Origin of the sequence: Acinetobacter sp. TAC-1 (assembly GCF_029025845.1) — a bacterium.
Classification (GTDB): Bacteria; Pseudomonadota; Gammaproteobacteria; order Pseudomonadales; family Moraxellaceae; genus Acinetobacter; species Acinetobacter guillouiae.
In genome coordinates, this window is the sequence record NZ_CP118892.1 from 634,387 (window position 1) to 749,729 (window position 115,343).

Genomic DNA, 115,343 nt, shown 5'->3' on the forward strand with positions numbered 1-115,343 from the left:
TCAACCGGGTCTATCTGATTATGTGATTGCAGTTCGTAAGCAAACTGAGATGTTACTCGCAGGGCCACCTTTACTTTTGGCGGCAACCGGAGAAGTGGCAACAGCAGAGGAACTCGGTGGTGCAGAAATGCATGCACAAGTTGCTGGAACAGCAGAATTTTTAGCCGAGAATGATGCCGATGGGATTCGTATTGCCCGTGAGGTTTTTGAGCATCTTAACTGGAAAGAGCAAACTCAAAAGTTAAACTTAAGCTATAAAGAGCCACGTTATCCTGCCGAGGAGCTGTTAGGGATTATTCCTGCAAGTCCGAAGCAGCCTTTTGACATGAAAGATGTGATTGCACGAATTGTTGATGACTCTGAATTTTTTGAAGTAAAACAAGAATATGATGCATTGACCGTGTGTGGTTGGGCAAAAATTGGTGGATTACATATCGGAATTATCACCAACAATGGACCGATTACCCCACAAGGCGCCACTAAAGCTGCACAGTTCATTCACCTCTGTGAACAGACCAAACGCCCCTTACTGTTTTTACATAACACCACAGGCTTTATGGTCGGAACTGATGCTGAACAGAACGGCATTATTAAGCATGGTTCAAAATTGATTCAGGCCGTTGCCAATACTACTGTACCGAAAATTTCTATCGTTGTGGCTGGTTCTTATGGTGCGGGCAATTACGCCATGTGCGGACGTCCATTGTCACCGCAATTTATTTTTGCATGGCCAAACTCGCATGTGGCAGTGATGGGTTCAGCTCAGGCAGGCAAGGTATTACGTATCGTAGCGGAAGGAAAACAAAAAGCTTCAGGGATGGAGCCTAACGAGCAGATGCTGGATTTCTTAGAGCAAAGTACAGCAGCAAAATTAGAACAGCAGTCAACTGCCTTATTTAATACGGCCATGTTGCATGATGATGGCATTATCGACCCGCGTGATACACGCAAAGTCCTGATCTTCTTATTAGAAACAATTTATGAAGCAGAACATCGCAAACTAAATCCAATACGATTTGGTGTATCGAGGCTTTAAAAGTCCTCGCCCTTTGCAAAACTCATCGTTCCTCATCTTTTAAAAGTGAGGTGTTCTCCGCTTTATTAAAGCGAGTTAGAGAAGATTAAATTTAAGGAAAAAAACAATGAAATTTACAACAGAGCATGAAGCACTACGCCGTACCACACGTCAGTTTGTTGAGACTGAACTCAATCCTTATATTCCGACATGGGAAGCTGAAGGGCGATTTCCTATTCATGATGTGTTTAAAAAACTGTCGGATTTAGGTTTGCTGGGGATTTGTAAGCCTGAAGAAAATGGCGGATTAGGTTTAGATTATTCTTATAACCTTGTGGTTGCAGAAGAATTAGGGCGAGCCGCCTGTGGTGGTGTACCTTTGGCGATTGGGGTGCAAACGGATATGGCAACACCAGCCTTGGCACGCTTTGGTAGTCAAGAGTTACGGGATGAATTTTTAACACCTGCAATTGCGGGTGAATATGTCGCTTCGATTGCTGTATCGGAAGTACATGCAGGTTCAGACGTCGCAGCCATCAAAACCACCGCAAAAAAACAGGGTGATGATTATGTGATTAATGGCAGCAAAATGTGGATTACTAACTCCCTACAAGCTGACTTTTTTTGCTTATTGGCCAATACCTCTGATGATAAACCGCATGTCAATAAGTCCATGATTATTGTTCCTGCAAAATCCGCAGGCATCTCTTTCTCTGAACCCCTTAATAAACTTGGAATGCGTTCAACCACGACAGCAGAAGTCTATTTTGACAATGTTCGTGTACCACAACGCTACTTGGTGGGTGCAGAAGGTATGGGCTTTATGATGCAAATGATGCAGTTCCAAGAAGAACGAATGTGGGCGGCTGCTAATGCAATTGGTGGTTTGGAAAATGTGATTCAACAAACGATTCAATATACCAAAGAACGAAGCACCTTTGGACAACCGTTGATTAACAACCAATATGTACATTTTCGTTTTGCGGAGTTGATGACCGAAGTGGAAGCTTTACGTGCCTTAACCTATCGTGCTTGTGAAATCCACATTGACGGCGGGAATGCAACAGAAATTGCCTCTATGGCAAAACTTAAAGCAGGTCGTTTGACGCGAGAAGTTGCAGACAGTTGCTTACAGTTCTGGGGTGGAAATGGTTTTATGTGGGATAACCCCGCTTCTCAGCTGTATCGTGATGGCCGTTTAGGTTCGATTGGTGGCGGTGCAGATGAAATTATGCTTGGAATTATTTGTAAGTTGATGGACATCCTTCCATCTAAACGTCAATAACAAGGAGAATAAATATGGCACTTTCGCAATCTCTAACAACACAACAATTTGATCGCAGTATTGAGCTTGAGCAAGAGGGCAGCATTTTAACTCTATGGCTCAATCGACCTGAGAGTCGCAATGCCATGAGTTTGAATATGGTCAAAGCGATTCAACAGGTGTTTAAAATAATTCAAGATGACATAACTATTCGTGCAGTCATTTTACGTGGCAAAGATGGACATTTTTGTGCAGGCGGCGACATTAAAGATATGGCTCAACTGCGTGGTGAGGCAACCAGTGTTGGTTCTAATCAGCCTTATGTTGATTTCAATCGTCAATTTGGACATATGCTGGAGCAAGTGGATCAAGCGCCACAAACTGTTGTCGCGGTTTTAGAAGGTGCGGTATTGGGTGGTGGTTTTGGCTTGGCCTGTGTTTCAGATATTGCAGTCAGCCTTGCCGATGCCAAATTTGGTTTACCTGAAACAGGATTGGGGGTTATTCCCGCCCAGATTGCCCCATTTGTGGTAAAGCGAATTGGCTTAACTCAAGCGCGCCGTTTGGCTTTACTTGGCGCACGTTTTGAGGGGCATACCGCATTGAAGGTTGGTGTTGTACATGAAGTGGTTGAGAATGAAAAAGCACTGGAAGTTTTATTGATCGAAACCATTCAGCAGATTAAACGTACTGCCCCACAAGCATCTCGTGTGACCAAAGCTTTATTGCACCGTACTTTAAATGAAGCTTTGACGCCTTTATTGGATGATGCCGCACAGCAATTTGCCAATGCTGTGGGGGGCGAAGAAGGTATAGAAGGCACAATGGCCTTTATCCAAAAGCGTCATCCAAATTGGTTTGATGCATAAGTCTGACAATGCGGATCACTGATCTTGATTGAGATCGGTGTGATTCAACCAAGATAATCAAGTGAATATAAAACCAAAAATAGGGAAAACGAGAATGGCATTTTCAAAAATATTGGTGGCGAATCGTGGTGAAATTGCTGTTCGCGTGATGAAAACAGCAAAAGCAATGGGCTATCAGACTGTGGCTGTCTATTCAGATGCAGATCGTTATGCGCGTCATGTACAGCATGCAGATGAGGCTGTATATATTGGTGCTTCAAAAGTTTCAGCGTCCTATTTATCTATTCAAAATATTATCGACGCATGTAAAAAAACGGGGGCTGATGCTGTTCATCCCGGTTATGGTTTCCTTTCTGAAAATACCGATTTTGCAGCAGCCTGTGAGAAAAATGGAATTACCTTTATTGGCCCACCTGCACCTGCAATTGAGTTGATGGGCAGTAAACGCCTGTCAAAAATTGCCATGATTCAGGCGGGTGTACCATGTGTACCGGGCTATGAAGGTGATCAGCAAGATATAGAGTATTTAGAACAACAAGCCAATAAAATTGGTTATCCACTGATGGTCAAAGCTTCAGCAGGCGGTGGTGGGCGCGGTATGCGGCTGGTACAGCAATCTGCTGATATTGCTGAAGCCTTAAAAACAGCGCGCTCTGAAGCAGAAAATGCCTTTGGTTCAGGTGAGCTGATTCTTGAAAAAGCTGTGATTGCTCCACGCCATGTTGAGATACAGGTGTTTGGCGATACCCACGGCAATTATGTGTATTTATTTGAGCGTGATTGTTCGATACAGCGTCGTCATCAAAAAGTGGTTGAGGAAGCTCCATGCCCAGTGATGACTGAAAGCTTACGCCAACAAATGGGTGAGGCTGCTGTTGCAGCCGCGAAATCATGTGATTATGTCGGTGCAGGAACGGTTGAGTTTTTATTGGATCAATCAGGTGAGTTTTATTTCCTCGAAATGAATACACGTTTGCAAGTCGAGCATCCAGTAACAGAGCTGATCACGGGTTTAGATCTGGTGGAATGGCAACTGCGTGTAGCCAATGGTGAAACCTTGCCCTTACAACAGTCTGAACTGACCTTGTCTGGGCATGCGATAGAAGTTCGCTTATATGCAGAAGACCCCCGCCAAGACTTCTTGCCACAGACTGGTCAAATACAGCGCTGGCAAGCTGCTGATTTACCCAATGTTCGAATTGATCATGGTTTGTTGCAACAGGATGAAATTAGTCCGTTTTACGATCCAATGGTGGCAAAAGTCATTGCATATGGTCAAACCCGTCAGGATGCCATTCGGCTCTTGGCGCGTGCTGTAGATGATTGTGTATTGTTGGGGGTAAATAGTAATAAGCAGTTTTTAGTGAATTTACTTAGACACCCTATTATTGTCAAAGGCGACACCAATACTGCCTTTATTCAAGAGCACTTCCAAACAGATGCCAGCTTACATAAACAGGCTTTGGGCTTAGAAGACCTAGCTGTTGCTGCGGCACTGTTGACCAATGCTTCCAGTCAAAGCAGTTGGAATACCGGAATTGCGTTATCTTTACCTTTAAAACTCAAGCATGATGATCAGTTATTACAGCTTTTGGTGAAACGTGATCAAAACCAAGTGAACGTTGAAATTTGTGGGCAGACACTTGGGATCAGCATTATTGAACAGCAAACAGAAAAATTCATTTATGAGGTGGATGGTGTACGCCGTTCGATTGACTATGTCTTAGATGGAAATCAGCTATACTTAGATGCGGTGAATGGCAATATCAGCATTGAAAATATCACCTATGCAGCACCTGAAACTTCCGATGTCGCAGGCGATGGTCACATTCGTGCACCAATGGATGGTGCAATTATCAATATCCTGGTAAATGCGGGTGATACGGTGACTAAAGGTCAAACTTTGTTGATTTTAGAAGCGATGAAGATTCAGCAACAGATTAAGTCTGATGTTGATGGGGTCGTGAATGAGATTATTGGGCAAGTTGGACAACAGGTAAAGAAACGTCAGTTGGTATTGAATATTCAGGCTTGATTGATCAGATCAAGCGCATTGTATAGGGACTTAAAAACTTCAATATTCTTGTGTATTGGAGTTTTTTTGATTGCTGAAAATAATAAAGCATGTACATGCTTGACAGCTTTTTAGTCTATTGTTATTTTTCGGCAATTCTTCTCAATATGCGATCCACATGCCGATTGATGATGGCTTTGTTTATCAGCCTCCTTTAGATCCACTTGACATTATTTTTGAAGATAATGACTTTGTTGCCATCAATAAACCCGCAGGGTTACTTTCAGTTCCGGGGCGTTTGCCTGAACATCACGACAGCGCTTATTTTCGAGTATTAGCAATATATCCAAATGCCAAGATTACCCATCGTTTGGATATGGCAACCTCGGGCATTCTGTTGTTCGCCAAACATCGCGATGCAGAAGTTGCAGCAAGTAAAATGTTTCAAGCGAGAACTGTTAAAAAAATTATATTGCTTTGGTGCAAGGGCAAATCAATAGCAATGGTCGTGTGGATGTGCCTTTGATTACCGATTGGGAAAATCGTCCACGCCAGATCGTGCATTTTGAGTTAGGCAAACCCGCACAAACTTTATTTGAATCTGTAAGCTATGATGCTGAAAAGGATGTAAGTCGGGTGCTACTTACACCGATTACAGGACGTTCTCATCAATTACGGGTGCATATGCAATATATTGGGCATCCGATTATGCGCGATAAGCTTTATCATCCTACGCCGTTTAACACCGACTTAGCGCGTATGGCATTGCATGCAAGCTATTTATCTTTTATGCAGCCTTTTAATAATTTACTGGTTGAGATTGTATCTGAGCCTGAGTTTTAGCATTTGGCTAAATCAAAAAAGCCTGCAAAATTGCAGGCTTTGCTCATAGAGAGGGGATTAAACTTGGTTGTTAACATCATCATGTTTTGTTTCACGAATGGCCAAGAATGCCAACAGTGAAAGAATGGATGCTGCTGTCAAGTAGTAACCCACCGCTTGTAAGCTATATTTGGTTGCAAGTTCAGTTGCGATCAGAGGTGCAAAAGATGCGCCCAAAATACCTGCCAAGTTAAAGGTTAATGCAGAGCCTGTATAACGTACAGAAATCGGGAAAATTTCAGACAAGACCGTACCAATTGGACCGTATGTCATTCCCATCAATGCTAAACCTACACATAAGAACAAGAACACAATCACTGTGCTACCTGACTCAAGCATACTGGCAAATACTAAACCAAAAAGTGCAGAGGCAATACATACCCCAATAGAGGTTGCTTTACGCCCAAACTTCTCAGCAAATACAGCAGAAAGCGGAATAAATGCCGCAAAACACAGTGTTGCGACCAGTTGCATCTCTAAGAATTCTGCACGTGAGTAACCCAGTTGTTTAGTTCCCCAGTTGAGTGCAAATACTGTTGTGAGATAGAACACCACGAATGTACATACCGCAGCAATTGTGCCGAGGAAGAGCATTTTATAATGTTTGGTCACAACTTCTTTAAATGGAACATTAACTTCTTTTTGTTTGTCTAATACTTTCTGGAACGCTGGGGTTTCATGCAATTTTAAGCGAATATATAAACCCACAATCACCAATGCAGCACTTGCAAGGAATGGAATACGCCAGCCCCATTGCATAAAGTCTGCTTCAGACATCAATGCGCCAAGACCAAGGAATGAACCCGTTGCCAAGATAAAACCGATCGGTGCGCCCAGTTGCGGGAACATCCCATACCAAGCACGTTTGCCTTCAGGTGCATTTTCAGTTGCAAGCAAGACTGCACCAGACCATTCACCACCGAGACCTAAGCCTTGACCTAAACGACAAAGTGCAAGTAATAGCGGTGCAACGATACCAATCTGTGCATAGGTTGGAAGTAGACCAATACATACTGTTGAAACACCCATGGTCAATAAAGCCGCGACGAGAGTTGCTTTACGACCAATACGATCACCTAAGTGACCAAAGATTGCTGCGCCAATAGGGCGGGCAATAAATGCGATGGCAAATGTTGCGAGTGATTGAATTGTTGCCGTCATCGGATCTGTACTTGCAGGGAAGAACAGATGCGGAAAAATGAGGACTGCAGCAGTTGCATAGATATAAAAATCGAAGAATTCGATTGTTGTACCTACAAGACTTGCGAAAAGAACACGAGTCTTTGAATTTGTTTGAATTTCTGGAGTAGCAGTAGATAATGACGCCATGGTGAACCTTACACTTTTAAAAGTAAAACGAGTCTTTAAAGCGTAATCTTTTTAAAAAAGGCGTAATTTCTTAAAAAAACAACGAGATCAACCCAAATTCACTCCATCAGGGTCACTGAATTTTGAGTGTCTATGAATTAAATGACGTAAAGATAGATTGCAAGGAAATGTGATCCTGCACCGACCAAAACAAATATATGCCAAATAGCATGAGTGTATCTTACTCTTTTTAAGGCATAAAACAATGCGCCTATTGTATATGCTAAACCACCAATGACCAATAATTTTAATGCTTCTGGTTTTAAAAACTGTTGCATATCATCCATTACAAGCACGGCAAGCCAACCCATGACCAAATAAGCAATCAGTGAAATTTTTTCAAAACGATGAATGAATATTAACTTGAATAGTGTTCCAATGGCTGCGATGACCCAAAGTGCAATCAATAAATAATGTGCTTTTGCTGTTGGGATGGCAATTGCCAAAAAGGGCGTATAGGTTCCCGCAATTAAATAATAAATCGCGGTATGATCCAGCTTCTTATACCATTGGCGTTTCTTTTCATCGACAGAAAAATGATAAATTGCTGAACTGGAAAACAGTAAAATCATGCTTAGACCATAGACAAGCAATCCAAAAAATTGCCATCCATGTAGATAGTTGCCTTTAATCAGCATCAAAACAGTCGCTATAGCAGCCAAAATTGCACCGAATGCATGACTCAACGCATTAATACGTTCTTCTTGTGGTGCATAGATGTGAATCAATTTATCTGTCGACATTGGATCTTATTATCCTAAAATACAAATGTATAGTAATGGAGTTTTACCTTTAAAGTAAGACGTCTTAAAATAGGTAACTTAATTAATACGAGTTTTGATTATGTCCAATGTGGCAAGCTTATCTGTTCAGGAACAACAATTTTTTGATAGCGTACAGCAAGCTATTGATAATCAAAGCTTAGATCGTTTGATTTTAAGTCAGTATAAAGGAGAATTGGTTGATTTAGAGAAAATGACCTTTCGCGTCATTCAGCTACAGAATGAAACCGTTCTAAGCTGTCTATATCGTTATAAAACCAATGATATTACTAAAAACTATCCACTTACCCATGCTTTAACCACGATTCAGGGGCTGGCAGAGGATTGTAAACAAGCCAATTTATTTACCCATGAGGCCGAGACGCAGCTGAAGAAAAATAAAAAGAAAGCCTTGCTGACCGTCAGTAAAAATAAGCTGGATAAAACCACTAAAAACCAACAACAAGGGCATGATCGTACAAAACATCGTTTTGTCGACCAAGAAAGTTATTTTCTCCAACCGCTCGGCATTACCGATGCCAATGCACAGATTATTCCAAGCATGGCACGTAAGTGGAAGCAGATTAACAAATTTGTTGAAATCTTTTCAGGTGCTTTGGTGCATATTCAACAGCCAGAGATTTTAGCGCATGATGGAAAAACCAAAGAGCAGGCTTTAAAAATTGTCGATTTTGGTTCAGGAAAAGGCTATTTAACGTTTGCTTTATATGATTATTTGGCAAAACAACATCAAACTCCATTTGTAACGGGTGTTGAGCTGAATGACAAAATGGTGAAATTTTGCCAAGAGGTTGCGCAAAAGTCTGATTTTAATCAATTGGATTTTTTCCAAGGTGATGTGAGAACGTATCATCCATCCCATTTGGATATTATGATCGCCTTACATGCGTGTGATGTTGCAACAGATTTTGCGATACATACTGGTATTCGTTTAAACGCTCAAATGATTATGTGTGCACCTTGTTGCCATAAAGAATTACGCCCACAATTGAACAGTCCACAAGTGTTACAACCGATGTTGCAATTCGGTATTCATGCAGGACAACAAGCTGAAATGCTGACAGATACCATTCGAGCTCTGTTGCTGAAAGCGTATGGTTATGAAACCAAAGTCTTTGAATTTGTGGCATTAGAACATACCAGTAAAAACAAAATGATTTTGGCAACCAAGCGTAAAGATTTCACTGCACCTGATCAAACAGTCTTGGATCAAATTCGTGCTTTAAAAGAGATGTATGGGATTCAAAAACAATCCTTAGAATTATTATTGAATGATCAGTGGGACCAGCAAGACATTGGCGCTAAGTGCTAGCGCGTTGTGAGGAGAGAACGCAGGTTTAACTGCTTTCTCTCTTGGTACTATTTAGATAAATTATTTTATTGCTGATTCATTTCATCAAGCTCAGCTTCGCTTGAGCCCGTGGTTTTTTGAGAGATCGTATCTGGAAAATATTGCGGATCATCCATTTCTGGAATCAATTGTTCACCCATTTTATGAATCAAGATACTGGTTTTTAATGTTTCTGTTGGGGCTTTAATCAGTAGTTCTGTCAGAAAGTCTGTTGCTTTAGCTGCAAATTGCGCATCACTTTCTTTGTTACCACGTTCAGGCATTTGAACATTGTCTAAATTAAGCACAGGGACTTTACAGGTTAACGGTACTTGAAAACTTTGACTATTTTCAATAATTTTACCATCCTGTTTACAGCTCTGATATGCAGCACTTTGAGCTTTCATTTGGCGCTCAAATGCTGGCGCAACAATTTTAAAATCGTTGGCATTAAATTGTTCTTTAAGTATTTCCTTCATCTTTTCAGATGCAGTGGCTTGTTTTTCGCCACTTTCATCGCGGTTTTTTTTAGCTTCAGCTTCTGAGATACCTGCAATTGCGGCACTCATTTTTAAATTAAGCTGATCTTGATTTGGGTCTTGAGAAAATAATCCAATCATGCTTTTTGAGATAATGTTCACACGATTTAGCTCGGATGTTTTTGCATAAATACTTTGAGTCGTCAGTAAAATTGCGCTATAAATAAATACTTTAAATTTATGATTTAGAAACATAATTATTCTACAAGTTTAGTTAAGTTGGTGAAAGTGAACGCATTGTCACTGTGCATTACATTAGCATAATTGCAAGAATGAAGGATCAATTTCTCAACCATTAGGATTTAAATAATGAGCCAATTTGTCATTCAATCTGGGCCGTGGAGTCAGCTTCAACATGATGCGAAATTGATTCGAAGCATGGTTTTTATTGAAGAACAACACATCAGTGAAGCAGATGAATGGGATGAGCAGGATGCCATTTCATTGCATTTTGTTGTATATGCACAAGATAAACCCATTGCAACAGCGCGGTTATTGGAAAATAACAGTATTGGTCGAGTTGCTGTGTTGCAACAATATCGAGGTGAGGGGATTGGTAAACTGCTCATGCAACATATTATTCAAGTAGCAAAGCAGCAAAATAGAGCATTTCTTCAATTGTCCGCTCAAGTCTATGCAACGCGTTTCTATGAAAACTTAGGTTTTCAGGTACAAGGTGAAGAATATTTAGATTGTGAGATTCCACATATCGATATGGGGTTAAGTTTAAAAAATGACTGAATTGAAATAAACCCACATTGAAATAAACCAAGATTGAAATAAACCAAGAGAATCGATTTGCCCATGCTCAGTATAAAAACCCCGTTAATTCAATCTTTAGTTTTAAGCCAACTGAATCAATGTCAGGTGTGGTTAAAAATGGAAGCCTTACAACCATCGGCATCATTTAAACAACGAGGCATTAGCCATGCCTGTCAAAAATATTTTGAGCAGGGTGCCCAGCGTTTTATCAGTTCATCGGGTGGCAATGCAGGCTTAGCTGTTGCTTATACAGGTCGACAACTGGGTGTTCCTGTGACCGTCGTGGTTCCTGAAACCACAGCACAACGTGCGAGAGAATTAATTGCCCAGCAAGGTGCAGAAGTTATTGTACATGGCGCTTCATGGACTGAAGCCAATGCTTTAGCGCAGTCTTTATTAACACAGCATGATGTATTTATTCATCCTTTTGATCATCCATTGTTATGGGAAGGCATTATCCCAATGATTGATGAAGTCATTGCAGATGGCGTTACTCCAGATGCGGTGGTCTTATCTGTGGGTGGCGGAAGTTTACTTTCAGGTGTGGCAGCAGGATTAAAAAAACATGGTTTAGCCCATATTCCAATTTATGCGGTTGAAACCCAAGGTACAGCATCCTTACATGCTTCGATTGTGGCTAAACAACATGTTGAATTGGATCAAGTGAGTGGTATAGCAACAACACTTGCAGCAAAAAAAGTCTGTCAAAATGCATTTGAAGTGAGCCAAGCACTTGAGGTTCGTAGTTTGGTGGTTTCAGATCAAGACACTGTAGATGCCTGTTTAAAATTTATAGATGATCATCGTATTTTGGTTGAGCCAGCATGTGGTGCAACATTATCAGTGCTTTATGATCAGGCGATTCAATTTAAACCCACTGATCAGGTCTTGGTGATTGTATGTGGTGGCGCAGGGATTACGCTAGAAACACTACAAGCATTCAATGGATAGAACGGACTGAATAGACAATTAATGATCATAATCTATTGATCCTTTAGCAAGTCTTTTCGATTTAGAGGATGGTGAGATGATTCAAGTTGTACTTTTTGATTTAGATCAAACCTTACTTGATCGCACCTCCTCCCTAAAGGCTTTTTTAAATTGGCAGGTAAATTTCTTCGAGCTGGTTACGATTCAACAGAAACCACAATTTATTCAGCGTTTTATTGAGTTGGATAACAATGGTTCTGTATGGAAAGATCAGATATATGCTCAACTTATTCAAGAGTTTCAAATATCCAGCTATTCGACACAAGCGCTATTAAAGAATTATATTCAAGACTTTAATAAATTTTGTCGAAGCTTTAGCGATGTTGATCTGGTTATTTATAGCTTGTTTAAGGCAAATTTTTCTCTTGGATTAATCTCTAATGGAAAGACACCTTTTCAGGAAGATAATTTCAAAGCCCTAGGTTTAAGTGAGTATTTTTCGAGTGTGATTGTGTCAGAAGCTGTTGGACTGCGAAAACCTCATCCAGAAATTTTCCAATTGGCATGTCAGCAGCTCGGTGTTATTCCTCAGCACTGCATTTTTGTTGGTGATCATGAGATAGCAGACATTCGCGGCGCAAAAGCGTTGGGCATGAAAACGATCTTATTTGATCCTCAACAAAAAGAAACATCGACACAGGCCGATCATCGTGTAAAGTCTTTTCAAGACATACTTAGTATTTTAAAAATAAAATGAAAAGATTATATAAGCACGGTAGGGTACAGTTTCAGGTTTTATTTTTATTTGGAGTAGTATCTCAATTCAGTGTATTTGCACAAGCCGAAACAGATAAACAACAACCGTTAGCCTATGAGTTGCAGGTGGAAACAAAGCCAAAAACTTATGATCCAGCGACACAATCACGGATTCGGGTCTATCGAAAGGGTGCGACAAAAACTTTAATTCAACATTCATTTGATTGTGCTGGAAGAAAAGCTGGGATACGGGATTACTTAAGTGGAAATGGTGCATTATCTGCGCTAAAAGCGTATGCCAGAATTACCTTTAATATCGAAGAAGGGATGCCTCGTAGTGCGATTCAGAAAGAAGCTGAAAGCAATGCTATGCGGACTTACCAACTGATCTCTTATAAAGAGTTTATTTTAAATGCCGACCAACCTGTGAATTTATATGGTTTTGTATTTGGAGCGACTGATTCATCTCGGACAAAAGCACAAGTGATTGATCAATGTGTGGATGCTGTTGCTTCGTTCAGACCACAGGCTGGACACGATTATGAAATTTTAGGTAAATATCAAAATAACCAATGCCAATTTCAAGTATTTGATCTCAAAACCAATGATCAAATCCCTGTTTCTGACAAGCTTTATACTTGCCCTGAAAAGTCATGGAAGTTTTGGAAAAAGGATCAGTAAATGAAACGTGCAATACTCGGTATTTTTTTGATGATGGGGCTTATTGTACCCAATTTGACTTGGGCATCTTATCTCAATAAATGTCTCTTAACGGTTAAAGTCTTAGAAGAAACTTCAACCATGACGATGGCAATCAATGGGCCACAAGGTGAGTTTGAAAAAAGTAAATTGACGATGTATATCAAAATATTAAAAGCTGAAAAAAATGGAAGAGCTGATAGTGGATGTCAATCACTGGTCAATCAACGCATGCGAATTACGATTGAACAGCCACCTTTGACCAGTTTAGTCAAAGGGCAAGTTGTACAAGTAGAAAGCATCACTCAGGATGCTTTTCCACAAGAAGGATATGTCACGCAATACAAGCTAAAAAATTAGTCTGTTGGGAACTTCGCTTTTAGCCTTTGTGTGTGTTGCTCCAGTCTTCTATGGCTTTTTGTCCGCTTTCTAAGCCAACTTCATAGGTATATTGCAATTTGCGTTTATCTTTACATAAACGGCCTGCTAATTTTTTATTGTCAGGTGGGCAGACTTCCAAAATGCTTTGTTGCGTATTTTGGCGGATAAAATCGACAGTTTGGTTATAACGAGTACAACGCTTTTTAAGGCTATCTGCAAAGCCAGTATGTTGATTAAGCAAATATTTTGCCAAGAATTGATCGGCTTTACTGCTGGCTTTAAAGTAGTTTTGTGTACGGGTACGAATCACCAAGAGATTTTGAATATTTGCTTGTTGCGCTGCCCATTGAACAGGGAGGGCATCTGCGACACCGCCATCAAAATAAGGCTCTCCAAAAATTTCTACAGCCTGTCGTGTTAGATAGGGAATAGAACTAGAAGCACGTAATCCATCGATAATATTGTCTTTCCCAGCACGTAAATATTCAGGATAACCTGTACGAGCATGAGTCAAGACCATATAAAAGTCAGGATTTTGACTAAATATGGCCTGTTGATCTAGAGGATTCTCTTTCTCGACAATATCCCACATCCATTGCATATCCAGTAAATCCCCACCTTTTAAAAAGCGAGCATAACGAATAAATTCAGGTCGAAGTGAGTGATCTAAATAGAGTTCGATATTACGACCTTGTTGTCGAGCAAGGTAATTGGCGAGGTTTGTTGAACCAGAAGACACCCCAACAAAAAGATCAAAAGGGTTAAAATTTTGTTGTAGGAAAGCGTCAAGTACACCGCAGGTGAAAGCCCCACGCATACCACCACCTTCTACGACAAGCGCATTACGTGAATCATTGATCATAGATTGTTTAGTTTGCATGTTCTGGCTGAGCTGAGTTGTGTGACATGTTTTTCATTTCATCATTCGGCATTTGCTGCGTGTCATGTGGAGGTGTTGTATCGGTATTCTCAGTCTGAGGCGTCTCTACCTGCTTATTTTGCTGACTCGGCATATAATCTGGTTCATTGGTTACAGCCATATAGAAGAATACAAGAAATAAACAGCTAAAGATTGTTGCGAAAATTACTGCTTTAGATTTCCACAACGGTTTTTTGGGAGAGTTAACATCGTTCATAGGAAAATTCCTAAAAGAATGAAATGTGTAGCTATTTTATAACATAAAGCAGTTGTAAAGTTGGCATTGCTATAAAAGACATAAATTAAATGAGGCTTATGTATATAAACCCAACATGAATTGATCAGTATTGAATACATATCAGACATAACAAGCAGGCTGAGATTAAAATTGAAATCAAGCATATAAACAAGATTATTTTGAGCTTGATTTTAGGTGTTTATGGAAATAAATAATGTTGATTTATTAGAAATATATGAATATTTAAACTACATTTTTAGTGAGATTATTTATTTAATTTTTCAACAATTAATCAAAAAATCTATTTGAATTTAAGTGTTTTTAGTAATGAAATTGTTTTTTTAAATAGAAAAATTTTAGAATTAATTTATAATAGAGGCAATTAAAACGAATAAATTATTAAAATGAACAGCTTAGTAAATAGCATTTATAAAATATTGGATCAGCTTGGACTAAACGCACAAAAACGAGCTTTGCATATCCAATTTAGCAATACAGACTTAAACAACCAAGTCTTCTTACAACGCATCGATGGACAACATGGTCTAAACCAAGGTGTGTCTGTTGAACTGATTTGCCTTGCCACTTCGGCTGTGATTCCGCTTAAACAATTCATCGGTAGCCAAGTGGCCATTGATCAAGTCACAGATCATGGACAACTGTTTCGTAGCACTGGGGTGATTACTGAGGCCGCACAAGGGCAAAGTGATGGTGCACTGACGCTATATAAACTCAAACTTGAAGATGCGACCTCATTGTGGCATAAACGTCGTAACAGCCGAGTGTTTATGAATAAGTCGGTTGTGCAAGTCATAGAAACGCTATTTAAAGAATGGCAAGACAAAAGCCCACTCTTTGCCTCCAGTCTAAGTCTCGATAAAAGTGGACTGAAAAAAGACTACGATATCCGCCCATTCATTATGCAGAGTAACGAAAGCGACTATGCATTTTTAACCCGCTTGATGCGCAGTGAAGGGATCAACTGGCTGATTGATGAAGCACAGTTGATTGTACCTAGTTCTGCGACTCAAATTCAGCCACAAAAACTGCGCTTGGTGGATGATAACAGTGAATACAAAGCACTAGAACGAAGAAAGATCCGCTTCCATCGTAGCAGTGCCACAGAGCAACAAGACAGCATCACCAGCTTTATCGGGCAACGTAGCTTACAACCCACCGCTGTCCACGTACAACGCTGGCAAGCAGATGTGTTAGAGCAAGAAGAAGGTGCAGGCAGTGTTCAAAGCAAACACCAACATAGTCAAAACCAAAACAATGCCAGTCTCGGTTTAGAACAGGCTTGGCATATTAGCCCAGCATGGATTCAAGACCTGAATGGTGAAGATCAAGCAACCGCTTCAAATAACAATCAGATTGAAAAGATCAACCAAAACCTCAGCCATTATTACGATGCTCAATCCAAGCAATTTGTTGCCAACTCCACTGTACGTGATGCACAAGTAGGCTACTGGTTTGAGTTAAACGAACACCCTGAAACAGATCAACACAGTGGCTCAGACAAAGAATTTCTGATCACCTCAAAGACATTCTATAACCAGAACAACTTACCTAAAGATCTGAACGAACAAATCAATCGCTTGCTCCAACAAAGCAACTGGGTAAACGAAAATAAAGCAGACAACAACAGCGATGAACGTCAAGCCAATCAATTGGTGCTACAACGCCGTAATATCACCACTGTTCCTGAATACCACCCACTACAACATCGCCCTAGTACCCATCCACAACGTGCCAAAGTGGTTGGGCCAAGTGGAGAAGAAATCCATGTCGATGAATGGGGACGTATTAAAGTTCGCTTCCTGTTTACCCGCAATGAAGACCACAGCCATGATGGTGGTGCAGGGAGCAATGACAACGATACTGATTCCGCTTGGGTGGATGTACTGACCCCGTGGGCAGGTGAAGGCTATGGTGCGCGGTTCTTACCGAGGATTGGTGAGATTGTCGTGATAGATTTCTTTGATGGCAATATCGACCGACCATTTGTGGTGGGGCGTATCCATGAAGCGCAACGAAGCCCAACTAAATTTGATGACAAAGGCCAATTGCCTGATACCAAAAAACTGGCAGGGATCAAAAGTCGAGAAGTTAAAGGCAGTGGCTATGGCCAGCTTAGATTTGACGATACCACTGACCAAATCAGCAGTCAGCTACAAAGTAGTCACGGTGCGAGTCAACTTAACCTCGGTAACCTGAGTCATCCTAAAGAAACTGATACCAGTGAAGGACGAGGCGAAGGCTTTGAACTAAGAACAGACCAATGGGGAACGTTACGAGCTGGGCAAGGTCTACTACTGAGTACCTATGCTCAAGATTCAGCTTCGGGTAACCATCTCGATGCAACTGCTGCGAAAAGTCAGTTAGAAAGCAGCCTAAATAACTCTAAAGCCTTAAGTGAAGTTGCCAAGAATCAGCAAACTGATCCACTGGATGTATTGGAAAATCTCAAGCAATTTCTTGATCAAATTGAAAAAGGTGAAAAAGACAAAGCGGATGCATTTAAACAAGCTTTGATGGTTTTAGCTGCACCGAATTCAATCGCATTGGCAAGCAACGAAGACTTATATCTTTCTGCGGATAAACAAATCAGTTATACAGCAGGTGATAGTATCAACCTGAGTACGCAAAAGAATTTAGTTGCACATGCACAATCAAAGATTAGTCTTTTTGCGGCACAAGAAGGTGCAAGACTTTTTGCTGGAAAAGGCAAAGTTGAGATCCAAGCACAAGGCGATGGTGCGGATTTGATTGCACGTAAAGGTATTCAAATCATTTCGACTGAGGAGATGATTGAGCTAAAGAGTCTCAAAGAAATTATTATCACCTCTGGTGGCTCTCAATTAAAGATTAATGGTTCAGGTGTATTTGTGACCACGGCTGCTAAGTTCGAAGTGAAGGCGGGGCAACATAGTTTTATTGGTGGAGCAAAAGTCGATTATTCACTTCCATCATTCTATGAAAATATCTGTAAGCCTTGTTTGTTAGATGCTGCAAAGTTTGGAATGGCATTTGTTGATAAATAAAATGAAAAGAGAAATTGTTCCATTTAAAAATATAAAAAGTTGTATCGAAGATGATCGACTTGATTTGAACATGTATTTAATCTTGGATGCGGCGCAAGTTTCAGATCAAATTTTGCACTTTATCAATACATGGCGAAATGACGCAAGGCTAGAGTTTTATTCATTATTCTCAGGCACAACGGAGGGCAATGCACCTTTTGAAGTTGCCCCTGTACTCGTCTTAATCAATGATTTAGAGGTGCTCGAAGAAGAAGGATTTAGCTTTATTCATCAAACATGGAAAGATCAACAGGCTTTAAATCTGGTATTCAGTTCATTGGATTTGGCTCAGTTTGTTAAAAAAATGAAACGCTATCTCACAGTAGAATTTCCTGATGGTACACAAAAATTATTTAGATGGTTTGATCCAAGAATTGTCAAAAAAATTCATAAAATACTGACAGATCAACAAGAAGATGAGTTTTTTGAGGATATTACAAAATGGATCATTTCAATTCGAAATTATCAGGATGTAGATTCTAATCAATTAATGGTATTGGAGAATGCATAATGTTCATACTCAGCCAAGAAAAATTATATGAATTAGATGTTGAGCAAAATAAAGAATTTTTATATGACCTTGTCTATGAAATTATAAAAGAAAACCCAGCCCTTAAACTGAATGGGCAATTTGATCAGCTATTAGAACCGGTCCAAAGCCTGATCAATCTATATATTGAAAAAGGCATCAATCAAATTTATACACTCAAATATATGGTGAAGAGCCATGTTTATTTGGGAATAGATTATGCAAATGATCCGCAATATCTTTGGCTCCAAAATGAAATGCAGCATTACAATATTGCGGAGCAAGTGTCCTATGTAGATGCTTTTTATAAACTTTTGGAAAGCTATAAAAGTGTGGTTTTAGGGCATGATTTTAAATTTGTTTTTAAAGCAATAGACCAGTTAAATCAGAGTTTTAGTCATTCCAATCTTCAAGAAAATCTTTCAATTATTTATCCAGAAAAAATAGAGTTTTTAAAACAAAAAGATTTATTGGGTTCACTTCAAGAAAATTATTCCAATGATATCCAATCATATAAAGAGTATGTATTGGGAAAAGAATTTCATCATAACGTTTTTATAAAAAATTTGATTAATTTGGAGGTTTAAGATGGGTGTTGGTGGTGCAAGTCCTACAGCGGGCGCTTCATGTGCAACGTGTTTAAGGAAGTTTACGGTTCATTTTCGGAGACCCTATAATTTTCAAAAAAGAACAAAAGAATATAAGGGAGAGTTTGGGTTTGATTGGTTAAGAGATGAGTACATATTTCCTGTTTTTGAAATAAATAGAAAAATGCAGCCTGCGTTAATTAATAAAAATTACATTAGTGGTTTAAAGAAAGTATATATAGATGGTACACGGAAAATAACCCCTTGGGGTATAGAGTACATCCCATCTCATTTAGCAATTTTTGCAACTAAGGTAAAAGATAAAAATGCAAGTTCTAAAATTAATGTAGATGGTGCACTATTATCTATTGAACTTCACCAAGTTGTCGGGGATGATGAAGTACCTCTACAAGATGATGGTACAAAAATAATATTTGAAACTAATGAAAAATGTATAAAAATTTCTACATCAACTGGTAATGAAAAAAGTAATCGTCTGGAGTTACCAATTTCTTTTTTCATAAAAAATAGGAAAAAAACAGATTTGGTAGATCAGTCTAGGTGGAGTTACAGTACTAAAAATGCAATTAGAATATCTTGTGAAGGAGCAACAACTAAAGGTGCTCTAATTAGTGTAAAAGCAATAAAAGGGAATAATATTTTTGAAGTTGGGCAAATGAGCGTTTTTGCAAATGATAAAGTTCCAATAGCTAAAATATGCTTTGTTGATGTTAGTTTTAATCAAAATAAAGTTCAACGGCCTACAGGTACAGGATTGGAATATAGTTTAAAATATGAATCTTTTAATCAAGCACTTATACGACCTAAAATAGTAAGAGATACAATTTTTAATATAAAGGACATGTTAGATAAAAATAAAACATGGGACTTGGAAGGATTTTATAATAAATATTATGTAAATCAAACGAAAAACAGTTTAGGTAATAGTATAATTAGCAATACTTTAGATGATGAATTTAAGCACGATTTAATCTTTTTATTTCAGAAATATGCAAAAGTTAATGGTTTAATAAATTCTGATTCTAATGATGTTACATATGTTTTTTTTACAAATACACAATGTTCATATACCAAAAACGGTCAAATTTTTAATAGAAAAGGTAGTGCTATTTTTGCACCTGAAGCAGGATCTAATAGGAAAAAAGTATGGGGGAACTCAGTTGTTATTTATCATCATGGAGCAACTGAATTGGAGACTGTCGTCCATGAAATAGTTCATAGCTTTGGGTTATCCCATGTATTTCAAAATGAGAAAGATATACCATATTGTTTTCATAAAGGTTTTACCGATAATTTTATGGATTATGAGGATACTGATGAAGATCCACCTAAAAAATCGCTTTATAAAGGTAATCAAATAGCTTTATTTAGGCATCAATGGTTACTTATGCGTAACGATAGAAGCTTAGATTACAATGGATAAAGATATTATGAAATTTTTGATTTTATTAGTAGTAATTTTAAGTCTGTCTGCTTGCTCATTTGACTCAAATAAGGATAATTGTAGTTTAAAAAATAGTGAAAATATAAAAAATGAAAATGGCTATGATGTTCGAGTAGCTAGAGATATATCATCATTTGTTGAAAATAATAAAATTTATTTAAATTATGATCAAAATGAAATTATTAAAAGATATTTTGAGTTAAATAGTCAATATTTAGTATTGAAAGTTCTAGATAGTCTTTCTCCTGAAGTAGGTTTTAGTGATGGTACTGTTAATAATAATGTGAAGAAGAATTTTGATTACATTTCCCGTCTTTCAGCTAATAGTAATTTAAAGGGTAATCATATGTTTTTTAGTAGTGATAACTATGTTCCTTATAGTGAGCAATTAGAAGAAGAAATTGTATCTATGGTTAAAGATCAGATTTATGTGGTAAGTGGTGATAAAGTGGGTGGGGTAGATTTGAATAGTAAAGTTAGTACTTTTATAAAAAAACTAAAATGTAGTAATTCAAATGAGCCTGAAGTAGAAGAATGGAATGTAAATGATATGCACATTGTTTTGGAAGCTGATGGAAAACAAATTAAAAATAGGAAATATAATAGTTTGAATTTTTTTATTTATTTTACAAAGAAAACGGATAAAAAATATGAGACATCAATATATTAGTGTTTTATATCTATGGTATTGAAAATCATATAAAAATTTTATATCTTTGATAAGGCTTAATGAGTTATGAGGAAAATTTTAACTATTTTTATATATTCTTTTTTTCTATTTGCATGTGCTCCTAATGAGCCATTAGATCATCTATGCCAGATAAATAAAAAAACTAAGAAAAGCGATACTCAAAGTGACTTAAAGGACATGTCGAGAGATATTAATTTATTTGTTGTTAATCATGATTTGTATTTGGACTATAATTTTAAAAAAATATATAGCAAATATAAGGAAATGAATTCAAATTATTTGAAGTTAAAAGTTATAGATCGATTATCTGCTACTCAAGGTTTTGATAATGGAATAGTTCACAATGAAAATTTTGAAGATAATTATCATCATATGTCTACATTAGAAGTACGAACTACAGGACAAGGTCCAAATACAAATTATTATGCTAGTGATAATTTCGTTCCATTTGATGAAAATATCCATAAAAATATCTATCTATCAATTTATGATCAAATTTTTTTAATAAATTCAGCAGCTTTAGATAAAAGTAGTCTTGATAACTTCATAGAAAATTTTTTAACTAAAGGGCGATGTCAAGGTGGGGATCAGTACGGAAAGGTTATTTCTGAAAAGAATTTTAATGGTGTACATATTATCTTGGAATCTGAACCTGAATGGTTTGTAGGGAAAGGCCAAGTCAATAGTTTTGCTTATACTGTATACTATACAAAAATGACAGATAAAAATTATGAAAAATCATTATATTATTAAACTTAAAACTGTATTCCTGATAAGTTTTTCTATGACATCCTATAGCTTTGGAGCGAATGTAGAAAATCGAATTTTTAATTTTGAAGATAAAGAAATATCGGCTTTATCTTCTGAAATAAATTATTCAAGATTTGCACCAGTAAATCAGCTTAATTTAAAAGCAATGTTTGTAGATTTAGGTGAAATAATAAAGAACCTTGCAAAAATAGGTTATATCAATAGTGGTACAGTCTCGAATAGTAAACGCTATGAAGTGCTATCCTATGGCTTGACGACCAAGAAAATTTATTTTTTTAATAATAACAGTCAAACACCTGATTTCTTTTCTGAGATTTATGCAACGAACTCTAAATTTAATCAACTCAAAAGTATTCGTCTAGGGTTAAGTGTTGAATACAATGGGAAAAGATTTAAAAAAATGAATACAGATCCGATTGTTCCCACAAGTTTTATTTCTGCTTTGAATGTAATTGATGAGAGGAAATCAAAAGAGGTGTATGTTTCACTCATGAAGCAACATATTTTAAATATAAAAAATAATGTGAATGAGTATTGTGAATTTTTAGTGACGACGAGAGTAAATGTTAAGGATTATTGGTTAGAATTAAATACTGAACTCACAAAGAATAATACTTATTTCAATATTTACCAAAGCAAAGGAATTCCTCAAAAATGTAATTTGTGAAATTCTTTGTTTGGATTTTTTGCTTAGTCCCTTTTCTGGCATCCTGTGGTGATTATAGAAAAACTAATAGTGATGGTGATTTCGTATCCCCTCAGCAGTAGATGCTTTATGAATATAGTTTCCTAAACGAGATTAAAGCTTTTATAATAATTTAAATTCAATAACTTAAATCTTGATAATTTAAAATTCGAAGCTTTAGGATATCCAATTGAGCACTCAGGTCAATTCCATATCTACCGTGAATAAGCTATATTAATGGTACCAAAAAATAGACAATCAACAACATGCAAAATTTACAACAACTCTTTATCAACACTCAAGAAAACTATGAATTGATCCCTGATTTTATCGATCTGCTTTTAGCATCGGATATTTATTGTTTGGGAACACAAGATCAGCATAAAAAAATTCAATTCCGTATTTTAGAAACACCAGAAGGTGATCAAGCAATACCATTCTTCATAGAACTAGAAACCATTCAAAATGATATTGGAGTCGATGCTGAATATATCACTTTAAATACACGGCAGTTTTTTGAAATGACTCAGGGGGCAACATTGGTATTGAATCCAACTTCTGAATTATCAAAAGAATTTCAACCTGAAGAAATTAAAGCAATTTTAGAGATTGATGAAGCAATTTAAAAATGTGCAGGATTCAATTTCTCCAGCACTTCATCAATTTTTTTTAATCGTTTGATTTCATCCCATAAGGCTTTGGCTTCAGGGTAATGCTTAGACATCATCCCAATCCATTGTTTATAACGGCCGACCATGTTCAGCTCTTTTTTATATGGGCCATTTAAAAAACGAATTTGTAAATTTAATAGTTCAGACCAAGTGATAAGTGGTTCATCCGTATTTTTACGAATGCACTGTGTGAGATCTGGTGTAGTCACAGCACCACGACCAATCATCAAATCTTGACAGCCTGATTCAAGTTGGCATTGCTTCGCATCAGCATTGGTCCAGATTTCACCATTGGCAATCACATTGATCTTGAGTGCTTCACGAATCGGCTGTAGCTGATCCCAAAATGCTGGTGGGGTGTACCCATCAGCTTTGGTCCGAGCATGGACTGTGACCCAAGCTGCGCCAGCATCTTCAATGGCATGCGCATTTTCAAGGGTAAAATTTCGATCCATATAACCTAAACGCATTTTTGCAGATACAGGGATGTGATTGGGTACAGCATCACGTACAGCCTTGACCAACTCATGTACAACCTCAGGCTCATCGAGAAGTACTGAACCGCCTCTATGACGGTTTACTGTTTTGGCAGGGCAACCAAAATTCATATCGATTGCAGGAGCACCTAATTCAGCAGCGCGTACCGCATTGGCTGCGAGCATTTCAGGATTATTTCCTAAAAACTGAACATGTACTGGTGTGCCAGCAGCTGTCTTGCCTTGATTGTTTAATTCTGGACAATAACTATGATAAACATGGTCAGGTAAGACCGAATCCGTTACACGGATAAACTCAGTCACGCACCAGTCAAAGCTACCGACATGTGTGAGAACGTCACGCATGATAGGGTCGGTTAAGCCTTCCATTGGGGCGAGTATAAGTTTCACAGTTGTTACCTGATGAAGTAAAAAAAGCGTTATACGGTTTTTTTAATTAGATGTCTAGTAAATTAATTAAAGTATAATGGATTAAGTTAATGAAAAATATTTTTTTCTACATTTAGAACTTGTTCGCTATAAATAAGAAAATACTATAATAGTAAAGTTTTTTGAAATTTTTTGTTAAAAATAACTTTATTTTTAATGTTTATATTTAAAAAAATAAATTTTAAAATGTAATTAAATAATAAAAAAGGAGGTCAGTAGTTAAAATAATTTTTAAAAGCGTATTTATATAATGAAGTAATAAGAAGGGATTATTATGAAGTATTTAATATATTTATGTGGATTTTTTTTTCTAACAGGATGTACTAACTTAGTGACTCAAAAAAGAGCTTTAGTTGTAACTGATACAAAGAATCCTAATGTTAAAACGATGAGTATTCCGATAGATATACGTTTGTCACGTAGTATTACAGCTTCAGACGGAAAAATTTATACTTGTGACCAGCCTATGCCAGATGTCGCTAGATCAGATTCTTTTGGGTCAAAAGGAAATCTAACTGCAAAGCTGGCTGATTCAGGAGGAGTATTGAAACAAGATATAGGAGGAGAAGGTAACATTAATTCATCAACAGCTGTTCTACAATTGAATGGCCGATCTTCCGCAGTGTTATTAGCTCGCGATTTAATGTATCAAGTATGTTTAAGTTCAGCAAATGGTACTTTTACTGCTCAGGAAGAATTTTTTAAAGGCATTTTAAATATTGTGGATAAGGTCGCCGATAAGGAGAAAGCAACAGCAGAAGCAAATCAGTTAGCAACTCAGGCCTTAGTTTTGAGACCAGAAATTGTTGAAAATAATAGAAAATCTTTACTTGGAGTAAGCTTAGTTGGTATAGCAAAAAACTATCATACATGTTCAGTTGATGCGGAGAAAAATAAAGATCAGCCGAATAATTGTGATAATGAGTTAAATAAGGAAATTAAGCTAAAAATAGAGGGGAAATAAAATGAAAGCAGAAGCCTTAACAAATGAACTGTTAGATTATTTAATGACGCCTCCAAAAACTTTTTTATATTGGCGTATTAAAGATACCTATCTAATTGTTGCAATTATTGAAGAATGGGATAAAACGACAATCACATTAAAAACTGAAGAAGGAATGGTTTCTAAAGAAAAACGTGTAGATGTTAAAATAATGGTTCCTTAACACTTATGCCTTATTTTCTTTATAATAAAAGAAAATAAGGCTGATTTTATTCAAGTTACTTATTACAAATAAATTTAGAAAGCATTCAGTAAAATTAGTACATAATTTAGCGATGTAAAATCATTTCCAAAACAAATTTAGAGCCAATAAAGCCAACCGCCAATAAAAAGAATCCAATCATGGTAAAGCGAATGGCTTTTTGACCACGCCAGCCAAACTTATAGTGACCAATTAACAACGCACCGTAAACAAACCAAGACACAATACTAAACACGGTCTTATGTGCTAGGTGCTGTGCAAAGAAGTCATCAATGGTAAAGAAACCAAAACATAGGGCGACAGTTAATAAAACAAAACCAGTAATGAGCATATCAAAAAGTAAGGATTCCATGGCTTGATATGACGGTAAGAAGTTGACCCAAATACGTTTTTTTTGTTTCTTTTTGAGTTCACGGTTTTGAAACCAAATCAAAACGGCTTGTATGGTTGCCATGAGTAAAACAGCATAAGCAGATAAAGACAGAATGATATGGATGTCTAAACCGATAGAATGCTGTTCAATAAATTGATCTGGTTTACTAAAACAAAAACCGAGAATCAAACCAAAGGCGGCAACAGGAATTCCAATCAAATTTAGTGAAAGAACAGGACGATAGGTACTATAAAGCATACTTAGAACCAACATTAACGCAGAAGTAAAAGACATCAAGTTAAAGACGTCGTAATTAATCCCTAGTGGTGTAAGTATGTCGTTATGCAGTACACTTGCATGTAATATCAGCCCTAAACCTGACATGATGCCAATAAACCAAGGGTTTGCGGAACGTTTAGCCATTAAGTGCATGAACAAATACCAAAATGAAGAGGTATAGGCAATTAATGCTAAAATCGTATAAACCAAGGGTAGGCTAATCATGTCAAACCTTTTTCAGGATGATGAATATTCATGTTATAAGATATAAATTCCATGTGAACTACAGTATCCTATAGCATCTTGAGCATAAATTTTCTATTTTAAGAAAGATTTTTTTGCTACTAGCTATTTTAAGCGGATTTTGCAATGTTTGATACCTTAACAGAACGACTCACGCAGAGTCTCAGAAATGTTACTGGCTCTGGGCAGCTAACCGAAGATAATATTAAAGATACCTTACGTGAAGTGCGTATGGCACTTCTTGAAGCCGATGTTGCTTTGCCTGTAACTCGTGAGTTTATTGCGAAAGTTAAGGAAGAAGCATTGGGTCAAGAAGTTATGACTCAGCTTTCACCAGGTCAAGCTTTCGTTAAAATTGTGTATGACGAACTCACCAAAATGATGGGTGAGGCAAACGAAAGCCTAGATTTAGCTGCAAAACCACCTGTTGTGATTCTTCTCGCAGGTTTACAAGGTGCTGGTAAAACCACGACAGCTGCAAAACTTGGACGTTTCTTAAAAGAACGTCAAAAGAAAAAAGTGGCGATGGTTTCTGCCGATGTTTACCGTCCAGCTGCGATCAAGCAACTTCAAACAGTTGCTGCTGAAGTGGGTGTTGATTTTATTGAATCGGACGCTTCTGAAGATCCGATTAAAATTGCACAACGTGCAATTGGTCAAGCCAAAATTAACTTTAACGATGTCTTGATTGTCGATACGGCAGGTCGTTTGCATGTCGATGATGACATGATGGACGAAATTAAAGCATTACACGCTGCAATTGGCCCAACAGAAACCCTATTTGTCGTTGATGCAATGACAGGTCAGGATGCGGCAAATACTGCCAAAGCTTTCAATGATGCATTACCATTAACGGGTGTTATCCTCACCAAAACCGATGGTGATGCACGTGGTGGTGCGGCGCTTTCGGTACGTGCGATTACTGGTAAGCCAATTAAATTCTTAGGTATGGGTGAAAAACTCGATGCCTTAGAGCCATTCCATCCTGAGCGTGTTGCACAACGTATCTTGGGTATGGGTGACGTACTTTCTTTAGTCGAAGAAGTTGAACGTAAAATCGACAAAGAAAAAGCCGAAAAAATGGCGAAAAAATTGCAAAAAGGCGGGAGCTTCAACTTTGAAGACATGCTGATGCAATTTGAACAGATGAACAAAATGGGTGGTATGATGGGCTTCTTGGATAAGTTGCCTGGCATGAGCAATTCAGGCATTCAAGATGCGATTGCACAAGCAAATCCTGAAAAGCAAGTGAAAAAGATGGAAGCGATTATTCAATCGATGACCATTAAAGAACGTCGTAACCCAGACTTAATGAATCCGAGCCGTAAAAAGCGTATTGCAGCAGGCTGTGGTATGGATGTGGTTGAAGTCAATAAACTGATCAAACAACATGCGCAAATGGCGAAAATGATGAAGAAATTTGCCAATCCATCGGGTATGGCAAAAATGATGCGCTCATTGGGTGGAATGCAAAAACAGTTTGGCGGTGGCGGCGGTATGGGACCATTGTTTGGTAATAACGATAAAAAATAAGTCTCATTTTTTTTATAAAAAGCGCCTTAGGGCGCTTTTTTGTTAAATAAAAATAACATACTTTTGTTGGCTGTTTAGATATTCTGAGCCCATTATTTGAATATGATTTAAACAATAATTGATAAGAAGTTGATTTATGAAAAAAGTATTTATCGTACACGGTTATAAAGACTCCCCTGAATATCATTGGTATCCGTGGCTAAAGCAACAAGTATTGTCTACAGGGCATGCATGTGAAGTGATTGATCTAGAACATCCAGAGCAGCCCCAATATGAGCTGTGGAAGCATAATATTACGCAGCAAATTAAGTCACTCAATGACGATACCATCATTGTGGCACATGGCTTAGGAGGGATTGCCAGTCTGGATTTTCTTTCAAGTGAATTATTGGGGCGAAAATTAGGCGCTTTATTTTTGGTTGCGGGATTCAGTAAAAATTTAGCCGTTTTACCTGAACTTAATTTATTTTTACAACACGCTCGGGTCGATGATGCGCTGCTCAGAATGAATATTCTGAATCGCTTTATCTTTTTCTCCAACAATGATCCTTTTGTGCCAGCGCCTGTCAGTATTCAATTGGGTTATTCGCTGAATTCACAAATGATTGAAGTGAAAGGTGCAGGGCATTTTATGGCAACAGAGGGCTATACCAGCTTAACTGTACTTTGGGAAAAGTTAGCAGTTTTATTACAACCTGAATCTCAAACTGGTACTCAGGCTGCATATTCGATTTTATCGTGATGCTGTTTTATTGATTGAGCTTTTGATAAAGCTCGTCAAGAATCTCCTGAGCGTGTTGCTCATCTTGAATCAAATTGCCTTGTTGATCCCAAACCTTACTGTCCAGAATCGAATAATCTTCACTTGGGCTTAATTTTAGTTCAGCTGCAGGTTTGCCATCTTCATACCATACCTTTTGAACGATGGGCTGATCATCTGAATATTCTTCCTGTAGCCCAAGTTGACCATTTGAATAGTACGTTTCAGTTTTTCCAACTAATCTCTGGTCTTGGCTGGTCGATTTAAAGCTGACTTTTCCATTTTCAAAATAGCCCACAACTTCACCGTCTACATATTTACTATCAAAGCTATTTAAGCCTTGAGGGGCTTTAATCCAAAATGGGTCAGATTGTTTTTTACGACTATTTTGATAGAAGTCCTGAACTAAGAAACGGCCATCTTTATCACGACCTAATAATTTTCTGAAATATCCATTTTCTACAGGTGTGAGTGAATAACCCTGATCCATGACTAAGCCGCACTCACAGGCTTCTTCACCTGCATCTGGAGCAAAGTAAGCAATAACGGGTTCAGTTGTTGCCATGGTTGTTGAAGGTGAGTGCGTGGTTTGTAAACTGGTACAACCCACCATTGTGAAGCTCATTAAACAGGCACTAAGCAGTAAGGGTATCGTTTTCATAATGATTGCTCTTTTATCGTGTTTATGGTTGTGTTTATTTATTAAAAATGGAAGATTGCTGATCTTCCATTAAATTGTATTTAGGTTTAAGCGGTTTGTCGATCTATATAGAACTGTAAGCCTTTGAGTAATAAATCTGATTCAATTCTTGGTTGATATTTCTCTAGAAATTCTGCAAATAGATTGGCATCACCACCTGTTAAAATAAGCTTGCGTGGTTGTTGCTCAAGCACTTTTTCAATGGTGCTTAACAGCCCCAAGAAAATGCCATGATGTACTGCATCTATGGTATTCCGACCAGGACTTAGCTCTGAAAAAGCCGCATCTGGAATTTTAATACCTTTGGTTTTTTGAATCAAAGAATCACGTTGTAAGTAGAGGTTAGGCAAAATATAACCGCCTAAATGTTGTAAACCTTGGGTTAAATCAATTGTTAAAGCTGTGCCGCAGCTAATCACACACAAGTCATCATCAGCTTTCGCCACTGCCAAAACTTGTAACCAACGATCGATCCCAAGTTGTTCTATATGGTCATAGCCACAACGTAATCCTGCATATTCAGCATGCACTTTGGCAAAAGTTACCGGAATATCGAGTAATTTTAAAATTTGGACAATGCGTTCGTTGTTCTTTTTATCTTGGACTGAGGAAATTCCAATTTTGTCTAAGCCTAAACCACGGAAATGTTGAATTAAACCCAGTAGCAGATCCGCAGGGGATTGGAGATGTAATTCTGCTGCCTGTTGGATAATTTGATTATTTTCAGTAATCCAATATTTTAGACGGGTATTTCCAATATCTAACCAAAGTGCTTTCATGATTTTGCCTAATTGAAACTGAACACAATCTGCATAATTATTTTATTTGAAAATATTGAACGACTTAGAGAGCATCTCAATCTGATCAATCAAATAGGGCAAATAACCTGCGGTTCATTTTGCTGAACGTTGTTCCGTACTGTTAGTAACTGTTTGCTATGATCTTTGGATCAATACGATTACTGCGCAATATATAGCGAAATGTATAGCGAAAAAAGCCCTGTTTTAAATAATTGCTGATCACTTTTTCACGATACATCTGATCAATCCATCTCATTTTAGACAACGGATCACCTCGTTATTTATGCTTCAGCTAAGCGTAAACGCCCTTGATAGACATTGACTAAGCCTTGAGCTGTCAATAAATTCAGTGCGCCATCATCAGAAATTCCTTTGAAAATACCCTCAATTGAATTTTGAATTTGTTCAAAATAAACCTGTTGATCCATAAAGGCAGCATAGTGATTAAATCGTGCTGCAAGGTTATAGCAACCATGATCAAACCATTGTCCAGCTTGTTGAATTGCCAAATACATTTCTGCAATGATTTGGATTCGATTTGGAAATTGTAGGCCTAATTGCATTATCGAGGTGGTTTGTTGGGTGACATTTTCTTTGGGGATCGGAAATAAGTTGATCCCGATTCCAACAATGGCTTGATGTGGTGAAATGGGCTCAACCAGAATTCCCCCCCACTTTCCTTGAGAGCTATATAGGTCATTGGGCCATTTAATTTGTAATGCTGGTAAATTCTTAAGTGTTGGCATTTGTAAGATATTTAAAGCAATTTCCAATGCTAAACGCCCATCTAAGGGTGTTCGAGTTTCAAGCAATGTGCTTAAATAAATGTTACCAATTGGCGAAACCCATTCCCGTTGGTGCTGACCTCGTCCTTGAGTCTGAGTTTCACTACAGACCAAAACTGTCTTGACGCCGCTGAGCGCAATTTCACGCACATCATCATTGGTCGATGCTGTCGTCTGCTTTAAAAGCAGCACTTCAGGGAGTTCATTTGCTTGTGTAAGAAGTTGTCTAAGATGACGAGTCTCTAAATCCATGTTGAATCTGAGAAGAGTGAAGGAACATTTATGGAGTTAATCATATATTTAGGTATTGGTGCAATCGCAGGATTTGCTGCTGGGCTATTTGGTGTTGGTGGTGGCTTAATTATTGTACCAATTCTCTATGTGGTCTTTACCAAAATGGGCTATGATCCTTCGGTCATTATGCACATGGCATTGGGAACTTCACTTGCAACAATTATTGTAACTTCAATTAGTTCCGTAACAGCGCATCATAAAAAAGGTGCAGTACTTTGGAATGTTTTTAAAAACTTAGCCCCAGGTTTGGTGATTGGCTCATTTATTGGTGCTGGCATTGCAGATATTTTATCAGGTCAGCATTTACAGCTGATTATTGGTGCTTTTGCAATTTGGGTGGCATTTAAAATGTTTAAGGGAGCCAATGTCAAAGTCGATGAATCTAAACAATTACCAACTGCACCTATGCAAATGCTGGCTGGTGGGGGAATTGGAGTTGCATCGGCAATTTTTGGTATTGGTGGCGGAAGTCTGACCGTTCCCTATCTCAACAAAAATGGTGTGGTGATGCAAAAAGCCGTTGCAACATCAGCAGCTTGTGGTCTACCGATCGCAATTGCGGGTGCGCTCGGTTTTATGTTCTTTGGTGCACAAGAACCAACCGAAATTAAAAATTCAATTGGTTATGTGCATATCTATGCCTTTATTGGGATCAGTGTAATGAGTTTTCTCACTGCCAAATTTGGCGCAAAGGTGGCGCACGCACTTTCTCCAGCGATGTTGAAAAAATGCTTTGCATGCTTACTTACAGTGGTCGGTCTTTATTTTATTTATCAAGGTATTACTAAGTAGATTCCGATCAATGGTACTTTTTCTAAACACTGAGTTGACTTAAAATACATTAAAATTGTCGGACAATGTCATGGTTTCAATTGAATTAAATCAGGTACAACTAAAATAATGACAATTGACATTGTCCAAGTAAAGAATAATAAACCAAGATAGGAATTATATGCATTCGGAAGAAGTGGATAGCCTTTCAGAACAGATTGCCAAACATATTAGTGAACAAATTATTAGTGGCGAGTTGGTTGAAGGGGAAAGAATACAAGAACTACGTATTGCCAAAGAACTGGATGTCAGTCGTGGCTCGGTACGCGAAGCCCTTTTGCTTTTAGAAAGAACCCATCTGATTGAAATTTATCCTCGTCGTGGTGCAATTGTCTCAGAAATGTCAGCACAACAAGTCCGTGCATTGTTCGATACCAGCGCATTGTTATTAGGTCAAATCGTGCAACGTATGAGTGAAACATGGCGCAATCATGAAGCTGAAGCGATTCAGCAGATGATGAATCATTTGGTTGAGCAGGTGAAACAAGGCAATACTGAAAAGTTTTATGATGGCATATTTCAATTTTTATCAGGGCAACAGGACATGGTTGGGAATCCCTACCTGATGAAATTTTATAAAGAGTTGTTACCATCCCTGCGAAGAAGTTATTTTTTAACCTTAAATACTTCAAGACGCGAGCTTCAAGAAGCTTTAGAATTGCTTAAGTTGGTGATTGACGCAATTTTAATCCGAAAATCACAACAAGCTACTTTATTTATGGAAGATTTTTGTCGACACTTACGTAATCTGGTGTTGGAATCTCTGACACGGATGAAACAAATCGAACTCGCTTGGGCGCGGAGATCGCGTCGGTAATTACTAGGACATTATGCGTTTAAGCAGCTTAAAACTTTCAGGCTTCAAATCTTTTGCCGATAGTACAACACTACAATTCAAAGATAACCGTACAGCGGTGGTAGGTCCTAATGGTTGTGGTAAATCCAATGTGATTGACGCGATCCGTTGGGTGATGGGGGAATCCAGTGCGCGCCAGCTCCGTGGTGGCAGTATGCAGGATGTTATTTTTACAGGAACGGCAAAACGTAAACCTGTAGGTATGGCAAGTGTAGAACTGCGCTTTGAGAACACCTATGGCAAATTAGGTGGGGCTTATAACGCGTATACTGAACTTGCTGTTCGCCGTCAGGTGAATCGTGATGGAAAATCTGAATACTTTCTCAATGGGACGAAGTGCCGACGTCGTGATATTACCGACATTTTCTTGGGTACAGGTTTAGGTCCTCGTTCCTACGCAATCATCGAACAGGGAATGATTAACCGCTTGGTTGATGCCAAACCTGAAGAAATGCGTATCTTTCTTGAAGAGGCTGCTGGGGTTTCTCGTTATCAGGCTCGTCGTCGTGAAACACTACAACACTTAGAACATACCACGCAGAACTTAGACCGTCTCGAAGATATTGCTTCAGAACTCAAATCACAGCTTAAAACCTTAAAACGCCAGTCTGAAACTGCGGTTCAATATAAGACTTTAGAAACTGAAATTCGTACGTTAAAGATTGAAATTCTATCTTTCCAGTGTGATCGTAGTTCTCGTTTGCAAGAACAATATACGGTTGAAATGAACGAATTGGGAGAGCACTTTAAACTGGTGCGCTCTGACATGAGTACTTTGGAACATGATCTGACTTCAACCAATGAGTTGTTCCAACGTTTGATTCAACAGTCCACGCCTTTGCAAAATGAGTGGCAACAAGCTGAGAAAAAACTCTCTGAGTTGAAAATGACTTTGGAACAGAAACAAAGTTTATTTCAACAGAACTCAGAAGCTTTGGGTAATTTTGAACAGCAAAAAGCTCAAACCAAAGAAAAGATTCAGTTGATGGAATTGCAATTGGAAACCCTGCACAGTCAATTGGAGCAGCAGACTGAACATTTACAACATGCTGAGTCTGAAACACAACAACGTAGCCAAGCCTTTACCGATTTAAAAGCCCAGCAATTGCAAGCACAACAACAGTATGAACAGGTTAAAGTTCAAGTTGAAAAGCAACAGCAGCAAAAAGCACAAATGCAGGCGCAAATTGAACAACTTGCAAAAAATGTTGCGCGTATTGAGCAGCAGAAAGATACCTTAAAAACCCAAGCTGTTCAGGTTCAAAGTCAATTTCAAACTGAAGATGTTCAACAACTTGAGCAAGATAAATTAGCAATCCAAGCTGTAATTGTTGAATTAGAACAAAAAATTAATCAAGCAAAGCAGCAGTTTGAACAACTACAGGAAAGCATTAGTCAGCAAAAAACTCAGATTTCAGCTTTAAAATCTGATGTACAAGTGTTGCAATCTGAACAGAAAAACCTCACCCAATTAATGGCGAAAAGTGCTGTAAATAGCAAGGCTGATACGGTGCAATTGATGCAGGTATTAACGCTGAATGCACAAGGCAAAGCACATGCGCAGCTGGTTGAAAAGTTTTTAGCCAAATGGTTGTCCGCCCATATTGTTGATCAAGATGCAGATTTTGCAGAAAGTGTGGCACGCCAGCTTAAAGCATCAAGCTCGCAAGATAAAATTCAATTGAATGGATTGGCATGTTTAGCAGATTGGGTTGAATCTCCACAGTATTCATTGTGGAATCAAGTCGCTGTAATTGAAAACCTTGCTCAAGCTTTAGCTGTACAAGCACAGTTAAAAGCAGGACAAAGCATATTGACGCTGGATGGTTATCATGTCGGTCAAGATTGGGTGATTGGTCTGTTCTTTGATGAGTCGAGCCAAGCCGCACAGGGTGCACTCAGTCATCGTATTCGCCTTGAAGAAATTGAAACACAACTTGCGCAGCTACAACCACAGTTGATTGAAGCTGAAACTGTATTGCCGAGTTTAAATCAGCAATTGTTGGACCTGCAAAAACAGATCCAAACAGAGCAAGACACGCTAAAACATCAGCAAAAACAGCTACAACAGTTTGATGTGCAAATTGCTAAGCAGCAAAGTGCTTCACAAGCATTTGAGTTGCAGAAAGTTCAGCTGAATAGTCAATTGCAACAGTTAGATGAGCAACTTGAAGAAGATGCAATGCAGAAAGATGATCTCGAAATCGATATGCACTCGGTCATCCTCAAGCTTGAACAAAATCTTCCTGAGTTTAAAACCTTGCAATTCAAATTGGATGAGCTCAATGAGCAGGTTGAAGAACAGCAACAGCAATTACAGCTTAAACAGCAAGACACCGAAACCACACGTCGTCTAGCTGAACAAAATAAACAGCAAATTGAATTATTAGACAAAGACCTCTCCTTCTCTAAAACGCAATATCAACAAATTATTGCGCAAATGGAGCAAGCCAAGAAGTTTGTAGATCCAATTCAATTGGAATTGCCGAGTCTAGAATCGCAATATGCTGAGCAGGCACAACAAACTGAAAAACTGCAAAAAACTTGGAGTGAGTGGCAAGTTGAATTGAATAATATTCAATCCAAACAGCAACAACTTACAGAAATGCGCCATTTGCATCAGCAAAATGATGAGCAATTGCGTACAAAACTGGAAGAGCGACGTTTGGCTTGGCAATCGGCAAAATCAGATTTACAGCATTATTCCGATCAACTTAAAGAGATGAATGCTGAAGTTAAGCAAGGCGTGTTGATTGATTTACCTGTACATCAAGAAAAATTTGAGAAAGCACAACGTCAGTTTGAAAAATTAGGCGCGGTCAATTTAGCCGCTTCAGCAGAATATGAAGAAGTTTCTAAGCGCTTTGAAGATCTAACCCATCAGATGCAAGACTTGGAAAATACGGTTGGGCAATTGAAAGATGCCATGAAGACCATTGACCAAGAAACCAAAAAATTATTTATGGGGACTTTTGATCAGGTTAATGCTGAATTAAAAGTATTATTTCCAAAAGTCTTCAATGGTGGTGAAGCCAGTTTAAGTCTTGAAGATGACTGGCAGTCTGGCGTGAAGTTGATGGCACGACCACCCGGCAAGAAAAATAGTTCATTGGCTTTGTTATCTGGTGGTGAAAAAGCATTAACGGCATTGGCTTTGGTATTTGCTATTTTCCGTTTGAATCCTGCACCTTTCTGTGTTTTGGATGAAGTTGATGCACCTTTAGACGATGCTAACGTTGGTCGTTTTTGTAATTTAGTAAAAGAGCTTTCTGATCAAGTCCAATTCATTTACATTACACATAATAAAGTTGCAATGACGATGGCAACCGATTTGCTGGGTGTGACGATGCCTGAACCAGGCACATCAAAGCTCGTCACTGTGAATTTGGAAGAGGCAAGAGAATACGGTTTAGCCGCGGAGTCGTAGTATGGAAGTCACCACAATTATTGGAATTGTTGTTGCAGTAATCATCATTCTGGTGGGTTTAAGGATGGTGCTACGAAAGCCCAATGATGCCGCACCTTCTTTAGAGTCTGAATTGCATATCAATGAAGACTGTAAACAACCGGTAATTCCTCGTCATGTACGAGATCAATTGCGAACAGACCGTGAGTCTCAAGAGCAAGTGCGTGTTGAACCGAATTTAACTGCTTTAGACTCGGTCGAAGTTGCAGATGAAAAACAGCAAAAGATTGAGGATGTAGCAGCGGAGTCGAATGTTGTTCAGTCAACTGAGCTTGAGCATGCCGCAATTACACAACAAACTGAAAAGACGGAAACAGTGGCAAGCACTGAATCCGCAATAGAGTCTGTAAAAGCACTTGATGTGCAAACACAACCGACGACTCAAACTAACGATTCTGCCAAAGCCGTAGTCAGTCAGGACAAAGAGGAAGCGTTTCAGTTTAATGCCAATGTTGAAACAGCTGAAATCAAAGAGTTTGATGAGGAAAGTAGTATTTTAGATGTTCATTTAAATGAGCAACAAAAATATGATGATGAAAGCGTATTGTCTACGGCTGAAACCATTATTGCGCTGAATGTTTATCCGAATCCACGTAAAGCACTGTCTGGGGATAAAACCTTAAAAATGTTGCTCAAATATGGTTTACGTTTTGGTGAACTCTCTTGCTTCCATCGTTATGAGAATCCAGAGGAAGAAAGCCATTTACTGTTTTCTGTATTACGTGTCACCGACAATGGTCCAGATGGTTTTGATTTAGAAACCTTATCGACTGAACAAGTTCAAGGTTTGGCTTTCTTCTTGGCACTTCCTCATTCAGATGTGCAAAAAGGCTTTGATACCATGGTCAGTATTGCTGGCTTAATTGCCCGTGAAATAGACGGTACGGTCTATGATGAAAACAATCTTGAATTTACCCCACAACTGAAAGAGCATTGGCGCCATAAAGCGATCGATTATCGTTCAGGACATGACGCTTAGCATAACGTCATATTTACTTTATAATTGGTATTCAGAATTTTAGGCGGAGTATTCCGCCTTTTTATGGTGAAAAAATTTATGGAAAATAATCCTGTCGTGACGCAAATGCGTCAATTGATTCAACTCATTGCAAAACATAATCATGCTTATTATGTGATGGATCAGCCGAGTATTGAAGACAGTGAATATGATCAGTTATTTCACCAACTCAAAGCTCTAGAGCAACAACACCCAGAATTGGTTCAGGCAGATAGTCCAATCAATAAAGTAGGCGGAAAACCGCTGTCTAAATTCGAAACCATTACCCATACTGTACCGATGCTGTCCTTGGGTAATGTATTTAATCAGGACGAGTTATTTGCCTTTGCCCGCCGTATCGAAGAACGATTGCCCAATCAAAAGATTCAATATGATGTCGAGCTAAAATTTGACGGATTGGCGATTTCGCTCTGGTATGAAAATGGTGTATTGACACGTGGCGTAACCCGTGGCGATGGTGAAACAGGCGAAGTGATTACGCAAAATGTAAAAACCATTCGTAATTTACCGAAAGTCTTGTCTTCGGATAAAGTGGCAGTGCCACGCTTGTTGGAAGTTCGTGGTGAAGTATTGATGCCAAAAGCCGGCTTTGAACGACTCAATGCTGAAAATGAAGCGAAGGGTGAAAAGACCTTTGCCAATCCTCGAAATGCTGCGGCAGGTAGTTTACGTCAGCTTGATCCAAGTATTGCAGCATCTCGCCCTTTGGCATTCTATGCTTATGGTATTGCACAATGTGAGCCACATCATGGCATTGAGTCGATGTCAGCGAGTCTTGAATGGTTGACTAACTTTGGTTTTGCTGTGGGTGAACGTCATTTTATTTGTGAAAGTATTCAAGAAGTACAAGAAAAATATCAGCAAATCAACCAAGAGCGCCCGAACTTAGCGGTTGAAATTGATGGCATGGTGATCAAAGTTGATGATCTTCAGCAACAACAAAAGCTGGGCTTTTTAAGTCGTGAACCGCGTTGGGCAACAGCGTATAAGTTTCCCGCAGTTGCAGCATTAACAACGGTTGAAAATATTGATTGGCAAGTCGGACGTACCGGGACTTTAACCCCAGTAGCACGCTTGAATCCTGTGGCTGTGGGCGGTGTAACGGTTTCCAATGTAACTTTGCACAATATTGGTGAAATTCACCGTCTGGACGTTCGTATTGGCGATACGGTCAGTGTTTATCGTAGCGGTGATGTGATTCCCAAAGTTGAAAAAGTATGGTTAGAATTTCGTCCAAATGACGTGACAGAAGTGCATTTACCTGAAAACTGTCCAGTATGTTCTTCTCCAGTGGTCATGCCAGAAGGTGAGGCTTTGGCACGTTGTTCGGGTGGTTTATATTGTTCTGCACAACGTATTGAAGCCATTCGCCACTTTGTTTCACGTAAAGCGATGGATATTGAAGGTCTCGGTGATCGTTGGGTAGAGTCACTGTTACATCTTGATCTGTTAAAAGATGTCGCGGATATTTACCATTTACATGAGCATCGTGAACAGTTACTGACCATTGAAAAAATGGGTGAAAAATCTGTCCAAAATTTATTGGATGCGATTGAGAACAGTAAGAAAACCACACTTGCTGCATTTATTTATGCCTTGGGTATTCGTGGTGTAGGCGAGACGACTGCACGTATGCTTGCCAACACTTTCCAGACGCTGGATGCGATTCGTCATGCTGATCTTGAAGCATTGAAGAAAACTCCAGATGTTGGTGATATTACTGCTGAGTGGATTGTTGATTTTTTCCAAGCTCCACATAACCTTGAAGTGATTGATCGTTTGCTTGCAGCAGGGATCCATTGGGATGCACCAGTTGCACCCACCCGTCAGCCTTTAAATGGTGAGAGTTGGGTGATCACAGGCACATTGGCAACCATGGGGCGTGATGATGCGACTCAAATGCTACAAGCACTTGGTGCGCGTGTCAGTGGCAGTGTATCGAGCAAAACCAAATGTGTGGTTGCGGGTGAAAAAGCCGGTTCTAAGCTTGAAAAAGCAGAGAAACTGGGTGTCGCTGTACTGAATGAGCAGGAGTTTTTAGCATTAATGGCTGAGTATGGGCAGGCATAGTTTCGTTTAAATTAACTCTAAAATTACTGTAAAGATACAATTGTTGTATCTTTGCAGTTTTCAAAAATTAAAATCATCATTTCAAGATTGATGCGATAGCAAATCAACAAGTCATCATTTTTTAATAGAATTTTTCGCACTGTATTTTAGCGATTGCATTTCGCAAGGTTGCTTGCTCTATCATTAGTGCGCTATATGATAATAATTCTTATTTATTAGAATTTTCCATTAAACTTAACTTTAGATGAGAAATTACAATTCTTAACAATAGTGAAAGTCTATATAATAATCATTATCATTTGAAAAGTGTCTTATTATTTATATGAAAAATTTTTCTCGAACATTTCTAGTCAATTCTATTTCTATCGTGCTTTTTGGTGGGGGACTTACACAAACAATTTGGGCAAATGATGAAATTACTGCTTTGCCTACGATTAAAGTCGCTGCTGAAAAAGAACAAGAAAAATCAACATTTGCCAACGGTGCTTTGCAAAAAAATACAGATTTAGGGCCATTGGGAAATAAGAAAATTATAGATACGCCGTTTAGTATCACGTCTTATTCAGCACAATTAATTGAAAATCAACAAGCAAACACGGCGGGGGAGGTGTTAAAAAATGATGCCAGTATTCGAACCACAACCAATCAAGGGCATTTAAATGAAAACTTTAAAATCCGTGGCTTCGATGTCAATCATGAGGATTTAAATTATAACGGCTTTTATGGTGTTGCACCTTATGGTCGGATGCCTACGGAATTTTTAGAGTCAGTGACTGTACTTAAAGGTCCAAATGCATTGGTTGCAGGTGTTGCACCTACAGGCAGTGTGGGCGGGATTGTGATGGGGCATTCTAAACGGGCAGATCAAGAACTCACCCGAGTTTCTGCATCGTTTCAAGATGAAGGATATTATCAATCAGGCTTTGATGTATCTCGTCGTTTTGGTGAGAGCAAGGAGTTTGGTGTGCGTGTGAATGGCGCTTATGCTGATGGCGAACATATCATTGATGGAATGAATGATCGTCAAGCTCTAGGGGCAATTGCTGCGGATTACACCACGGATAAACTAAAGATTAATTTAGATGCTTATGCGGTCAAAGGAAATCGTAAAGGTGGTTCACCTGCAATGGTCGCCATGGGTGGCAAGGGCAGTGTTAATCATGTACTTGCAGCACCTAAAGGGGATTTAAACTACTTTTCAAACTTAGAAGGCAATACCGACAGTCAATTTGTAGGCTTGTCAGGTGAATATAAATTTACCCCTGATTTAAAAGCTTTTGCAGGTATCGGATATGTAGAAAAATCATATGATGGTCACCTTTTTGGCACACGTATGATTGTCAATAATTTAAATGGAAATGCAACCTCACAATATTATCGAGTGGGATCAAAAGAACATAATACTGCTGCTAATGCAGGCTTTGAAGCAAAATTTGATACAGGTGCGATCAAGCATACTTTGGGATTGCGTACTGACTATTTAACCCGCAAATATTCACAACATAAATCCGCAACCAGTTCGGGGTTTACGACCAATTTATATGATCCATCAAATACAGGAACAATGCCAACAACCTATCCAGAAATTGTTCCTTATGGTGATAATGAGTATGTGAGTTATACCTTAACGGATCAGCTTTCAATGTTGGATGATAAATTACAACTGATTTTAGGTGGGCGTTATCAAGATATCGATACTAAGAATCTTGTCAAAAAATCAACTTATAGTGCAGATAAGCTATCACCAAGTTTGGGGATTGTTGTCAAACCATTTGGTGAGGATTTATCTTTTTATGCAAGCTATGTCGAGGGCTTAGCTGAAGGGATTACTGTCTCAGAAACGACCTATCCAACTGCGACAAATAGAGGTGAGACACTTGCACCTTATCAAACCAAGCAATATGAGTTAGGTGCAAAATATCAGTTGGGTTCGTGGTTAAATACTTTGGCACTTTATCAGATTAAAAAGCCTGAGGCTTATCTGGACAGCATAAGTAATAAAGTCAATGATGATGCTGAAACGCGCGCTCGTGGGGTGGAATGGTCATTCTCTGGCAATGTTACAGATACTTTATCTGTGATGGGGAATTTGGCCTTTATCGACGCTGAATATGTGAAATCAGCGAAGGTCGCTTTCGAAGGTAATAAAATATATGGTGTACCCGATTTTACTGCTTCTTTAGGGCTTGATTATGCCATTCCTAAGGTTGAGGGGCTGCATGTCAATACTCGTGTAAGTTATGTGAGTGAGCAATATTTGAATGAAGAGAATACGCTAGAACTACCAGACTATACGATTGTTGACTTAGGCGCTCGCTATAAAACCAAACTTGGTGGGGTAAATACCACATTCCTTGCCAATGTTGATAATGTTGCCAATAAAAAATATTGGGAAGGTGTATTTAATTCAAACTATGCTTTAGTCGGTGGTGCAAGAACTTATAAAGTCGGTGTGACTTTTGATTTCTAAGCCTTAGCTGATGTTGAACGCTATAAGCCAAAAAGCCTTTTTCATATTTGAAAAAGGCTTTTTGGCTTTAAGATTTAGTTGAGCTGTTATTAAATATATTTCTTCACCACACCGTCATCAAGAAGCTGCTGGAAATGCTCGACTAAACTGGTTTCAATATTACGATAACTCATCCCCAATTCCTGTTTGCTTTTATCAGCATTAAAAAAGATAGGGTAGCCCATATTCTTTTCAATAAAATCACGCGAATAGCCAAATACAGGTCCAATGAATTTAAATGCTTTTTTCGGGACTTGATTGCGTGGAAAAGGAAATTTTTGTCCAAAATTTTGACGTAAAATTTTACCCATTTCCAAAAGGCTGAGTGAGCCACCACTAATAATGTAACGTCCAGATGCATTTTCCTTGAATGCTGCCAAAATATGCGCATCAGCAACATCACGAACATCCACAATACCATTCCACATCGGTGGGACACCGAGTAAGGTCATGCCGTTGGCAAATTGCTCTAAGACTTCTACGCTCCCTGACTGTGTATTTGCGGTCAGTGATGGGCCAAGTACCAATGCAGGGTTAACACAGACCAGCGTCCAACGATTTTGTGCTTCCGCCATTTCCCATGCTTTACGCTCTGCCATAACTTTTGAATAAGGGTACGGTTGGTGCGTGGTTGAGCTGGTGGTATTCCAGTGAGATTCATCAAACTGATTATGCTGTGTTTTTAAAATATCAATTGCATCACCATAAGTAGACGCGATACTTGAAGTCACAATGACTCGTTTGACAGACTCTGTTTTATTGACACTATTTAAGACATTTTCCGTGCCTAAAATTGCAGGTTCAATAATATCTTTAACAGCATCTTTATAATTGGTCACAACAAATGGCGAAGCCATATGTAACACAACTTCACAGCCCTGCATGGCTTCATCAAAAGAACCATTTTCTAAAAGGTTGGCTTTAAATAGTTTTAGTGTGCCAGAGCTGGCTTGTGCGATTTTCTCTAAATGTGCAAAGCTTTGTTTCTTATTAAGATCACGTACAGTGGCATGAACGGTATAACCTTGCTCAAGTAATTTTTGAATCACCCAACTGGCGATATAGCCTGTTGCACCTGTAACTAGAATCGGCGCTGATGTGTTTCCCTGAGACATTATTTTTTTCCTGCTAATTGTTAATATTCAATATCATAAATATTAAAGTTAAAATTGTCTTGAAATATTAGCATTAAAAAAAGCCAAGAAGATAAAGTGAGGGTTCTGTCATTGAAAATGAACAGAAAATGGAATAATGAAGGGGAATAAGAAGCATTTTTAATGGTTACAAAATAAATCATTTTGAATTTTGATGAAAAATCACCAATAAACCATCAATGAAATTTTGTAAGCGGTTATTTTTTATATGAAAAAATACTTATTCAAATTGCAAATGCGTATGTTTATCATTTTAATTTTATAAAAATCATAAACTTACACATTTTGTCTTTTGCAAAACTGGTAAAATTTGTCCATACTATTGCAAAAGAATGTGGAGTAATTGAAATGCGTGGCAATCCAGAAGTCATAGACTATCTAAATATGTTGATCGGTGGCGAACTGGCTGCTCGTGATCAGTATCTTATTCATTCGCGTATGTATGAAGATTGGGGCTTAAGCAAAATTTATGAACGTATTGATCATGAAATGCAAGAAGAAGCTTCACATGCAGACGCTTTAATTCGCCGTGTACTTTTCCTTGAAGGTACCCCGAACATGAAGCGTGATGATATTGTTACAGGTGAAGATGTTGTAACCTGTTTAAAAGCCGATTTGGCATTGGAATATCACGTACGTGAAAAATTGGCGAAAGGCGTAAAGCTATGTGAAGAAAAAGGCGATTACGTGACCCGTGATATGCTGCGTCAACAAATGAACGATACTGAAGAAGATCATACTTATTGGCTTGAAAAACAATTAGGTTTGATCGAGTTAATTGGTTTACAGAATTATATTCAATCTCAAATGTAAGACACATTAAGCTTTTTGCTTAAGGTGAGACGTTTTAGATTAAAAAAGCCTTTAGACATTCATCTAAAGGCTTTTTTAATGCTTCAGTCGTTATTTTTTTGAAAACTTCTGAATATCCGCTAAGACTTGATCGGCATGTGTTTGGGTATTTACACTGCTATAGTGATACACAATCGTTCCTAGTGGATCAATCAAAAAAGTTTCTCGTTTTGCTATTTTAGCAATGCCCAAGTTTCGGATGATTCCAAATTGGTCTGCGAGTTGATGATTGCTATCGGCAAGAATTGGGAAATTTAGTCCCAGCTTTTCAGAGAACTTTTGATGTGATTGCACATCATCCAAACTGACACCAAGCACCACCGCATTATTTTTTATAAATTGTGGGTAGAGTGATTTAAATTGATTGGCCTCTTGTGTACAGCCAGGTGAATCATCTTTTGGGTAAAAGTAGAGAACAACCCATTTACCTTTATATTGACTCAGTTCGTGCCATTTTGAATTTTGATCTTGTAGTTTAAAACTTGGTGCAGGCTTACCTACCCATTGCTTTTGGTTGGAATCCAGTTTGGAGAGAATAGAGCTTTCCGCATGGCTGGCCGTGTTCAATATGCATAAAGCTGAAACGGAAAGTAAGCTAATACTGAACAGTCGTGATAGTTTCATGACAAACACTTTCCTAAATTGATCCTGATTTGATCTTAGCAAATTTTAAGGTTTTGGCGGTATGTAAAATGTTTGCAATTGTTCACATGCCATTTATGATAAAAGACCGTTTAAAATAAATAGAACGTAAAATTATGGACGTTGGTGCAGTATTGATTCAACTAAAAGTAGCCATGATGGACGATGTTGTCGCATGGCAAAATCAATTGAATAGGCGTAAGCATGAGGCAATTGAAACACTTCAGGCTGAAGGTGTGCATGTTGAATCATGGTTCCATGTGGAACTGGATGGACTAGATTATTTGATTGCTTATACACGGGCAGATGATATTGCAAAAGCACATGAAATTTCGAGAAAAAGTCAGTTTGCAATTGATCAAGTACATCAGCAATTTAAACGCACTTGGCAAAAAGTGATTCCAGCCAGCTTATTGGTCGATTTACACCATCAGAAATAGTTAGAAGTCCGATTGTCGTTCAATTTTAAGCATGATCTAATAAAACATCGTTATTGTTTTATAGTGGCTTAAATTGAATCAACGTATTTTGCTGATCACAGGTTGGGGCGGTGGAACCAAACTACTCAATGCTTTACAACAGGCTTTACAACAACAAGGCCATGAAGTTGTATTGATCAATATCTTTAATGCGCTGGATCAAAGTGTTTTACAACAGCAGGTGGAGCAAGCCAAAGATTTTGATGTGATTTGTGGTTGGTCTTTAGGGGGGCAATTGGCAAGCTTGCTGGTCGAGCAAATTAAACAGCAATACCAACAACAAAAAGTCTTGATTACACTGGCTTCAAATCCTTGTTTCGTCGCAAATGCTGAGTGGCAAACGGCAATGAGCCAAACAACCTTTCACAACTTTAAACAGTCCTTTGAACATGATGCGATTGCGACATTAAAGAAATTTGGTTTTATGGTTTGTCAGGGCTCCGCAACCACGCGAGAAGATTTTGTACATTTGCAAAGTTTGATTCAGCCGCAAAATTTAGAATTATTAAAACAGGGGCTGGCGTGTCTTGAGCAATTAAATAATGTCGCGATCTTAAATAACTATGCCGGCAAACAGTATCATATATTTGCTCAACAGGATTTCTTAGTTAGTCACAAAGTCTATGAGAAATTTAAAAATTTCACAGCAAAGTTTTTAGATGTCGAGCTGGTAAATGGTTCACATGGCGTTCCAGTTTTTGATTTTTTAAGTCTAAGTGACAAAATCTGCCAATATTTACAAAAAATAGAATAAATCTATGGATCAGTGGTGAATCTCGCAATTTATTTTTATTGCGTGCAGGTTTAACATCGCTAAACTGTTTTTTGCTGTAATTGTAATGCACATGGAGTGAACGGATGACCGATTTAAACAATGGGTTTGATGATGTTGATCTTGAACAATCAGAGTTAGATGATCTGGACTTTGATCGGCAACATATTTGGCATCCATATACCTCTATGACCAATCCCTTACCGACTTTTAAGGTTAAAAAAGCCTATGCTGCGACCATCGAACTTGAAGATGGTCGTCAATTGATAGATGGGATGTCTTCATGGTGGTGTGCGATTCACGGTTATAATCATCCAGAGTTGAATCAAGCAGTGACAGATCAGCTACAGAATATGTCGCATATCATGTTTGGTGGATTTACCCATGATCCAGCTATCCAGCTTGGAAAATTACTGGTTCAACTGACCCCGCCTCATTTAGATAAAGTGTTTTTTGCCGATTCTGGTTCTGTCGCTGTAGAAGTGGCATTGAAGATGGCGGTACAGTTTTGGTCTTCACAGGGCTATACAGAGAAAACTAATTTTGTTACCCCTCGATCTGGCTATCATGGCGATACTTGGAATGCAATGTCTGTCTGTGACCCTGTAACGGGCATGCATCAAATTTTTGGTTCAAGTTTGCCCAATCGCTTATTTGTTCCAGCCCCTCAAGTCGGATTTTATGAGCAATGGGATCAAAGTGACATTGCTGAACTTGAGAAAAGCTTGGCTGAACAGCATGCAACGATTGCAGGTTTAATTCTTGAGCCGATTGTACAAGGTGCGGGAGGGATGCGTTTTTACCATCCTGAATATTTGCGTCAAGCCAAACGACTTTGCGAAAAATACAATGTTTTGCTGATTTTTGACGAAATCGCTACGGGTTTTGGGCGTACAGGGAAACTATTTGCATGGGAGCATGCACAAGTTGAGCCTGACATTATGTGTATCGGTAAAGGTTTAACCGGTGGCTATATGACGCTTTCTGCGACATTAACCACCACACATATTGCTGAAATGATAAGTCAGGGTGAAGCGGGTGTGTTTATGCATGGCCCAACCTTTATGGCAAATCCCTTGGCATGCGCCGTTGCTGTCAAAAGTACACAATTATTAATTTCTCAAGATTGGCAGAGCAATATTCAACGAATTGAAGCTCAGCTTAGACATGCTTTACAGCCCTTACAGTCCCTTAATCATGTTCATGATGTGCGAGTTCTTGGTGCGATAGGGGTGGTTGAATTGACTGTGAATGTTGATATGAAAACCTTACAGCAGGAGTTTGTACGTCGTGGTATCTGGATACGACCATTTGGTAAATTGGTCTATGTGATGCCTCCATATATCATCACAGCACAAGAATTAAAAACCTTACTGGAGCAATTGGTTGAGGTGGTCAAGGCTATGGAGCAAAGCACATGAGCTTGATCAATACCCATCTTGAACATTTTTCACAGCAGCTTGACGTGCTTAAACAGCAAGGCAATTTACGCCAATTTCGTTCGAATGTTCAACAAGGTCGTTATATTCGCCTTGATCAGCATCAAATGCTCAATTTGGCTTCAAATGATTATTTAGGATTGGCATCAGATCTCACATTACGTGAACAGTTTTTTGATGAAACACCCAATGATCAACGACGAATGAGTTCTTCGTCTTCACGCTTGTTGACTGGACATTTTCCAGAATATGAACTGCTTGAAAATAGTTTAACTCAGGCTTTTCATGGTCGGGCGGCATTGTTATTTAACAGCGGCTATCATATGAATATTGGTATTTTACCTGCACTTGCAGACAGTAAAACGCTGATTCTGGCAGATAAATTGATTCATGCCAGTATGATTGATGGGATCCGTTTATCCTCAGCCAAATATGTACGTTATCGTCATAATGATTTAAATCATTTGACTCAGCTTTTACAAAAATATCATGCAGATGAGGCTTTCGAGCGCATTATTGTCGTGACTGAGTCGATTTTTAGTATGGATGGTGATGAAACGGACTTAGCAGCATTGGTGAGTATTAAGCAACAGTTTTGCAAAGTCATGCTCTATGTAGACGAAGCACATGCAATTGGAGTACGTGGTGCGCAGGGCTTAGGTTGTGCTGAACAATATGCGGTGATTGATGATATTGATCTGCTCGTTGGGACTTTTGGTAAGGCAATCGCTTCAGTTGGTGGTTATTTAATTTGTCATGCGGTGATTCGCGATTATTTGATTAATGCGATGCGCCCATTGATTTTCAGTACTGCACAACCGCCAATATGTATGGCATGGACAAACTTTGTTTTTCAGAAAGTTTTAGGCTTAGATCAGCGCCGCCAATATTTGCAATCTACAAGTCAGTATCTACAACAGGCTGTTCAAAGCAAAGGTTTTGAGTGCCCATCAACATCACATATTGTTCCGGTCATTGTAGGTGACTCGATTAAAACGGTTGAAAAGGCCAAAGCATTACAAGATGCAGGATTTTATATTATGCCTGTACGTCCCCCGACTGTACCGCAACACAGCTCACGGTTACGTATCTGTTTAACTGCTCAAATCACCCAAGCTGATCTAGATCAGCTAATTCCGTTGTTGTGAGTTGAATGTGAAACATCCAGAAATTGATAAATCACAGATTGCCTTGCGTTTTGCTCAGGCAGGGCAGAGCTATACTGAACATGCGGTCGTACAAAAAAATATTGCACAACAACTGTTTAATTTAATAAGCGAATATTGCCCAGCACACTATGAAAATGTGTTTGAAATCGGTTGTGGTTCTGGAAACTTAACTGAGCTTTTACTGCAAAATTTGCAAATTAAACATTTGATTTTAAATGATCTATACCCCGAAGTTCAGCAGCATTTCCCTGCGGATAAACCGATTGAATATCGGATTGGCGATATAGAACAGCTTGAATTTCCAAAACATTTAGACTTAATTAGCTCAAGTTCCGTTTTACAATGGATGAGTGATTTAAATGGTATTTTTCAACAGGCCTTTCATCATTTAAATCCTAATGCGTATTTTTGTTTTTCAACTTTTGGACAGCATAATTTACAGGAAATTAAAAGCTTAACAGGGCAAGGTCTGAATTACCTATCCCTTGACGATCTGCAACAACAATTAAAGCGAAATGGTTTTGAAATTCTACATATTTCAGAGCAAATTGAGCATCTCAATTTTTCTCATCCCAAATATATTTTGCAGCATTTAAAAGCCACAGGAGTGACTGCGACAGCATCTGGCTTTAGATGGACAAAGCAGAGTCTCGCCGATTTTTATCATCACTATCAACAGTTTTCACAGGCTGATCAGTCAGGAAATATACGCTACTCACTGACTTATCATCCTATTTATTGTATTTTGCGGAGAATGTCATGACTGGATCAGTTTACTTTATCAGTGGAATAGATACTGGAATTGGCAAAACCTATACCACCGGGTATTTAGCCAAACTATGGAATGAGCAAGGTCAAAAAACCATTACGCAGAAATTAATCCAAACGGGTAATACCGATATTTCAGAAGATATCGAACAACATCGTGAAATTATGGGAATGGGCTGGTTTCCAGAGGATGAAACCAAGCTCACCATGCCTGAAATCTTTAGCTATCCTGCATCGCCTCATTTAGCCAGCAAAATTGATGGGCGTGAGATTGATTTTGAAAAAATTGCAGATGCTACTCAACAACTGGCTGAAACGTATGATGTTGTTCTGTTAGAGGGTGCAGGTGGATTGATGGTACCCCTAACCACCAGCTTACTTTCAATTGATTATGTGGCCCAGAAAAAGCTTCCTGTGATTTTAGTCAGCTCAGGGCGTTTGGGTAGTATTAATCATACGATTTTAAGTTTAGAGGCTTTAAAAAGTCGTGGGCTTGAGCTTTATGCACTTGCTTATAATTTAAATGATGAATCTCAAGATGAACTGATTTCAAAAGATACCGCAGAATTTTTAAAGCATTATTTGGTGAAACATTTTCCGAACAGTGCATGGATTGATATTCCAGTAATCTGTTAGTTTGTTCATCGAATTGAGTGCTGAAACAGCTGATTCATAGTGTTCCGAGCCTGCTGTTTTCTTGTCGCTTTTAAAAAATCTGAATGCTTTAAATAAGCGACGTGTATAAAAGGTAATCCTGATGAGTTTTAAAATTCGAATTGAGTTATTTAAAGAGCTTGAAATAACTTCTCTTGATTTTGAAAGTAATGCAGCAACGCAAATTTTAAGTCGTTTTGATCAGATTGATTGGATGCAACAAGTCGTCTGGGGATACATGGAGGAGCACCACGGTGATTTTCCATTTTTTCAAATTGAACATATTCAAACTGGACGTAAGTTCGGCGGACTATTTGTGGTTTATAGTCGCAATCAATATAACTTTAATGCACATGCTGAACTCTATCAAAAACAACAAAAATCGCATTTTTTTGGTTTGTTTAAATCTGAAGAGATGCCCAGTTTTGATAACGATGACCTTCCTTTTGCGGTATTTCGGGATTGTTTGGAAAGTTTTTTACGTGGCAATGATTCGGAAATTGAGCGTTTAATGAAAACAGTCTATCCAGGTTATACCAGCACAGGTTTTTTTGATCGCTGATCGTTAGTGACTAAATGCAGAATCTAAATTTAAAGTCATTTTTTTTATGGCTTTAAACTTTATTGTGACTTAATAATAAAAGCATTGTGCTAATTTGAGCGATGTCACTCTGCGGCGTTACATAAACAATAAAGTTATAACAAATTAATCTTTTTTTAACATGAAAAGTCATTTATATTTCATATCAGTAGCGTAATTTATGTCCAACAAGCGCTGTGAAATAAAATAAACCGAAAATAATGAAGAGGTGAACCATGTCAGGATGGTATGAAATTAGTCAAGCTAAAGATGGTCAATATCGCTTTGTATTAAAAGCAGGAAATGGCGAAATTATTCTCACCAGTGAGCTCTATAAAGCAAAAGCTTCTGCACAAAATGGTATTGCCTCTGTGCAAAAAAATAGCCCAGATGATGCACGTTATGATCGTTTAGAAGCGAAAAATGGTAAGCCTTATTTCAACTTAAAAGCGGCGAATCATCAAATTATCGGAACAAGTCAATTCTATTCAGGTGATGCTGCTCGCGATAATGGGATTGAGTCTGTGAAGAAAAATGGCCCTTCAGACAAAATAAAAGATTTAACAGAACAAGCCTAAATCAAGCAAAACAATCCAAAGCAAACAGCAAAAGCATGTCATTGCAATGACATGCTTTTTTTTGAATCTAAAAAACAAATGATAAAAAATAAGTATTTATTTATGGTAATAAAATTCTAATATTTGAATGCTTGCAAAGGGTTTTAAAACATAGAAATTAAACCATAAAAATATATATTATTAAGTTGTATAGAATAATCATTCCAAGCGCAATATATAAACTTGAGTTGGATATCAGTTTAGATTATCTATTTATATCTTCAGTTTTGAGTTTCTTCTTATATTGGAAGGGTAGTATGATTTTTTCTCATAGTCATTTATGATTTTTTTAAAGATTTTTTAAAGTTTAAATATGTTAGGCTAACTTCAATATTAAATAAAAGGAGAATGATTATTTAATAACAGCTTCAACATTAATTAAAAAGATTATTAAATTTGGTTAATAAATTATTGAAGAATTATTAACTAAATTAAGAATAAGCTTTTTATGCTGAAGTACAAATTTTTTATATCTATTTGTATTATTGAGTGATTTATTTTTGTGAAAGGTTTTGGTTAATATCTAAGCAGAATACGGTTGGTTTTATAAACTGCTTAAATCAGATTAATGAACAGTGATTATTTTGATTTAAATTGATTAGATATGAAAAAATAAACAAAACACTTCACATAATACTTATTAAGTGTTAAATTCATCACAAATAAGAATAATGAGGTTTTATGATGAAAATAGCAATCGATGGTAATGTGAAAATTGCCGACGAGATAATATCTCAAATTGAATTATGGGATGCTGCTGTTCTTGGTAATAAAATTGATCATCTATTAGATCAATGTGCGGATGATATCAATATGTTTGATGTGAGTATACAATTAGACGGTATCGATGCGTACAAGAAAGAATGGGAGAAGTTCAGTCCATATTTTAGTGAGAATGTGCAAATTGTGCGTCGCAATATGAAAATCTATGCGTCAAACGATTTAGCTGTATTGCATTGCCATTCAAAAGTGGAAAATTCTGTGCTTAAAGATAAGCTGCAGATGCCATGGTGTCGAACAACATTGTGCCTGAAAAAGAAAGGTGATCAATGGTTAGTCGTACATCAACATATTTCGATGCCGATTGATATGAGCACGGGTAAAGCGATCGTGATCAAGGATATTGCTAAATTGAAATTAGTGGTTTAGCAAGCTAGATTTGTTTGTTATTAAGCCCTTTGATTGGGCTTTTTATTTGTGCATTTTTAAATTAGCGAGATCGATGTTAGATCATTAACAAAATTGTCAAAAGAACTCAGTTTTTTACTTGAATGAAAGATGGAGTTTTGAAAAAATCATGATAATAATCTCAATAATGTGAAAATAATGCCAAATTCATTATTTGTAAAATACGGGTGGTTAAAGCCACTTGCACCACGAAATCCGCACGAACCACATCGCGCCGCAACCTCATTAGAATTGTTATTTGATTTGATTTTTGTGGTCGCCATTGCGACCGCAGGACAACAATTACACCATAGTATTATCGAAAATCATTTATCACATGGCTTAACACTTTATTTTATGGTGTTCTTTGCATTGTGGTGGGCATGGATGAACTTTAGCTGGTTTGCATCTGCCTATGACAATGATGATGTATTTTATCGAATCATGACCTTTGTGCAGATTATTGGTTCACTTGTGATTGCAGCAGGGATCCCGTTTGCGTTTCAGCAACAAGATTTTGACGTGATCATTATTGGTTATGTCATCATGCGTTTGGGACTCGTTACACAATGGTTTCGTGTTGCCAAAAATGATCCTGAGCGTAAACAAACAGCGGTGAGATATGCGGCTGGTATTATCATCGTACAGATTGGCTGGTTACTTTTTCACTTTACCCCGATTAATTTCACCATTTATTTATTTCTACTCTTGGTTATCGCTGAACTGAGTGTGCCGATCTTTGCGGAAGCACATAACATGACGCCATGGCATCCACATCATATTTCTGAGCGTTATGCCTTACTCACCATCATTGTCCTTGGTGAATCGATCATTGGAAGTTTTGCTGCAATTTCTGATGCATTAAACAATCAGTTGTTAAGCCAAGAATTAATCTTTTTGACCATTGGTGGCTTATTGATTATGTTTACCATGTGGTGGGCATATTTTGATCATGATGTGGCTGAACGACTCAATAGCCGCAAACGTGCATTTTCATGGGGCTATGGTCACTTTTTTATTTTCGTGAGTATTGCCGCCCTTGGTGCAGGTTTAGCTGCTGCGGTGGATGTGGTGACGCATAAGGCTGAGATCTCGGCTGACATCGTCAGTTATTTTGTTGCGATCTCTTTGATTGTCTATACTGCGAGCCTTTGGTTACTACAGGAAATTCACCATCTTTCAGGGATCAAAAAATGGTTTTATCCAATTACAGCCGCCATCGTACTCTGTATTCCGATGATCTTTACCCAAGTGGGTTATGCTGTTTTTGTTATGGCAATTGTTTATGCGCTACGTTTAATTTTTTCAAAGTGTTATTTGGCAAGATAATCAATTAAGTGGGTTTTGAGCAATGGGATTTCATGATTTTTATCGTTTGAGTTCGCACGCTGTGATTTTTAATGAAAATCGACAAGTCCTGTTATTGAAAGCGACTTATGCTGATTGTGCATGGGGTTTACCGGGTGGTGGATTGGATCAAGGTGAAACAGTGCATGAGGCGCTGATTCGTGAGTGCCAAGAAGAATTAGGCTGCGAAGTTTTGATCGAATATTTATCAGGGGTTTATTATCATTCTGCAGTAAATTCCCACGCATTTATGTTTAGGTGTACATTGCAGAACGATCAACCAATCAATTTAAGTGATGAGCATTCTGAGTATCGATGGTTTGACTTTGAGCAACTTTCAGCTGTGCAAAAAATTCGTATAGAAGATTGTTTTCATTTTGATGGTCAGGTAAAGAGCAGGGCATTTTAAGGATTGGTTATCGCACGGTGATATGGATATCGCGATCAAACGGGGGATAGAACATCCGTCTCATCCAAAAAGCAGATTCACTTTTATACAAGGGTATGGGTTTAGATAAAGCAATAAAAAACAGGTCATCAAGACCTGTTTTTTATTTACCTCAATTTAAGATTATTTATCTGGTAATGCATAAGCAACGATTGAGTCACCCATTTTGGTACCAAATGAACCGTGACCACCCGCCATGATCACAACGTATTGTTTACCATTGCTTTCATAGGTCATCGGTGTTGCTTGCCCACCCGCAGGTAGACGACCTTTCCACAGCTCATCACCATTGCTGACATTGATTGCTCGGATGTAATCATCTTGAGTCGCACCAATGAACATCACATTACCCGCAGTTGAGATCGAACCACCTAACATTGGCACACCCATTTTAAATGGTGGCAATGGAATACCAGGCATACTGTCACGAATTGTACCAATACGACGTTTCCAAGCAACATCATGCGTTTTCAAATCTACACCAGCAACATAACCCCATGCAGGTTGTTTACATGGTAAGCCAAATGGTGAAAGGAATGCACTGATTTCAACACCGTAAGGAACGCCATACATAGGTTGAACACCCGCTTCTGTACCTGCACCTTTGGCTGTTTGTTTACGGTTCGGATCAGCAGGAATCAATCGACTGACAAAAGGTAGGCCAATTGGATTCATAACTGCGATTTGACGATCAGGGTTAAGTGATAAACCACCCCATTCAAATACACCCAAGTTACCAGGGAAAACTAAAGTTCCGTTTTCTGAAGGTGGGGTATAAATACCGTCATAATTTAACTTGTGGAATGACACACGACAAATTAACTGGTCAAACATGGTTGCGCCCCACATTTGTTTATCCGTTAATTTTTCTTGAGGTGCTAAGTTAAAGTCTGAGAACGGCTGTGTTGGAGAATAGAATTCACCTTTAGTTTGCGGACCACGTTTTACACTTTGTGGTACTGGACGTTCGTTAATCGGTACAATTGCTTTACCGTTACGGCGGTCTAAAACAAAGGCATTACCTGTTTTAGTCAATACATAGATTGCTGGAACAGTTTGCCCAGTTTTATCTTTGATATCCGCTAAGGTTGGTTGTGATGGTACATCCATATCCCATAAATCATGGTGAGTTGTTTGGAAGTTCCAGATCAATTTACCCGTTGTTGCATTGATTGCTAACATTGAGTTTGCATAACGTTCATGCAGTTTTGTGCGGTTACCACCCCAAATATCTGGCGTACCTACACCTGTTGGTACATAAACGATATCGAGTTTTGCATCATATGCAAGTGGAGCCCATGCATTCGGTGAGTTTTGGACATATTTCTGACCAGGACCCGGAATCTGATTTGGATTTTCAGCACCTGTGTCAAATACCCAAAGCAATGCACCTGTATTTACATCATAACCACGGATAACACCAGAAGGCTCTTGAGTAGAATAGTTATCTGTCGTTGAACCACCAATGATAATTGTGGTGCCTGTGACTACAGGTGGTGATGTTGGAATATAACCACCCGGATAAGGGAATGGCATGTCCTTTTGTAAATCAACTTCACCGTTATGACCGAAGTCAGAACATGCTTTACCTGTTTCAGCATTTACCGCAACGATACGACCATCATTGACTGGTAAAATAACTTTACGCGGGCATTCGGTAGACGAAGATTTTTTCGCTTGTAAACTTGCTGCGAAACCAACGGTATTATCTGCATCGTAATAAGAAACACCACGACAAGTTAAATGTTGGAAGGTATTATCAGCTTTGAGTTTTGGATCAAATACCCATTTCTCTTTACCTGTAGAAGGATCAAGAGAAACCAATTTTTGGTGGGTAGTACACAGGTACATGTTATTCCCGATTTTAATCGGTGTGACCTGATTGGTTGTTTCGCCTGAATCATTTTCAGTTTTGAATTCACCTGTACGATAGGTCCAAGCAACTTTAAGATCTTTAACGTTCTCTGAGTTGATTTGGTTCAACGGAGAATAACGTAAACCGGATTGAGTCCGACCATAAGCCGGCCAGTCTGCATCCGCAATACCATCAATCGCTGCTGGCGTTGGCTGTTTACTGGTTAAAGTCCCACGAATTTCTTGTGGATCATTAAAGATAGAATAAGCCATAACCGCAATGGTGATCGCCAATGTACCTGAAAGTGCAATTTTAGCACCTTTGGCGTCGAAACCACGTGTTACTGCTGGAATGAGTAGCCATAAGCCAAACACACCTAAAATATCTAAACGTGGTGCAAGCGCGAAGAAGTCTGAACCGACTTCCCATAGTCCCCAGACAACTGTGCCGAGTACTAATGCTGCATAAACGTATAAAGCAGAACTATTTAATTTGCGTAATAAGATTGCTGTTGCAATGAAAAGTATCCCGGCAATGATGTAGTACCAAGACCCACCCAGTACTGCCAGCCATACTCCGCCGCCTAATAGAACTACACCGAAAACAATTGCAATCACAACTGTTAGGGTTCTGAGTCCTGAAGATGGAGTTTGCATATTGACCACCTATCTATTTGATTAATTTTTTACGCTTTACCTTTCCATTGAGGATTGATGAAGCACATTGTTTAAATTTTTAGATTTTAAATATTTCGATGCGAGGGGAGAGAAAGGGTTAAAATGGCATCGAAATATTTATGATCTATAACACTAGAATGCAGTTTGGAATTTAATACCGCCAACCCATGCATTTTCACCATCTTTATATGCACCAACATGGCGAATATATTGCACATTTGGACGGATCGTCAGCCAATTTGTTGCATGTACACCGTAGTAAATTTCAGTGTTGTACTCTTCATCTTGTTGACGAATTTGAGTGTTTTTCACATCATTGTTGATGCTGATACGAGAAAAACCAATGGCGACATCATCTTGAGGACGCGCATCGAAAGGACCTTTATAGACCAATCCAATATTTTGCATATTGTCGACAGTGTTTGTGTCTGAGTCATGAAGGGTTAAATTAATGAAACCCGTTAAGCCGCGACGTGCATCACCGTGATGTGCTGTAAGTTGTTGCTTGGCAACCAGCCATCCACCTTGTTTATGATCTGTTTCATTCGGATTTTTAATGCGTTGTGCATCGACAGTACTGTAGTAATAGCCCAAACGATATTCGCCTGGTAATTTTGCAGCACTGAGTTTTGGTTGCCAAACCACTTCCGCAGGAATAATTGCACCATGTGAGCCGTTTGTACTTAAGTTAAATCCCTTGCCACGTTCTAAGTTTTCAGGATTGTATTCATAAGCACCGACTTGAGCATATAAATCAGGTTGGATGTTATATTTAACCCGCGCAGCCCATTGGCTAACAGGCCAGTTATACCATTGGTCGCCTACCCAGTTACCCACTTGAGAGCCACAAAGTGCAAGGTTTTGAAAATCACAGTCAAAGCTGTTAAAATCCTCGCCTTCGCCAAAACGGCCCACTTTAATATCTAGTTTTTGATCAAAGAATTTTTTCTTAATCCAAAAATCAGTTAAGCGCCAAGTTTGACCACGCCCCCAAACTTCTTGGGTTGAGCTGAGTTGTCCTGCAAGGGCATCAGAGGTTTGCGACAATGAACGACCATTACGTTCAGTGATGGTGATTTGGGCTTCAGTGTCTTTCCATCCAAGCACTTTTTCCAAGTCTACATGACTACCAATCGCAAACTGATCTGCATACTCAGTTCCATGGCTTGAATGGTTTTTTGAATCTAATAAGGTGGCTAATTCGCCGGTATAGCCGAAGCTGAAGTCATAACCTTTTTGTTGGAGCTCGGTTCTTTTTCCGTTCCAATCACCAAACATCCATGGGCTTTCTGCATTAAATGCTTCAGCTGCATGAGCACTTTGAAAAGAACTACATAAAGATAATAAGCTGATAGCCCAATAAAAGTGACCTTTAGATTTATTCATATTTGGTGACCTTGATAACACTTTGTAACTAATTATTTATAATACTCTCATATTTGTATAAAAATCTATTATTTTTGACTTTTAATTGTAATTAATGTGAGTATTTTATCTCATGGTGATAATTTTTTAATAAATGAATATTTGCTTTATGGCTGTTTTTGGTCAATTTAATCTATTGTTTTTAAACTACTAAATTTTATTTAAAAATTAATTGAAAAACGATGGATTAAAATTGATCTGAAAAGATCAGCTTACCTGTGTAACCTATTTAGAATTAAGATTACACAGGATGCTGAGGTTACAAATTATACAAATTGTAAAGAAGATGACAGAATTGTAATTTTATTTAACTTGAATTGTGTTGTATTAAATGGGCAATTACCATGTCCCTTCACCCAGTTGTTGGCCAATATAGTGATATTGCATTTGTGATCTTGAAAACTTAATTGGACAGGCTAACTGAGGTTCAGTTTGATCAGAATTAGGCTTCAATGGCACATTGACCACCCAATTACGTTGTTGAGAAATTTGGGATTGCAGTGCTTCATCTAAACTCAGTACGGGTTCTACGCAAACGTCCAGTTGTTCAAACAGTTGATTCCATTCAGCCAGATTTTTACTTTTAATTTTATCTCGAATCGCTTGCTTGACCATTTGACGATCTTCAGTATCGAAAGAAGCACCTTTTTGTAGAAGGATTGGCAATTCTAACGCGCTTGCCAGTCCAGTCATAAATTGTGGCTCTAAGCTACCAATAGATAAGTAACGAGCATCGGCTGTTTCATAATAATCATAAAAGGTCCCGCCATTAAGTTGTTCTGATTCACGTTGCTGCTGTTGACCACCCGCCAAACTGGCTGCGGCTGCCATATTATTGAGTCCAACCACACAATCGGTCATGGAAATATCAATATATTGTCCCAGACCACTATTTTGGCGTTCAACTACAGCAGCAAGAATACCGATGACAGCATGTAAGGAACCACCTGCCACATCTGCGATTTGAATCCCCATCGGCGGTGGTCCACTGTCTTGGCGACCACAGTGTCCCGCGATACCAGACAGGGCAATATAGTTAATATCATGTCCAGCTTTATCTTTATATGAGCCTGTTTGGCCATAACCCGTAATTGAACAGTAAATTAAACGTGGGTTAATTTCAGCCAAAGTTTGATAATCCAAACCCAAACGTTGCATTACCCCTGGACGAAATTGTTCAACGACAATATCAAACTCAGAAATCTTCTGTTTAACTTGCTCAATGCTGGCAGGATCTTTTAAATCTAAAGTGACGGATTGTTTATTTCGGTTGAGATAACTGTGTGAAGTCGCTTGTCCATTGGCATAAGGCGGGAACAAGCGCACCAGATCTGGACGCGTTGGCGATTCAATATGGATCACTTCTGCACCTAGGTCTGCAAGGTATAAAGTTGCAAATGGACCGGGTAATAAAGTGGAAAAATCGAGTACTTTCAATCCCTTTAAAGCTGTTGTCATAATTGTTTTTACCAATACTGTCTTGATTTTACACCCATAATAGAAATATAAAATTAACAAAACAATGTCATGTTCAGCCATTTACCTTGATCATTTCGGCAATTTATGATGTAAAAAGGTGATCTGCACTGTTGTAAATCGCCAATAAAACATTTTTTAGCGTCATTTAGGTCAATTGTTAGTGAACATCAAAGAGAGTGAAGGATTTACCATGAGTCGTGATACGATCAGTATCCATTTTGTGAATGCCGCCTTAACAGGTGTGAAGCGTCTAGGAATGGACGTTGACACCTTACTTTCACATGTTGGCATAGAAGCAGAATTACTTCGCCAACCTAAAGCACGTATTTCACCAGAGCAATATACACGTTTTGTGAAAATGCTGTGGATGGTGACCCAAGATGAACATGTTGGCTTTGATATCCAACCTCGTCGTTTGGGATCTTTTGCCATCATGTGCCAATTGATTATCCACGCTAAAACTTTGGGTGATGCTTTAGAGTTATCATCACAATTTTATAAATTATTTGGGGACGAATGGTCGGTCGCGGTTGAACGTGATAAACATGAAGCGCGTTTAGTGCCATTGATTCCAAAAACCATGGATCCTGATCATTTTATTACTGAAAGTATGTTGATGATTTGGCATGGTTTAGCTTCATGGTTAATTGAACGTCGTATTCCTTTAGAACGGGTACATTTTGGTTACCCGCGTCCAAATCATGCAGATGAGTATGATGCGCTGTTCTTTGCACCTGTGATGCAATTTGATATGCCACGTACTGAAATTACTTTTGCCGCAGACTATTTGGATTTACCGATTCGTCAGGATGAAGCAAGTTTAGAAGAGTTTTTAAAAGCTGCGCCTGCTCAGCTTTTGGTGAAATTCAAAAATACCAATTCTTTAACTTCGCGTATTCGTGAAGTCTTAAAGAGTCAAATTGGTGAAGAAATGCCAACCTTAAATGATGTGGCCTCAATGTTGTATTTATCACCACAAACCTTGCGCCGCCGTTTAGCTGCAGAAGGTAAGAGTTACCAAGGTGTTAAAGATGCCTTACGTCGAGATGCTGCAATTCATTTGTTATTAAATCCGGATTTAACCTTGGAAGATGTAGCACAACAAGTGGGCTTTAGTGAAACCAGTACCTTCCATCGCGCATTTAAAAAATGGACAGGGGTTACCCCAGGGCTTTATCGTCAATTGCATGGTTATCATTAATCAAACATAGATGAATTTAAAAGTATTTTTGCTGATCCTAAGCCCAAGTGATACTTGGGCTTTTTTATGCCTGATCATTTCAGCTAAAATTTCTTGTAAGATATAAGCGATAAAGCGAAAGAATTTTCAAGAATAGGGTGTTAAAAAATGATTAGACTTGCTGAGTTTGATGATGTGCAAGTACAAGATTTACTCAGAATTCATTTACATGGTATGCATGAAAACTCACCGATTGAGCATAGTTTTGCATTAGATCTAACTGCGTTACAACAACCCGAAATTAGCTTTTTTACCCTTTGGGAACAAAATGAACTTTTAGCTTGTGGTGCAATTCAAGAGTTGTCATCTACACATGCTGAATTAAAGTCTATGCGGACACATCCCAAACATTTACGTAAAGGTGCTGCAACAGAAATGCTGAAACATCTTTTATTGATTGCACAACAACGTGAATACCAAAAATTGAGTTTGGAAACGGGAACACACTCATCTTTTGAACCTGCAATTTGCTTGTATAAAAAATTTGGCTTTATCAAAGGTGCTTCTTTTTCAGAATATCAAGAGTCTGATTTCAATCAGTTCTATCATTTAGATTTATCCACTCAATAGCGCATTGAATAATCTTCGCTATGATTGTGATGATTGTGAAAAAAGAGAATATCGGACCTGCTTATTTTAGGTTTGAGCTAAGTTGTTAGATGCTATTTAAAATATTTTTGACTGGATATATAGATGACATGTTTGATTAGAAAAATTGATCCCTCAGATATAGCGCAACTGATCGAAATAGAAAAATCTGCTACACAAGCATTTTCAAGTATTCCCGAGTTATCTTGGCTGGTTGAAAGCCCCGTATTGTCAGCACAAGATCACTTACAATTGATTTCTTCTGCTTATGCATTTGTCGCGATTAATCAAAAGAATCAAGCTACAGGTTTTTTATATGCAGAAAGACAAGCGCTTGATTTATATATTATCGAGTTAGATGTGAGTGGCGCATTTCAAAAACAAGGGATTGGTCGGCAATTGATTGAATATGTGATTGCTACTGCTCAGGGAGAGGGCTGTGATGCTGTGACCTTAACCACCTTTCATGATGTGATTTGGAATCGACCATTTTATGAAAAATTAGGCTTTGAAAAGATCAATGCGCTTGAGATGCCTCTCTATCTTGAGCATAAACTTGAGCATGAAGTTGCATGTGGTTTTTCTCGTAACAGCAGATGTGCAATGAGATTGGCACTTAATTGAAATACGTGATTTGTTTTCGTTTTGCCATTCAGAACGAACCAACCAATTGACAAAAAATATCAATTGACTATTTCGTTCTCGTCATTGAACTCTCAACTTTATAACGTACACTCAAAGCAGATAACAACCTAGAAGTCATAAGAAGGAACAGCTATGAGCGAGGCTTACATCATTGATGCCATTCGCACACCACGCGGAAAAGGAAAAAAAGATGGTTCACTGTATGAAGTGAAACCAATTACATTATTAACCACATTGCTCAATGAATTGAAAGATCGTCATCAGCTTGATACTTCAAAAGTAGACGATATCGTACTGGGTTGTGTAACACCAATTGCCGATCAAGGCGGTGATATTGCTAAAACTGCTGCAATTGCGGCAGGTTGGGACAATGATGTTGCCGGTGTGCAAATCAACCGTTTCTGTGCTTCAGGTCTTGAAGCTGTCAATATGGCTGCACAAAAAGTACGTTCAGGCTGGGAAGATATTGTTGTTGCTGGTGGCGTAGAGTCTATGTCACGTATTCCAATGGGTTCTGATGGTGGGCCTTGGGCACTGGATCCTGAAACAAATTTAAAATCACATTTTGTTCCTCAAGGGATTGGCGCGGATTTAATTGCCACGCTCGATGGCTATAGCCGTACAGATGTGGATGAGTTTGCTGCCAACTCACAACGTAAAGCTGCTGCTGCACAGGCCGCGGGACGCTTTGATCAGTCTGTGGTTGCGGTTAAAGATAAAGCTGGTGTTACAATTCTTGACAAAGATGAATTCATTAAACCGACCACAACTGCTGAAGGCTTGGCTAAACTCAATCCAAGTTTTGAAATGATGGGTGGAATGGGCTTTGATGCGATTGCATTACAACAATATCCAGAAGCGCAAAAAATTAACCATGTACATCATGCTGGAAACTCATCGGGCATCGTAGATGGCGCAGCTGTGGTGCTGATTGCTTCTGAAAAAGCAGTCAAAGAGCAAGGCTTAAAACCTCGTGCAAAAGTGTTGGCAACGGCATTGGTTGGAACAGATCCAACCATCATGCTCACAGGTCCTGCACCTGCTGCGCGTAAGGCGCTGGCAAAAGCAGGTCTCACTATTGACGATATTGACCTCTTTGAAGTGAATGAAGCCTTTGCATCTGTGGTGATGCGTTTTATGACTGAACTTAAAGTTCCTGCTGAAAAGGTCAATGTAAATGGGGGCGCGATTGCAATGGGGCACCCATTGGGCGCAACAGGTGCAATGATTCTTGGTACGCTACTTGATGAATTAGAACGTCAGGGTAAAAAACGTGGTCTAGCAACATTGTGTGTAGGTGGTGGCATGGGTATTGCGACCATTATTGAGTTGGTATAAGGAGAATAATAATGAGTGCAATTCAATATGAAAAAAATGCGGATGGCATTGTTATTTTAACGATGGACTCTCCAAACCAGTCTGCAAATACCATGAACGCTGATTTTCGTGTGGCTTTAGAAAATGTTGTGTCTAAACTTAAATCTGAAACCGATTTAAAAGGTGTGATTTATCGCTCTGCGAAAAAAACTTTTTTTGCCGGCGGTGATCTGGATGAGCTGATTGAGGCAACGCCAGAACATGCCACTGAATTCTTTAATATGACTGCCAAGCTAAAAGGTGATCTTCGTACGATTGATACCTTAGGTGTTCCTGTGGTTGCGGCGATTAATGGTACAGCGCTAGGTGGTGGTTGGGAAATTGCGTTAAGTTGCCATTATCGTATTGCTTTAAATGATCCTAAAACCAAATTAGGTTTGCCAGAAGTAACACTGGGCTTACTTCCCGGTGGTGGTGGTGTGGTGCGTATGGTGCGCCTGCTGGGTTTACAAAATGCATTCCCATTCCTTATGGAAGGTAAGCAATTTGGGGTAGATAAAGCCAAGTCTCTAGGTTTGGTCAATGAGCTTGCGGATAGCGAGCAAGACATGCTGGACAAAGCGATTGCTTGGATCAAAGCCAATCCAAAATCTCAACAGCCTTATGATGTGAAAGGTTATAAAATTCCGGGTGGCGATCCTAAAACACCTGCGGTTGCTCAGATTCTGGCAATTGCACCTGCAATGTTGCGTGATAAAACCAAGGGCTGTTATCCAGCGCCTGAAGCGATCATGGCCGCTGCAGTTGAAGGTGCCCAAGTTGATGTAGATACCGCTTTCCGTATAGAGGGGCGTTACTTTACTTATCTTGCAACAGGGCAAGTTGCCAAGAATATGATTGGAACATTCTGGCATGGTTTGAATGCAATTAAAGCAGGTGCAAGTCGTCCTAAAAATATTGCCAAGTGGCAAGCGACCAAAGTGGGTGTACTTGGTGCAGGCATGATGGGCGCGGGTATTGCATATTCGACAGCAATCAAAGGCATTCAAGTTGTGCTAAAAGATGTCTCTGTGGAAAATGCTGAAAAAGGTAAAGCCTATAGCCAAAAACTATTGGATAAACGTGTTTCGCAAGGTCGTATGAGCGCGGAAAAGCGTGATCAAGTTTTAAGTTTAATTACTGCAACGGCTTCTGCAGAAGACTTAAAAGGCTGTGATTTGATTATCGAAGCTGTATTTGAAAATCAAGAATTAAAAGCCAAAGTGACTCAAGAAGCGGAACAATTTCTTGCCAATAATGGTGTCATGGCGTCAAATACATCAACATTACCGATCACGGGTTTAGCCAAAGCCTCTAAAGATGATACGCATTTTATTGGTCTACATTTCTTTAGTCCTGTCGATAAAATGCAATTGGTTGAAATCATCAAAGGTAAAAATACCTCTGCTGAAACCTTAGCAAAAGCCTATGACTATGTGCAACAAATTGGCAAAACACCAATTGTGGTCAATGATAGCCGTGGTTTCTTCACCAGCCGTGTGTTTGGTACATTTGTGCAAGAAGGTCTACGTTTATTGCACGAGGGTGTACATCCTGCACGTATTGAGATGGCAGCACTAAAAGCAGGTATGCCTGTTGGCCCATTGGCGATTCAAGATGAAGTGGCATTAACGCTTTCTGAGCATGTGGCCAAAGAAACTCGTAAAGCCCTTCAGGCTGAAGGTAAGGATTTACCGCTTTCAGGTGCTGATGATGTTATTGAAACCATGATTCACACCTTTGAACGTAAAGGCAAGGCTGCGGGTGCTGGTTTCTATGAGTATCCTGAAGGTGGCAAAAAGCATCTTTGGGATGGCTTAAGCCACTGGAAGAAAGATGTTGATATTTCTGAACAAGAAATGATTGACCGTTTCCTATTTGTTCAGGCTTTAGATACCTTACGTTGCTATGAAGAACATGTCTTGGAATCTGTGATTGATGCCAATATCGGTTCGATTTTTGGTATTGGCTTTGCACCGTGGACGGGTGGTGCGATTCAATTCTTAAATCAGTATGGTTTAGAAAAAGCTTTGCTTCGAGCGAACTCGCTTGAAGCAAAATATGGCGAACGTTTTAAAGCACCGCAAAAGTTAATTGATCAAATTCCACATGGAAAGATTATCTGATTTTTATATATTGCTTTAAAAATTGTAGATGAATGTCTCAAGCATAGATTAGACAATGATTTGCACAGAAAGAGGTCAAGGACCTCTTTCTTTTTTCGAATAGATTTTGCTTTTTACAGAATAAAAGTGTATGAAAAATATGCAAAACCAGTTAATATCTGGCTACAGCTTTAGTACAAAAAATGTCAGTAACACTTATAAAATAAAGAGAGAAAAGCAATGTCACAAAATAAAACCGAAGATCAATATAATGCGATTGATTGGTTTAAAAAATGTTTAAGTAATTATGCCAATTTTTCTGGGCGTGCTCGCCGTAAAGAATATTGGTTCTTTGTATTGGTACAGTTTGCTGTGCTGATCATTGCAGCAATTATTGACTCAATCATTTTTAAGAAACCATCTGTATTGTATTTTATTAGTGCATTAGCGCTGATCGTGCCTTCAATTTCAGCTGCTGCTCGACGTTTACATGATACGGGAAGAACAGGTTGGTGGTACTTGATTGCTTTTGTTCCTTTTGGCGCTTTTGTTTTAATTTACTGGTTAGCTTCAGATACCAAACCTGAAACAAATCAGTGGGGTGGTCCTGCAAAGTAATTTTTGCAGATTAAAAAATAGGGCATTCGCCCTATTTTTTATGAATTAAATCAAGGTTATATTTTATCTGTCGAACGAATGCGCTAAAGGTTAGATTGTGATAAAAGTGGATTGATTTGGTGTGTGATGGTGTTGCTAAATTTGAAAAAATAGCAATAATCGAAGGACCGACTAAAGTCTGATACTTCCCTTATAAAAGGATTGGGAATTCACATGGATTTAATACAAAGCAATGGTCAACCCCGTTATGGGCGTTTTAAAGATGTGCCGAGTAAGATTAATGTTAATCAATATATCTACAAAACCCCGTATGGCAAAGTATTAACAGGTTGGCGTAAACATTTAAAATATAAAAAGTTTAAATTTTGTGGTATCCAGCATGAACACTATTCTATCGGTATCGCAATTGCCGATATTGGTTGGGCAGGACATGGCTTTATTTATGTCTATGACCATTCAACGAATGACGTTTTAGAATGGAATGCCAATACGATCTTAGGGCGAGGGACAAGCTTAGATGAGCAGCCTTTGTATAGCCAAAGTCACTTTAATAAATCACCTTTTGAATTTGAAATGCAACATGCCAATGGTGTGCGTTATATACGGGCAACTCGAAATGGTGAAGAGCAGTTAAAAGCCCGCATTTTTTGTGCAGGAACAGAGCCTTTAAGCTTATGCAGTCCCAATGGTATTAATGGTTGGACCTATACGCAAAAGAAAACCACCTTGGCTGTAGAAGGCTTCTTTATCAATAAAGATAAAGCGCGTATAGATTTTAATGAAAAAACTTTGGCATCTCTCGATGACACCTGTGGATTTTTAAGACCCGAAACAGCATGGTTTTGGTTATCGTGTAACTTTTGGGATACGCAAGGAAACCGTATAGGCTTAAACCTCGCTTCGGGTGTAAATGAGAGTTTTGGCAATGAAAATTGTTTGTGGGTCAATGGTGTTCTATATGCAGTTGCCGATGTACTGTTTGAAAAGTTAGATGCAAACCTGTGGTCAATTCGCTCTTTAGACCAGAAATTAAATCTGACAGTAGAAACCGGCTGGCGGAGATTTGAAAACTTAAATTTACGTTTGGTGGGGAGTCAGTTTAGCCAATGGCAATCACGCATTAGTGGTACGGTCGAATCTGAAGTGGGTGAGTGTATTCAGTTAGATCAAGCCTATGGCTTGTTGGAACAGCATTACGCGAAATGGTAAGGCTGTTCTTATTTAAAGCTTTTTTAACCTTATAAAGCAGCCTTCCAAAATGCTTCACCTGCTTGAATCGGATCATTGGTTTTGGCCAAAACATCGACCCAAACCTGATATTGTCGAATCACAGGATGTTGGCTCGGATGAAAATCAGGCTTAAACCAATCTAAGTATTGTTCACGCATTGCTGATAATTTACCGTGTTTGCCAAAAAACCATGGAATACCTTTGAGTGCAAATTGAACACGTTGCAAACGACTGAATCCATCGTATTTGAGCATGACATTGGCACGGTAAAAGGTAAATCCAAACATTTGTAAAGTGACAAAGGCAAGCGCAAATTTACGCAAGTTTTCAGGAACTTCTCCAACCTCTTTCATGACATCAAAAGCGACATCTCGATGTTCCATTTCTTCGATTGAATGCCAAGCAAATAGAGCACGAACAAAAGGATGGACCTCCGCTAAAGTCTCTTGTTTACTGTAAAAAGTTTCTGCCATTAATGCGGTAAGATGTTCTGCTGCGGCAGTCATGGCAATGTTGTACTGTTTGGAACGATGTTTCAGTATATGCTCGAAATGTGCACCCATAAATTTTACAAACTGATCAACAGGCATGCCTTGGTGCAGCATTTCTTCATTCATTTTGTCATGTGCAATACCGTGCTGTGCTTCCTGTCGAATAAAATCCGTGACACGTTGCTGTAAATCTGGATCGGTGATTTTGTCACGCAGTGCCCGAACACTTTGAATGAAATATCTTTCCCCTACAGGAAAGGTCAAACTCAGTGCATCAAACATACGGGTACGAAAAGGGTCATTATCAAACCAAAAGCGTGGAACTTCATTCAATCTAAAATCTAAATTGCTGCGAACCACAGGATCAACTTGGTGTTTTACATATGCATTCATTGTTTTATTTCTCGCATTATTCAGTTCAAATCCCTATTCAGGATAGAACTGATCGGTTTATATCAAGACAGCTATAGCCCAGCCTGCCAAAATGCTTCACCTGCTTGAATAGGATCATTGGTTTCAGCCATCGTATCGACCCAAACTTGATATTGTCGAATTACAGGGTGTTGGCTCGGATGAAAATCTTTTTTAAACCAGTCTAAATATTCATTTTTCATTGCAGATAAAATCCCTTTTTTACCGAAGAACCAAGGCAATCCTTGCGTTGCCATTTTTAAACGTTCTATACGGCTGAATCCATCATGTTTAAGCATGATATTGGCACGGTAGAGGGTAAAGTTGAACATCATTATGGTGGTAAAGGCTAAAGCAAATCGACGTAAGTTGTCAGGGACCTCACCGACTTGTTGCATCACATCAAAGGCCACATCTCGATGTTCCATTTCTTCAATAGAATGCCACGCCAGTAAGGCCCGGACATAAGGGTGTGCTTCAGATAAGGTTGCTTTATGGCGGTAAAATGTTTCTGCCATCAAAGCGGTGAGATGTTCAGCAGCAGCTGTCATCGCAATATTGTATTGAGGCGAGCGTTGGCTCAATTCAAATTTAAAAATCTTACTTAAAAGTTGGATAAATTGATCGACAGGCATGCCTTGATCTTTCATAACCTGATTCATTTTGTCATGCGCAATACCATGTTGGGCTTCTTGACGAATAAAATCAGCAACACGTTGTTGTAAATCTGGATCGGTGATTTTGTCACGGAAGAGTCGGACACTTTCTATGAAATAGCGTTCACCATCTGGGAAGGTCAGACTGAGTGCGTCAAATAGTCGTGTGCGGAATGGATCTCCACCAAACCAGAAGCGCGGCACTTCCTCAAGTTTAAAGTTGAGCTTGGTTCGAACCACTGGATCGACCTGATATGTAACTAATGCATTCATTTTATTTTACTTGCATCACTGTTGATGATTTCAGTATGTCGGGATTTTGCAAGTTTGTTTTGACAGATATTGCCATTTTTTATACATTTTACGACAAAATGAAAATTTGCAATGTCAATTTTCTAAGTTAAAGGATTAAAAAGAGTGCAAGACGATGCAGGAATTACAGATCCCAAATGGTTATTTTCATCTCTGGCAGATGTATCTGTCTGAACGAGGGATTGATCTTGCGACGCTTGATTTCTTACAAGCGGATGAAAAAAAACATTTAATTGGAATTTTGTCACAGCCGATTGATACACAATCTTCCTATTTCTTCTTTCATCAACTGATTGAAAAAACCAAACAAGCGCTAGATTGCCCTCAGATCGTGTTTGAAATGGCAGAATATGTGCGACCTGAGCATTTTGGTGTTTTGGGCTATATGGCATCACGAAGTACAACCGTGGCAGAAGCTTTACAAAATATTATGCGCTTTAGCCGTTTGGTGATTGATGGTGACGAAGTTATTCCAATGCAAATGCAGCTCAAGGGAGAATATGTACATTTAATTTGGCCCTTTCATCATGAAAAATATATTCTTATTAATGAATTTACCAATGCGTTAATGATGCATCTCGCGCGTAAAATTGTACCGCCAAATCAATTTCCATTGCATGCGGTGCATTTTGCTCATGCACCACAGATGGCAATCTATCATTATCAAAAGTTCTACGGCTGTGAAGTCTCTTTCCATCAACCGCAATATAGTTTTGTCTTAGCCTCAGCAGGTTTAAATTTAAAAATCCAACAGGCAGATCCATCCTTAATGCAGCTTTTGGTCAAACAAGCAGAGGAGGCTATTGCGTCTAAACCTCGCTATGAAACCATTGCTCAACGCTTACATTTGATTGTGGCAGAATATTTAAAGTTAAAACAACACGCCCCAAAAATCGAAGAACTTACTCAAGAACTTCATATATCCACACGGACTTTACAACGACAGTTAAGTGACTTACAGACATCGTTTAAGAAAATTGTAGAGATTGAACGGATGAAGCGTTGTGAGTTTTTATTGGAAAGCCACATGCCGTTCAGTGAAATAGCGATGCAGTTAGGTTATTCAGATCAGTCAGCTTTAACCAGAGCATATAAGGCCTTTAGTGGGCAAACCCTGCTCGAGAAAAAACAACAGTTGAAGTCATCGTGAAAAACAGTGAAAAGAAAGTATACTTTAAAAACCAAATACTTAGATAGTGTTGCTGCTATCTAAGTGTTTGGTATGATTGTGATTTTTTAATTTATGCTCAAAACACAGGTTGATCTGATTGTTGAATTGGTTTTTTAAAACCATGATTCAGCATGATTTCAAGTTGTCTTTAACTTGGGAAATCTAAATACGATTGCCAAGACTGCAAATATTGCCAATACCCAACAATAATAAATCGAACCAATCAGCTCAACAGGGGACAGTTTGGCAATTGAGCATGCAAGTAATAGTTGTGCACCGTATGGAATCAAGCCCTGAACTACACAAGAGAAAATATCCATAAATGCGGCTGCACGTTTGGGATCAACAGCATATTCTTTGGCAACTTCTCGTGCCATGTCTCCAGATAAGATGATGGCAACCGTATTATTTGCGACAAACACATTCGAGAAAACCACAAGGAAGCTAATTCCAATTTCTCCCGCGCGTTGTTGACCGATTTTAAATCGACGGGTTAAGGCGTAAATACGTTGAATTAACCATTCTAAACCGCCTTCTTTTTGCATAATGGCAGATAAACCACCTAAGAACATAGAAAGTAAGGCAACCTCAAACATACCCACAAAGCCATCATAAATAGCGGCATTGTATTTAAGTAGGGTAAATTCAGGATTTTCAATGATGCCAAGACAACCTGAAAGTACTATTCCGATGGTCAGTACTGCAAGTACATGTAAACGTGTAAATGCTAAAAAGAACACGATTACATAAGGCAAAATAAGCCATAAGTTATAACTTTTATATTCAATAGTTTGCGCATGATGACTGGTCAAAATGTAAATCAATATGGTGATAATCGCAGCAGGCAGTGCAATCCAGATATTCACTCGAAATTTGTCACGCAGTTCTACATTTAGACTTCGAGTTGCTGCAATGGTGGTGTCTGAAATCATGGATAAGTTATCACCAAACATTGCCCCACTGACCACAGCACCAATTGCATAAATGGGCTGAATATCCGTTGCTTGAGAAAAACCAAAAGCAATCGGCGCACATGCAGCAATGGTTCCCATCGATGTTCCCATTGCCGTGGCAATAAAGGCAGAAATGATGAAAAGCATCGGCAGGACAAATTCAGATGGAATAATCGATAAACCAAATTGAACAGTGGAGTCCACACTACCGATGGCACTGGTTACGCTGGCAAAGGCACCTGCAAGCATAAAGACCATAAACATCAAAATTAAATTGGGATGGCTTGCACCATGCAAAAATGTTTCTATAGCGGCATTGATTTTCCCTCTATACAGCAGGATGGCTAAAATAATTGCAGGAAGAGCAGCAATAGGGGCTTTCACTTGATAAAAAGCAAACTCAGTACCAATGATCGTGTGATAAATACCACTGCCTAAAAAAATGGCTAAAAAAACAATAAGCGGCAAGAGCGCAAGCACGCTGGCTTGCACTTTAGCCTGAGAATGTGTGGTCATAAGAGGAGATAAAAAATCAGAATCCTGACTAGTATAAACAGCTTTTGCAATTTCTGAAAAATAATTAAGTGATGTAGGTGATAGGGTGTTTGGCTGTAGAGTGATGATTTAACTTTATTTTTTACTCATAATGATATTTTTTTACAAGCTTGAAAATAGGTAGCTTTGATCATTGTCCTCAACTTGAAAATAGCGCTAAATGTATCCATGGGTTGTTTTATTATTGGTGATATAAAACAAGATACGCGAGAGCGACTATGTGACTCTATCCTTTGAGTAAAAAATAGCGTTACAATGCAGTGTCTTGTATTTATACATTTGGATGATTAAACCGGAAATAAATCCATTTTGAATTTATTTACTGGTGTTTAATGATCTAAAAACTCCTCAAGTTTGAACAATTCAAGGAATGTACAATCCTATGTCACGTTTAGCCACTCGTTTTGCACAGCTTAAATCTCAACAGCGTAAGGCTTTGGTTTCTTATGTTATGGCGGGTGATCCTCAACCACATGTAACCGTACCATTGTTACATCAAATGGTTGCAGCAGGCGTAGACGTAGTTGAACTTGGATTGCCATTTTCCGATCCTATGGCAGATGGTCCAGTGATTGCACTTGCAGCAGAGCGCGCTTTAGCTGCGGGTACCAATACCTTTGATGCCTTGAATATGGTTAAAGAATTTCGCCAAAAAGACACAACAACGCCAGTTGTTTTAATGGGGTATTTAAACCCTGTTGAAGTGATTGGTTATGAAAAGTTTGTGGCTTATGCGAATGACTGTGGTGTTGATGGCGTACTTCTTGTGGATTTACCACCTGAAGAAGCACAAGATTTAGATGAAGTATTGCAAAAGTACAATATGGATCAAATCTTCTTGCTTGCACCAACCTCTACCGATGAACGTATTCAGCATGTAGTGAAACAAGCAAGTGGCTTTATTTACTATGTGTCTCTAAAAGGCGTAACGGGTGCAGCAACATTGGATACAACGGAAGTTGCAGCACGTATTGAAAAAATCAAAACCTTTACCGATATTCCAGTTGGGGTAGGTTTTGGGATTAGTGATGCCGCTTCTGCAAAAGCAGTAGGTCAAGTTGCTGATGCAGTGATTGTCGGAAGTGCTTTTGTCAAACCATTTGCAAATCTTGCACCAGAACAAGCTGTTGAAGCAGCAGTGAATAAAGTCAAGGAGCTTCGAGCCGCGCTCGATGAGTTAGTATGAATCAAGAAGTGAAATCAGGGAAAATCCTCAGCGCAACAACGCCGTGGACAGATCGTACAGTTCCAGGCATTCATATGCCTGACCAACAACAAACACTCAAAGCGACGTTTACAGAACCAACCATTGAGTGCCCTGAATGTCATGCACTCGTGACTCGTACTGCAATGTCTTTCAATGCTTATGTTTGTCCATCATGTGATGAACATTTGAAAATGAAAGCACGTGATCGTTTAAATTGGTTTTTTGATAATGTGACCACTGAACTTGGTCAAGAATTTGCTGCAAAAGATCCTTTACATTTTGTAGACAGCAAGCCTTATCCAGAGCGTATTAAAGAAGCGCAGGAAAAAACAGGTGAAACTGAAGCCCTTGTGGTGATGCAAGGTCAAGTTAAAAATATTGCAATGGTTGCATGCGCATTTGAATTCGACTTTATGGCTGGATCAATGGGTACTGTGGTCGGTGACCGTTTTGTACAAGCTGCTGAAAAAGCGATTAAAGACAAGCAACCACTGATTTGTTTTGCTGCTTCAGGTGGTGCTCGTATGCAGGAAGGTATGTTGTCTTTGATGCAAATGGCGCGAACCTCTGCGGCGATTCAAAAAATCAAAGATGCGCATCTTCCGTATATCGTGGTATTAACCCATCCAGTGTATGGTGGTGTAACAGCATCATTGGCAATGTTAGGTGATGTACATATTGCTGAACCTAAAGCGATGATCGGTTTCGCGGGTAAACGTGTGATTGAACAAACAGTACGTGAGAAGCTGGAAGAACCGTTCCAACGTGCGGAATTTTTGCTTGATCATGGTGTAATCGATCAAATTGTTCATCGTCACGCATTACGTGATACTGTATATCGTATTGTAGCGAAACTGATGAATTTGCCTTGAACAACCAAACAGCACCTTTAAATACTGATGATTTACAAACATGGCTCGATTATTGGAGCCATGTTCACGTTACAGGGATTGATTTAGGCTTAGAGCGCGTGATTCCTGTGGCAGAACAACTCGGGGTGATTAACCCAAAAGCCAAAGTGATTACCGTTGCTGGAACAAATGGCAAAGGTTCAACCACAACAACTCTCGCTGCGATTTTGAATGCGCAAGGGTTGAATGTTGGTTTATACCAGTCTCCACATATTTATCGTTTTAATGAACGGGTTAAGCTGGCTGGACAAGAAGTTAATGATCAAACTTTGATTGATGCTTTTGTTGCGGTTGATCAAGCCCGCCGTATTTGTAACTTATCTTTATCTTTTTTTGAAGCCACGACTTTGGCTGCATTTGTTATTTTTAAACAAAAACAATGTGATGTTTGGGTACTTGAAGTCGGTCTTGGTGGTCGTTTGGATGTGGTCAATGTGATTGATCCAGATGTGGCTGTGATTACCAATATTGGTTTAGATCATACCGATTGGCTGGGCGATACGATTGAAAAAATTGCTTATGAAAAAGCCGGTATTATCCGAGCAAATATCCCTGTTATTTTTGCCGGCGCACAAGATATACCACAAGCGATACAACATAAAGTACAAGAAACCAATGCCACGCTGTATGCGTTAAACCATGACTATTTTTATGACAACTCAGAAGATGGTCAATCTTGGAATTTTGCAAGTTCAGGAACGACGTTAAAACTTCCTTTGGGACATTTGGCACTGGAAAATATTTCTACGGCTGTCGCTGCAATTTTGGTGAGCGGTTTAACGGTTTCACAACAGGCGATTTCGCAAGGTATTCAGAACGCACAATTGTCAGGGCGCTTTGAAATTAGAAAAATACACGATAAAACAGTAATTTTTGATGCGGGACACAATCCGCATGGTGTAGAATTTTTGTTAAAGCAATTGCGAAAATTCCTAGAATACAATAAACAGTACACAGAAGTTGTCTCTGTTTTTTCAATGTTGTCCGACAAAGATGTAGATTCTGTGGTCAAGTTGTTGAAAAATACTGTATTAAAGTGGAAAATTGCACCGTTAACTGTGCCTCGTGCGGCATCATTGGAACAATTACAAACTGCTTTACAGCATGAGACAGTTGAACAGTTTGATTGTGTACAAGCAGCATTTCAATCAGCGCTTGCAGAAACCAATAATAATCAGCTGATTTTGGTGTGTGGTTCATTCCATACCTTAGAAGCGGTCTGGGAGTATTTAGACGAATGTCAATGAATAACAAACAACGCTGGATGGGTGGTGTTGTTTTATTAAGTGGTGGTGTTCTATTGGCGGCATTGCTTCTAAAAGGTAAAGAAGAAATCCACCAAAGCCAAGCAGAGACACAGCCGACAAGCCAAGCTCAGCAAAATAAAGCGACACCTGCAGGTGAGCCTGTACAATTGCAGCCATTGACTGTCGATGTTGCGACTGAAAAACGTCTGTTAGAAGAGCAGAAGCGTGCCCGTGAAAAAGCGGTTGCTGAACAAGAAGCAAAAGCAGCAGATTTTTTACGTACGCAACAACAGGCAGAAGCAGATGCTGCACGTAAAGCAGCTGAAGAGTATGCCGCTGCAAATGCAAGACGTGGTGCAGCTGCTGCGGCAGCACAGGAAGGGGCAGATATTCCTCCTGAGCTGGTACAGGATGAAAAAGCCAAAGCACAACAGAAAGCAGCAGAGCAGAAAAAACTTGAACAGCAAAATGCTCAATTAAAGCAAAAAGCTGATGCTGAAAAAAAGTTAGCTGAGCAGAAGCGTCAAGCTACCGCAGAAGCAGATAAAAAAGCCGCTGAAGAAAAGAAACGTAAATTAGAAGAACAACAAAAAGCAGATGAAAAACGTAAGCTAGATGCGGAAAAGAAAGCCGCTGCTGAGAAAAAGCAAGCGGAAGACAAGAAAGCAGAAGCGGATAAAAAGCACAAAGCACAAGAAGAAGCAAAGAAAAAAGCGGAAGCTGAAAAAGCACGTGATTTGCTTGAAAATGGTGATAAGCAATGGATGGTACAAGTTGCGCTTGCCGCCAATGAAGCCAATGCAGATGCTGTCGCTGCTAAACTACGTGCCAAGGGCTACAAAGTGACCAAGAGTCCAACCTCAAAAGGTATTCGTATTATGGTTGGACCATCGAAAGATCGAGAGACAGCGGATTCAGCACGTAAGAAGATCAATTCTGATGCGAGTCTAGGCATGAAGTCGGCTTGGGTAATCGAGTGGGTACCTCTAGACCGACGTTAAACGCTATGAGTTAGGTATTTGTGGTTAAAGATGGATTCGCGAGCTGCTCACGGATCCATTTTATATTTTCAGGGGTAAAAAGTTTTTCAATATTGCCCCAGATTGGATGAAAGCCATAACCGCCATGCTTCATTTCATTTAAAGCATCATTCACAGACCAGTTCTCAAAAATAATTCGGTACATTGCAACACTTGCCCCAGTACGATCAGAACCATGATAGCAATGGATTAAAACCTTCTGGTTGTGGGCTTTTGCGATTTGAATTGTTTTCATGACATTGAGTAGATCATGACGATCAATTGCCCAAGTATTGATTGGGATATGAACCAATTGAAAGTTCTGTTTTGAAAAGACGGTTTTATCTTTATTGCGACTTCTTAAATTAATCACGACATCAATTTGATTGGTTTTTAACTCAGGAATAAGTTCAGCACTGGGTTGTTCACTACGAAAAACGGTGTCACTGATCCGATAAAAATTATACTGTGGAGCAACGATAGTTCCCCATTGTTTTGGGCGCTCATGATCTGGAAGTGCAGCAGTTGTCATACAGGCTGAAAGCTGTACGCTGAGTGCGAAAATAGTGGTATAACGTAATAATTGAGATTTAAGCATGTTTTAAATATCGGTCTAGTTCAACAGGATCGTGGGCACAGATAATTTCAATTTTTGCTTCATTCTGTGCAAGCTGTTGCAGTTGTGATAAGGTTTTTAAGCGCAATGTATTATCTTCCGCTAGGAGATATTCAATTTTGTCGAGCGCGCGTAATTTATTCTTAGGGTTGAGTTCTAGATGATTAAAATAAGCATCGCCACAGAACAATAACCATCTATCTTGTTGTTTGATCGCTATACCGCAATGTCCTACAGTATGACCGACTAAAGGAATCAATAAAATTTCATCATTGAAAATATTAAAACCTTGAACTTTTTGGAAGTTAAACCATGCTTCGCCATTTTTAGGTTCAAGAAAATTCCAGTAACGATGATTTTTAAATTGTTGTGGTCGATAACGCAATTTATTCATGACTGAAAGTTTCTGTGCTGCATTAAACTCGCTGGATAAGATGTGAACCGTGGCATTGGGAAAGTCTGAAATACCACCTGCATGATCTAAGTCTAAATGACTGACCAAAATATGTTGAACATCGGATGGTTTAAAACCCAATTGTTGAATTTGAGAAATGGCTGTGAGATTGAAATCAGCTTGTATGCCACTGATTTTAGTAAAAGCTTTACCTAAACGTGTTTGCGGATGTAGGTAGTCTTGCATCCCAAAACCGGTATCGATCAATACAAGACCTTTGTCTGTTTCAATCAATAGGCAATGACACACCATTTTGCCATACAAACCTTTTTGTCCGTATAGTGGTGCACACATCGGACACATGGTTCCACAATGTAAATGATGTACCTTATAAATCATAATTAAGCATTTGTTTTTAGGATTGTGCTTTGTTTATAAACTGAATTGAGAAAAATTCCAATCTAAAAATGATAGAGTTATGGTAATTCAATTATTCTTGTTGAAATTAGGGGGAGCAGTTAAAGTTTCAAAATTGGATATTTAAAAACTTTAACTTTATCACGTTAAAACAAAGTATTGATTAACTCGGTGTAATTTGAGCTAATCTAAGGAAAAGTGGATAAGCGCTTATTCAAAAGCGCTTACATCACCTACACCACGACGGATAATTTCAGGGTTCGCTCCTGATAAATCAACGATACTGGTGGTGGTTAAGGTACCTAAACCACTGTCAATAAACACATCAATACGTTTTTCCAATAATTGTTCAATATCGTAGGGATCATCCATTGGTGCATCTTGACCAGGTAAAATTAAAGTACTGGTCAGTAAAGGTTCTCCCAACTCTTTTAATAGCATCTGACAGACGGGATTACTTGGAACACGTAAGCCGATGGTTTTTTTCTTAGGATGCATCAAGCGTCGCGGAACTTCACTGGTTGCGGGTAAAATATATGTGGTTACGGCTGGGGTATTGGCTTTAAGTAGACGATACATTGCATTGTCTACTTTGGCATAGGTTGCAATATCAGATAAATCTGCACAGATAATCGCGTATTGATGCTTTGCCCCTAGACCACGGATCTGAGCAATACGCTCCATTGCACTTTTATTTCCAATCTGACAGCCGATTGCATACGCTGCATCAGTTGGGTAAACCACAACATCACCTGCTCGAATTCTTTCGACTGCTTGGCTGATTAAACGTGGTTGAGGATTGTCAGGATGTACTCTTAAATGCAGCATATTTATTCTCCTGATTTATTGTTAATTCAATTATTACTTGGGAAAGTAAATCGTTGCAATCAATGTTTTAAAAAAATTACGGGTTTAATCAAGATCGTTACGATTAAATTCAGTGCTTTGTAATGTTTTGCCACCTCGAGTACATAGACAAATACATTGAATGAAGTGTTTTGCATCGTGTGGAAGTTTGGCTTTACCTGAAAAAAAATCCTGAACTTGTGCATAAACATTGTCTTTAAATGTCGATCCGTCACCACCTTCACCCGTCAGATTATCCAGCGAAACTCGAAATTTTCGTCCAAATGCTTTGGAAAATAACCATTCAATGGCTTGAGGCTTGATTTCAACCTGCTCAAATAAGGCTTGTTGTTCAGCTGTACGACCATCGGGTGCATACCAATAACCGAGATCAGGCAATAAACGGCGTTGTTCTCCGGCAATGCTCCAATGACTGATTTCATGCAGGGCGCTGTTGAAAAAACCATGTGCAAACTGAATACGGGCAGGGCTGTGTTCGCTAGCAGGGAAATACTCTGGTTCAAAATCACCACGAACAAGCGTCACATTTAGGTGGGAAAACCAGTGATTAAAGTGTAAGATAAGCCAATCAACGTGTTGCACTTCTGTTTGTAAGTTAGCCCATGATAAGCGTTGCACATCGGCGGCTTGCAATGTGTTTTCAGAAGTTGAATGCGTATTGAATTGTAATGAAGTAGTGACTTCAGGTTGCGGCTGCAACTGATGCATGGCTTGTATTACTCAAGAGATCTGTCTAAATAAGTACAAAATTGTATCTTAATCTTTGACAGAGTACCTATGAATTTGTAGAATTGCCGCCTTAATTATGTCAGCAAATACCTTTCCGGCACAGATAGAGCCGTTTAAATGGGCTGAACAAGGCTTTACATGGTCAGGTACCCTGCCATTGTCTCGCTTTGTTCGTATTTCCCGTGAAGCTGTTGGATCAATTGATGATCAATTGATCAATATAGACTGTAAGCTATCAATGGATGCGTATCATCGTATTGTTTGGCTAGATGGTCATGTAGATACTAAAGTTCCAATGGAATGTCAGCGTTGTCTGGATTCTGTTGAAATTACACTAGTTTCTGACTTCCATTTGGCTTTAATAGATGATGAGTCACTGATAGAGCGCTTGGATGAGGATGCTGATTTCATCGTACTAGGTGAAAGTGAAGCAACAATTAAAGGGGATTATTTAACCAATACTCCTTCGACTGTTGATTTACTTGCACTTTTAGAAGATGAATTGTTATTGTTGATGCCTCTGTCTCCTAAGCATGACGCTTGTGAACATAAGCATCAACCAGCCGTTCAGGACACTGTTGAAGAAAAACGGGATAATCCGTTTGAAGTTTTGGCAGGTTTGAAGGGTAAACTTAACTAAATTTTGTGTTATACTGTTAAGTTAAGACAACCGAATTTGTTCTGATCCATTTTTTCGATTTGTAAGGAGCCATCATGGCCGTTCAGCAAAACCGTAAAAGTCGCTCTCGCCGTGACATGCGCCGTTCACATGACGCTTTAACCGAGAATGCATTAACTGTAGACCAAACTACTGGTGAAACTCACCGTCGTCACCACGTGACTAAAGATGGTTTCTACCGTGGTCGTCAATTATTCGCTAAAGCAGCTGATGCTGAATAATTGGTGAACTATTAAGCGCAAGCTTAGTAAAAAAATGGGAGCGAAAGCTCCCTTTTTTTGTTTTCAATGACTGGGTTTTTTGTTGTATTTCGCAATTAAATAAATTTTTTTTTAATGTAAAATTGCGCCATCGGAAACGATCAAGATTAAATAAGGGACTTTTTATATGTCTGCCAAACGACTCGAACAAGCAGCTCAAGCAACAAAAACTGCATTTTTGTTTCCAGGTCAAGGTTCACAAAAAGTGGGTATGCTTGCTGAACTTGCAGAACAGTTTAGTGGTGTACAAGAAACCTTTACTGAAGCATCAGATGCCATCGGTTTTGATTTATGGCACATTGCACAAAGCGGTGAAGGTTTAGATCAAACTGAAAATACTCAACCTGTTTTATTGACAGCAAGTATTGCTTTATGGCGTGTATGGTTAGATCTTGGTGGTGTTGTGCCAAAATACCTCGCAGGTCATTCATTAGGCGAATACAGTGCTTTAGTTGCTGCAGAGTCGATGACTTTGGCAGATGCAGTCAAGTTGGTAAATTTACGCGGTAAATTGATGCAAAGTGCTGTGCCTCAGGGGCAAGGCGCGATGGCGGCTATTCTCGGTCTGGATGACGCGAAAGTACTTGAACTGTGCGAGCAAGCCAATGTGCAAGGCCGTGGTTCTGTTGAAGCTGCAAACTATAATGCACAAGGCCAAGTTGTTATCGCAGGTGATAAAACTCTAGTCGAAGCTGTCATGACCGTTGCCAAAGAAAACGGCGGTAAAGCAATTGCATTACCTGTATCTGTACCATCACATTGTTCTCTAATGAAACCTGCTGCCGAACAGTTTGCAGAAGCTTTGGAACAAACTGCCATTGAGCTACCAAGCATTCCTGTAATACAAAATGTCAATGCTGGAATCGCGACAGATACAAGCCAATTACGCTTAGCGTTAACAGCGCAATTGTATCAGTCAGTACAGTGGACTAAAACCATGCAATTCATCCAAGACCAAGGTATTCAGTATGTTGCTGAATGTGGTCCAGGTAATGTATTGGCGAATTTAGCAAAACGTTTACCAAATATCGAAAAAGCATTTCCACTCGATACACAAAGTCGTATGGAAGATGCACTGAATGCTATCTTAGTGGCTGAAGGGAAAATTGCATGACACAAGAACGCAAAGTCGCATTAGTGACAGGCGCGAGCCGAGGGATTGGTGCTGCCATCGCTCAGCAATTGATTCAAGACGGTTATTTTGTTGTAGGTACGGCAACATCAGCAGCGGGCGCAGAAAAACTTTCAACAGTTTTTGCTGAAAACGGTGCTGGTGCATTACTTGATGTACGTGATGGTGCTGCAATTGATGCATTGGTGTCTGACATTGAACAAAAATATGGTTCAGTGATGATACTTGTGAACAATGCAGGGATTACCAAAGACAATCTACTGTTACGTATGTCTGAAGATGATTGGGACGATATTCTCAATATTCATCTTAAAGCTGTATTCCGCTTATCTAAACGTGTATTGAAAGGCATGACCAAAGCGCGCTTTGGACGCATTATCAATATCAGTTCTGTTGTTGCGCATTTTGCTAACCCAGGACAAGCCAACTATTCTGCTGCAAAAGCAGGGATTGAAGCTTTCAGTCGCAGTCTTGCAAAAGAAATGGGAAGCCGTCAGATTACAGTTAACTGTATTGCGCCTGGTTTTATCGCAACAGAAATGACTGAGCAGTTAAGTGAAGATATTCGCAAAAAAATGAGTGATCAAGTTGCGTTAAACCGATTTGGTCAACCAGAAGATATTGCAAATGCAGTAAGTTTTTTAGCTTCTGACAAAGCCAGTTACATTACAGGCACAGTATTACACGTAAATGGTGGTTTATACATGGCGTAATGCGATGTATAAACTTTGAAAAAAGTAAATATTCAATTAAACTATCAGGCAATTAAAAGCCGCCACAAGCAATGAGGAGAATTCCTGTGAGCGATATCGAACAACGCATTAAACAAGCTGTTGCAGAACAATTAGGTATCAAAGCTGAAGAAATCAAAAACGAAGCATCTTTCATGGATGATTTGGGTGCTGATTCTCTAGACCTAGTAGAACTTGTTATGTCTTTCGAAAATGACTTCGACATCACTATTCCAGATGAAGATTCTAACGAAATCACAACTGTTCAATCAGCTATCGACTATGTAACTAAAAAACTTGGTTAATGTGTTGATTGTATAGCACGTTGTTGTTATACGTAAAAAGACCACCTTTAGGTGGTTTTTTTATGCCTAAATTTAGCTGTATTGAGTGAATGTTTGCTTGGCGATGCCTTAACCTAAAAAGCAACTAAATAAGTTTAAAATCAAAAACATTGGTTACATACCGTTACCTTTTTATCACCAATGACAACGCACACTCTGACACTTTTTCGCTATAAAAATAGAGTTCTTAAATTTGTATAACAGTTCACAGTAATACATTCTCAGTAAAACAATTTTCAATAATGATATGGAGTACGACATATGGGTCTTTTTGATTTTATTAAAGGAATTGGCAAGAAAAATACTGCACCAGCTGAGCCACAAGCGGCACCAGCAACGCCAGCAGAACCATCTGCACAAGAAATTGCCAATAAGTTGTTGGGGCACATTAAAGCGTTAGGCTTGCCAGTAACAGGGCTTTCTGTAAGTTATAATAGTACTTCTGATTTGGCCACGATTCACGGTCAGGTACAAACTCAGGCTGATAAAGAGAAAATCATTCTTGCTGTGGGGAATATCGACCATGTGGCGCAAGTTGATGATCAAATGACAGTGGCAGCACCTGAGCCTGAAAGTAAGTTTTATACGGTTAAATCAGGTGATAATTTGTCTAAAATTTCAAAAGAATTTTATGGTGATGCCAACCAATATAATAAAATTTTTGAAGCGAACCGCCCATTGTTAAAAAATGCGGATGATATTTTCCCAGGACAAGTTTTACGTATTCCTGCATAACATTTGTTCACTGATCTTTGATCATAAAAGGCACTTCGGTGCCTTTTCTATTTTTAAATGATTTTGTTTTTATTTTAGTATTTGTTGTTTGGTGTATTTTGAAGGGGAAAAGAATTTCGTTGCAATCAGTGGATCTTAAAAAAAGACCACATCAAGCTTGGATGTGATCTTTTGGAGTTAGTTAGCTCTAATCTAAAAAATTCAATATTGCATATTATTTATTAGGTTGTGGGGTAAGACGAAGATAAGGCTTAACCGCCGTATAACCTTTTGGGAAGCGTTCTTTAAGCTCCGCTTCATCTTTGATCGACGGGACGATGACAACATCTTCACCATCTTGCCAGTTTGCAGGTGTGGCAACTTTATAATTGTCAGTTAGTTGTAATGAATCAATCACACGGAGAATTTCTTTAAAATTACGTCCAGTTGATGCAGGGTAGGTAATGATTAAGCGAACTTTCTTATGGGGATCAATAATAACTAAAGAACGTACGGTGAGGGTTTCGCTGGCATTTGGATGAATGAAATCATACAGCGTCGATACCTTACGATCTTTGTCTGCAATGATTGGAAAGTTTACAGTGGTATTTTGTGTTTCATTGATGTCGTTGATCCAACCTTTATGTGATTCAACATCATCGACTGAAAGGGCAATGGCTTTTACCCCACGCTGTTCAAACTCATCTTTTAATTTTGCGGTATGGCCCAACTCAGTGGTACATACTGGCGTATAATCGGCAGGGTGTGAGAATAAAACACCCCAACTGTCACCCAAGTAATCATAAAACTTAATTGGACCTTCACTAGATTCCTGAGTGAAATCTGGTGCAATGTCACCTAATCGTAAAGTCATTTTGAAACCTCAATATCTAAAAATGTTGTTTGTTATTTGGCTCGTCCAAACTACTATTACCCAGTTTTTTTATAATTAAAAATAGTGTTTTTGTATTTCTTTATGAAGAAAATAGATATTAATAAAAGAAGCATATGAAAAAAAACATAGAATTGATCTCTACCTCACTGCAAATATCGGTTAAATTTGCTACATTAATGCGCCTTAGCTGATACGTGCTAGAACTAATCGTCAGATTTTTTTGATTGGATTTGTGCAAAACCCTTGTACTTCAAATTTCTACCACCATAATATCGTCTGAGAAAAATTTATTTCACAAAGATTTAGAGAGTTTATATGTTGGCAAGTCTGATCGGAGGAATCTTCGGTACTAAAAACGAGCGCGAACTAAAACGTATGCGTAAAATTGTCGATAAGATCAATGCGCTCGAGCCGACGACATCTGCACTCAGCGATGCAGACTTATCTGCAAAAACTGAAGAATTCAAACAAAGATATAAGAAAGGTGAAAGCCTAGATAAATTAATGCCAGAAGCGTTTGCGGTGTGTCGTGAAGCAGCAAAACGTGTCATGGGTATGCGTCATTATGATGTGCAGCTCATTGGTGGTATTACTTTGCATGAAGGAAAAATTGCAGAAATGCGTACAGGTGAAGGTAAAACCCTGATGGGTACTTTGGCTGTATATTTAAATGCAATTAGTGAACAAGGTGTTCATGTCATCACGGTCAACGATTACTTGGCACAACGTGATGCTGAATTAAACCGTCCGCTTTATGAGTTCTTGGGTTTAAGCGTTGGTGTAATCTATTCGATGCAATCACCAATAGAGAAAGCTGAGGCATATCGTTCAGATATTACTTACGGTACCAATAATGAATTTGGTTTCGATTATCTGCGCGATAACATGGTTTTCTCTATGGCAGAGAAAAAGCAACGTGGTTTGATTTATGCGATTATCGATGAGGTCGATTCGATCTTGATCGATGAAGCACGTACACCGTTGATTATTTCAGGTCAAAGTGATGACTCATCACAGCTTTATGTTGCAATCAATAGTATTCCACCAAAGTTGCATGCTCAAAAAGAAGAAAAAGTCGCAGATGGCGGTCATTTCTGGATTGATGAAAAGCAACGCCAAGTTGAAATGACTGAAGTCGGTTATGAAACTGTTGAAGATGAATTGATTAAAATGGGCTTGTTGGCTGAAGGCGAAAGCTTATATTCACCATCAAATCTAAATCTGGTTCATCACGTGTCTGCTGCAATTCGTGCACATTTCCTTTATCAACGTAATGTTCACTACATCGTACATGATGGTGAAGTAATCATTGTTGATGAGAATACTGGTCGTACCATGCCAGGTCGTCGTTGGTCTGAAGGTTTGCACCAAGCTGTTGAAGCCAAAGAAGCGTTAGATGTTCAACCTGAAAACCAAACTTTAGCAACAACCACATTCCAGAACTATTTCCGTTTATACAAAAAGCTTTCAGGTATGACAGGTACTGCTGATACTGAAGCTGCGGAAATGAAAGAAATTTATGGTTTGGATGTGGTGCTTATCCCAACCCATCGTCCGATGATTCGTAATGACCAAAACGATTTAATTTATTTAAACCGTAATGGTAAATACAACGCAATTATTGAAGAAATTCAGAAAATTCATGAAGCAGGTGTTGCACCTATCTTGATTGGTACTGCAACTATCGAGGCTTCAGAGATTTTATCTGATAAGTTACGAGATGCGGGTATTACCCACGAAGTCTTGAACGCTAAACAACATGAGCGTGAAGCAGACATTATTGCTCAAGCGGGTTCACCGCGTGCTGTGACCATTGCAACCAATATGGCAGGTCGTGGTACCGATATTTTGCTTGGTGGCAACTGGAAAGCAAAACTTGCCAAAATTGAAAACCATACTGCGGAAGATGAAGCTCGTCTTAAAGCGGAATGGGAACAAAACAATGAAATGGTGTTGAGTTCAGGTGGTTTACACATCATCGGTTCTGAACGTCATGAATCACGTCGTATTGATAACCAGTTGCGTGGTCGTTCTGGTCGTCAAGGTGACCCAGGTGTTTCACGGTTCTTCTTGTCATTAGAAGATGATTTGATGCGTATTTTCGCGGGTGATCGCGTTGTTGCAATGATGCGTGCGATGGGACTACAAGAGAATGAAGCCATTGAGCATAAAATGGTGTCGCGTTCTATTGAAAATGCACAGCGCAAAGTTGAAGCACGTAACTTCGATATTCGTAAAAACTTGTTGAAATACGATGATGTAAATAACGAACAACGTAAAATTATTTACTCTCAACGTGATGAAATTTTAGAAGAAAGCTCACTTCAAGATTATATTGAAGAAATGCATCGTGAAGTCGTAAAAGGCTTAATCGAAACCTATATTCCACCTGAATCAATCCATGATCAATGGGATATCCAAGGGCTTGAAAATGCATTGAATGAAGACTTAGGTATTAATCTTCCTGTAAATCAATGGTTGGAAGAAGATCGTCGTCTTGATGAAGAAGCCTTGGTTGAACGTATTTCTGATGAGATTGTCACGCGTTACCGTAATCGTCGTGAACAAATGGGCGATGATACTGCTGCGACACTTGAACGTCACTTCATGCTGGGTTCTTTAGATCGCCATTGGAAAGACCATTTGGCTGCGATGGATTATTTGCGTCAAGGGATTCACTTACGTGGTTATGCACAAAAGAACCCTGAACAAGAATATAAGAAGGAAGCCTTCAATTTATTCGTCAATATGCTGGGTGTGATTAAGTCTGACGTGGTTACTGATATTTCTCGTGTGCATATCCCAACACCTGAAGAGCTTGCTGAAATGGAAGCTCAACAACAGGCTCAAGCTGAATCTATGCGTCTTAACTTTGCACATGATGAAGTGGATGGCTTAAGCGGTACGGTTAGTAATGAGATTGTTGATGCACAATTCACGGATAGTGATGAGATTGCAGCACCAGAAAGCCGTAATGCACCTTGTCCTTGTGGTTCAGGTTTGAAATACAAACAATGTCACGGCAAAATCTAATTGAGTGAATAGACCCTGAAAGTGTTACAAAAAAGCAGAACAATTGTTCTGCTTTTTTTACAAGTTATTACCATGCGTTAATTTTTATTGCAGGAAATGTGATTAAGTGGTATTAAGTTGCTCAATTGGAAAAGATCTTTGGGAAGATAATGAAAAAATTATTAAAACCTTTATTTGTTGCAACTTTAGCAGTTCCAGCATTGGCATTTGCAGATACGGCACCACAAACGACGACAGTGGAAAAAGTACAAGCTGCTACAGGAGCAGTGACAGCCCAAGCAGAAGTAAAAAATGAAACCACGACTGTAATCAGTCCACGTACTGGTATTCGTTATACTTTAGGTAATACAGGCGGACGCCCAATTATTTTAAAAACTGCGGCGATTGCAGCGGTAACACCTGCTACGGTTAATCGCGTTGTTGCTTCAAATCCAGCATTGTCAGTATCTAGTCAAGAAAAAGTAAAGCAAGCATTATTGGCTGCGGATACCACGACTGCTGTTCAACAGTAATACGTTGCTGATGTAATGAAAGCCAGTATATTTACTGGCTTTTTTATTTTATATTCAAATGAATAAGCTTTTCTTATAGTAAAAATAAATAAGCATTTTAATAAGCTCGATTTTTATAGAGAATTCTAATAAGCTGTGTTTTCATTCTAATTCATGTGGACATTTGAAAATGGCTGTTGGTGACGTGTCTATGCCGCATATGCATGTGGTACAAGGTGTAAAAATTGGCTCTGCTGAGGCGTATGTCCGTTATCCAAATCGACGAGATTTAGTTATTTTTGAATTTGCACAAGGTACCAATGTTGCAGGGGTATTTACCCAAAATGCATTTTGCGCAGCGCCAGTTCATGTGTCGAAAGCGCATTTAGCACAAGCTAATCCACGCTACTTGGTCATCAATACTGGGAATGCTAATGCAGGTACAGGAAAATTGGGTATGCAAAATGCACAATTGACCTGTTTAAAGCTTGCTGAGTTAGCGCAGGTAGAAGAATTTGAAGTATTGCCATTCTCTACAGGGGTCATTGGCGAACAACTGCCGATTGAGCGTTTAACGCAAGGTTTACAGCCTGCACTAAATAGTTTGAATGACGCTTCATGGACGGACGCTGCGACTGGGATCATGACCACGGATACCACACCAAAAGGCGCCTCAGAACAGTTCGAGCTTGATGGTATAACGTATACAATGACTGGGATTTCTAAAGGTGCAGGCATGATTCGCCCCAATATGGCGACCATGCTGAGTTTTGTTGCAACCGATGCGCCAATTGCACGAAATCTTGTGCAAAAAATGTTAAAAATTAGCGCAGACCAATCATTTAATCGGATTACTGTGGATGGTGATACTTCTACCAATGATTCATGCATCTTTGCTGCAACCGGAATGGCTGGTGGTGTAGAAATTAGCAGTGAAGATGATGCACGTTATACTGTGGTTTTGGATGTTTTATCGCGTGTGATGAAGCGTTTGGCGCAACTGATTATTCGTGATGGGGAAGGGGCGACCAAATTCATTACTATCACGGTTGACGGTGGAAACGACACACAAGAATGCTGCGATATTGCTTATAGCATTGCTCATTCACCATTGGTTAAAACGGCAATTTTTGCGTCTGATCCAAACTGGGGGCGTATCCTTGCTGCGATTGGTTATGCTGGCGTGAAAGATTTGGATGTTGAAAAAATTCAAGTCTGGTTAGACGACGTGCAAATTTGTAAAGATGGTGGTGCTGCTGAAGACTATACCGAAGAAGCTGGTGCACGGGTAATGTCACAGACAGAAATGACCATTCATGTAAACCTTGGTCGAGGGCAGGCCAAAGATACGGTCTACACCTGTGATCTATCCTATGATTATGTGAAAATTAATGCGGACTATCGTTCTTAACTACTGATTTTTTAAGGAGCCTCATTCGTGAGGCTTTTTTATAACAAAACATTTTTCGTGGTGAATTTATGTGCGCTAAACCGTACAATCAATTCACAAGTGTATAAACGCTAGCATGATGCCAGCGACAAGGAAAGAGAAGACCTCTTATGAATGATGCGAATAATTTAATTGCCAACGAAGCAAAATCGGTTGTGCAAGCGCATTTAGATCGTTTAGGTGAACCTAAGGACAATAGTCTGAGTCCAGCGGTAAAACAGCAGAAGTTTGCGCAAATTAAAGCTGAGTTGCAAAAGAACAATGCTGTTTTGGTGGCACATTATTATTGTGATCCAGATGTACAAGAACTTGCGGAAGCGACAGGTGGTTGTGTTTCTGATTCTTTAGAAATGGCACGTTTTGGACGTGATCATGAGGCATCTACTCTGGTGGTCGCTGGGGTTAAATTTATGGGAGAAACCTCAAAAATTCTTTCTCCTGAAAAAACAGTCCTTATGCCAACTTTGGAAGCAACCTGTTCGCTTGATCTCGGTTGTCCTGTAGATGAATTTACCGCATTTTGTGATGCGCATCCTGAGCATACTGTTGTGGTCTATGCCAATACCTCAGCAGCAGTTAAAGCACGTGCAGATTGGGTAGTGACTTCAAGTTGTGCTGTAGAGATCATTGAACACTTAGACAGTTTGGGCGAGAAAATTATTTGGGCACCAGATCAACATTTAGGCCGTTATATTCAAAAGAAAACCGGTGCTGATATGTTGCTTTGGGATGGTGCTTGTATCGTGCATGAAGAGTTTCGTGCCCGTGGTATTGAAAAGATGAAAGCGCTGTATCCGAATGCAGCTGTATTGGTGCATCCTGAGTCACCAGAATCCGTGATTGATATTGCGGATGCGGTGGGAAGTACCTCACAACTGATCAAAGCAGCTCAAACATTGCCACAAGACACTTTAATTGTGGCTACAGATCGTGGCATTTTCTATAAAATGCAACAAGCTGTACCGCATAAGACCTTGATTGAAGCACCTACAGCAGGTGAGGGTGCAACTTGTCGTTCTTGTGCGCATTGCCCGTGGATGGCAATGAATGAATTAGATGGTATTTTGGCAGTTTTGCAAAAGGCCGATCAAGAAATATTCGTAGATGCTGCTTTGGCTGAACGTGCTAAATTACCTTTAGATCGTATGTTGAACTTTAGTGCTCAATTAAAACGATAGAAATTGTATAAAAAACATCTGAAATGTTTGATTAATATACATTTGACGTGTTTTTTTAACTTTTTTTCAAGATAGGTGTTGACGTCTTGTGGCGTCACGCCTAGAATGCACACCGTACCGCACGATGTGCGATACACAAAAGCTGAGATGAACGGAGCATAGCACAGCCTGGTAGTGCACCTGGTTTGGGACCAGGGGGTCGTAGGTTCGAATCCTACTGCTCCGACCAATTCTTCAAGGCAAGTTAATCTGTGATATTAGTATCATTGGTCATGCGCCTGTAGCTCAGTTGGATAGAGCATCCGCCTTCTAAGCGGATGGTCACAGGTTCGAATCCTGTCAGGCGCACCATATGTTGCTTGATACTATAGATCCTAAAACTTAATGTGACGGTGGATGTAGCTCAGTTGGTAGAGCCCCGGATTGTGATTCCGGTTGTCGTGGGTTCGAGCCCCATCATTCACCCCAATTCCTTAAGTTTGTTGTAAATTCGGAGCATAGCACAGCCTGGTAGTGCACCTGGTTTGGGACCAGGGGGTCGTAGGTTCGAATCCTACTGCTCCGACCATTTAAGCATCAGCTTAAATATAAATTATCCGCTTAAAGGCGGTTTTTTTATGCCTGAAATTTGTGTTTGTCAACGAAGCGTCAAATTCTATAGATCTAAAAAAAGATCTCCGTAGAGATCTTTTTTAATAAAGAGAAGATTATCAAGGAATAATAATCACCGCAACACGACGGTTTTCAGCTTTATTCTCTTCTGAATCATTTGATTTAAGTGGCTGGTCAGCCCCTTTTCCAATCACTTGGATATTTTGTGGATTAAATTTTTGCTCAATGAATATATTTGAAACATTTTGAGCACGTTCTTTGGATAATTTTAAATTGTATTCAGGATTTCCGATATTATCGGTATGACCTACAATTTTAAGTTTATCGAGATGATATTTATTTAATTGCGTGGCTAAACGAACCAATTCAGTTTGGCGCTCGGTATTAATATTTGACTCGTTAAAACCAAACAATAAACGTTCTGGTAGACCTAGACTCCAACCTTCATCCGTTAATACAAAACCTTCTTTCTTAAGTACACGAGCTTGTTTATAGCTCAACCCACCTAGATTCATACAACCTGTAAGTGCTAGGCAGAGTATTGCAAGAATAGAAAGTTGTACGTTTTTTAAAGTCATAAAAACCCCCTAATATTATGAATGGTAAATAAACCAATGATGCTGTAAAGATTTTGCTTTGTACATGGCTTGATCTGCTTGAGAAATTAAGTCTTCTGGGCTTGAGGCCTGGCTAGAGATAGCAATACCGATACTAAAGCTAAAAGAAATCGATTGTCCTTTATAGATTAAAGGATCGTCACAACATTTAATCAGATTTTCCGCAATAGAGATGAGGTGTTCAATTTTAGAAATGGAACGTAAAATAATTGCAAACTCATCTCCTGCAAGACGCGCGACAAAATCATCTTGGCGAATATGGCGTCTTAATCGCGAAGCCATTTCTTTTAAAACTTCATCACCGACCAAATGTCCATATTGATCATTAATAGCTTTAAAATTATTATTATCAATAAATAATAAAGCTAAATTTTCACGTTGATTGGTGTCTTCATATAAATTACATAACACTTGATAAAAATAATTACGATTAGGTAGTTCGGTTAAATGATCATGTTGAACTTGATAAGAAAGTTCACTATTTTCATTTTGAAGATGGGTATGCCAAGATTGAATTTCATCTAAGAGTTGGTTGAACACACTGTTTAAGTCTTGAAATTCTTTTACATCACTTTTTGGAAACCTTAAGTTATACGCCTTTTGATTTCTTAAGAGTTGTGCAATTTGTATAATCGGTAAAAAAGAACCCATAATATGGCGATAGGTTAAGTTTACTGACCACCATACAGCAAAAACCATAAAGAGCATGCCAAACGCTAAGCCGGTAAAAATTTTAAAAATAAACATTAAAATTTCATTGGAACTTCCATATAGCACAACTTGACCAACCAGCTTTCCTTGATGTTGGACGTTTAACTTGATGGAATCTTTTAAAAAGATATGATCAAAAAAGTTTTGAATATATGAATAGTGTTCAACATTTTTTAGGCTTTCAGCAACTTTATGACCTTGATTATCATAAACCTCAATCAGGCGTACTGAATGTTGAAAGGTGTATTCATTGATAATCTGCGAAATCGCGATTCTATCAGAGAACACCAGCGCAGGTTGAACACGTTCAGACACGGTTCGACTGATTAATAATAGGTTTTGTTTCGCATAAGATTCAACGGTAAATACTGAAATCGTGACAAAAGTAGACGTACTAATAAATAAAGTGATTGCAAAGGTCGTAAATTGAGATTTACGAAACAATGTTTGTAGAGAACTCGATTTAAAAAATTTATTCATCATTATTTTAATCCGAATTCTTTGCCAGCAATAAAACACGTGGGTCAACATGTATTTTAGACTGAGCTAAACTATCAAGATTCACTTTAAAAATAGTATTTCCTGTTTTGTTGGTGGATAAGCAAAAAACGCTGCCAATTTCACATTCAGAATTACTTGAGCTAAACGATAAAATAGATGAATTTAATGATTTCCCAATAAGGGCCTGTTCGGTTTGTGCTGAAGTATTGGAAAAAAATACCGCATCACAATGACGATTTTTTAGATCGGCGGAATGTATCGCACTTATATTAAAAGGAGACTTATTTGATTTGATATAAGCAGAAAATTGGTTTGCATAAGATGCATTATCAACGACGCATAATTCTGGATTCGGAGTGTTCCATTTTGCATAACTTAATATCGACAATGTCATCATGAAAATATTATGTGACGAATTGGCTGAGGAATAGTTGCAGCAAAAGAGCAAAATTCCTAAACAGAAGCTTCTTCTATTTATAAAACGGGCCATATTCGACTTAATTTATTAAATGATAAAATTATTTCAAATAGTTTAAAGAAAAAAAACAAATATAAATAGCTTAAAATTTAAATAAAAACATGTTCTGCTTTATTAGTATGAGAAAAAATGGTGCAAAAAATAGCTAAAAATGGACTTTTTTTGCTATTTTGGTCGAAAAAATGTCCAGTTGATAAAAAAGTTTAAAAAAAGGGGTTGTGTTGGGTTGGGAATGCTGTAGAATGCACATCCATCGGCGGTGATGTTAAATAAAACTTCTGATAAATCAGGCACTTGATTAAGTTGTTAAGATTTCGAATTGAGATTTTAAGATGAGATTGGAGTTGGGTTTGTTAGAAAAAATAATTAACATTATTGATTGACTTTTTAGAGATAGAGAGTAGTATGGCCGACCTAGCTTGATGCTGACGAAGCATTGAGAAGATCATTAAGAGAATATGAAGAACAACTTGTGTGGATTTTTACTGATTGATTAATCGAAATATTATCATTGATTGATTGGTTTAAATTACTCGAAGTTTATTTGAGAGAATTTGTCAGTACATTGATGAGCCAGAATTGTGACCTTAAGTCACTAATGATTTTTAACTGAAGAGTTTGATCATGGCTCAGATTGAACGCTGGCGGCAGGCTTAACACATGCAAGTCGAGCGGGGGAGATTGCTTCGGTAATTGACCTAGCGGCGGACGGGTGAGTAATACTTAGGAATCTGCCTATTAATGGGGGACAACATCTCGAAAGGGATGCTAATACCGCATACGCCCTACGGGGGAAAGCAGGGGATCACTTGTGACCTTGCGTTAATAGATGAGCCTAAGTCGGATTAGCTAGTTGGTGGGGTAAAGGCCTACCAAGGCGACGATCTGTAGCGGGTCTGAGAGGATGATCCGCCACACTGGGACTGAGACACGGCCCAGACTCCTACGGGAGGCAGCAGTGGGGAATATTGGACAATGGGGGGAACCCTGATCCAGCCATGCCGCGTGTGTGAAGAAGGCCTTATGGTTGTAAAGCACTTTAAGCGAGGAGGAGGCTCTTCTAGTTAATACCTAGGATGAGTGGACGTTACTCGCAGAATAAGCACCGGCTAACTCTGTGCCAGCAGCCGCGGTAATACAGAGGGTGCGAGCGTTAATCGGATTTACTGGGCGTAAAGCGTGCGTAGGCGGCTTTTTAAGTCGGATGTGAAATCCCCGAGCTTAACTTGGGAATTGCATTCGATACTGGGAAGCTAGAGTATGGGAGAGGATGGTAGAATTCCAGGTGTAGCGGTGAAATGCGTAGAGATCTGGAGGAATACCGATGGCGAAGGCAGCCATCTGGCCTAATACTGACGCTGAGGTACGAAAGCATGGGGAGCAAACAGGATTAGATACCCTGGTAGTCCATGCCGTAAACGATGTCTACTAGCCGTTGGGGCCTTTGAGGCTTTAGTGGCGCAGCTAACGCGATAAGTAGACCGCCTGGGGAGTACGGTCGCAAGACTAAAACTCAAATGAATTGACGGGGGCCCGCACAAGCGGTGGAGCATGTGGTTTAATTCGATGCAACGCGAAGAACCTTACCTGGTCTTGACATAGTAAGAACTTTCCAGAGATGGATTGGTGCCTTCGGGAACTTACATACAGGTGCTGCATGGCTGTCGTCAGCTCGTGTCGTGAGATGTTGGGTTAAGTCCCGCAACGAGCGCAACCCTTTTCCTTATTTGCCAGCACTTCGGGTGGGAACTTTAAGGATACTGCCAGTGACAAACTGGAGGAAGGCGGGGACGACGTCAAGTCATCATGGCCCTTACGACCAGGGCTACACACGTGCTACAATGGTCGGTACAAAGGGTTGCTACCTAGCGATAGGATGCTAATCTCAAAAAGCCGATCGTAGTCCGGATTGGAGTCTGCAACTCGACTCCATGAAGTCGGAATCGCTAGTAATCGCGGATCAGAATGCCGCGGTGAATACGTTCCCGGGCCTTGTACACACCGCCCGTCACACCATGGGAGTTTGTTGCACCAGAAGTAGGTAGTCTAACCGTAAGGAGGACGCTTACCACGGTGTGGCCGATGACTGGGGTGAAGTCGTAACAAGGTAGCCGTAGGGGAACCTGCGGCTGGATCACCTCCTTAACGAAAGATTGACGATTGGTAAGAATCCACAACAAGTTGTTCTTCATTGATGTATCTGAGGGTCTGTAGCTCAGTTGGTTAGAGCACACGCTTGATAAGCGTGGGGTCACAAGTTCAAGTCTTGTCAGACCCACCAAGTCTACTGAACACAGAAGAGCAGATATATTAAGATCTTAAGCTGGGGACTTAGCTTAGTTGGTAGAGCGCCTGCTTTGCACGCAGGAGGTCAACGGTTCGACTCCGTTAGTCTCCACCACTAATTAAAGACTAAGTGATTACAGAACTTAGTAAGCCGATAGCTTATTAAGTTCTGTGATTTATCACAGTTAACTACTCGCTGACGAGGCGGTAGTGAATCATTAACAGAATATATTTGAGTTGAAATAATTGTTTAAACTCGTTTTAGTTGATGTTAGCAAGTAATTGTTAATGTTGAGTGAAATGAGCACTAGCGATAAAACTGAATCAAGCGTTTTGGTATATGAATTAAATTGAAGCTGTATGGTGATTAAGTTCACAGGCAACAAATAGAAGTGATTAAGTTCACATTGTTGATCCTCCTTGTAGGGATTAACGACTGTTTGGGGTTGTATAGTCAAGTAATTAAGTGCATGTGGTGGATGCCTTGGCAGTCAGAGGCGATGAAAGACGTAATAGCCTGCGATAAGCTTCGGGGAGGCGGCAAATATCCTGTGATCCGGAGATTTCTGAATGGGGAAACCCACTTACCATAAGGTAGGTATCGCATGATGAATACATAGTCATGCGAGGCGAACGAGGGGAAGTGAAACATCTCAGTACCCTTAGGAAAAGAAATCAATTGAGATTCCCTCAGTAGCGGCGAGCGAACGGGGATCAGCCCATTAAGTTATATGTGTTTTAGCGGAAAGCTCTGGGAAGTGCTACCGTAGAGGGTGATAGTCCCGTACACGAAAGGGCACATATAATGATGACGAGTAGGGCGAGGCACGTGAAACCTTGTCTGAATATGGGGGGACCATCCTCCAAGGCTAAATACTCCTGACTGACCGATAGTGAACCAGTACCGTGAGGGAAAGGCGAAAAGAACCCCTGTGAGGGGAGTGAAATAGATCCTGAAACCGCATGCATACAAGCAGTGGGAGCCGACTTGTTCGGTGACTGCGTACCTTTTGTATAATGGGTCAGCGACTTATATTCAGTAGCAAGGTTAACCGCATAGGGGAGCCGTAGAGAAATCGAGTCTTAATAGGGCGTTTAGTTGCTGGGTATAGACCCGAAACCGGGTGATCTATCCATGAGCAGGTTGAAGGTTGGGTAACACTAACTGGAGGACCGAACCCACTGTCGTTGAAAAGCCAGGGGATGACTTGTGGATAGGGGTGAAAGGCTAATCAAACTCGGTGATAGCTGGTTCTCCCCGAAAGCTATTTAGGTAGCGCCTCGGACGAATACCATAGGGGGTAGAGCACTGTTTCGGCTAGGGGGTCATCCCGACTTACCAAACCGATGCAAACTCCGAATACCTATGAGTACTATCCGGGAGACAGACTGCGGGTGCTAACGTCCGTAGTCAAGAGGAAAACAATCCAGACCGCCAGCTAAGGCCCCCAAATTATAGTTAAGTGGGAAACGATGTGGGAAGGCATAGACAGCTAGGAGGTTGGCTTAGAAGCAGCCACCCTTTAAAGAAAGCGTAATAGCTCACTAGTCGAGTCGGCCTGCGCGGAAGATGTAACGGGGCTAAAACTATATGCCGAAGCTGCGGATGTATACTATGTATACGTGGTAGGGGAGCGTTCTGTAAGCCGATGAAGGTGTATTGAGAAGTATGCTGGAGGTATCAGAAGTGCGAATGCTGACGTGAGTAACGACAAAACGGGTGAAAAACCCGTTCGCTGAAAGACCAAGGGTTCCAGTCCAACGTTAATCGGGGCTGGGTGAGTCGACCCCTAAGGCGAGGCCGAGAGGCGTAGTCGATGGGAAATTGGTTAATATTCCAATACTTCTGTGTAATGCGATGAGAGGACGGAGAAAGTTAAGTCAGCCTGGCGTTGGTTGTCCAGGTGAAAGGCAGTAGGCATGCATCTTAGGCAAATCCGGGGTGCTCTATGCTGAGAGCTGATAGCAAGCTAGTTTACTAGCGAAGTGGCTGATACTATGCTTCCAGGAAAAGTCTCTAAGCTTCAGTTACACAGGAATCGTACCCTAAACCGACACAGGTGGTCAGGTCGAGTAGACCAAAGCGCTTGAGAGAACTCTGCTGAAGGAACTAGGCAAAATGGTACCGTAACTTCGGGAGAAGGTACGCTGCTGACGGTGATAGGACTTGCTCCTTGAGCTATTGGCAGCCACAGAAACCAGGCCCCTGCAACTGTTTATTAAAAACATAGCACTCTGCAAACACGAAAGTGGACGTATAGGGTGTGATGCCTGCCCGGTGCTGGAAGGTTAATTGATGGGGTTAGCGTAAGCGAAGCTCTTGATCGAAGCCCCAGTAAACGGCGGCCGTAACTATAACGGTCCTAAGGTAGCGAAATTCCTTGTCGGGTAAGTTCCGACCTGCACGAATGGCATAATGATGGGGGCGCTGTCTCCAGCAGAGGCTCAGTGAAATCGAAATCGCCGTGAAGATGCGGTGTACCCGCGGCTAGACGGAAAGACCCCGTGAACCTTTACTGCAGCTTGACATTGAACTTTGATCTTACTTGTGTAGGATAGGTGGGAGGCTTTGAAGTAGTGACGCCAGTTGCTATGGAGCCATCCTTGAAATACCACCCTGGTAATATTGAGGTTCTAACTCTGTCCCGTTATCCGGGACGAGGACCATGTCTGGTGGGTAGTTTGACTGGGGCGGTCTCCTCCTAAAGAGTAACGGAGGAGTACGAAGGTGCGCTCAGCGTGGTCGGAAATCACGCGTAGAGTATAAAGGCAAAAGCGCGCTTAACTGCGAGACCCACAAGTCGAGCAGGTACGAAAGTAGGTCTTAGTGATCCGGTGGTTCTGTATGGAAGGGCCATCGCTCAACGGATAAAAGGTACTCTGGGGATAACAGGCTGATACCGCCCAAGAGTTCATATCGACGGCGGTGTTTGGCACCTCGATGTCGGCTCATCTCATCCTGGGGCTGAAGCAGGTCCCAAGGGTATGGCTGTTCGCCATTTAAAGAGGTACGCGAGCTGGGTTTAGAACGTCGTGAGACAGTTCGGTCCCTATCTACCGTGGGCGTTGGAAATTTGAGAGGATCTGCTCCTAGTACGAGAGGACCAGAGTGGACGAACCTCTGGTGTACCGGTTGTGACGCCAGTCGCATCGCCGGGTAGCTATGTTCGGAAGGGATAACCGCTGAAAGCATCTAAGCGGGAAGCCTACCTCAAGATAAGATTTCCCTAGGACTTTATGTCCTCTAAAGAGCCGTTGAAGACTACGACGTTGATAGGTTGGATGTGGAAGTGCGGTGACGCATGAAGCTGACCAATACTAATTGCTCGTGAGGCTTGACTATACAACACCCAAGCAGTTGTATATGAAGCATCATTTGATTCATAAAAGATCAAACATACTTGATTTAGTTGAAAAGCTAGTTACATGAGCGAGGAATAAACAAACATTAATTATGTTTGTCCGAGCGCAAGACATAAAGCTATGCTTTATGTTAAAATCAACTCAAATGTTCTGTTAATAACTCATTTGGTACGAAGTAAGGCATTTAAATAAGACCCGAACAAGTCCATAACAGTTTGCTGGCGACAATAGCAAGAGTGAACCACCTGATCCCTTCCCGAACTCAGAAGTGAAACCTCTTAGCGCTGATGGTAGTGTGGGGTTACCCATGTGAGAGTAAGTCATCGCCAGCTTTTAAATCTAAAACACCCCGATCTCTAACGAGAGCGGGGTGTTTTTTTATGCGTGGTATTTGGATATCTGGAAGAAAAAAGTCTAAAATAGAATATTAAAAGTACTAGACTTAGCAGGAGCTTTTAAAAATCATTAAAAAGATTCCACCTAAACAATAAAATCATTAATCTTTAAAGTGAGCAGGAATCCATTGATAGCTTTTCCCATCTGCTGAGTAAATATGTCCAATGCCTGGGAATGGCAAATGGGGTGCTGCGATGGTTTGTCCATGTTTTGCATAATCAGCAAACTGCTTTAATCGGGTTTGAACAGCTGTTTTCGGGTCAATATCATATTCTATTGCTGTTTCTGGTTTATCGAATTGTACTGTATGAGAGTGGACAATATCCCCAATAAAAACAATATCTTCACCCGTTGTTTTTAGTTTGTAACTAAAATGTCCTGGGGTATGACCAGCAGTACTGATCACTTCAAATCCGCTGATGTTGTCAGCCAGTTTAAATGTTTTAAACTGTTTTTTAGCTTGATAGGGTGCAAGGGCAGCTTTGATCTTTTCTACAGTTGCTAAGTAATTGGCTCGTTTATCTTGTGCTATTTTTTCAGCTTGTTTTGGATTTAGCCAATAATTTGCTTCATCTTCAGAGACATAGATGGTGGCATTTGGGTAGTTTGCTATGCCATTTTTACTGACACCACAGGAATGATCAGGGTGTAAATGTGTCAGTAAAATCGTATTGACTTGTTCAGGTTGATGACCTGAAGCTTTGAGATTTTTTAATACAGAGCCTAGATGCGCACCGAAACAATCTGCAGTACCGCTATCCACCAAAACCAATGATTTTCCTGTGTTAACTAAAAATGCATTCACCGATGTTTGCACACCTTTGGCTTGATCTGCATGATATTTCTTTAAAATTTCTTGAACCTTATCCTGTGAAATATCCTTAAATAGTGTGGGAGACATAAAGTTGGTGCCATCTAGCAAGGCGGTAATTTGTGTATTGCCCAGCTGATGTTGGTAAAACCCTGCTACTTGCGCTTGTTGTTCAATGATCGGTAATGTTTTGGTGACTTCTGCTTGTGATGTAAGAGGGAATAAGCCGAATAAAAGGACTGATAATGATAGGGCAGTTTTTTTCATTGGAGTTGATCAGAATTAATTTAACGAATTATTTTTTAACATGGATTGGTTCATCACGGCGCTTTTTATATATGAAAAAAAATCTACTTTTGTAAGCGAATTTTTTATTAATATACACAATGATCGAATCAGTTATGTGAGGTCATTCATTGATATCCTGACGATTTCTGGCTCTTTTCCATTCAATAAAAGTACAAATTAGTGTTGTTGGTAGTATAAGGACAAACTGGAGATAAAGAAAAGTCAATAAAGGAGAAGGCGTGACTATAGCAATGATAAGAATAAAAGGGGCTAGCATAAAGCCTAAAAGACACCCATAGATTAAACTATAACGCCAAGAGGCTAACGCTAATTTACTTGCAAAAAAGTGCTTAAATAAGAGGTTGGTAATGATGGCTGGAATGCATCCTAGGAGATAACCAATTGGAGTAATCAAGATGAATGCAGCGATCATTGGAAATATAATAGATGGTGTAATGAGTCCTTTTAAAAACCGCATTGGATCATAAAAAAATAATCCGCTGTGAAATGTGATAATGATAATAAATGTCCCAATGAATGGACCACAGAGGATAAATGCAGATATTTTTCCTTGGTTATTTTTTGACATATCCATATTGAGGCGAGCCCCTTTTTTTCATTTTTATAATGTGAATGTAGTAAAACAGTAGCATAAAAAAAGACTTCCGAAGAAGCCTTTTAGTGATTTATGATCGTCTCGGATGAGATAATCAATAATTAAGAAACTTTATCACCTGGTTTCGCACCAGATTCAGGTGAAATCACCCAAACACCATCACCATTCCCAGCAGCAAGTACCATACCATTTGAAATACCAAAACGCATTTTACGCGGCGCAAGGTTTGCAACCATAACCACCAATTTGCCAGTTAAGTCTTCAGGTTTGTAGAACTCACGGATCCCACTGAATACATTACGTGGTTCAGCTTCGCCGACATTTAGAGTCAATTGAAGCAGTTTATCAGAACCTTCTACTGTTGCTGCTTCTAAGACTTCAGCAACACGCAAGTCGATTTTGATAAAGTCATCGATCGTAATGATTTCTGCTTCACCCACTTTGGCTTCAGGCTTTTTCTCTTTGGTTTTTTCAGTTTTCTTTTCTGCTTTCGCTGGTGTTGCAGCAGCTAAAGATTCTTTTGATGCATCAACCATTGCAGCAACTGCTTTTGGATCAACACGTTGCATCAATGGCTGGAATTGAGCAATTTCATGCGCAACTAAAACCGTTTTTCCTGAAGCAAAATCAAAACTTTCAAGTTTTAAGAAGTCTTGAACCTGTGTCGCCAAAGTTGGTAGTACCGGTGCCAAGTAAACAGCCAATTGACGGAATAGGTTGATGCCAACAGAGCAGACATCATGAACTTGTTGTTCCTGACCTTCTTGTTTTGCCAAAGCCCATGGTTTTTTCTCATCAATATACTGATTTGCACGATCAGCAAGTGCCATGATTTCACGTATAGCGGTTGAAAACTCACGCGCTTCATAAGATTGAGCAATCGAATCACCCGCATCAATGAAACTTTGAACCAGCTCAGGTTCAGCACATGTTGCAGACAAGCTATTGTTAAAATTGCTGTTAATGAATTTTGCACAACGACTGGCAATATTCACAACTTTTCCTACTAAATCTGAATTTACTTTTTGCACAAAGTCATCAAGATTTAAATCAGAATCTTCAACTTTATCAGAAAGTTTAGAAGCAAAGTAATAACGTAAATACTCAGGATTTAAGTGCTGTAAATAGGTTTCAGCTTTAATAAATGTGCCGCGCGATTTTGACATTTTTTGACCATTTACAGTCAAGAAACCATTTACGAATAGACCTGTAGGGGTGCGGTAATTTGCACCTTCTAACATTGCAGGCCAGAACAACGCATGGAAATATACAATGTCTTTACCAATGAAGTGATAGACCTCATTTTTAGAATCTTTTTTCCAGTAGTCGTCAAAGCTTAATTCTGGGCGTTTCGTTTTGATGTAATTTTCAAAACTTGACATATAGCCAATCGGGGCATCAACCCAAACATAGAAATATTTATTTGGTGCATCTGGAATTTCAAAGCCGAAATAAGGCGCATCACGAGAGATATCCCAATCGTTTAGACCATTTTCAAACCATTCATCTAACTTATTGGCGATCGAAACAGGTAAACGACCTTCGTCACGCGTCCATTTTTGCAAGTATTCGGCAAAGTTTGGGAGTTTAAAGAAATAATGATCTGATGATTTTTCAACAGGTGTCGCACCACTTAATGTTGAGCGTGGATTTAATAACTCTGTTGCATTATAGGTCGTACCACATACTTCGCATGAGTCGCCATACTGATCTTCTGATTTACATTTTGGACAAGTGCCTTTAATGAAACGGTCTGACAAGAACATGCTTTTTTCAGGATCAAACAACTGAGTAACAGGACGAATCGCAATATTGCCTGCCTCACGGTTTTTAATATAGATTTCCTCAGAACGGGCTTTATTTTCATCGCTATTGGTTGAATCATAGTGATCGAAATGTACGCCAAAGCCATCAAAATCACGGATATGCTCTTTTTGCACATTGGCAATTTGCGCCTCTGGACTAATCCCATTTGCTTCTGCACGGAGCATGATTGCTGTACCGTGTGCATCATCCGCGCAGACATAAGTCACGTCATGACCCATTGCACGCATGGCACGAACCCAGATATCTGCTTGGATGTAGCCGAGTAGGTGACCCATATGAATAGGACCATTTGCGTATGGAAGGGCGTTAGTGACTAAAATATTTCGCACGGATATAACTCTCTTTCTCAAAGTTAATGCAAGGGCATTGATTTTAGCGTAATTGCTATGAAGATGCACAACAGAATAGGTGAATTCTTTTCAAATGTAGATTTTTATGCATATTCTTATATATGCCAATTCATTATTATAGAATGGTGTATTCGTGTATTTCCCAAGAGCAATAAATCTATGATTGATGATGAATATTTTGATGATGACCAGCCTGTAACCCGTATTCCACAAAATCAAAATAGTAAAAATCTGATTGAAAAAAATATTCTGAAACAAGCTGAACGCTATTTTGCAGATATTTCTGAAGATGAACATCAGTATCTTATTGAAACACTCAATGGGTTTGCTCAAGAAGAGCCTTATTTTGAAGTTTTAGCCAATCAATTGGATCAGCCTGTGGGGGCTAAAATTGCCAATGACGCTCTCAATCTATTGCATTTTTGGCAATTGATACATGAAGCTGAGGATATTGCTCAGTTTAATCTTTTAGATGTGATCAACAGTGCGTTTTTTCAGTCCGAGATGTTTAAAGCTTTTGATCAATTAGCACTGGGTGAGCAGAAGTCACAATACCAAGCTGTGTTAGAACAAAGCTTTAAACTCTATCAATTAGAGTTGTATGCGGGATGTATTCCATTGCTTTATGCCCAATTGGAAGGTTTGTTAACGGCTGTTTTAGTTCAAAATGGTTATTTAAAACAACAGGACACCAAGTTTATTGATGTCTATAAAATCGTTCCTGGGTTAAAAGGTCATGAGATTAAAAGTTTGTGGCATAAAGCTAAAATTGCCAATGAATTGAATCATTATTTTTTAGAGTTGGCTGCTTATAAGATGGATAGTAGTTCAACGGTGAGTATGACACGGCATAACATTCTACATGGTACGGATTTGAATCATTTTAATCAGGGTCGCAGTTTCATATTGTTTATTTGGCTATTTGCGGCAGTCAGTTTTATGGGAAATGTCCGATCATAAAGTTCGAATCGTGATGATTCTTCACCTAAACTTCACATCCTAATCAAACACACTACATTTTAATTTTAGAAACTAACACCAAGATCGAAGAAGGAGAAAATCATGCGGTCTTGGTATGTATTTGTTGCTTCAGCATTTGCAAGTTTAGCTGCTGTTCTCAGTTTAGTTGTGCCATTTTGTCTTTTTCTATATTTTTATCAGGGCGATTTATTTATTTCAGCTTCTGAACGAACTTCAAGCCGAGGCATGGAAGTCGTATTGTATTTAACTCCATTTTTACTGCTGGTCGGGTTTTTTAGTTACACAGTTATTTTTAAAGTATTTAAAGTACCTCAAAAAATCATCGAAACAACACAGATTATAAAATCTATAACTTTGATCTTTATCATGATGCTAAGTTTTTTATTCTTAGTTTTATGTTTAGATGGTGCTCTATCTAGTTTTATCGAGGCATTGAGTTATTTAATCTTCGTTTATTTACTGTTATTGCTCCCGTTTTGTATCGGTCTAGTTCTCGGAAATGCAGTTTACTTCATTTTATGCAGAAAATTTAATGCGCAGAATATGTTTAGAAAACAAGTACATCATTGGGTTTAAATTTGCGTTTCATGTTATGTTCGAACTTCGATATCAATAAGAAATTACCTATGCTTAAACTGATTGCCGAAGACTTTATCCAAGTGGATAAAATTGATTTAGTTTTACCTTTATATCAACAATTAGTTGAGCAAACTAAACGAGAAGCGGGCTGTATTGCCTATGATTTATATCATGATTTACGCAATACAGGGCATTTTGTATTTATTGAGGAATGGGTGGATCGAGCTGCTTTAGATGCCCATGTTCAATCCTCCCATTTTCAGGATTTAGTCCCGAAAATTGATCAACATAGAAGACAAGACGGAATTTTTACCCATATGCAGCATTATGATGAATTGTTTAAAAAATGAATATTTAGCATTCATCTTCAATCATTTTCTTAATTTTGATTGCCTTTTCAAAATGATCAAGCTGATGGGTTTTAATCCACCATTCTGCCACTTGCATTAAGGTTTTTGGGTCATCATTTTTATTGGCAAAGAATGCATAAAAAGATAAACCAACATCATCTCCCTTTTTAGCAATTTTATCATTACAGACTCGGATAATTTTTTCTTTCATTAACTGTTGCATTCGATAAGACTCAGTGTTTGTTTTAATTCAATGATTTTCAATCAATCAGAATAGGCTATTTTATTCATTTTGAAACAAAAAAACACATCGCTACAAACTGTGTATGAATTGTTAAAGAAATGCATCTTTTTACATTTTATGGAGTTTCAGTTGTTATAACTAGGTTGAGACTTAATTAAATAGGAAGAAAATCATGACAAATTTAGACGATTTAAAAAACAAAGCTTCTGAAGTAATTGATGATGTGAAGTTAAAAGCCAAAGAAGCAAAATTAGGTGCTGAAAAGGTTGCAGATGACCTCAAACATAAAGCAAAAGAAACACTGCTTAAAGGTGAGCAAGCTGTAAATGATTTGAAGCACAAAAAAGATGATGAAAAGTAATTTGAATAATCACTGAACAGCGCCACGCTGTTCAGTGATACTGTTTACTTAAGGTTCTTTACGAATCCACTCAATTTCACGAATCTGATTATTCACTACCGTAAAAGTATAAGTTACATTCTCAATCTCATAGATATAGTTGGATACGGTAACCGTCGTTTTACCTTCTTTACGCTCATAAGTGTTCATTGAAATTGGAGATTGACCAATCCGTGTCGACATTTCCGTCAAACTATCACCTACAGAAACCAGTTGTCCTGAAGATGTCCGCACCGCAGTTGTAGAGGTTCCAGCAAAAGCTGAACTCGAAATGATTAAAGAAAAAACTAAAAATAATAGAGACTTCATAGACCTACCTTATTATTGTCAAAAATTACACAAAGTTGTTATGACCCAATGTGACTATAGCTATTTTTTATCCAGTATTTGTATGGGAATTATGAAGACAGCGTTTGTCATAGCAAACTAAATCGCAAAAACTAAAAGTTCATTCTGAACAAGGAGATAAAATGATTAAATGGATTATTTTGGATGCTAAACCAACTAAATCAGTAGGATTAATAACAACATTCAAAAAGCTGAATAGAAGTTTGCTTAACCTCAGGTCAATTTACAGTTAAACTATCTGTTCTCAGTATTTATTGTATTTGCAAATTTGGAGCAAATCTATGTCGTGGCTTTCTTCGCTTAAATCAGTTTTTTCTCCTGCGCAGGAGGTGAAAGAGGAAGAAGTCCAATCTGTTTTGCAAAACTATATTTTGCCAAATTCAAATGTCTTAAAAGATCGTATTACTCAAGTGAATGTTGTAGGCCGAGTATTACAACTGACAATTAATACTTATCCTGAAGAGGCAGATCATTTACAAAAAATTCATGATGATCTCGCCGATGCATTGGAGAAGTGCGGTATTCAAGAGTTGAATCTGCATGTGATCCAACAAAAAATTCAACATGATTCGAGTTGTGGCAGTGACCAACATGGAAAAGCAGGGCATAGTTGCGCTTCAAAGCCCAAAGAGCAACATCCTAATCTTCCTCCAGTTGTCGATGCTTCTGCTAAAATGGCAAATACACAAGAAGATCCTAATAATCCACCGATTCAAAAAGCAGCACCACAACAACGAGATATTCCGAAACACCCTCGAATTCAAAATGTGATCCTTATATCATCGGGTAAAGGTGGTGTGGGTAAATCAACTACCACAGTAAATATCGCATTGGCTTTGCACAAACTAGGCTTAAAAGTCGGGGTTTTGGATGCTGATATCTATGGTCCAAGTATTCCAACAATGCTGGGGAATGCTGGACAAACACCTAAAATAGAAGGTGAAAATTTTGTACCATTAGAAGCTTATGGTATGGCGGTACTTTCAATCGGTCATTTGATTGGAAAAGAAAATACACCAGTTGCTTGGCGTGGTGCAAAAGCCACAGGTGCATTGATGCAACTGTTTAATCAAGCGCTATGGCCTGATTTAGATGTTCTAGTCATCGATATGCCACCTGGTACTGGTGATATTCAATTAACCCTTGCCCAGCGTATTCCTGTAACAGGCGCTGTGATTGTGACAACACCTCAGAATGTAGCCCTGATGGATGCTGTGAAAGGAATTGAACTGTTTAATAAAGTACATATTCCAGTTATGGGTGTTGTGGAAAATATGTCGACACATATCTGTTCAAACTGTGGTCATGAAGAACAAATTTTTGGTACAGGTGGCGGCGATCAATTGTCTGAGCAATATAATATTCCGTTGTTGGGACGATTGCCTCTAAATGTTCAAATTCGTGAAAATGCTGATGCTGGTAAACCTTCTGTGATAGCAGGAGATGTTGCTGCAGAAAACTATATGGCTATTGCTGAAAAAATTGCACAAGCTTTACCTAAAGCCGAAAAAGATCCGCATAGAATTTTCTAAGAATTGATCTCTCAAGCGTCCTCTCTTTATTTTAACCATTGAATTAAGGAGAGGATGGTTGAGAATGAATCAATGAAATATTTAAACTTACTCGATAATAAGATTTTATATGCACTGCCCATTTTCAGTATCCTCAAAAATCAAATAATTAATGCTAAATATGAAGGGTATGGTACAAACGATGTTAAGTTAATTAAAGTTATTCTTAATTCAAAAATAAAATTTAAATCGCCTTCTCTTAACTATCTGTATAAAAATATAGAAAATTGATCAACTGGTATATTCATTGCTTAGGTATAATTTCTAATTTAAACCATTGAGTAGACCATGCTATTAAAAAAAATCTTATGTGCTTTAGGAATCTGTAGTTCGGTGTTCTTGGCTGCATGTAATGATAGTGATTCAGATAAAACCAATTCTAATTCAACGACACAGAAATCATTGCAACCCATCATTATTCAAGGTGCATTACCTGTAGAATCTGAGCAAATGGCCTCAAAACTAAGCAATTCTACAGTCGAAACGTTCGGTGGTTGGACGTTTTGGAAAGGAACCTATCAAGGTTATCCGGTGATTATCTCTAAAACAAGAATGGGAATGAGCAACTCTGCTGCCGCAACAGCAATTGCGATTGAACGTTATAAACCCATTGCGATTATTAACCAAGGAACATCAGGTGGACATGATCCAAATCTTAATGTCTATGATATTGTTTTAGGTCGTTACACCACCAATATTGGTGCGTTTAGAACACCTAAAAAAGCAGTTGGAGAGGGTTCAAATTCTCTTGAATGGACAGAAGCTTTTGATGTGCTGCCTACGGATGAGTCTGATCCTGAACCGATTGCGATTCGTAAATTTGAAGCAGATAAAGATCTGTTATTGGCAGCGCAGCGTGCAAAAACCAATTATAGCAAGGGCCGTGTGGTTGAAGGTACTATTGGTTCAGCAGATGTTTGGAACAATGAGTTGGACCGAATTGCATTTTTCCATAAAAACTATGGCACTTCTGTAGAGGAAATGGAGGCGGCATCTGTGGCACAAATTGCCAGCCAATATAAAGTACCATTCCTTGGTGTTCGTATTTTATCGAACAATATTACCAATGGGGGCGCATATGACCCAGGTACTGGAGAAGCATGCCAGCATTATGTTTTAGATGTGGTTGTTGAATATATGAAAGCTAAACAAGCCGCTTTAAAGTAATTTTTTATCAAAATAAATTGGAGTTTGCTTAGAGAGTTTTGGGCTGTTTTTTACGGTTATTCCACTTTTTAATCACGCTCCAACGCCAGTAAATACGTGTTGCAATAAAGAGTAGCGATGCAAATACAAATGCTTCAATAAATAAACCTGTCGCAAGAATTTTGGCTAGGCTAAAATCAATATGCCCATGCCCAAAGTTTTTGATCCAATGAATGATTTGATGGAAAACACCGAGTAACATTTCCTTATTGATCATATGCACATGATAAATTTTGGAACCAATCCAAAAGGCAAAAATCAAAATTGGCACAATGGTTAAGGGATTCATGATCCAAGCTAAAATTAAACCAATCGGTAAATTAGCTTCAAAGAATAATACTGAAAAAATAATTAATAAGGTGTGGAATGGAATAGGCAAGATACCCCAAAAGGTACCAATAAACATTGCCTTAGAAATTGATTTTCGATTGACATACCAAAGCTGAGGACTTAAGGCTTTATCGCCAAAAATCTTCATGAATTTCAAATTGTTGACTCGCTCTGGACTAGGGAGCCAAGACTGAAAAAAATGCTTTGCCATAAAAGTAGAAAATGCAAGAAAGGTAACTATTGTGCATCAATGTAGATAAAAACGACAACCTTTCTGACAAAAAACCTAATGAGTAAGAGAGAAATATGGATAAAGAATAGTCAATAAAACTGAAAATTTACTTAAAAAGCCCTTGATTCGTACCAAAGATGGCCTTTAACGGAACTACTTGGTATTTTACCGCTAATCAGTGTGCTATTTGGGAATAAACTTACTGATTTAAAAGGTATTATTATTGATTTTAAAGTTTGATTTTGGACATAAAAACAGCATTTCTTCGATCAGTGACTTTGCAGTTCTTATCTGATTTTAAGTTTTCAAAGCATTGAAAATAAAATATATTTTTATTTAGGGTAATGTTCTTCAATAAGTTCTCTTACAATTAATTTTTTGCCAATTCAATTTAAAAGATTTAATCTGCGATCAATCCATTGATGAGGTCATTTAATGATTTCATGGTTTTTTATTGGCTTGGTGGTGACGATTCTTTTGACACCAGGACCAACCAATACGCTTTTAGCATCTTCTGGAATTCAAGTTGGAATTCGAAAATCTCTTGCATTAATTCCAGCGGAAGCGCTTGGCTATCTTATCTCCATTACCATTTGGGGATTAATTATTGGATCTGTGTCTAAACAGTTTCCAAGTGTACCCGTTATTCTTAAATTATTTAGCGCAGGTTATATTTTATTCCTGGCTTTAAAATTATGGCGTACAGCAAATCGAGATGAAAACTTTAATCATGCGACAATTCGGGCGCGTGAGTTATTTTTTGCAACCCTTTTAAACCCGAAAGCACTTCTCTTTGCTTCTGCAATTTTTCCAACACATGTATGGCAAAATGCGTCTGCTTATACTTCACATATGTTGGTGTTTTTATTATTAATCGTACCGATTGCATTTTTTTGGACATTTATTGGTTCTGTGATTTGCAGTAATAAAGTGACTTGGCTCAATCAGCGTAATATGCAAAGAACTGCGTCTTTAGTTTTAGTGAGTTTTACTGTACCACTGAGCTACTCAGCACTTTTAAGCCTTTAACAATCGATTATAGTTAAACTTAAGTTTGTACGTTTACTTACAGACTTGGGTTGCTCTATTTCGTCATAAACATTCCTTTCAAAAGCAATTTCAGTTAAAGTACAGCGCAGTAAATAGCACAGTTTTGGGATAGAGATAAATGGCAATTAAGTCTGATCGTTGGATTCGTGAAATGAGCGAAAAGCACGGTATGATTGAACCGTATGCAGAAAACCAAGTGCGTTATGATGAACATGGTGAAAAGCTAATTTCTTATGGCGTATCTAGCTATGGTTATGACGTACGTTGTGCACGTGAGTTTAAAGTCTTTACCAATGTTCACTCTGCCATTGTCGACCCTAAAAATTTCGATGAGCGTAGTTTTATCGACATTGAATCTGATGTTTGTATCATCCCTCCAAACTCATTTGCGTTAGCACGCACTGTTGAATATTTCCGTATTCCACGTAATGTTTTGACGATCTGCCTAGGTAAATCGACTTATGCACGTTGCGGTATCATTGTAAATGTAACGCCACTTGAACCTGAATGGGAAGGTCATGTGACATTAGAGTTTTCAAATACGACGAATTTACCTGCGCGTATTTATGCCGGTGAAGGTGTTGCTCAAATGCTGTTTTTTGAATCTGATGAAGTTTGTGAAACCTCTTATAAAGATCGTGGTGGTAAATACCAAGGTCAGGTTGGGGTAACCTTACCTAAAGCTTAAATTAAAAATGAGCTGAAAGAAGCAAGTGTAAATCACTTGCTTTTTTTATGTATATATCAACATGATAAATATGTTTAATATATTATTTTTCAATAAAAATTTTTAAATTAAATCATAATTAAACATAACCAAATGAGATTTAAATGTATTTAAAATTATTGTTTTTTATCGGAAAGTGTAAAAAAATCTCGGTATAAATTTTAATCTATGATATAAAAAGATGCTAAATATAAATATTATTTATATCATTTTATTTTTTCAAGATTCGAAGGATAATTTAGCGTTGGTATAAAAATAAGGTCAAGCTTTGCTAAGGATGGAAGCGTACAATGTTCGAAAGAAAATATTTAAGTGTTGTATTACTAATATTGAGTGTTTTAGCAATGAGTACGACTCATGCTGCGACTTTACAGGCATTGACTGACGAACAATTGTCAGAAACGACAGGTCAAGCACTCATGAGTTTGACTTATATTGCACCAACAGATACTGCGAATTTAGAGGCTCGCCGCACAGGTGGGGATAGTACTGTTGGGTTTTATAAACTAGGTTTAGAAGCGACTGTCGAATTAAATGCAAATATCAAAAAACTTCAATTAGGTTGTGGTGGTACCAATGGAAGTGGTGCTTGTGATTTAGATTTAGATAGTGTTTCTTTTGGTTGTATTACAGGGGCAGCAGGCTATTGTATTACATCTGCATCAACAAACCCGAATCAACCTACTGGCATTGATAGTAATAATGCCATTAGTAATCAAAAGAATATGAAGGATTTTGTCTTAACAAATCCTTATTTTCAATTTGCAATTAAAAATCCTAATAGTGCCTCTACTCGAGAAGTTGTTGGTATACGTATAGGAGCAGAAAAAGCAGAAGGCCCATTATCTATCGGTAATTTAAATAGTTTTAGTGGATATTTTACAGGAAAGGCAAATTTAACAATGTTAGGTGAAACAAATGTTTCTCCTGTAACCTCAACAACCTGGAATTCAAGAGCGATATCAACACCTAGTGCTTTTCTAGGATTGGATGATGCTACAATTTTAAACCTAGGTTTAGCTTCAGTAAAATATAGTGAAATTACCGCAAATTATTCAACTGTAAGTAGAAATGGTTTAGCTGTTTCTGTCGTTGGGAACCGTGTTAGTCAAGCAAAAATAATAGGTTTGGACTTAAGTTCAGTTGTAGATGATATTATAAATGGTACTTCAACCACTTCAGCATTGGAGTTAAATACCAGTAACTCTTGTGTAAGGATTATTGGTATTTGTTCTGGATCTTTTGGTGCAAATATTGGTAATGCTTTATTACCAGTGTTAAGAGGTGGTATTTCCGATTATATTAAACAACAGTTAGCAACAGGATTAGGCACTTCTGTTTCGGGATTGAGCACTTATCAAATGCCTTATAATTTAAGTAACGTGCATCAAATAGATGTGAATTCAAATACCTTTGGTATTGCTCTATCTGCACAAAATTTACAATATCCTGATTATGCAGCAGCAGTGAGTAAAGGTTGGAGTATGTATCTTCAAGATGCTTTTACGCTTAATATTTCAGATAAAGTAAGTAATCTTGTGAGTAATATTGCTTCAAGTTCAAATGCGAAAGATGGAAATATTACTTTATTAGAACAGCCTTATCGTAATTGTTATGGTTCATTAAAATTCTGTTAATTTTTTATTGGTTTATAGTGACTTCAAAATAAAAGGACTAAGCCCTGTGCAGTACAGGACTCAGTCCTTGAAAACCCCTTAATTAATCCGTCCAACTTATAGGGGGTAGATCATTCAATGGGTTTTTTATAGTTTAAATTGTATTGCCACAGATGTCTGTCGTTCCAACTGGATAGGTGAACTGAATTTGTGTTTGAGTTGCATCAAAATCATAACTACATGCAGCCCAACTGCTTATACAGATTGAATTTATCATTAAACCGAATATCATTCTTTTCATGGTGTATTCCTTTTTATTTTGAGATTTTACTATAAAGTTAAAATGGAATAGATTTGAAAATATCCGATAAAAAGGTTCAAAAAATTTAAATATTAAATACTTGCTTTAAATAGATTCATTTTAATTAAAATGTTTGAACTATTTTATATCTATCTTTGATTTTTTATTTATATTTGAATTTAAATCGTTTTTTATTCTTGAAAATTTCTATAGATGTTTTTTCATGTGTTTTTATGCTATTTGGTATTTTGGTTTATTAACAAAAATTACAGTCATTTTGTCGGAAATTTAACCTATATTTAAAAACATTATGATAGATTAATCACATTATATTTCTCTATTGAAAACTAAAATACATTTTCATAACAGTAAGAGCCTAAATTTTATGAAGTTTATCTAAGATTAGGTTTGATTATTGGAACAATAGAGTTTCACAATTTTGAACATAATCTAAGGATAAGGAGATGTTCATGCTTAAAATAAAGGCTTTGTGTGCAACACTTTTTTCATTCAGTGTTGTTGCAATATCTGCTGTATATGCACAGTCTACAACTTTAAAAAGTATGTCTGATGAGCAACTCTCTGAAACGACAGGTCAGGCTTTAATGAGTTTGACTTATGTTGCACCCACCGATTCAGCAAATATGGAAGCAAAACGATCAGGTGGAGATAAAAGTATTGGATTTTATAAATTAGGTTTAGAAGCTGAACTTGAATTAAATGCCAATATTAAAAAATTACAGTTGGGTTGTGGTGGTGTAAATGGAGCAGGGAACTGCGACATTGATATTGATAATTTAGGTCTAAGTGGCTTAGGAAATTCTGCAACATCAAATACAGATAGTACTTCTGACCGAGCTGCCCGTGTAGGGTCAAGTGCTGTTTTAACCAACCCTTTTATTCAATTTGCCATTAAAAATCCAGGAAGCGCTTCTACACGACAAGTCGTGGGAATAAATTTAAGTTCAGAAAAAGCAGTGGGTTTGCTGACGTTTGGTACAGAAAATAGCGGTACAAAAAATGGAATTAATTCCTTAAGTGGGTATATGAAAGTCGCCGCAACTACGGGGACTGCTTTGGTCAATGGTTTTGGTTCAAGTTTAGTCTCGGGAGAAACTGCCAGAAGACAGTTGATACAGTCAGATGGTTATAATGCAATTAATGGCCAAGCATGTTGTGCTCTTTTTTTTATCCCTATTGGTTTTACGACAACCGCATATAATTTAAATTTACGAGATAAGGCAACGGGCAGTAATATTTTAAAAGGTGATTTGTCTTTACTGGAACAAGAGATTACAGGAAAACGTATCAATAGTGCGACTTTAAAAGCCAGTGCATTGGTACGAGATATTGATTTAAGTGGTAATATTATTGCAAGAGCACTTGGTGTTATTAACTTGGATAAAGAAACCAGTGGCACAATTCAAAACTTGAATGTGGATGTGACTATTAATGAAGATTTGGGTTATTTTCATAAAGCCAGTTTAAATGGAACACCCGCATCATTGTCATTGCAAGGACAAGATATTCAATGGACTGGAAATAAATCAGTTGCACAAAAAGGTTGGTGGTTAGAATTTTCCAATCCGATTGATATTGGCAAGATTGATCCAACTGATCGGGTCGATATTCCTAAAGCCACATTAAATGAAGTGATGAATCAGGTGAGTACTTATTTAAATGATAAACCAGTACAGTGTGGTAGTTTAGCCTTGGAAAATTGTCTTTTTGGGAGTGCAATCCCTCTAAAAGAAGTGGATTTGAAAGATGCGACTAGACCGAGTATGACATTAACGAACTTGCAACTAGCTAAACAGGATTTTACTCCAAACTGCTATGGCTCATTAAAGTTCTGTTAATCAAATACTTATTATGTTTTGGCAGTAATTATGCTAAACCTTATGGCGAGTTTATTGCTTAAAAAGATTCATTTGTCGGAAATGATAGATTTTAACCAAAAAAACTTTGTCATAATTAAAAAAATTACATAGTATGAAGTGTGATAGACATAACAAAACTGTATAAACAAGGATATGTGTTTTTGTGCAGTTTGAAGTCGGAAATTAAAGAAATAAAATAAAATATGGTGCGGAGCATCGTATAACACAGGAAGGTCGTGGATGACTACACTCAATTATACGGTAAAATTTCATAAAACCGTTTTGGTGAGTTTCATTGGTTTATGTTTAAGCCAATCTTGCTTCGCACTCGAAGAAATGTCTGATGAAAAGTTAAGTGATACCACAGGCGAAGGTATTGCCTTATTGCCTAGAGACACTTATATGGTTTTTCAGGGCGCTGGAGTAAACCAAACTCAAGATACTGTGCTTACAAATCGTAGTTTAGACACCGGCTATATCTATTATGTTCCTGTGGGACCATTATCATCAATCGTTCAAGATACCAATAAAGATGGTGTTGTGAATGCCAGTGATCATTCAGTCGGGAAAGCTGATTTATATCTATATGGTTTAGCGTTGTCTAAAAATGCCAGCAATAATGCCA

At 38.8% G+C, this 115,343-nt stretch carries 106 protein-coding genes, 6 tRNA genes, 3 rRNA genes and 1 pseudogene (2 of these 116 only partly in view); 83 read left to right on the plus strand and 33 right to left on the minus strand.

From position 1 onward, the window contains the following. From PYV58_RS03000 to PYV58_RS03020, 5 genes and pseudogenes are all read left to right on the plus strand, one after another. Positions 1 to 1,036: the 3' portion of a carboxyl transferase domain-containing protein gene (locus PYV58_RS03000; protein WP_004724110.1), read on the plus strand. 578 nt of this gene lie to the left of the window's left edge; the window shows 1,036 of its 1,614 coding nt (coding positions 579-1,614); its start codon lies off the left edge, out of view; the stop codon is at positions 1,034 to 1,036. Positions 1,037 to 1,142: 106 nt separating this feature from the next. Next, entirely contained in the window at positions 1,143 to 2,300 is a 1,158-nt protein-coding gene (locus tag PYV58_RS03005) for an acyl-CoA dehydrogenase family protein (protein WP_004817872.1), read from the plus strand. Between the two features lie 14 nt (positions 2,301 to 2,314). Further along, positions 2,315 to 3,148, plus strand: a complete 834-nt coding sequence (locus PYV58_RS03010; protein ID WP_034617064.1) for an enoyl-CoA hydratase-related protein — start codon at positions 2,315 to 2,317, stop codon at positions 3,146 to 3,148. Between the two features lie 94 nt (positions 3,149 to 3,242). After that, positions 3,243 to 5,183 carry an acetyl/propionyl/methylcrotonyl-CoA carboxylase subunit alpha gene (locus PYV58_RS03015; protein ID WP_275059703.1) on the plus strand — a complete coding sequence of 647 codons (1,941 nt, stop codon included), beginning with the start codon at positions 3,243 to 3,245 and terminating at the stop codon, positions 5,181 to 5,183. Between the two features lie 157 nt (positions 5,184 to 5,340). After that, positions 5,341 to 6,005: pseudogene (locus PYV58_RS03020) on the plus strand (RluA family pseudouridine synthase). A gap of 57 nt (positions 6,006 to 6,062) precedes the next feature. Here the strand turns inward: PYV58_RS03020 and PYV58_RS03025 are convergent. Next, positions 6,063 to 7,373, minus strand: a complete 1,311-nt coding sequence (locus PYV58_RS03025; RefSeq protein ID WP_034617069.1) for an MFS transporter — start codon at positions 7,371 to 7,373, stop codon at positions 6,063 to 6,065. A 137-nt stretch (positions 7,374 to 7,510) separates the two neighbouring features. After that, positions 7,511 to 8,155, minus strand: coding sequence for a hemolysin III family protein (locus tag PYV58_RS03030; RefSeq protein WP_004817865.1), 645 nt, complete (start codon positions 8,153 to 8,155; stop codon positions 7,511 to 7,513). Positions 8,156 to 8,255: 100 nt separating this feature from the next. Here PYV58_RS03030 and PYV58_RS03035 point away from each other — a divergent pair, with 100 nt between their 5' ends. Next, positions 8,256 to 9,506: an SAM-dependent methyltransferase gene (locus PYV58_RS03035; RefSeq protein ID WP_034617071.1), complete on the plus strand. Its 1,251-nt coding sequence runs from the start codon at positions 8,256 to 8,258 to the stop codon at positions 9,504 to 9,506. A 65-nt stretch (positions 9,507 to 9,571) separates the two neighbouring features. On the opposite strand, the gene PYV58_RS03040 is transcribed toward PYV58_RS03035, so the two are convergent. Further along, positions 9,572 to 10,258 carry a hypothetical protein gene (locus PYV58_RS03040; protein ID WP_034617073.1) on the minus strand — a complete coding sequence of 229 codons (687 nt, stop codon included), beginning with the start codon at positions 10,256 to 10,258 and terminating at the stop codon, positions 9,572 to 9,574. A gap of 114 nt (positions 10,259 to 10,372) precedes the next feature. Between PYV58_RS03040 and PYV58_RS03045 the strand changes: the two genes are divergently transcribed. From PYV58_RS03045 to PYV58_RS03065, 5 genes are all read left to right on the plus strand, one after another. Beyond that, on the plus strand, positions 10,373 to 10,804 hold the full coding sequence (locus PYV58_RS03045; RefSeq protein ID WP_034617074.1) for a GNAT family N-acetyltransferase: 432 nt from the start codon (positions 10,373 to 10,375) through the stop codon (positions 10,802 to 10,804). Between the two features lie 63 nt (positions 10,805 to 10,867). Next, positions 10,868 to 11,776, plus strand: a complete 909-nt coding sequence (locus tag PYV58_RS03050; RefSeq protein WP_034617077.1) for a pyridoxal-phosphate dependent enzyme — start codon at positions 10,868 to 10,870, stop codon at positions 11,774 to 11,776. A gap of 76 nt (positions 11,777 to 11,852) precedes the next feature. After that, positions 11,853 to 12,512 carry an HAD family hydrolase gene (locus PYV58_RS03055; RefSeq protein ID WP_034617080.1) on the plus strand — a complete coding sequence of 220 codons (660 nt, stop codon included), beginning with the start codon at positions 11,853 to 11,855 and terminating at the stop codon, positions 12,510 to 12,512. Continuing rightward, positions 12,509 to 13,192 (plus strand): hypothetical protein, encoded by a 684-nt coding sequence (locus PYV58_RS03060; protein WP_034617082.1) that lies wholly within the window; start codon positions 12,509 to 12,511, stop codon positions 13,190 to 13,192. The genes PYV58_RS03055 and PYV58_RS03060 overlap by 4 nt, the downstream gene beginning before the upstream one ends. Further along, on the plus strand, positions 13,193 to 13,570 hold the full coding sequence (locus PYV58_RS03065; RefSeq protein WP_034617085.1) for a hypothetical protein: 378 nt from the start codon (positions 13,193 to 13,195) through the stop codon (positions 13,568 to 13,570). Between the two features lie 19 nt (positions 13,571 to 13,589). On the opposite strand, the gene PYV58_RS03070 is transcribed toward PYV58_RS03065, so the two are convergent. Further along, positions 13,590 to 14,453, minus strand: coding sequence for a patatin family protein (locus PYV58_RS03070; protein ID WP_034617092.1), 864 nt, complete (start codon positions 14,451 to 14,453; stop codon positions 13,590 to 13,592). A 7-nt stretch (positions 14,454 to 14,460) separates the two neighbouring features. Beyond that, on the minus strand, positions 14,461 to 14,727 hold the full coding sequence (locus tag PYV58_RS03075; RefSeq protein WP_034617088.1) for a hypothetical protein: 267 nt from the start codon (positions 14,725 to 14,727) through the stop codon (positions 14,461 to 14,463). A 425-nt stretch (positions 14,728 to 15,152) separates the two neighbouring features. Between PYV58_RS03075 and PYV58_RS03080 the strand changes: the two genes are divergently transcribed. From PYV58_RS03080 to PYV58_RS03115, 8 genes are all read left to right on the plus strand, one after another. Further along, the gene (locus PYV58_RS03080; protein ID WP_275059704.1) at positions 15,153 to 17,792 is read left to right on the plus strand and encodes a type VI secretion system Vgr family protein; all 2,640 of its coding nucleotides are present in this window, start codon (positions 15,153 to 15,155) and stop codon (positions 17,790 to 17,792) included. Between the two features lies 1 nt (position 17,793). Continuing rightward, a complete protein-coding gene (locus tag PYV58_RS03085) occupies positions 17,794 to 18,342 on the plus strand; it encodes a DUF4123 domain-containing protein (RefSeq protein ID WP_034615745.1) in 549 nt (182 codons plus the stop codon). After that, the gene (locus tag PYV58_RS03090) at positions 18,342 to 18,947 is read left to right on the plus strand and encodes a hypothetical protein (RefSeq protein WP_034615742.1); all 606 of its coding nucleotides are present in this window, start codon (positions 18,342 to 18,344) and stop codon (positions 18,945 to 18,947) included. The genes PYV58_RS03085 and PYV58_RS03090 overlap by 1 nt, the downstream gene beginning before the upstream one ends. A gap of 1 nt (position 18,948) precedes the next feature. After that, on the plus strand, positions 18,949 to 20,391 hold the full coding sequence (locus tag PYV58_RS03095; protein ID WP_004817835.1) for a hypothetical protein: 1,443 nt from the start codon (positions 18,949 to 18,951) through the stop codon (positions 20,389 to 20,391). After that, positions 20,384 to 21,082, plus strand: coding sequence for a hypothetical protein (locus PYV58_RS03100; RefSeq protein WP_227504259.1), 699 nt, complete (start codon positions 20,384 to 20,386; stop codon positions 21,080 to 21,082). The genes PYV58_RS03095 and PYV58_RS03100 overlap by 8 nt, the downstream gene beginning before the upstream one ends. 66 nt (positions 21,083 to 21,148) lie before the next feature. Then, the gene (locus PYV58_RS03105) at positions 21,149 to 21,856 is read left to right on the plus strand and encodes a hypothetical protein (protein WP_004817829.1); all 708 of its coding nucleotides are present in this window, start codon (positions 21,149 to 21,151) and stop codon (positions 21,854 to 21,856) included. Next, positions 21,834 to 22,541, plus strand: coding sequence for a hypothetical protein (locus PYV58_RS03110; protein WP_034615739.1), 708 nt, complete (start codon positions 21,834 to 21,836; stop codon positions 22,539 to 22,541). The genes PYV58_RS03105 and PYV58_RS03110 overlap by 23 nt, the downstream gene beginning before the upstream one ends. Positions 22,542 to 22,825: 284 nt before the next feature. After that, on the plus strand, positions 22,826 to 23,185 hold the full coding sequence (locus PYV58_RS03115) for an SseB family protein (protein WP_004817824.1): 360 nt from the start codon (positions 22,826 to 22,828) through the stop codon (positions 23,183 to 23,185). On the opposite strand, the gene PYV58_RS03120 is transcribed toward PYV58_RS03115, so the two are convergent. Then, positions 23,182 to 24,117 (minus strand): tRNA-dihydrouridine synthase, encoded by a 936-nt coding sequence (locus PYV58_RS03120; RefSeq protein ID WP_205622318.1) that lies wholly within the window; start codon positions 24,115 to 24,117, stop codon positions 23,182 to 23,184. The two genes, PYV58_RS03115 and PYV58_RS03120, sit on opposite strands and share 4 nt — an antisense overlap. 313 nt (positions 24,118 to 24,430) lie before the next feature. Between PYV58_RS03120 and PYV58_RS03125 the strand changes: the two genes are divergently transcribed. Together PYV58_RS03125 and PYV58_RS03130 are read left to right on the plus strand one after the other, a co-directional pair. Next, positions 24,431 to 25,120 carry a hypothetical protein gene (locus PYV58_RS03125; RefSeq protein ID WP_227504258.1) on the plus strand — a complete coding sequence of 230 codons (690 nt, stop codon included), beginning with the start codon at positions 24,431 to 24,433 and terminating at the stop codon, positions 25,118 to 25,120. 1 nt (position 25,121) lies between these two features. After that, positions 25,122 to 25,322 (plus strand): hypothetical protein, encoded by a 201-nt coding sequence (locus PYV58_RS03130; RefSeq protein WP_034615735.1) that lies wholly within the window; start codon positions 25,122 to 25,124, stop codon positions 25,320 to 25,322. Positions 25,323 to 25,428: 106 nt separating this feature from the next. Here PYV58_RS03130 and ccsA read toward each other — a convergent pair whose 3' ends face one another. Beyond that, positions 25,429 to 26,238 (minus strand): cytochrome c biogenesis protein CcsA, encoded by an 810-nt coding sequence (ccsA, locus tag PYV58_RS03135; RefSeq protein ID WP_004724062.1) that lies wholly within the window; start codon positions 26,236 to 26,238, stop codon positions 25,429 to 25,431. A 144-nt stretch (positions 26,239 to 26,382) separates the two neighbouring features. Between ccsA and ffh the strand changes: the two genes are divergently transcribed. Together ffh and PYV58_RS03145 are read left to right on the plus strand one after the other, a co-directional pair. After that, complete coding sequence (ffh, locus tag PYV58_RS03140; RefSeq protein WP_004817818.1) at positions 26,383 to 27,789, plus strand: signal recognition particle protein; 1,407 nt, start codon at positions 26,383 to 26,385, stop codon at positions 27,787 to 27,789. Between the two features lie 136 nt (positions 27,790 to 27,925). Beyond that, positions 27,926 to 28,531: an alpha/beta hydrolase gene (locus PYV58_RS03145; RefSeq protein ID WP_034615731.1), complete on the plus strand. Its 606-nt coding sequence runs from the start codon at positions 27,926 to 27,928 to the stop codon at positions 28,529 to 28,531. A 7-nt stretch (positions 28,532 to 28,538) separates the two neighbouring features. Here PYV58_RS03145 and PYV58_RS03150 read toward each other — a convergent pair whose 3' ends face one another. The 3 genes from PYV58_RS03150 to PYV58_RS03160 form a co-directional block, all read right to left on the minus strand. Beyond that, positions 28,539 to 29,210, minus strand: coding sequence for a membrane-binding protein (locus tag PYV58_RS03150; RefSeq protein ID WP_034615729.1), 672 nt, complete (start codon positions 29,208 to 29,210; stop codon positions 28,539 to 28,541). An 86-nt stretch (positions 29,211 to 29,296) separates the two neighbouring features. Continuing rightward, the gene (locus PYV58_RS03155; protein ID WP_034615727.1) at positions 29,297 to 30,028 is read right to left on the minus strand and encodes a type III pantothenate kinase; all 732 of its coding nucleotides are present in this window, start codon (positions 30,026 to 30,028) and stop codon (positions 29,297 to 29,299) included. A 302-nt stretch (positions 30,029 to 30,330) separates the two neighbouring features. Beyond that, positions 30,331 to 31,086 (minus strand): biotin--[acetyl-CoA-carboxylase] ligase, encoded by a 756-nt coding sequence (locus PYV58_RS03160; protein ID WP_034615724.1) that lies wholly within the window; start codon positions 31,084 to 31,086, stop codon positions 30,331 to 30,333. 30 nt (positions 31,087 to 31,116) lie between these two features. Here PYV58_RS03160 and PYV58_RS03165 point away from each other — a divergent pair, with 30 nt between their 5' ends. The 6 genes from PYV58_RS03165 to PYV58_RS03190 all read left to right on the plus strand — a co-directional run bounded on the left by PYV58_RS03165 (position 31,117) and on the right by PYV58_RS03190 (position 41,839). Then, positions 31,117 to 31,920 carry a sulfite exporter TauE/SafE family protein gene (locus PYV58_RS03165; RefSeq protein ID WP_275059705.1) on the plus strand — a complete coding sequence of 268 codons (804 nt, stop codon included), beginning with the start codon at positions 31,117 to 31,119 and terminating at the stop codon, positions 31,918 to 31,920. 160 nt (positions 31,921 to 32,080) lie between these two features. Beyond that, complete coding sequence (locus PYV58_RS03170; protein ID WP_004724049.1) at positions 32,081 to 32,776, plus strand: GntR family transcriptional regulator; 696 nt, start codon at positions 32,081 to 32,083, stop codon at positions 32,774 to 32,776. A gap of 13 nt (positions 32,777 to 32,789) precedes the next feature. After that, positions 32,790 to 36,242 carry a chromosome segregation protein SMC gene (gene smc, locus PYV58_RS03175; protein ID WP_034615721.1) on the plus strand — a complete coding sequence of 1,151 codons (3,453 nt, stop codon included), beginning with the start codon at positions 32,790 to 32,792 and terminating at the stop codon, positions 36,240 to 36,242. A 1-nt stretch (position 36,243) separates the two neighbouring features. Continuing rightward, positions 36,244 to 37,260, plus strand: a complete 1,017-nt coding sequence (locus PYV58_RS03180; RefSeq protein ID WP_034615718.1) for a cell division protein ZipA C-terminal FtsZ-binding domain-containing protein — start codon at positions 36,244 to 36,246, stop codon at positions 37,258 to 37,260. 78 nt (positions 37,261 to 37,338) lie between these two features. Continuing rightward, entirely contained in the window at positions 37,339 to 39,369 is a 2,031-nt protein-coding gene (gene ligA, locus PYV58_RS03185; protein WP_035370689.1) for an NAD-dependent DNA ligase LigA, read from the plus strand. Between the two features lie 322 nt (positions 39,370 to 39,691). Continuing rightward, a complete protein-coding gene (locus PYV58_RS03190) occupies positions 39,692 to 41,839 on the plus strand; it encodes a TonB-dependent siderophore receptor (protein WP_034614574.1) in 2,148 nt (715 codons plus the stop codon). Between the two features lie 89 nt (positions 41,840 to 41,928). Here the strand turns inward: PYV58_RS03190 and PYV58_RS03195 are convergent, their stop codons facing one another. After that, positions 41,929 to 42,993, minus strand: a complete 1,065-nt coding sequence (locus PYV58_RS03195; RefSeq protein WP_034614577.1) for an aldehyde reductase — start codon at positions 42,991 to 42,993, stop codon at positions 41,929 to 41,931. A 387-nt stretch (positions 42,994 to 43,380) separates the two neighbouring features. Here PYV58_RS03195 and bfr point away from each other — a divergent pair, with 387 nt between their 5' ends. Next, positions 43,381 to 43,845: a bacterioferritin gene (bfr, locus tag PYV58_RS03200; protein ID WP_034614580.1), complete on the plus strand. Its 465-nt coding sequence runs from the start codon at positions 43,381 to 43,383 to the stop codon at positions 43,843 to 43,845. 90 nt (positions 43,846 to 43,935) lie between these two features. Here the strand turns inward: bfr and PYV58_RS03205 are convergent, their stop codons facing one another. Continuing rightward, the gene (locus PYV58_RS03205) at positions 43,936 to 44,508 is read right to left on the minus strand and encodes a peroxiredoxin (RefSeq protein WP_034614583.1); all 573 of its coding nucleotides are present in this window, start codon (positions 44,506 to 44,508) and stop codon (positions 43,936 to 43,938) included. A 134-nt stretch (positions 44,509 to 44,642) separates the two neighbouring features. On the opposite strand from PYV58_RS03205, the gene PYV58_RS03210 reads away from it, so the two are divergent. The 11 genes from PYV58_RS03210 (at position 44,643) to PYV58_RS03260 (ending at position 53,927) form a co-directional block, all read left to right on the plus strand. Continuing rightward, on the plus strand, positions 44,643 to 44,966 hold the full coding sequence (locus tag PYV58_RS03210; protein ID WP_034614586.1) for a DUF6176 family protein: 324 nt from the start codon (positions 44,643 to 44,645) through the stop codon (positions 44,964 to 44,966). Between the two features lie 73 nt (positions 44,967 to 45,039). Further along, positions 45,040 to 45,759: a YqiA/YcfP family alpha/beta fold hydrolase gene (locus PYV58_RS03215; RefSeq protein WP_004817795.1), complete on the plus strand. Its 720-nt coding sequence runs from the start codon at positions 45,040 to 45,042 to the stop codon at positions 45,757 to 45,759. A gap of 104 nt (positions 45,760 to 45,863) precedes the next feature. Next, positions 45,864 to 47,198, plus strand: a complete 1,335-nt coding sequence (gene bioA, locus PYV58_RS03220) for an adenosylmethionine--8-amino-7-oxononanoate transaminase (protein ID WP_004817793.1) — start codon at positions 45,864 to 45,866, stop codon at positions 47,196 to 47,198. Then, positions 47,195 to 48,364: an 8-amino-7-oxononanoate synthase gene (locus PYV58_RS03225; RefSeq protein WP_004817791.1), complete on the plus strand. Its 1,170-nt coding sequence runs from the start codon at positions 47,195 to 47,197 to the stop codon at positions 48,362 to 48,364. Before bioA ends, PYV58_RS03225 begins: the two co-directional genes overlap by 4 nt. Before the next feature lie 7 nt (positions 48,365 to 48,371). Further along, positions 48,372 to 49,148 carry a malonyl-ACP O-methyltransferase BioC gene (gene bioC / locus PYV58_RS03230; RefSeq protein WP_004817790.1) on the plus strand — a complete coding sequence of 259 codons (777 nt, stop codon included), beginning with the start codon at positions 48,372 to 48,374 and terminating at the stop codon, positions 49,146 to 49,148. Further along, positions 49,145 to 49,789, plus strand: coding sequence for a dethiobiotin synthase (bioD, locus tag PYV58_RS03235; protein WP_004817788.1), 645 nt, complete (start codon positions 49,145 to 49,147; stop codon positions 49,787 to 49,789). The genes bioC and bioD overlap by 4 nt, the downstream gene beginning before the upstream one ends. Positions 49,790 to 49,910: 121 nt before the next feature. Next, positions 49,911 to 50,369, plus strand: a complete 459-nt coding sequence (locus PYV58_RS03240; RefSeq protein WP_004817787.1) for a hypothetical protein — start codon at positions 49,911 to 49,913, stop codon at positions 50,367 to 50,369. Between the two features lie 254 nt (positions 50,370 to 50,623). Beyond that, complete coding sequence (locus PYV58_RS03245) at positions 50,624 to 50,965, plus strand: YegP family protein (protein ID WP_004817785.1); 342 nt, start codon at positions 50,624 to 50,626, stop codon at positions 50,963 to 50,965. 723 nt (positions 50,966 to 51,688) lie between these two features. Further along, the gene (locus PYV58_RS03250) at positions 51,689 to 52,153 is read left to right on the plus strand and encodes a nuclear transport factor 2 family protein (RefSeq protein WP_004724016.1); all 465 of its coding nucleotides are present in this window, start codon (positions 51,689 to 51,691) and stop codon (positions 52,151 to 52,153) included. Between the two features lie 177 nt (positions 52,154 to 52,330). Then, on the plus strand, positions 52,331 to 53,500 hold the full coding sequence (locus PYV58_RS03255; RefSeq protein WP_004817783.1) for a low temperature requirement protein A: 1,170 nt from the start codon (positions 52,331 to 52,333) through the stop codon (positions 53,498 to 53,500). Positions 53,501 to 53,522: 22 nt separating this feature from the next. Next, positions 53,523 to 53,927: an NUDIX domain-containing protein gene (locus PYV58_RS03260; protein WP_004817781.1), complete on the plus strand. Its 405-nt coding sequence runs from the start codon at positions 53,523 to 53,525 to the stop codon at positions 53,925 to 53,927. A gap of 162 nt (positions 53,928 to 54,089) precedes the next feature. On the opposite strand, the gene PYV58_RS03265 is transcribed toward PYV58_RS03260, so the two are convergent. The 3 genes from PYV58_RS03265 to PYV58_RS03275 all read right to left on the minus strand — a co-directional run bounded on the left by PYV58_RS03265 (position 54,090) and on the right by PYV58_RS03275 (position 59,381). Next, positions 54,090 to 56,477, minus strand: coding sequence for a glucose/quinate/shikimate family membrane-bound PQQ-dependent dehydrogenase (locus PYV58_RS03265; RefSeq protein ID WP_004817779.1), 2,388 nt, complete (start codon positions 56,475 to 56,477; stop codon positions 54,090 to 54,092). 153 nt (positions 56,478 to 56,630) lie between these two features. Then, positions 56,631 to 57,884, minus strand: a complete 1,254-nt coding sequence (locus PYV58_RS03270; RefSeq protein WP_034614592.1) for a carbohydrate porin — start codon at positions 57,882 to 57,884, stop codon at positions 56,631 to 56,633. A 378-nt stretch (positions 57,885 to 58,262) separates the two neighbouring features. Continuing rightward, entirely contained in the window at positions 58,263 to 59,381 is a 1,119-nt protein-coding gene (locus PYV58_RS03275; protein WP_034614632.1) for a CaiB/BaiF CoA-transferase family protein, read from the minus strand. A 211-nt stretch (positions 59,382 to 59,592) separates the two neighbouring features. Here PYV58_RS03275 and PYV58_RS03280 point away from each other — a divergent pair, with 211 nt between their 5' ends. From PYV58_RS03280 to PYV58_RS03310, 7 genes are all read left to right on the plus strand, one after another. Continuing rightward, positions 59,593 to 60,603 carry an AraC family transcriptional regulator gene (locus PYV58_RS03280; RefSeq protein WP_004724010.1) on the plus strand — a complete coding sequence of 337 codons (1,011 nt, stop codon included), beginning with the start codon at positions 59,593 to 59,595 and terminating at the stop codon, positions 60,601 to 60,603. A 147-nt stretch (positions 60,604 to 60,750) separates the two neighbouring features. Continuing rightward, the gene (locus tag PYV58_RS03285) at positions 60,751 to 61,212 is read left to right on the plus strand and encodes a GNAT family N-acetyltransferase (protein WP_004817773.1); all 462 of its coding nucleotides are present in this window, start codon (positions 60,751 to 60,753) and stop codon (positions 61,210 to 61,212) included. A 123-nt stretch (positions 61,213 to 61,335) separates the two neighbouring features. Beyond that, positions 61,336 to 61,854, plus strand: coding sequence for a GNAT family N-acetyltransferase (locus PYV58_RS03290; RefSeq protein WP_034614595.1), 519 nt, complete (start codon positions 61,336 to 61,338; stop codon positions 61,852 to 61,854). A 153-nt stretch (positions 61,855 to 62,007) separates the two neighbouring features. After that, on the plus strand, positions 62,008 to 63,213 hold the full coding sequence (locus PYV58_RS03295) for an acetyl-CoA C-acetyltransferase (protein WP_056513993.1): 1,206 nt from the start codon (positions 62,008 to 62,010) through the stop codon (positions 63,211 to 63,213). Positions 63,214 to 63,224: 11 nt separating this feature from the next. Continuing rightward, positions 63,225 to 65,357 carry a 3-hydroxyacyl-CoA dehydrogenase NAD-binding domain-containing protein gene (locus tag PYV58_RS03300; protein WP_034614601.1) on the plus strand — a complete coding sequence of 711 codons (2,133 nt, stop codon included), beginning with the start codon at positions 63,225 to 63,227 and terminating at the stop codon, positions 65,355 to 65,357. 219 nt (positions 65,358 to 65,576) lie between these two features. Continuing rightward, a complete protein-coding gene (locus PYV58_RS03305; protein ID WP_004817765.1) occupies positions 65,577 to 65,954 on the plus strand; it encodes a DUF805 domain-containing protein in 378 nt (125 codons plus the stop codon). A 213-nt stretch (positions 65,955 to 66,167) separates the two neighbouring features. Beyond that, positions 66,168 to 67,163, plus strand: coding sequence for a DUF2804 domain-containing protein (locus PYV58_RS03310; protein WP_034614604.1), 996 nt, complete (start codon positions 66,168 to 66,170; stop codon positions 67,161 to 67,163). A gap of 29 nt (positions 67,164 to 67,192) precedes the next feature. Here the strand turns inward: PYV58_RS03310 and PYV58_RS03315 are convergent, their stop codons facing one another. Next, positions 67,193 to 68,068, minus strand: coding sequence for a metal-dependent hydrolase (locus PYV58_RS03315; protein WP_034614606.1), 876 nt, complete (start codon positions 68,066 to 68,068; stop codon positions 67,193 to 67,195). Between the two features lie 71 nt (positions 68,069 to 68,139). Beyond that, entirely contained in the window at positions 68,140 to 69,015 is an 876-nt protein-coding gene (locus PYV58_RS03320) for a metal-dependent hydrolase (protein WP_004723993.1), read from the minus strand. A gap of 154 nt (positions 69,016 to 69,169) precedes the next feature. Between PYV58_RS03320 and PYV58_RS03325 the strand changes: the two genes are divergently transcribed. After that, positions 69,170 to 70,204, plus strand: a complete 1,035-nt coding sequence (locus PYV58_RS03325; protein WP_034614608.1) for an AraC family transcriptional regulator — start codon at positions 69,170 to 69,172, stop codon at positions 70,202 to 70,204. 158 nt (positions 70,205 to 70,362) lie between these two features. Here the strand turns inward: PYV58_RS03325 and PYV58_RS03330 are convergent, their stop codons facing one another. Continuing rightward, entirely contained in the window at positions 70,363 to 71,694 is a 1,332-nt protein-coding gene (locus PYV58_RS03330) for a Na+/H+ antiporter NhaC family protein (protein ID WP_004817755.1), read from the minus strand. A gap of 421 nt (positions 71,695 to 72,115) precedes the next feature. Between PYV58_RS03330 and trpA the strand changes: the two genes are divergently transcribed. The 4 genes from trpA to PYV58_RS03350 are packed head-to-tail and all read left to right on the plus strand — an operon-like array spanning position 72,116 to position 76,099. After that, on the plus strand, positions 72,116 to 72,919 hold the full coding sequence (gene trpA, locus PYV58_RS03335) for a tryptophan synthase subunit alpha (protein ID WP_004723986.1): 804 nt from the start codon (positions 72,116 to 72,118) through the stop codon (positions 72,917 to 72,919). Beyond that, positions 72,916 to 73,812, plus strand: coding sequence for an acetyl-CoA carboxylase, carboxyltransferase subunit beta (accD, locus tag PYV58_RS03340; RefSeq protein WP_004723984.1), 897 nt, complete (start codon positions 72,916 to 72,918; stop codon positions 73,810 to 73,812). The genes trpA and accD overlap by 4 nt, the downstream gene beginning before the upstream one ends. Then, on the plus strand, positions 73,809 to 75,098 hold the full coding sequence (folC, locus tag PYV58_RS03345; RefSeq protein ID WP_034614610.1) for a bifunctional tetrahydrofolate synthase/dihydrofolate synthase: 1,290 nt from the start codon (positions 73,809 to 73,811) through the stop codon (positions 75,096 to 75,098). Before accD ends, folC begins: the two co-directional genes overlap by 4 nt. Beyond that, positions 75,089 to 76,099: an SPOR domain-containing protein gene (locus PYV58_RS03350; protein WP_034614613.1), complete on the plus strand. Its 1,011-nt coding sequence runs from the start codon at positions 75,089 to 75,091 to the stop codon at positions 76,097 to 76,099. The genes folC and PYV58_RS03350 overlap by 10 nt, the downstream gene beginning before the upstream one ends. 10 nt (positions 76,100 to 76,109) lie before the next feature. Here the strand turns inward: PYV58_RS03350 and PYV58_RS03355 are convergent, their stop codons facing one another. The 4 genes from PYV58_RS03355 to PYV58_RS03370 all read right to left on the minus strand — a co-directional run bounded on the left by PYV58_RS03355 (position 76,110) and on the right by PYV58_RS03370 (position 79,119). Further along, positions 76,110 to 76,715 carry a dual specificity protein phosphatase family protein gene (locus PYV58_RS03355; protein ID WP_034614614.1) on the minus strand — a complete coding sequence of 202 codons (606 nt, stop codon included), beginning with the start codon at positions 76,713 to 76,715 and terminating at the stop codon, positions 76,110 to 76,112. After that, positions 76,708 to 77,526, minus strand: coding sequence for an MBL fold metallo-hydrolase (locus PYV58_RS03360; RefSeq protein WP_034614616.1), 819 nt, complete (start codon positions 77,524 to 77,526; stop codon positions 76,708 to 76,710). Before PYV58_RS03360 ends, PYV58_RS03355 begins: the two co-directional genes overlap by 8 nt. Before the next feature lie 228 nt (positions 77,527 to 77,754). Continuing rightward, a complete protein-coding gene (locus PYV58_RS03365; protein ID WP_004817743.1) occupies positions 77,755 to 78,372 on the minus strand; it encodes an L-threonylcarbamoyladenylate synthase in 618 nt (205 codons plus the stop codon). Positions 78,373 to 78,456: 84 nt separating this feature from the next. Beyond that, on the minus strand, positions 78,457 to 79,119 hold the full coding sequence (locus PYV58_RS03370) for an elongation factor P hydroxylase (protein WP_034614618.1): 663 nt from the start codon (positions 79,117 to 79,119) through the stop codon (positions 78,457 to 78,459). A 97-nt stretch (positions 79,120 to 79,216) separates the two neighbouring features. Between PYV58_RS03370 and PYV58_RS03375 the strand changes: the two genes are divergently transcribed. From PYV58_RS03375 to lysM, 6 genes are all read left to right on the plus strand, one after another. Continuing rightward, positions 79,217 to 79,780 (plus strand): YceD family protein, encoded by a 564-nt coding sequence (locus PYV58_RS03375; protein WP_004723966.1) that lies wholly within the window; start codon positions 79,217 to 79,219, stop codon positions 79,778 to 79,780. A 74-nt stretch (positions 79,781 to 79,854) separates the two neighbouring features. Next, positions 79,855 to 80,040, plus strand: a complete 186-nt coding sequence (rpmF, locus tag PYV58_RS03380) for a 50S ribosomal protein L32 (RefSeq protein ID WP_004723964.1) — start codon at positions 79,855 to 79,857, stop codon at positions 80,038 to 80,040. 166 nt (positions 80,041 to 80,206) lie between these two features. Then, entirely contained in the window at positions 80,207 to 81,193 is a 987-nt protein-coding gene (gene fabD, locus PYV58_RS03385) for an ACP S-malonyltransferase (protein WP_004723962.1), read from the plus strand. Next, the gene (fabG, locus tag PYV58_RS03390) at positions 81,190 to 81,924 is read left to right on the plus strand and encodes a 3-oxoacyl-ACP reductase FabG (protein ID WP_004723960.1); all 735 of its coding nucleotides are present in this window, start codon (positions 81,190 to 81,192) and stop codon (positions 81,922 to 81,924) included. The genes fabD and fabG overlap by 4 nt, the downstream gene beginning before the upstream one ends. Before the next feature lie 86 nt (positions 81,925 to 82,010). Then, the gene (acpP, locus tag PYV58_RS03395; RefSeq protein ID WP_004723957.1) at positions 82,011 to 82,247 is read left to right on the plus strand and encodes an acyl carrier protein; all 237 of its coding nucleotides are present in this window, start codon (positions 82,011 to 82,013) and stop codon (positions 82,245 to 82,247) included. A gap of 300 nt (positions 82,248 to 82,547) precedes the next feature. After that, a complete protein-coding gene (lysM, locus tag PYV58_RS03400; RefSeq protein ID WP_004817740.1) occupies positions 82,548 to 83,021 on the plus strand; it encodes a peptidoglycan-binding protein LysM in 474 nt (157 codons plus the stop codon). Between the two features lie 214 nt (positions 83,022 to 83,235). On the opposite strand, the gene PYV58_RS03405 is transcribed toward lysM, so the two are convergent. After that, on the minus strand, positions 83,236 to 83,874 hold the full coding sequence (locus PYV58_RS03405; protein ID WP_034614623.1) for a peroxiredoxin: 639 nt from the start codon (positions 83,872 to 83,874) through the stop codon (positions 83,236 to 83,238). A 336-nt stretch (positions 83,875 to 84,210) separates the two neighbouring features. Between PYV58_RS03405 and secA the strand changes: the two genes are divergently transcribed. From secA to PYV58_RS03445, 8 genes are all read left to right on the plus strand, one after another. After that, complete coding sequence (gene secA / locus PYV58_RS03410) at positions 84,211 to 86,928, plus strand: preprotein translocase subunit SecA (protein ID WP_004817738.1); 2,718 nt, start codon at positions 84,211 to 84,213, stop codon at positions 86,926 to 86,928. 149 nt (positions 86,929 to 87,077) lie between these two features. Beyond that, entirely contained in the window at positions 87,078 to 87,440 is a 363-nt protein-coding gene (locus PYV58_RS03415; protein WP_004817737.1) for a hypothetical protein, read from the plus strand. 169 nt (positions 87,441 to 87,609) lie between these two features. Next, positions 87,610 to 88,830 carry a bifunctional glutamate N-acetyltransferase/amino-acid acetyltransferase ArgJ gene (argJ, locus tag PYV58_RS03420; RefSeq protein ID WP_034614626.1) on the plus strand — a complete coding sequence of 407 codons (1,221 nt, stop codon included), beginning with the start codon at positions 87,610 to 87,612 and terminating at the stop codon, positions 88,828 to 88,830. A 149-nt stretch (positions 88,831 to 88,979) separates the two neighbouring features. Continuing rightward, positions 88,980 to 90,047 (plus strand): quinolinate synthase NadA, encoded by a 1,068-nt coding sequence (gene nadA, locus PYV58_RS03425; protein WP_004817734.1) that lies wholly within the window; start codon positions 88,980 to 88,982, stop codon positions 90,045 to 90,047. A 152-nt stretch (positions 90,048 to 90,199) separates the two neighbouring features. Beyond that, positions 90,200 to 90,276 (plus strand) — tRNA-Pro (locus PYV58_RS03430). A 45-nt stretch (positions 90,277 to 90,321) separates the two neighbouring features. Continuing rightward, a tRNA-Arg gene (locus PYV58_RS03435) sits at positions 90,322 to 90,398 on the plus strand. A gap of 41 nt (positions 90,399 to 90,439) precedes the next feature. After that, a tRNA-His gene (locus tag PYV58_RS03440) sits at positions 90,440 to 90,515 on the plus strand. Positions 90,516 to 90,538: 23 nt separating this feature from the next. Further along, a tRNA-Pro gene (locus tag PYV58_RS03445) sits at positions 90,539 to 90,615 on the plus strand. Between the two features lie 142 nt (positions 90,616 to 90,757). Here the strand turns inward: PYV58_RS03445 and PYV58_RS03450 are convergent. Genes PYV58_RS03450 through PYV58_RS03460 form a run of 3 tightly spaced genes read right to left on the minus strand, consistent with a single transcriptional unit; the run spans position 90,758 to position 92,882 of the window. Then, positions 90,758 to 91,237, minus strand: a complete 480-nt coding sequence (locus PYV58_RS03450) for an OmpA family protein (protein ID WP_004723848.1) — start codon at positions 91,235 to 91,237, stop codon at positions 90,758 to 90,760. A 15-nt stretch (positions 91,238 to 91,252) separates the two neighbouring features. Next, on the minus strand, positions 91,253 to 92,470 hold the full coding sequence (locus PYV58_RS03455; protein WP_004723846.1) for a sensor domain-containing diguanylate cyclase: 1,218 nt from the start codon (positions 92,468 to 92,470) through the stop codon (positions 91,253 to 91,255). Between the two features lie 4 nt (positions 92,471 to 92,474). Next, positions 92,475 to 92,882, minus strand: coding sequence for a YfiR family protein (locus PYV58_RS03460; protein ID WP_227504303.1), 408 nt, complete (start codon positions 92,880 to 92,882; stop codon positions 92,475 to 92,477). Positions 92,883 to 93,572: 690 nt separating this feature from the next. Between PYV58_RS03460 and PYV58_RS03465 the strand changes: the two genes are divergently transcribed. The 5 genes from PYV58_RS03465 to rrf all read left to right on the plus strand — a co-directional run bounded on the left by PYV58_RS03465 (position 93,573) and on the right by rrf (position 98,947). After that, positions 93,573 to 95,111: ribosomal RNA gene (locus PYV58_RS03465) — 16S ribosomal RNA — on the plus strand. A gap of 59 nt (positions 95,112 to 95,170) precedes the next feature. Next, positions 95,171 to 95,247: transfer RNA gene (locus PYV58_RS03470), tRNA-Ile, on the plus strand. Between the two features lie 44 nt (positions 95,248 to 95,291). Then, positions 95,292 to 95,367, plus strand: a tRNA-Ala gene (locus PYV58_RS03475). A 337-nt stretch (positions 95,368 to 95,704) separates the two neighbouring features. Next, positions 95,705 to 98,595: ribosomal RNA gene (locus tag PYV58_RS03480) — 23S ribosomal RNA — on the plus strand. Between the two features lie 237 nt (positions 98,596 to 98,832). After that, positions 98,833 to 98,947: ribosomal RNA gene (gene rrf / locus PYV58_RS03485) — 5S ribosomal RNA — on the plus strand. Together the 16S, 23S and 5S rRNA genes with 2 tRNA genes alongside form the textbook arrangement of a ribosomal RNA operon. Positions 98,948 to 99,111: 164 nt before the next feature. On the opposite strand, the gene PYV58_RS03490 is transcribed toward rrf, so the two are convergent. From PYV58_RS03490 to metG, 3 genes are all read right to left on the minus strand, one after another. Next, entirely contained in the window at positions 99,112 to 100,089 is a 978-nt protein-coding gene (locus tag PYV58_RS03490; protein WP_034616015.1) for an MBL fold metallo-hydrolase, read from the minus strand. Between the two features lie 142 nt (positions 100,090 to 100,231). Beyond that, positions 100,232 to 100,705 carry a hypothetical protein gene (locus PYV58_RS03495; RefSeq protein WP_051671066.1) on the minus strand — a complete coding sequence of 158 codons (474 nt, stop codon included), beginning with the start codon at positions 100,703 to 100,705 and terminating at the stop codon, positions 100,232 to 100,234. A 122-nt stretch (positions 100,706 to 100,827) separates the two neighbouring features. Next, positions 100,828 to 102,882, minus strand: coding sequence for a methionine--tRNA ligase (gene metG, locus PYV58_RS03500; protein ID WP_034616012.1), 2,055 nt, complete (start codon positions 102,880 to 102,882; stop codon positions 100,828 to 100,830). Between the two features lie 180 nt (positions 102,883 to 103,062). Here metG and PYV58_RS03505 point away from each other — a divergent pair, with 180 nt between their 5' ends. The 3 genes from PYV58_RS03505 to PYV58_RS03515 all read left to right on the plus strand — a co-directional run bounded on the left by PYV58_RS03505 (position 103,063) and on the right by PYV58_RS03515 (position 104,813). Further along, complete coding sequence (locus PYV58_RS03505; protein WP_034616009.1) at positions 103,063 to 103,863, plus strand: hypothetical protein; 801 nt, start codon at positions 103,063 to 103,065, stop codon at positions 103,861 to 103,863. A gap of 102 nt (positions 103,864 to 103,965) precedes the next feature. Beyond that, a complete protein-coding gene (locus PYV58_RS03510; RefSeq protein ID WP_034616005.1) occupies positions 103,966 to 104,460 on the plus strand; it encodes a hypothetical protein in 495 nt (164 codons plus the stop codon). Positions 104,461 to 104,510: 50 nt separating this feature from the next. Beyond that, positions 104,511 to 104,813 (plus strand): putative quinol monooxygenase, encoded by a 303-nt coding sequence (locus PYV58_RS03515; RefSeq protein ID WP_016539416.1) that lies wholly within the window; start codon positions 104,511 to 104,513, stop codon positions 104,811 to 104,813. Between the two features lie 4 nt (positions 104,814 to 104,817). On the opposite strand, the gene PYV58_RS03520 is transcribed toward PYV58_RS03515, so the two are convergent. Further along, positions 104,818 to 105,036: a DUF6500 family protein gene (locus tag PYV58_RS03520; RefSeq protein WP_034615994.1), complete on the minus strand. Its 219-nt coding sequence runs from the start codon at positions 105,034 to 105,036 to the stop codon at positions 104,818 to 104,820. Positions 105,037 to 105,229: 193 nt separating this feature from the next. On the opposite strand from PYV58_RS03520, the gene PYV58_RS03525 reads away from it, so the two are divergent. Beyond that, on the plus strand, positions 105,230 to 105,418 hold the full coding sequence (locus PYV58_RS03525; protein WP_004723829.1) for a hypothetical protein: 189 nt from the start codon (positions 105,230 to 105,232) through the stop codon (positions 105,416 to 105,418). Positions 105,419 to 105,466: 48 nt separating this feature from the next. Here the strand turns inward: PYV58_RS03525 and PYV58_RS03530 are convergent, their stop codons facing one another. After that, positions 105,467 to 105,766, minus strand: coding sequence for a hypothetical protein (locus PYV58_RS03530; protein ID WP_034615993.1), 300 nt, complete (start codon positions 105,764 to 105,766; stop codon positions 105,467 to 105,469). 320 nt (positions 105,767 to 106,086) lie between these two features. Between PYV58_RS03530 and apbC the strand changes: the two genes are divergently transcribed. Further along, complete coding sequence (gene apbC, locus PYV58_RS03535; RefSeq protein WP_004723826.1) at positions 106,087 to 107,337, plus strand: iron-sulfur cluster carrier protein ApbC; 1,251 nt, start codon at positions 106,087 to 106,089, stop codon at positions 107,335 to 107,337. A 327-nt stretch (positions 107,338 to 107,664) separates the two neighbouring features. Next, entirely contained in the window at positions 107,665 to 108,543 is an 879-nt protein-coding gene (locus tag PYV58_RS03540; protein ID WP_034615991.1) for a 5'-methylthioadenosine/S-adenosylhomocysteine nucleosidase, read from the plus strand. Positions 108,544 to 108,571: 28 nt separating this feature from the next. Here PYV58_RS03540 and PYV58_RS03545 read toward each other — a convergent pair whose 3' ends face one another. Beyond that, positions 108,572 to 109,123, minus strand: a complete 552-nt coding sequence (locus PYV58_RS03545; RefSeq protein ID WP_004723820.1) for a DUF2062 domain-containing protein — start codon at positions 109,121 to 109,123, stop codon at positions 108,572 to 108,574. Positions 109,124 to 109,579: 456 nt separating this feature from the next. Here PYV58_RS03545 and PYV58_RS03550 point away from each other — a divergent pair, with 456 nt between their 5' ends. The 3 genes from PYV58_RS03550 to PYV58_RS03560 all read left to right on the plus strand — a co-directional run bounded on the left by PYV58_RS03550 (position 109,580) and on the right by PYV58_RS03560 (position 112,558). Further along, positions 109,580 to 110,173 carry a LysE family translocator gene (locus tag PYV58_RS03550; RefSeq protein WP_004723817.1) on the plus strand — a complete coding sequence of 198 codons (594 nt, stop codon included), beginning with the start codon at positions 109,580 to 109,582 and terminating at the stop codon, positions 110,171 to 110,173. A gap of 139 nt (positions 110,174 to 110,312) precedes the next feature. Continuing rightward, on the plus strand, positions 110,313 to 110,882 hold the full coding sequence (gene dcd, locus PYV58_RS03555) for a dCTP deaminase (RefSeq protein ID WP_004723815.1): 570 nt from the start codon (positions 110,313 to 110,315) through the stop codon (positions 110,880 to 110,882). A gap of 329 nt (positions 110,883 to 111,211) precedes the next feature. After that, positions 111,212 to 112,558, plus strand: coding sequence for a hypothetical protein (locus PYV58_RS03560; protein ID WP_034615990.1), 1,347 nt, complete (start codon positions 111,212 to 111,214; stop codon positions 112,556 to 112,558). 133 nt (positions 112,559 to 112,691) lie between these two features. Here the strand turns inward: PYV58_RS03560 and PYV58_RS03565 are convergent, their stop codons facing one another. Continuing rightward, positions 112,692 to 112,838, minus strand: a complete 147-nt coding sequence (locus PYV58_RS03565) for a hypothetical protein (protein ID WP_004723812.1) — start codon at positions 112,836 to 112,838, stop codon at positions 112,692 to 112,694. 470 nt (positions 112,839 to 113,308) lie between these two features. Between PYV58_RS03565 and PYV58_RS03570 the strand changes: the two genes are divergently transcribed. Both PYV58_RS03570 and PYV58_RS03575 read left to right on the plus strand, forming a co-directional pair. Continuing rightward, positions 113,309 to 114,697, plus strand: a complete 1,389-nt coding sequence (locus PYV58_RS03570) for a hypothetical protein (protein WP_004723810.1) — start codon at positions 113,309 to 113,311, stop codon at positions 114,695 to 114,697. Positions 114,698 to 114,958: 261 nt separating this feature from the next. Next, a protein-coding gene (locus tag PYV58_RS03575; protein WP_051671064.1) for a hypothetical protein crosses the window boundary here: on the plus strand, positions 114,959 to 115,343 show its 5' end (the start). The gene runs 1,172 nt beyond the window's last position; the window shows 385 of its 1,557 coding nt (coding positions 1-385); its start codon is at positions 114,959 to 114,961; the stop codon falls past the right edge of the window.

Coding starts and splice junctions, on each gene's coding strand:
- PYV58_RS03375 (WP_004723966.1), top strand. CDS start 79,217: ATGTCAGCAAATACCTTTCCGGCACAGATAGAGCCGTTTAAATGGGCT.
- secA (WP_004817738.1), top strand. CDS start 84,211: ATGTTGGCAAGTCTGATCGGAGGAATCTTCGGTACTAAAAACGAGCGC.
- PYV58_RS03520 (WP_034615994.1), bottom strand. CDS start 105,036: ATGCAACAGTTAATGAAAGAAAAAATTATCCGAGTCTGTAATGATAAA.
- PYV58_RS03315 (WP_034614606.1), bottom strand. CDS start 68,068: ATGAATGCATATGTAAAACACCAAGTTGATCCTGTGGTTCGCAGCAAT.
- PYV58_RS03370 (WP_034614618.1), bottom strand. CDS start 79,119: ATGCATCAGTTGCAGCCGCAACCTGAAGTCACTACTTCATTACAATTC.
- PYV58_RS03205 (WP_034614583.1), bottom strand. CDS start 44,508: ATGAAACTATCACGACTGTTCAGTATTAGCTTACTTTCCGTTTCAGCT.
- PYV58_RS03085 (WP_034615745.1), top strand. CDS start 17,794: ATGAAAAGAGAAATTGTTCCATTTAAAAATATAAAAAGTTGTATCGAA.
- PYV58_RS03075 (WP_034617088.1), bottom strand. CDS start 14,727: ATGAACGATGTTAACTCTCCCAAAAAACCGTTGTGGAAATCTAAAGCA.
- ligA (WP_035370689.1), top strand. CDS start 37,339: ATGGAAAATAATCCTGTCGTGACGCAAATGCGTCAATTGATTCAACTC.
- PYV58_RS03405 (WP_034614623.1), bottom strand. CDS start 83,874: ATGACTTTACGATTAGGTGACATTGCACCAGATTTCACTCAGGAATCT.
- PYV58_RS03490 (WP_034616015.1), bottom strand. CDS start 100,089: ATGAAAAAAACTGCCCTATCATTATCAGTCCTTTTATTCGGCTTATTC.
- PYV58_RS03360 (WP_034614616.1), bottom strand. CDS start 77,526: ATGATTTATAAGGTACATCATTTACATTGTGGAACCATGTGTCCGATG.
- PYV58_RS03065 (WP_034617085.1), top strand. CDS start 13,193: ATGAAACGTGCAATACTCGGTATTTTTTTGATGATGGGGCTTATTGTA.
- PYV58_RS03050 (WP_034617077.1), top strand. CDS start 10,868: ATGCTCAGTATAAAAACCCCGTTAATTCAATCTTTAGTTTTAAGCCAA.
- PYV58_RS03165 (WP_275059705.1), top strand. CDS start 31,117: ATGGAGTTAATCATATATTTAGGTATTGGTGCAATCGCAGGATTTGCT.
- fabG (WP_004723960.1), top strand. CDS start 81,190: ATGACACAAGAACGCAAAGTCGCATTAGTGACAGGCGCGAGCCGAGGG.
- PYV58_RS03290 (WP_034614595.1), top strand. CDS start 61,336: ATGACATGTTTGATTAGAAAAATTGATCCCTCAGATATAGCGCAACTG.
- PYV58_RS03035 (WP_034617071.1), top strand. CDS start 8,256: ATGTCCAATGTGGCAAGCTTATCTGTTCAGGAACAACAATTTTTTGAT.
- accD (WP_004723984.1), top strand. CDS start 72,916: ATGAATCAAGAAGTGAAATCAGGGAAAATCCTCAGCGCAACAACGCCG.
- PYV58_RS03070 (WP_034617092.1), bottom strand. CDS start 14,453: ATGATCAATGATTCACGTAATGCGCTTGTCGTAGAAGGTGGTGGTATG.
- PYV58_RS03045 (WP_034617074.1), top strand. CDS start 10,373: ATGAGCCAATTTGTCATTCAATCTGGGCCGTGGAGTCAGCTTCAACAT.
- PYV58_RS03150 (WP_034615729.1), bottom strand. CDS start 29,210: ATGAAAACGATACCCTTACTGCTTAGTGCCTGTTTAATGAGCTTCACA.
- trpA (WP_004723986.1), top strand. CDS start 72,116: ATGTCACGTTTAGCCACTCGTTTTGCACAGCTTAAATCTCAACAGCGT.
- PYV58_RS03010 (WP_034617064.1), top strand. CDS start 2,315: ATGGCACTTTCGCAATCTCTAACAACACAACAATTTGATCGCAGTATT.
- PYV58_RS03560 (WP_034615990.1), top strand. CDS start 111,212: ATGTTCGAAAGAAAATATTTAAGTGTTGTATTACTAATATTGAGTGTT.
- PYV58_RS03570 (WP_004723810.1), top strand. CDS start 113,309: ATGCTTAAAATAAAGGCTTTGTGTGCAACACTTTTTTCATTCAGTGTT.
- lysM (WP_004817740.1), top strand. CDS start 82,548: ATGGGTCTTTTTGATTTTATTAAAGGAATTGGCAAGAAAAATACTGCA.
- PYV58_RS03245 (WP_004817785.1), top strand. CDS start 50,624: ATGTCAGGATGGTATGAAATTAGTCAAGCTAAAGATGGTCAATATCGC.
- PYV58_RS03110 (WP_034615739.1), top strand. CDS start 21,834: ATGAAAAATCATTATATTATTAAACTTAAAACTGTATTCCTGATAAGT.
- PYV58_RS03565 (WP_004723812.1), bottom strand. CDS start 112,838: ATGAAAAGAATGATATTCGGTTTAATGATAAATTCAATCTGTATAAGC.
- PYV58_RS03355 (WP_034614614.1), bottom strand. CDS start 76,715: ATGCTTAAATCTCAATTATTACGTTATACCACTATTTTCGCACTCAGC.
- PYV58_RS03365 (WP_004817743.1), bottom strand. CDS start 78,372: ATGCTGCATTTAAGAGTACATCCTGACAATCCTCAACCACGTTTAATC.
- PYV58_RS03280 (WP_004724010.1), top strand. CDS start 59,593: ATGAGTCGTGATACGATCAGTATCCATTTTGTGAATGCCGCCTTAACA.
- bioA (WP_004817793.1), top strand. CDS start 45,864: ATGACCGATTTAAACAATGGGTTTGATGATGTTGATCTTGAACAATCA.
- PYV58_RS03450 (WP_004723848.1), bottom strand. CDS start 91,237: ATGACTTTAAAAAACGTACAACTTTCTATTCTTGCAATACTCTGCCTA.
- PYV58_RS03250 (WP_004724016.1), top strand. CDS start 51,689: ATGAAAATAGCAATCGATGGTAATGTGAAAATTGCCGACGAGATAATA.
- PYV58_RS03030 (WP_004817865.1), bottom strand. CDS start 8,155: ATGTCGACAGATAAATTGATTCACATCTATGCACCACAAGAAGAACGT.
- PYV58_RS03130 (WP_034615735.1), top strand. CDS start 25,122: ATGAAAGCAGAAGCCTTAACAAATGAACTGTTAGATTATTTAATGACG.
- bfr (WP_034614580.1), top strand. CDS start 43,381: ATGCGTGGCAATCCAGAAGTCATAGACTATCTAAATATGTTGATCGGT.
- PYV58_RS03275 (WP_034614632.1), bottom strand. CDS start 59,381: ATGACAACAGCTTTAAAGGGATTGAAAGTACTCGATTTTTCCACTTTA.
- PYV58_RS03225 (WP_004817791.1), top strand. CDS start 47,195: ATGAGCTTGATCAATACCCATCTTGAACATTTTTCACAGCAGCTTGAC.
- PYV58_RS03460 (WP_227504303.1), bottom strand. CDS start 92,882: ATGACATTGTCGATATTAAGTTATGCAAAATGGAACACTCCGAATCCA.
- PYV58_RS03080 (WP_275059704.1), top strand. CDS start 15,153: ATGAACAGCTTAGTAAATAGCATTTATAAAATATTGGATCAGCTTGGA.
- PYV58_RS03495 (WP_051671066.1), bottom strand. CDS start 100,705: ATGGATATGTCAAAAAATAACCAAGGAAAAATATCTGCATTTATCCTC.
- PYV58_RS03095 (WP_004817835.1), top strand. CDS start 18,949: ATGGGTGTTGGTGGTGCAAGTCCTACAGCGGGCGCTTCATGTGCAACG.
- PYV58_RS03530 (WP_034615993.1), bottom strand. CDS start 105,766: ATGAAGTCTCTATTATTTTTAGTTTTTTCTTTAATCATTTCGAGTTCA.
- rpmF (WP_004723964.1), top strand. CDS start 79,855: ATGGCCGTTCAGCAAAACCGTAAAAGTCGCTCTCGCCGTGACATGCGC.
- PYV58_RS03285 (WP_004817773.1), top strand. CDS start 60,751: ATGATTAGACTTGCTGAGTTTGATGATGTGCAAGTACAAGATTTACTC.
- PYV58_RS03055 (WP_034617080.1), top strand. CDS start 11,853: ATGATTCAAGTTGTACTTTTTGATTTAGATCAAACCTTACTTGATCGC.
- ffh (WP_004817818.1), top strand. CDS start 26,383: ATGTTTGATACCTTAACAGAACGACTCACGCAGAGTCTCAGAAATGTT.
- PYV58_RS03415 (WP_004817737.1), top strand. CDS start 87,078: ATGAAAAAATTATTAAAACCTTTATTTGTTGCAACTTTAGCAGTTCCA.
- PYV58_RS03515 (WP_016539416.1), top strand. CDS start 104,511: ATGCTTAAACTGATTGCCGAAGACTTTATCCAAGTGGATAAAATTGAT.
- PYV58_RS03330 (WP_004817755.1), bottom strand. CDS start 71,694: ATGACCACACATTCTCAGGCTAAAGTGCAAGCCAGCGTGCTTGCGCTC.
- PYV58_RS03090 (WP_034615742.1), top strand. CDS start 18,342: ATGTTCATACTCAGCCAAGAAAAATTATATGAATTAGATGTTGAGCAA.
- PYV58_RS03005 (WP_004817872.1), top strand. CDS start 1,143: ATGAAATTTACAACAGAGCATGAAGCACTACGCCGTACCACACGTCAG.
- PYV58_RS03525 (WP_004723829.1), top strand. CDS start 105,230: ATGACAAATTTAGACGATTTAAAAAACAAAGCTTCTGAAGTAATTGAT.
- smc (WP_034615721.1), top strand. CDS start 32,790: ATGCGTTTAAGCAGCTTAAAACTTTCAGGCTTCAAATCTTTTGCCGAT.
- dcd (WP_004723815.1), top strand. CDS start 110,313: ATGGCAATTAAGTCTGATCGTTGGATTCGTGAAATGAGCGAAAAGCAC.
- ccsA (WP_004724062.1), bottom strand. CDS start 26,238: ATGATTAGCCTACCCTTGGTTTATACGATTTTAGCATTAATTGCCTAT.
- PYV58_RS03240 (WP_004817787.1), top strand. CDS start 49,911: ATGAGTTTTAAAATTCGAATTGAGTTATTTAAAGAGCTTGAAATAACT.
- PYV58_RS03105 (WP_004817829.1), top strand. CDS start 21,149: ATGAGGAAAATTTTAACTATTTTTATATATTCTTTTTTTCTATTTGCA.
- PYV58_RS03115 (WP_004817824.1), top strand. CDS start 22,826: ATGCAAAATTTACAACAACTCTTTATCAACACTCAAGAAAACTATGAA.
- PYV58_RS03545 (WP_004723820.1), bottom strand. CDS start 109,123: ATGGCAAAGCATTTTTTTCAGTCTTGGCTCCCTAGTCCAGAGCGAGTC.
- PYV58_RS03155 (WP_034615727.1), bottom strand. CDS start 30,028: ATGAAAGCACTTTGGTTAGATATTGGAAATACCCGTCTAAAATATTGG.
- PYV58_RS03100 (WP_227504259.1), top strand. CDS start 20,384: ATGGATAAAGATATTATGAAATTTTTGATTTTATTAGTAGTAATTTTA.
- PYV58_RS03305 (WP_004817765.1), top strand. CDS start 65,577: ATGTCACAAAATAAAACCGAAGATCAATATAATGCGATTGATTGGTTT.
- PYV58_RS03300 (WP_034614601.1), top strand. CDS start 63,225: ATGAGTGCAATTCAATATGAAAAAAATGCGGATGGCATTGTTATTTTA.
- PYV58_RS03025 (WP_034617069.1), bottom strand. CDS start 7,373: ATGGCGTCATTATCTACTGCTACTCCAGAAATTCAAACAAATTCAAAG.
- PYV58_RS03180 (WP_034615718.1), top strand. CDS start 36,244: ATGGAAGTCACCACAATTATTGGAATTGTTGTTGCAGTAATCATCATT.
- PYV58_RS03145 (WP_034615731.1), top strand. CDS start 27,926: ATGAAAAAAGTATTTATCGTACACGGTTATAAAGACTCCCCTGAATAT.
- PYV58_RS03325 (WP_034614608.1), top strand. CDS start 69,170: ATGCAGGAATTACAGATCCCAAATGGTTATTTTCATCTCTGGCAGATG.
- bioD (WP_004817788.1), top strand. CDS start 49,145: ATGACTGGATCAGTTTACTTTATCAGTGGAATAGATACTGGAATTGGC.
- PYV58_RS03265 (WP_004817779.1), bottom strand. CDS start 56,477: ATGCAAACTCCATCTTCAGGACTCAGAACCCTAACAGTTGTGATTGCA.
- PYV58_RS03350 (WP_034614613.1), top strand. CDS start 75,089: ATGTCAATGAATAACAAACAACGCTGGATGGGTGGTGTTGTTTTATTA.
- PYV58_RS03540 (WP_034615991.1), top strand. CDS start 107,665: ATGCTATTAAAAAAAATCTTATGTGCTTTAGGAATCTGTAGTTCGGTG.
- PYV58_RS03210 (WP_034614586.1), top strand. CDS start 44,643: ATGGACGTTGGTGCAGTATTGATTCAACTAAAAGTAGCCATGATGGAC.
- PYV58_RS03015 (WP_275059703.1), top strand. CDS start 3,243: ATGGCATTTTCAAAAATATTGGTGGCGAATCGTGGTGAAATTGCTGTT.
- PYV58_RS03550 (WP_004723817.1), top strand. CDS start 109,580: ATGATTTCATGGTTTTTTATTGGCTTGGTGGTGACGATTCTTTTGACA.
- PYV58_RS03455 (WP_004723846.1), bottom strand. CDS start 92,470: ATGATGAATAAATTTTTTAAATCGAGTTCTCTACAAACATTGTTTCGT.
- PYV58_RS03260 (WP_004817781.1), top strand. CDS start 53,523: ATGGGATTTCATGATTTTTATCGTTTGAGTTCGCACGCTGTGATTTTT.
- argJ (WP_034614626.1), top strand. CDS start 87,610: ATGGCTGTTGGTGACGTGTCTATGCCGCATATGCATGTGGTACAAGGT.
- apbC (WP_004723826.1), top strand. CDS start 106,087: ATGTCGTGGCTTTCTTCGCTTAAATCAGTTTTTTCTCCTGCGCAGGAG.
- PYV58_RS03295 (WP_056513993.1), top strand. CDS start 62,008: ATGAGCGAGGCTTACATCATTGATGCCATTCGCACACCACGCGGAAAA.
- nadA (WP_004817734.1), top strand. CDS start 88,980: ATGAATGATGCGAATAATTTAATTGCCAACGAAGCAAAATCGGTTGTG.
- PYV58_RS03255 (WP_004817783.1), top strand. CDS start 52,331: ATGCCAAATTCATTATTTGTAAAATACGGGTGGTTAAAGCCACTTGCA.
- PYV58_RS03310 (WP_034614604.1), top strand. CDS start 66,168: ATGGATTTAATACAAAGCAATGGTCAACCCCGTTATGGGCGTTTTAAA.
- PYV58_RS03510 (WP_034616005.1), top strand. CDS start 103,966: ATGCGGTCTTGGTATGTATTTGTTGCTTCAGCATTTGCAAGTTTAGCT.
- PYV58_RS03320 (WP_004723993.1), bottom strand. CDS start 69,015: ATGAATGCATTAGTTACATATCAGGTCGATCCAGTGGTTCGAACCAAG.
- PYV58_RS03270 (WP_034614592.1), bottom strand. CDS start 57,884: ATGAATAAATCTAAAGGTCACTTTTATTGGGCTATCAGCTTATTATCT.
- PYV58_RS03190 (WP_034614574.1), top strand. CDS start 39,692: ATGAAAAATTTTTCTCGAACATTTCTAGTCAATTCTATTTCTATCGTG.
- PYV58_RS03170 (WP_004724049.1), top strand. CDS start 32,081: ATGCATTCGGAAGAAGTGGATAGCCTTTCAGAACAGATTGCCAAACAT.
- PYV58_RS03160 (WP_034615724.1), bottom strand. CDS start 31,086: ATGGATTTAGAGACTCGTCATCTTAGACAACTTCTTACACAAGCAAAT.
- PYV58_RS03040 (WP_034617073.1), bottom strand. CDS start 10,258: ATGTTTCTAAATCATAAATTTAAAGTATTTATTTATAGCGCAATTTTA.
- PYV58_RS03195 (WP_034614577.1), bottom strand. CDS start 42,993: ATGTCTCAGGGAAACACATCAGCGCCGATTCTAGTTACAGGTGCAACA.
- fabD (WP_004723962.1), top strand. CDS start 80,207: ATGTCTGCCAAACGACTCGAACAAGCAGCTCAAGCAACAAAAACTGCA.
- PYV58_RS03060 (WP_034617082.1), top strand. CDS start 12,509: ATGAAAAGATTATATAAGCACGGTAGGGTACAGTTTCAGGTTTTATTT.
- PYV58_RS03125 (WP_227504258.1), top strand. CDS start 24,431: ATGAAGTATTTAATATATTTATGTGGATTTTTTTTTCTAACAGGATGT.
- PYV58_RS03505 (WP_034616009.1), top strand. CDS start 103,063: ATGATTGATGATGAATATTTTGATGATGACCAGCCTGTAACCCGTATT.